General features: G+C 69.2%; 74 protein-coding genes (1 of these 74 running past the window's edge). 27 read left to right on the top strand and 47 right to left on the bottom strand.

The annotated features are described in order from the left end of the window. From L324_RS20935 to L324_RS20865, 15 genes are all read right to left on the bottom strand, one after another. Positions 1-300 carry the start of a cytochrome P450 gene (locus L324_RS20935; protein WP_037311043.1) on the bottom strand. The gene continues 921 nt to the left of window position 1, outside the view, so 300 of the gene's 1,221 nt are visible here — the first part of the coding sequence; the start codon lies at positions 298-300; its stop codon lies beyond the left edge, outside the window. Positions 301-428: 128 nt separating this feature from the next. After that, the gene (locus L324_RS20930) at positions 429-1,625 is read right to left on the bottom strand and encodes a cytochrome P450 (RefSeq protein ID WP_037311039.1); all 1,197 of its coding nucleotides are present in this window, start codon (positions 1,623-1,625) and stop codon (positions 429-431) included. A gap of 403 nt (positions 1,626-2,028) precedes the next feature. Next, complete coding sequence (locus L324_RS20925; RefSeq protein ID WP_037311035.1) at positions 2,029-3,204, bottom strand: cytochrome P450; 1,176 nt, start codon at positions 3,202-3,204, stop codon at positions 2,029-2,031. Positions 3,205-3,341: 137 nt separating this feature from the next. Continuing rightward, positions 3,342-3,551: an MbtH family protein gene (locus L324_RS20920; protein ID WP_037311030.1), complete on the bottom strand. Its 210-nt coding sequence runs from the start codon at positions 3,549-3,551 to the stop codon at positions 3,342-3,344. Beyond that, positions 3,548-9,139 (bottom strand): non-ribosomal peptide synthetase, encoded by a 5,592-nt coding sequence (locus L324_RS20915; RefSeq protein WP_037311026.1) that lies wholly within the window; start codon positions 9,137-9,139, stop codon positions 3,548-3,550. Before L324_RS20915 ends, L324_RS20920 begins: the two co-directional genes overlap by 4 nt. A gap of 34 nt (positions 9,140-9,173) precedes the next feature. Further along, positions 9,174-21,350 (bottom strand): non-ribosomal peptide synthetase, encoded by a 12,177-nt coding sequence (locus L324_RS20910; RefSeq protein WP_037311022.1) that lies wholly within the window; start codon positions 21,348-21,350, stop codon positions 9,174-9,176. Positions 21,351-22,042: 692 nt separating this feature from the next. Next, positions 22,043-31,483 (bottom strand): non-ribosomal peptide synthetase, encoded by a 9,441-nt coding sequence (locus L324_RS20905; RefSeq protein WP_037311018.1) that lies wholly within the window; start codon positions 31,481-31,483, stop codon positions 22,043-22,045. Between the two features lie 2 nt (positions 31,484-31,485). Continuing rightward, entirely contained in the window at positions 31,486-33,444 is a 1,959-nt protein-coding gene (locus L324_RS20900) for an ABC transporter ATP-binding protein (protein ID WP_037311015.1), read from the bottom strand. Between the two features lie 197 nt (positions 33,445-33,641). Then, positions 33,642-34,481, bottom strand: coding sequence for a prephenate dehydrogenase (locus L324_RS20895; RefSeq protein ID WP_037311012.1), 840 nt, complete (start codon positions 34,479-34,481; stop codon positions 33,642-33,644). A gap of 111 nt (positions 34,482-34,592) precedes the next feature. Beyond that, a complete protein-coding gene (locus tag L324_RS20890) occupies positions 34,593-35,390 on the bottom strand; it encodes a helix-turn-helix domain-containing protein (RefSeq protein ID WP_037311010.1) in 798 nt (265 codons plus the stop codon). Between the two features lie 1,438 nt (positions 35,391-36,828). Then, positions 36,829-37,392, bottom strand: a complete 564-nt coding sequence (locus L324_RS20885) for a M15 family metallopeptidase (RefSeq protein ID WP_037311007.1) — start codon at positions 37,390-37,392, stop codon at positions 36,829-36,831. A gap of 154 nt (positions 37,393-37,546) precedes the next feature. Beyond that, the gene (gene vanX / locus L324_RS20880) at positions 37,547-38,155 is read right to left on the bottom strand and encodes a D-Ala-D-Ala dipeptidase VanX (protein ID WP_037311005.1); all 609 of its coding nucleotides are present in this window, start codon (positions 38,153-38,155) and stop codon (positions 37,547-37,549) included. Then, a complete protein-coding gene (gene vanA / locus L324_RS20875; protein ID WP_037311003.1) occupies positions 38,152-39,192 on the bottom strand; it encodes a D-alanine--(R)-lactate ligase in 1,041 nt (346 codons plus the stop codon). The genes vanX and vanA overlap by 4 nt, the downstream gene beginning before the upstream one ends. Beyond that, positions 39,185-40,369, bottom strand: a complete 1,185-nt coding sequence (gene vanH, locus L324_RS20870) for a VanH-AOV family D-lactate dehydrogenase (RefSeq protein ID WP_328286154.1) — start codon at positions 40,367-40,369, stop codon at positions 39,185-39,187. Before vanH ends, vanA begins: the two co-directional genes overlap by 8 nt. Positions 40,370-40,453: 84 nt before the next feature. Beyond that, positions 40,454-41,167, bottom strand: coding sequence for an alpha/beta fold hydrolase (locus tag L324_RS20865; RefSeq protein ID WP_037310999.1), 714 nt, complete (start codon positions 41,165-41,167; stop codon positions 40,454-40,456). Positions 41,168-41,246: 79 nt separating this feature from the next. Between L324_RS20865 and L324_RS20860 the strand changes: the two genes are divergently transcribed. Further along, positions 41,247-41,870 (top strand): TetR/AcrR family transcriptional regulator, encoded by a 624-nt coding sequence (locus L324_RS20860; RefSeq protein ID WP_235783598.1) that lies wholly within the window; start codon positions 41,247-41,249, stop codon positions 41,868-41,870. Between the two features lie 34 nt (positions 41,871-41,904). Here the strand turns inward: L324_RS20860 and L324_RS20855 are convergent, their stop codons facing one another. Next, on the bottom strand, positions 41,905-43,257 hold the full coding sequence (locus L324_RS20855) for a hypothetical protein (protein WP_037310998.1): 1,353 nt from the start codon (positions 43,255-43,257) through the stop codon (positions 41,905-41,907). 188 nt (positions 43,258-43,445) lie between these two features. On the opposite strand from L324_RS20855, the gene L324_RS20850 reads away from it, so the two are divergent. Beyond that, positions 43,446-44,339: a helix-turn-helix domain-containing protein gene (locus tag L324_RS20850; RefSeq protein WP_037310995.1), complete on the top strand. Its 894-nt coding sequence runs from the start codon at positions 43,446-43,448 to the stop codon at positions 44,337-44,339. Between the two features lie 156 nt (positions 44,340-44,495). Further along, complete coding sequence (locus L324_RS20845; protein ID WP_037310993.1) at positions 44,496-46,679, top strand: RICIN domain-containing protein; 2,184 nt, start codon at positions 44,496-44,498, stop codon at positions 46,677-46,679. Between the two features lie 86 nt (positions 46,680-46,765). Here L324_RS20845 and L324_RS20840 read toward each other — a convergent pair whose 3' ends face one another. From L324_RS20840 to L324_RS20830, 3 genes are all read right to left on the bottom strand, one after another. Then, on the bottom strand, positions 46,766-47,062 hold the full coding sequence (locus L324_RS20840) for a DUF1540 domain-containing protein (RefSeq protein ID WP_037310991.1): 297 nt from the start codon (positions 47,060-47,062) through the stop codon (positions 46,766-46,768). A 97-nt stretch (positions 47,063-47,159) separates the two neighbouring features. Next, positions 47,160-48,068, bottom strand: coding sequence for a PDR/VanB family oxidoreductase (locus tag L324_RS20835; protein ID WP_037311296.1), 909 nt, complete (start codon positions 48,066-48,068; stop codon positions 47,160-47,162). 13 nt (positions 48,069-48,081) lie between these two features. After that, positions 48,082-48,723 carry an MSMEG_1061 family FMN-dependent PPOX-type flavoprotein gene (locus L324_RS20830; RefSeq protein ID WP_037310989.1) on the bottom strand — a complete coding sequence of 214 codons (642 nt, stop codon included), beginning with the start codon at positions 48,721-48,723 and terminating at the stop codon, positions 48,082-48,084. Positions 48,724-48,790: 67 nt separating this feature from the next. Between L324_RS20830 and L324_RS20825 the strand changes: the two genes are divergently transcribed. Together L324_RS20825 and L324_RS20820 are read left to right on the top strand one after the other, a co-directional pair. Further along, positions 48,791-49,408 carry a TetR/AcrR family transcriptional regulator gene (locus tag L324_RS20825; RefSeq protein WP_037310987.1) on the top strand — a complete coding sequence of 206 codons (618 nt, stop codon included), beginning with the start codon at positions 48,791-48,793 and terminating at the stop codon, positions 49,406-49,408. A 78-nt stretch (positions 49,409-49,486) separates the two neighbouring features. Beyond that, on the top strand, positions 49,487-49,708 hold the full coding sequence (locus L324_RS20820) for a hypothetical protein (protein ID WP_037310985.1): 222 nt from the start codon (positions 49,487-49,489) through the stop codon (positions 49,706-49,708). Between the two features lie 67 nt (positions 49,709-49,775). Here the strand turns inward: L324_RS20820 and L324_RS20815 are convergent, their stop codons facing one another. Next, the gene (locus L324_RS20815) at positions 49,776-50,597 is read right to left on the bottom strand and encodes a peptidoglycan-binding domain-containing protein (protein WP_037310983.1); all 822 of its coding nucleotides are present in this window, start codon (positions 50,595-50,597) and stop codon (positions 49,776-49,778) included. Between the two features lie 301 nt (positions 50,598-50,898). Between L324_RS20815 and L324_RS20810 the strand changes: the two genes are divergently transcribed. The 3 genes from L324_RS20810 (at position 50,899) to L324_RS20800 (ending at position 55,922) form a co-directional block, all read left to right on the top strand. Then, entirely contained in the window at positions 50,899-51,630 is a 732-nt protein-coding gene (locus L324_RS20810; RefSeq protein WP_235783597.1) for an NBR1-Ig-like domain-containing protein, read from the top strand. 564 nt (positions 51,631-52,194) lie between these two features. Further along, the gene (locus L324_RS20805; protein ID WP_037310978.1) at positions 52,195-52,746 is read left to right on the top strand and encodes a YbhB/YbcL family Raf kinase inhibitor-like protein; all 552 of its coding nucleotides are present in this window, start codon (positions 52,195-52,197) and stop codon (positions 52,744-52,746) included. Positions 52,747-52,778: 32 nt separating this feature from the next. Further along, a complete protein-coding gene (locus L324_RS20800; RefSeq protein WP_037310974.1) occupies positions 52,779-55,922 on the top strand; it encodes an AfsR/SARP family transcriptional regulator in 3,144 nt (1,047 codons plus the stop codon). Here the strand turns inward: L324_RS20800 and L324_RS20795 are convergent. Next, complete coding sequence (locus L324_RS20795; protein WP_037311289.1) at positions 55,906-56,628, bottom strand: ABC transporter permease; 723 nt, start codon at positions 56,626-56,628, stop codon at positions 55,906-55,908. The two genes, L324_RS20800 and L324_RS20795, sit on opposite strands and share 17 nt — an antisense overlap. 68 nt (positions 56,629-56,696) lie before the next feature. After that, on the bottom strand, positions 56,697-57,632 hold the full coding sequence (locus tag L324_RS20790; protein WP_037310971.1) for a daunorubicin resistance protein DrrA family ABC transporter ATP-binding protein: 936 nt from the start codon (positions 57,630-57,632) through the stop codon (positions 56,697-56,699). Positions 57,633-57,776: 144 nt separating this feature from the next. Between L324_RS20790 and L324_RS20785 the strand changes: the two genes are divergently transcribed. After that, a complete protein-coding gene (locus tag L324_RS20785) occupies positions 57,777-58,991 on the top strand; it encodes a cytochrome P450 (RefSeq protein WP_037310968.1) in 1,215 nt (404 codons plus the stop codon). A gap of 250 nt (positions 58,992-59,241) precedes the next feature. Then, the gene (locus L324_RS20780; RefSeq protein ID WP_051174005.1) at positions 59,242-59,592 is read left to right on the top strand and encodes a hypothetical protein; all 351 of its coding nucleotides are present in this window, start codon (positions 59,242-59,244) and stop codon (positions 59,590-59,592) included. Between the two features lie 175 nt (positions 59,593-59,767). On the opposite strand, the gene L324_RS20775 is transcribed toward L324_RS20780, so the two are convergent. Further along, positions 59,768-62,302: a phosphocholine-specific phospholipase C gene (locus L324_RS20775; protein WP_037310965.1), complete on the bottom strand. Its 2,535-nt coding sequence runs from the start codon at positions 62,300-62,302 to the stop codon at positions 59,768-59,770. Positions 62,303-62,556: 254 nt separating this feature from the next. Next, positions 62,557-62,967 (bottom strand): hypothetical protein, encoded by a 411-nt coding sequence (locus L324_RS20770; RefSeq protein ID WP_037310963.1) that lies wholly within the window; start codon positions 62,965-62,967, stop codon positions 62,557-62,559. Positions 62,968-63,153: 186 nt separating this feature from the next. On the opposite strand from L324_RS20770, the gene L324_RS20765 reads away from it, so the two are divergent. The 3 genes from L324_RS20765 to L324_RS20755 all read left to right on the top strand — a co-directional run bounded on the left by L324_RS20765 (position 63,154) and on the right by L324_RS20755 (position 65,965). Further along, entirely contained in the window at positions 63,154-63,867 is a 714-nt protein-coding gene (locus tag L324_RS20765) for a Crp/Fnr family transcriptional regulator (protein ID WP_037310960.1), read from the top strand. Positions 63,868-63,944: 77 nt separating this feature from the next. Then, positions 63,945-64,142: a hypothetical protein gene (locus L324_RS20760; RefSeq protein ID WP_173426383.1), complete on the top strand. Its 198-nt coding sequence runs from the start codon at positions 63,945-63,947 to the stop codon at positions 64,140-64,142. Further along, positions 64,142-65,965, top strand: coding sequence for an HEXXH motif domain-containing protein (locus L324_RS20755; RefSeq protein ID WP_037310956.1), 1,824 nt, complete (start codon positions 64,142-64,144; stop codon positions 65,963-65,965). Before L324_RS20760 ends, L324_RS20755 begins: the two co-directional genes overlap by 1 nt. Before the next feature lie 19 nt (positions 65,966-65,984). Here L324_RS20755 and fxsT read toward each other — a convergent pair whose 3' ends face one another. The 5 genes from fxsT to L324_RS20730 all read right to left on the bottom strand — a co-directional run bounded on the left by fxsT (position 65,985) and on the right by L324_RS20730 (position 75,538). Then, positions 65,985-70,406: an FxSxx-COOH system tetratricopeptide repeat protein gene (fxsT, locus tag L324_RS20750; protein WP_081736412.1), complete on the bottom strand. Its 4,422-nt coding sequence runs from the start codon at positions 70,404-70,406 to the stop codon at positions 65,985-65,987. 1 nt (position 70,407) lies between these two features. Then, the gene (locus L324_RS20745; RefSeq protein WP_037310953.1) at positions 70,408-71,490 is read right to left on the bottom strand and encodes an AAA family ATPase; all 1,083 of its coding nucleotides are present in this window, start codon (positions 71,488-71,490) and stop codon (positions 70,408-70,410) included. A gap of 13 nt (positions 71,491-71,503) precedes the next feature. Beyond that, positions 71,504-73,315, bottom strand: coding sequence for a VMAP-C domain-containing protein (locus tag L324_RS20740; RefSeq protein WP_037310950.1), 1,812 nt, complete (start codon positions 73,313-73,315; stop codon positions 71,504-71,506). Positions 73,316-73,547: 232 nt separating this feature from the next. After that, entirely contained in the window at positions 73,548-74,264 is a 717-nt protein-coding gene (locus L324_RS20735; RefSeq protein WP_037310947.1) for a S1 family peptidase, read from the bottom strand. A gap of 239 nt (positions 74,265-74,503) precedes the next feature. Further along, positions 74,504-75,538, bottom strand: coding sequence for a PucR family transcriptional regulator (locus L324_RS20730; RefSeq protein WP_037310944.1), 1,035 nt, complete (start codon positions 75,536-75,538; stop codon positions 74,504-74,506). A 96-nt stretch (positions 75,539-75,634) separates the two neighbouring features. On the opposite strand from L324_RS20730, the gene L324_RS20725 reads away from it, so the two are divergent. Genes L324_RS20725 through L324_RS20710 form a run of 4 tightly spaced genes read left to right on the top strand, consistent with a single transcriptional unit; the run spans position 75,635 to position 81,204 of the window. Then, positions 75,635-76,534 (top strand): alpha/beta hydrolase, encoded by a 900-nt coding sequence (locus L324_RS20725; RefSeq protein ID WP_051174022.1) that lies wholly within the window; start codon positions 75,635-75,637, stop codon positions 76,532-76,534. After that, entirely contained in the window at positions 76,534-78,288 is a 1,755-nt protein-coding gene (locus L324_RS20720) for an ABC transporter ATP-binding protein (RefSeq protein WP_051174021.1), read from the top strand. Before L324_RS20725 ends, L324_RS20720 begins: the two co-directional genes overlap by 1 nt. Continuing rightward, the gene (locus L324_RS20715) at positions 78,285-79,985 is read left to right on the top strand and encodes an ABC transporter ATP-binding protein (RefSeq protein WP_037310939.1); all 1,701 of its coding nucleotides are present in this window, start codon (positions 78,285-78,287) and stop codon (positions 79,983-79,985) included. The genes L324_RS20720 and L324_RS20715 overlap by 4 nt, the downstream gene beginning before the upstream one ends. A 31-nt stretch (positions 79,986-80,016) precedes the next feature. Then, positions 80,017-81,204: a GNAT family N-acetyltransferase gene (locus tag L324_RS20710; protein WP_037310936.1), complete on the top strand. Its 1,188-nt coding sequence runs from the start codon at positions 80,017-80,019 to the stop codon at positions 81,202-81,204. A 63-nt stretch (positions 81,205-81,267) separates the two neighbouring features. On the opposite strand, the gene L324_RS20705 is transcribed toward L324_RS20710, so the two are convergent. The 4 genes from L324_RS20705 to L324_RS20690 all read right to left on the bottom strand — a co-directional run bounded on the left by L324_RS20705 (position 81,268) and on the right by L324_RS20690 (position 85,724). Beyond that, a complete protein-coding gene (locus L324_RS20705; RefSeq protein WP_037310933.1) occupies positions 81,268-82,230 on the bottom strand; it encodes a sporulation protein in 963 nt (320 codons plus the stop codon). A gap of 120 nt (positions 82,231-82,350) precedes the next feature. Then, positions 82,351-83,664, bottom strand: coding sequence for an erythromycin esterase family protein (locus tag L324_RS20700; RefSeq protein ID WP_235783596.1), 1,314 nt, complete (start codon positions 83,662-83,664; stop codon positions 82,351-82,353). A gap of 233 nt (positions 83,665-83,897) precedes the next feature. Next, positions 83,898-84,740 (bottom strand): dioxygenase family protein, encoded by an 843-nt coding sequence (locus tag L324_RS20695; protein WP_037310928.1) that lies wholly within the window; start codon positions 84,738-84,740, stop codon positions 83,898-83,900. A gap of 78 nt (positions 84,741-84,818) precedes the next feature. Beyond that, positions 84,819-85,724: a helix-turn-helix transcriptional regulator gene (locus tag L324_RS20690; RefSeq protein ID WP_037310925.1), complete on the bottom strand. Its 906-nt coding sequence runs from the start codon at positions 85,722-85,724 to the stop codon at positions 84,819-84,821. Positions 85,725-86,142: 418 nt separating this feature from the next. Between L324_RS20690 and L324_RS20685 the strand changes: the two genes are divergently transcribed. The 3 genes from L324_RS20685 to L324_RS20675 all read left to right on the top strand — a co-directional run bounded on the left by L324_RS20685 (position 86,143) and on the right by L324_RS20675 (position 89,272). After that, on the top strand, positions 86,143-87,324 hold the full coding sequence (locus L324_RS20685; protein ID WP_037310922.1) for a glycosyltransferase 87 family protein: 1,182 nt from the start codon (positions 86,143-86,145) through the stop codon (positions 87,322-87,324). Positions 87,325-87,375: 51 nt separating this feature from the next. Further along, positions 87,376-88,332, top strand: coding sequence for a helix-turn-helix domain-containing protein (locus L324_RS20680; protein ID WP_037310919.1), 957 nt, complete (start codon positions 87,376-87,378; stop codon positions 88,330-88,332). Positions 88,333-88,522: 190 nt separating this feature from the next. Further along, a complete protein-coding gene (locus tag L324_RS20675; RefSeq protein WP_037310917.1) occupies positions 88,523-89,272 on the top strand; it encodes an SDR family NAD(P)-dependent oxidoreductase in 750 nt (249 codons plus the stop codon). Positions 89,273-89,281: 9 nt separating this feature from the next. On the opposite strand, the gene L324_RS20670 is transcribed toward L324_RS20675, so the two are convergent. The 4 genes from L324_RS20670 to L324_RS41005 are packed head-to-tail and all read right to left on the bottom strand — an operon-like array spanning position 89,282 to position 92,773. After that, complete coding sequence (locus L324_RS20670) at positions 89,282-90,286, bottom strand: methyltransferase (RefSeq protein ID WP_037310914.1); 1,005 nt, start codon at positions 90,284-90,286, stop codon at positions 89,282-89,284. After that, positions 90,283-90,933, bottom strand: a complete 651-nt coding sequence (locus L324_RS20665) for a DUF6875 domain-containing protein (protein WP_051174004.1) — start codon at positions 90,931-90,933, stop codon at positions 90,283-90,285. Before L324_RS20665 ends, L324_RS20670 begins: the two co-directional genes overlap by 4 nt. After that, complete coding sequence (locus L324_RS20660) at positions 90,933-92,138, bottom strand: cytochrome P450 family protein (protein ID WP_037310911.1); 1,206 nt, start codon at positions 92,136-92,138, stop codon at positions 90,933-90,935. The genes L324_RS20665 and L324_RS20660 overlap by 1 nt, the downstream gene beginning before the upstream one ends. A gap of 2 nt (positions 92,139-92,140) precedes the next feature. Continuing rightward, positions 92,141-92,773, bottom strand: coding sequence for a class I SAM-dependent methyltransferase (locus L324_RS41005; RefSeq protein WP_152546937.1), 633 nt, complete (start codon positions 92,771-92,773; stop codon positions 92,141-92,143). 236 nt (positions 92,774-93,009) lie between these two features. On the opposite strand from L324_RS41005, the gene L324_RS41000 reads away from it, so the two are divergent. From L324_RS41000 to L324_RS20635, 4 genes are all read left to right on the top strand, one after another. Beyond that, positions 93,010-94,449, top strand: coding sequence for a hypothetical protein (locus tag L324_RS41000; RefSeq protein WP_152546936.1), 1,440 nt, complete (start codon positions 93,010-93,012; stop codon positions 94,447-94,449). Positions 94,450-94,459: 10 nt separating this feature from the next. Further along, positions 94,460-95,926: a hypothetical protein gene (locus L324_RS40995; RefSeq protein ID WP_051174001.1), complete on the top strand. Its 1,467-nt coding sequence runs from the start codon at positions 94,460-94,462 to the stop codon at positions 95,924-95,926. A gap of 177 nt (positions 95,927-96,103) precedes the next feature. Further along, on the top strand, positions 96,104-96,472 hold the full coding sequence (locus tag L324_RS20640; protein WP_037310908.1) for a hypothetical protein: 369 nt from the start codon (positions 96,104-96,106) through the stop codon (positions 96,470-96,472). 75 nt (positions 96,473-96,547) lie between these two features. Further along, positions 96,548-96,736: a hypothetical protein gene (locus L324_RS20635; protein ID WP_037310906.1), complete on the top strand. Its 189-nt coding sequence runs from the start codon at positions 96,548-96,550 to the stop codon at positions 96,734-96,736. A 90-nt stretch (positions 96,737-96,826) separates the two neighbouring features. Here L324_RS20635 and L324_RS20630 read toward each other — a convergent pair whose 3' ends face one another. Further along, positions 96,827-97,783, bottom strand: coding sequence for a GlxA family transcriptional regulator (locus L324_RS20630; RefSeq protein WP_037310903.1), 957 nt, complete (start codon positions 97,781-97,783; stop codon positions 96,827-96,829). Between the two features lie 86 nt (positions 97,784-97,869). On the opposite strand from L324_RS20630, the gene L324_RS43110 reads away from it, so the two are divergent. The 3 genes from L324_RS43110 to L324_RS20620 all read left to right on the top strand — a co-directional run bounded on the left by L324_RS43110 (position 97,870) and on the right by L324_RS20620 (position 100,769). After that, a complete protein-coding gene (locus tag L324_RS43110) occupies positions 97,870-98,013 on the top strand; it encodes a hypothetical protein (RefSeq protein WP_162835872.1) in 144 nt (47 codons plus the stop codon). Positions 98,014-98,040: 27 nt separating this feature from the next. Continuing rightward, positions 98,041-98,823 (top strand): hypothetical protein, encoded by a 783-nt coding sequence (locus L324_RS20625; RefSeq protein WP_152546935.1) that lies wholly within the window; start codon positions 98,041-98,043, stop codon positions 98,821-98,823. Between the two features lie 200 nt (positions 98,824-99,023). After that, a complete protein-coding gene (locus tag L324_RS20620; protein WP_037310900.1) occupies positions 99,024-100,769 on the top strand; it encodes a BCCT family transporter in 1,746 nt (581 codons plus the stop codon). 410 nt (positions 100,770-101,179) lie between these two features. Here L324_RS20620 and L324_RS20615 read toward each other — a convergent pair whose 3' ends face one another. The 9 genes from L324_RS20615 to L324_RS20575 form a co-directional block, all read right to left on the bottom strand. Next, the gene (locus L324_RS20615) at positions 101,180-101,545 is read right to left on the bottom strand and encodes a DoxX family protein (RefSeq protein ID WP_037310898.1); all 366 of its coding nucleotides are present in this window, start codon (positions 101,543-101,545) and stop codon (positions 101,180-101,182) included. Next, positions 101,545-102,021, bottom strand: a complete 477-nt coding sequence (locus L324_RS20610; RefSeq protein ID WP_037310896.1) for a carboxymuconolactone decarboxylase family protein — start codon at positions 102,019-102,021, stop codon at positions 101,545-101,547. Before L324_RS20610 ends, L324_RS20615 begins: the two co-directional genes overlap by 1 nt. A 29-nt stretch (positions 102,022-102,050) precedes the next feature. Next, on the bottom strand, positions 102,051-102,914 hold the full coding sequence (locus tag L324_RS20605) for a sigma-70 family RNA polymerase sigma factor (protein ID WP_037310894.1): 864 nt from the start codon (positions 102,912-102,914) through the stop codon (positions 102,051-102,053). A 294-nt stretch (positions 102,915-103,208) separates the two neighbouring features. Continuing rightward, positions 103,209-105,092, bottom strand: coding sequence for an OmpL47-type beta-barrel domain-containing protein (locus L324_RS20600; protein ID WP_037310891.1), 1,884 nt, complete (start codon positions 105,090-105,092; stop codon positions 103,209-103,211). Between the two features lie 70 nt (positions 105,093-105,162). Then, entirely contained in the window at positions 105,163-109,128 is a 3,966-nt protein-coding gene (locus L324_RS20595; RefSeq protein ID WP_037310888.1) for a ThuA domain-containing protein, read from the bottom strand. A 20-nt stretch (positions 109,129-109,148) separates the two neighbouring features. Then, positions 109,149-110,165 carry a multicopper oxidase domain-containing protein gene (locus L324_RS20590; protein WP_037310885.1) on the bottom strand — a complete coding sequence of 339 codons (1,017 nt, stop codon included), beginning with the start codon at positions 110,163-110,165 and terminating at the stop codon, positions 109,149-109,151. A gap of 14 nt (positions 110,166-110,179) precedes the next feature. Beyond that, positions 110,180-111,088, bottom strand: a complete 909-nt coding sequence (locus L324_RS20585; protein WP_037310881.1) for a sugar phosphate isomerase/epimerase family protein — start codon at positions 111,086-111,088, stop codon at positions 110,180-110,182. 10 nt (positions 111,089-111,098) lie between these two features. Further along, positions 111,099-112,103 carry a sugar phosphate isomerase/epimerase family protein gene (locus L324_RS20580; protein WP_037310878.1) on the bottom strand — a complete coding sequence of 335 codons (1,005 nt, stop codon included), beginning with the start codon at positions 112,101-112,103 and terminating at the stop codon, positions 111,099-111,101. Next, positions 112,103-115,192 carry a ThuA domain-containing protein gene (locus L324_RS20575; RefSeq protein WP_037311262.1) on the bottom strand — a complete coding sequence of 1,030 codons (3,090 nt, stop codon included), beginning with the start codon at positions 115,190-115,192 and terminating at the stop codon, positions 112,103-112,105. The genes L324_RS20580 and L324_RS20575 overlap by 1 nt, the downstream gene beginning before the upstream one ends. Between the last annotated feature and the right edge of the window lie 151 nt (positions 115,193-115,343).

Below are 115,343 nucleotides of genomic sequence, written 5' to 3'. Positions count from 1 at the left end.
ATAAGTGGAGATCTGCCCGACGAACTGGGCCTCCACATGGGCGCCGGATTTCGACTGGGTGAATTGCGGCCGCGTCGTGAAATGTTCGTGATCACCCAATATCCTGCGCACGACCTCGTAACCGTGGGCCTGCCAGACGAAGTCCCTGCCCAGCTGGGTGGACGATTCGCCGACTATCCGCACCAAAGGGCCGTGCGCCCTGAGCCCGAAATTGTCCTCGTGCGGATCGCAGTTCGTCCTCAGCTGAAAGTTCGCCGGCTCCCGCAGGAGCGGCGCGACCTGATCGATATCGTGCCCCATCCGACTGGAAGCTCCTTGGTTGACCGGGAAAGTGCCGTTCGGCTTTATCGACCCGAACACGCCGACGTCCCAATTTCACCGGTAATCAGGCGGCACGTCCAGCGACCTCGCGTGGACGGAGCCGTCGATCACCAGGCGACCATCAGCTCGGTCAATCCGTACGCGGGAGTGGTCAGCCGGAATTCGGTGTCCTGTGCGGGATCCGCGAGCCTCAGCGCCGGGAAACGCCGCCACAGCTCGGTGAAGACCGTGCGCAGTTCGAGCCGGGCCAGCGCGGCGCCGAGGCAATGGTGGACTCCGTGCCCGAAGGCGACATGCGGGATGGGCTCGCGGGTGACGTCGAGGCGGTCCACATCCGGTGCCAGCGCGGGATCACGGTTGGCCGCGGGGAGCGAGCAGATGACGCTGTCCCCCTTCTTGATCTCCTGCCCCGCGAGGGTGAGGTCCTCCCTGGCGATCCGGGGAGTCGGGCTGTACGGCACGGTCAGGTACCGGATCAGCTCGTCGACCGCCCGTTGCGCCGACTGCTCGTCGCCGCGGAAAGCGTCGATCTGCTCGGGATGGCGCAGCATCGCCAGCACACCGAGGCCGATCATGCCGGAGATGTTGTCGTCGCCCGCCAGCATCACCTGAACGCAGAAACCGCGTAGCTCCTCGTCCGTGGCGTCGTCCCCGTATTCGGCGACGACCGCGCCGATCATCCCCTCACCCGGCTCCTTGCGTTCCCTGGCGATCATCGCCAGCAGATAGCGCGAGAACTTGTCGCCGAGCGCCGCCCGGCGCTTTTGACTCAGCGAGGCGTCGAGATGCCCGTGACAGAGCTTCATGAACATGTCGCGGTCGTCCCTCGGCACCCCGACCAGCTCGCACAGCACGGCGCCGGGCACCTTGTCGGCGACGAACGCGATCAGATCCGCGGGGGATCCCGCCCGCTCCATCTCGTCGAGGCGGTCGTTCACGATCTGCTCGATGTACGGCGCCATCCGCTGCATTTTCCGCAGGGTGAAGCCGGGCGTCAGTTTCCGCCGCAGCCGCGTGTGCTCGGGCGGGTCGTAGTCCATCAGGTTGCCGACCAGTTCCCGCGGCCGGAAGATGCCCTTCCCGCCGATCTCGTCCCGCGGGTCCCAGCGGCGCCGGGTGCTGAACTGCTGGTGATCACCCATCACCTGCCGGACGACGGCGTGCGCGGTGGCCATCCAATGGGTCTCGGCGTCCGCTCCGGATCCGATGGTGACCCTCGTCAGCGCTCCGGCGGCGAGCAGTTCGTCCGCCGGATCCAAGCCCTGCCTGCGAATGTGCAGCGGGCGCGGGTCGTCCTCGCTCAACGGGAAAACTCCTTTGCTTGGGAAGGAGTCGTGAGTGGTAATGAGGGTTAGAACCGTCATTACCACTCACGACCACCGGTACCGACCTCCCGGCGCGGGTCCGGACCGGCTGACGGAAGCCGGGTCGCGGCTCCGGGTGTCCACAAGAGACACTTTTCGGGAGATAAGCGTCCGATTTGAGCAGTTTGCATGGTTTCGCGAGGTGGTCGTGAGTGGCAAAGAGCGTTAGAACGCTCTTTGCCACTCACGACCCCGTTCAGGACCGTCATGGGACGCGCCCCGCCTCAGCGGACAGTCCCTTGCCTGCTGCCAGGTAGTGAAGGGCCCCTTCCCTACCCTCAAGGTAGGTAAGGAGGCCTTCACGGCGTGGTGACGCCTACACGGCCGCCACCGACCACCGGCGTCACCAGTCGAGCAGCAGGGCTTCCACGTCGAACGGCGGCGGGCCCAGTTTGATCTCGCGATCCGGTTCGGCCAGCCTGAGCGTGGGAAACCGGTGCGCCAGCGCCGGAATCGCCGTCCGGAACACCATTTCCGCCAGCGGACGGCCGAGGCAGTGATGGATACCGTGCCCGAACGTGACATGCGAGGGCTTTTCCCGGGTGATGTCGAACCGGTCCTCCGGGTCGGGGAACCTGTGCCGGTTCGAAGCCAGCAGGGAACAGGTGACGGCATCGCCCTTCTTGACGAGCTGGTCACCGATCCGCACGTCCTCCAGCGCGATGCGCGGAGTGGTCTTCTCGTCGCTGGTGAGGTAGCGGGCCACCTCGTTCAGCCAATCCGGGACGCTGTCCGGGTCGTCGCGCAGCACGGCGAACTGCTCGGGGTGCTCGACCATCAGCCACGCACCCGCCGAGAGGAACCGCGCCACCTGATCCCCGCTGGCGCCCATCACGAACGCGGCGACGCCCAGCAGTTCCGCGTCGGTGATGTCGTCGCCGTGTTCGCGCACCACGGCACCGAACATGTCGTCACCGGGATCGCGACGCGTTTTGGCCGCGACCTGGCCCATGTACGTCCAGTACTTGTTCCCCGCCGCCACCCGCCGTTTGCCCGACCGTTCGGACCGGCTGGCGTGCAGGACGCGCGACAGCTCCGCCTGATCGTCACGGGGAATGCCGAGGAAGTCGCAGATCACCGTCGTCGCGATGGGCCACGCGAACCGGGGCACGAAATCCACCGGCCCGCCGGTGGCCTCGATGTCGTCCAGGGTGGCCTTGACGACCGCCTCGATCCGCGGCCGGAAATCCCGCATCCGCCGGACGGTGAACGCGGAGGCCACCATCCGGCGCAGGCGCGTGTGCTCCGGCGGGTCGTACTGGTTGAGGAACCCGGGCCAGATGCGGCCCGCCGCCGTCCCGCCGAACAGCAGCTTGGCGCTGAACTTGTCCGAGCCGAGCACCTGGCGGGTCTCCTCGTACCCGGTGGCGAGCCACCCGGTACGCCCGCCCGGGGACTCTTCCGACTCCATCACGGACATGCGGCCTTCGGCCATCAGCGCACGCAGCTCCGGTCCCGGGTCGAACCGCTCTCTCCGGTGGATTTCCGTTCCCCGGAGGGCGTTCTTCTCCTCGAACACTGCACAAGGTCCTTTCGCAGGGGTGGTCCGTGAATGGCTCCTTGAGGGACTCTGGTTCCCTCAAGGAGGCCTTCACGGCCCAACTACGCCACCGCACCGTCCAACCGTCCGCGTTGAGCGGCTGGACACCCGTTCGCTCAGGCGCCCGCTTCCTGGATGAGGCTCTTCGGCCGGAGGTCCGTCCAGTTCTCCTCGACATAGGCGAGGCATTCCTGGCGGGTGGTCTCGCCGAGCACCCGGGTCCAGCCCGACGGCACCTCGGCGAAGGACGGCCACAGGGAGTGCTGCCCCTCGTCGTTGACCAGAACGAAAAAGGAACCGTCTTCGTTGTCGAAGGGGTTGGTCATCGTTGTGTCCTTTCACCTTCCGGCCGCTGCCGGAGTTTCTCGGCGACGATGGATCCAATCTGGCCCAGCGCCGCGGTTTGCACCATGTCGTAGTGGTTGGACGGGATGTCGTGGGCCTCGATGGTCCCGGTGGTGAACTCCTTCCAGCTGGCTTTCGCCACCGAGACGGGAAGATGTTCGGGACGGTCCACAGTGGCCACGAAGAGCAGGATGTCGCCGGCGAAGGGCGAGGAAACGTGCCGTGGCCCGATGTCCCAGAGGTTCCGCATGACGGCTTCGAGGCGCGCCCGGGCGGCCTCGCTCTTCACCAGTTGACCCGCGAGGTCCAGATCCGCCTGGTTCCGCTTCGACAGGGCCGCTTCTTCGCTCGCGGCGCCGGTCGTCTTGCGTCCCATGTAGACGGGATAGGCGTCGAGCAGCGCCAGCAGGCCGACCTTCTCCCCTTCCTGCTCCAGCAGCCTGGCCATCGCCTGCGCGATCCGGCCGCCGAGGGACCAGCCGAGGAGGTGGTACGGCCCGGACGGCTGCACGGCGCGGATCTGCGCGAGGTAGTCGGCCGCCATCTCCTCGACGCTGCCCGGCAGGGGTTCCGTCCTGGCCAGGCCGCGTGCCTGCACGCCGTAGACCGGCTGGTTCGCCGGGAGATACCGCAGCAACGGTTCGTAGTTCCAGCTCAGGCCACCGCTCGCGTGGACACAGAACAGCGGCGGGCGGTCGCCGCCGACGCGGAGCGGCAACAGGATTTCGAAGTCACCCGTCTTCACCGCGGTGCTCGCCCGCCGCCGCTCCCCCACGACGACCAAGGTCTTCGCGGGGGTCTTGCGGGCGAGCAGGCCCGTCGGCAGCATCCGGTGCCCTTCCTCGCCGAACGGACAGGGCACGGTCGGCAGGCCGGCCGGTGCCGTGTCCACCGCCGGACCGGTGACGTAGAGATCGCCGACGGCGCCTGGCGCGACGGGGCGCATCAGCTCGTCCAGTACCAGCGCGCCGACCGGGTCGTCCCCGGCCAGCTCGGCGACCACCGCGGGGACGGCACCCGCCCACCGCGCCGGGGCGATCGGCGGACGGCCGCGTTCGAAGTCGTCCAGGAAGAGGTCCAGCTCGCTGACCCGCCGCCGGGGATCCTCCGCCACCTGTTCGAGGACGCGGACCAGCCGCCGGGCGACCGATTCGGCCGTGGCCTGATCGAACAGATCGGTGGCGTAGCGCAGCGCGCCTTCCAGGCCGCCCGCTTCGTCGTCGTCATCGAAGTGCTCGGTGAGCTTGACCGCGAGATCCAGCTCCATCGCGTCGGTCCCGGCGGGTTCGACACCGGTGCGCAGCGCGGGCAATTCCGCCGTGGACCAGCCGTCGATGTCCTCCTCGTCCACCTCCAGTCCCACCTGGAACACCGGGTGGCGGGAGAGCGAGGCAGGCAGATCCAGCAGCTCGACGATCCGTTCGAAGGGCACGTCCAGGTGCTGGTTCGTGGCCTGGACGGCCTCCTGCACCCGGGTGACGACCTCCAGGAAGGTCGGATCGCCCGAGACGTCCGTCCGCAGGGCGAGCGGCCGGGTGAACGGGCCGACCATCGGTTCGAGGTCGAAGAGTTCCTCGTCCCGCGGCAGCGTCGTGCCGATCACCACGTCGTCGCCCGACCCGGATCTGGTCAGCAGCATGGCGAGCGCGGCGTGCACCAGCTGGAGCGTCTCCGCGCCCGCCGACTCCGCCGTCTCCGCCAGCCGGGCGTGCGGGCCGGCGTCCAGCCGCAGCGCCACCGAACCCGCCCTCCGCGACGGGACCGCGGGCCGCGGGCGGTCGAACGGGAGCACCGTCTCCCCGTCGATGCCCGCCAGGTTGTCCCGCCAGAAGGCGACCTGCTCGTTGACCAGGCTGCCCGGCTCGTCCTCGTCCTCGAGCAGACGCCGCTCCCAGAGCGAGTAGTCGGCGAACTGCAGGGCCAGGGGCGCCCGCTGCGGGACCCGGCCCTCGCGCCGCGCCCCGTAGGCGGCCGCCAGGTCGCGGAAGAACACGTCCAGCGAGTCGTCGTCGGCGAGGATCCGGTGCACCCGCAGGTGAAGCACGTGCTCCTTCTCCGAGAGCGCGAAAAGGTCACACCGCCACGGCACCTCCCGAGTGAGGTCGAAGACCGACTCACGCAGCTCCGCGAGCAAGCCGGGGAGGTCGTCCTCGGTGGCCGCGACCGGGGTCAGCTCGACCGCCAGGGTGTCGTGGACGTGCTGGTGGACGCTCTGCGCGTCGCCGGGGAAGGTCGTGCGGAGAAGCTCGTGCCGGGCCGCGACGTCGCCGAGCGCGGCCGTCAGCGCGGGCACGTCGAGCCTGCCGTGCAGGCGCAGCGCGACCGACGTGGTCAGGCTCGCCGTCTCCCCGCCCGGATCGGCCAGCAGCCAGGCGCGCAGCTGGCGGGCGGTGAGCGGTACCCGCTCCGGTCGCTGGGCGACTTCCAGGACGGGGCGGGACTTCGCGGCGAGCGCCCTGGCCAGCCCCGCGGGCGTCGGCGAGGAGAACAACTGCCGGATGGGCAGGTCTTCGCCGAGTTCCTCCCGGATCCGCGCGACGAGCCGCATGGCCAGCGCCGAACTGCCGCCGAGGTCCTGGAAGGCGTCGTCGACGCCCACCTGGTCGACGCTGAGGATCTCGGCGAACAGCGCGCACAGCACCTTTTCGGTCTCGTTCTCCGGCGCCTTCTCCGACGAGCCTCCGGCGAGATCCGGGGCGGGCAGGGCCCGGCGATCCACCTTCCCGTTGGGGGTGACGGGCAGGCCGGGCAGCGCGACGACCGCGATCGGGACCATGTAGTCGGGCAGCACCTTGGCCATCTGCCGCCGGATCTCCTCCGGTCCCGCGTCGCCGCCGTCCGAAACGAAATAGCCGACCAGTCGCTTTTCGCCGGGCTGGTCTTCCCGTGCCAGCAGGACGGCCTCGACGACTCCCGGCTGGGCGGCCAGCACGGCCTCCACCTCGCCGAGTTCGACCCGGTAACCGCGGATCTTCACCTGGTCGTCCGCACGGCCGAGGAACACGACTTCGCCGTCACGGGTCCAGCGCGCCAGGTCGCCGGTGCGGTACATGCGTTCCCCGGCGGCGAACGGGCAAGCCACGAAGCGGCCGGCAGTCAGGCCCGGCGCGTTCAGGTACCCCCGGGCCAGGCCCGTGCCCGCGATGTACAGCTCGCCCGCCACACCCGGCGCGACCGGGCGCAGGAAGGCGTCGAGGATGTAGATCCGGCGGTTGGTCATCGGATGCCCGATCGGCAGCTCCCGGTCGAGTACGTCTCCGGGTTCGATCGGCAGCCACGTCGCGCACAGGGTGGTCTCGGTCGGACCGTAGGTGTTGCGCACCCGCAAACCGGGCTGGGCCCGCCGCAGGTTCTCCACCGACTGCAGGGGGACGATGTCGCCGCCGGTACCGATCTCGACCAGGCCGTCGAAGCATTCCGGCGACGTCTCCGCCAGCGCGCGGAAGGTACCGGCGGTGAGGTGGACGTAGGTCGCGCCGCGGCGCACGGCCTGCCGGACCCCGGCCGCGTCCAGCACTCCCGGTTCGGTGAGCAGGACTCGCGCCCCGGAGACGAGCGGCACCCACATCGCGTAGAGCGACGGGTCGAAGACGTGCGTCGCGTGCATCAGCACGCCGTCGCCCGCGCCGATCTGCCAGCCCTCGTCGCCCGCCAGCCCGGCGACTGCACCGTGCGGGATTCCCACGCCCTTCGGGAGACCGGTGGATCCGGAGGTGTACATGACATACGCGAGGTCGTCCGCGGACAGCCGGATCTCCGGCGCGGCACAGACGTCGACGGCCGCGCGCGTTTCCGGCGCGTCGAGCACGATCGCGTTTAGCCCGCTAAACGCGACCGCGCGGGTGGCTTCGGTGCACAGGACGGTCGAGACGCCGGAGTCCTCGAGGATGAACGAGATCCGCTCGGCCGGGTACTCGACGTCCACCGGAACGTAGGCGGCGCCCGCCTTCCAGATCGCCAGGAACGCGATGATCAGCTCCGGTGACCTCTCCATGGCCACGCCGACGCGGTCACCGCGGCCGACGCCCCGACCGGCGAGGTGGCCCGCCAGCCGATCCGACGCCTGGTCGATCTCGGCGTAGGTCAGGTTCGCACCGTGGGCATCGACGATCGCCACCGCCTCCGGCGCCGCGGCCACCCGACGGGCGAACAAGGCGGGGACGGACTCCCCCGGCACCGGACCCGCGGTCGCATTGAAGTCGTTCAGCACCAAGGCGCGCTCGGCCTCGCTCACTGTCGGCAGACGGCCGATGAGGACGTCGGGCTCGGCGACCAGCCGCTCCAGCACGCGCGCCATCGCGCCGACGACCGATTCGGCGGCCGTCCGGTCGAACAGGCCGTGGTCGTAGTCGAGGATGAGCGGCATCCGTTCGCCCGGACCGGTCACCAGGGTGAACGGATAGTGCGAGGAGTTGCTCCCCCGTTTCACCGGGCGCAGGTTCAGGCCGCCGTCCGACGGCCGGTCGAGTCCCGTGCGGGGGAAGTTCTCGTAGATGACGAGCGTGTCGAAGACCGCTCCGGGTCCGGCGACGGTCCGCACGTCCTGGAGGCCGAGATACTGGTGCGCCATGAGCGCCGCCTGGTCGCGCTGCAGGTCGGCGAACAGCTCGACGGCCCGCCGCGCGCCGTCGAGCCGGACCCGCACCGGCAGGGTGTTGAGCAGCTGGCCGACCATCGACTCCACGCCGGGCAGATCGGCGGGCCGCCCCGAGGCGGTCGCGCCGAACACCACGTCGGTGCGGCCGGCGAGCTGCGACAGCACGACGGCCCACGCGCCCTGCACGACGGTGTTCAGGGTGAGCCCGTTGCCGCGCGCCAGCCGGGCGAGGCCGTCCGTCAGCTCCGCGGACAGCTCGACGACTTCGGTGTGGATGTCCGGTATCCGGGTGGGATCGGCGGGGACGACCGTGGTGGGGGTCTCCAGCCCGGCGAACTCGGCCCGCCAGGCCGCCCGGGCCGCTTCCTTGTCCTGCCGCCCCAGCCAGGCGAGGTAGTCCCGATAGGACACGGTGGGCGGGAGCCCGGAGGCGTCACCGCCCGCGGCGTAGATCTCGGCGAGTTCCCGGTGCAGGATCGGCATCGACCAGCCGTCCACGAGGACGTGGTGCAGCGTGTGCACGAGCCGGTGGCTTTCCGGGCCGAGCCGGATCAGGTGCAGTTTCATCAGTGGCGCCGACTCGATGCTCAGCCGTTCGGCCACCTCGTCCGCGGCCAGGCGGTCCACCGCGCTCTCGACGCCATCGGCACCGTCGCCGGGCAGCCCGGAAAGATCCGTTTCGCGCCAAGGAATTTCGGCGTTCCGCGCGATCACCTGCACCATCTGGGCGCCGCTGACGTAGCGGAAACAGGCCCGCAGCGCGGCATGCCGGTCCACGAGCGCCTGCCACGACCTCTTCAGCAGCCCCGCGTCGAGCGGGCCGTCGATCCCGTAGACGGTCTGGACCGTGTAGGTGTCCGGTCCCTCCTTGTCCAGGACGGTGTGGAAGAGCATCCCTTCTTGCAGCGGGGAAAGCGGCCAGACGTCTTCCACGCTGGAGCGAGGCTTCGCACGAGTGTCGTCAACGGTCACGATCTGCTCCTTAGTGGTCACGCGCGTCGACGGGTCAGTCACCGGCCAGTCCGGCCACGAGCTGGTCCATCTGGTCAGAGGAAAGTTCCACGAGCGTGCCCGCGGCGGGCTCCGGCGCCGCGGTTTCCGCGCCCTCGGCCGGGAGGTCCTTGACGAGGACCGCCAGCCGTTCCGGTGTCTTCTCTTCGAACACCTGCCACGGCGTCAGTTCCAGTCCCGTCCGGCGGGCCCTGGCCGACAACTGCATCGAGGTGATCGAGTCGCCGCCGAGTTCGAAGAAGCTGTCGTCGGGAGCCACCTGCTGGAGCCCCAGCACTTCCGCGAACAGCTCGCACAGCCGCGCCTCCATGGCCGTGCGCGGGTCTCGTTTCGAGGACATCCCGGCGAAGTCGGGGGCCCGCAGCGCGCGGTGGTCGAGCTTGCCGTTCGGGGTGAGCGGCATCTGCTCCAGCGGCACGAAGGCCGCCGGCATCATGTACTCCGGCAGGCGTTCGGCCGCCAGTTCGCGCAGTGCGGACATCAGGTCTTCGCCTTCGGCGTCGGCCGATGGCACGACGTAGGCGACCAGCTGCTTGTCACCCGGCCCGTCCCGGCGGACCGAGACCACCACCTGGCCGACCCCCGGATGCTCCGCGAGCACGGCCTCGATCTCGGCGGGCTCGACCCGGTATCCGCGCACCTTGACCTGCGCGTCGACCCGGCCCGCGAAGAGCAGCTGGCCTTCCCGGGTCCAGCGGAACAGGTCGCCGGAGCGGTACATCCGCTCACCGGGCGCGAACGGGCTGGCGACGAACCGTTCCGCGGTCAGGCCGGGGCGGCCGAGGTAGCCGCGAGCCAGTCCGACACCCGTGATGTAGAGCTCGCCGACCACGCCCGGCGGCACCGGCCGCAGGAAGGTGTCGAGCACGTAGTGCCGCACGTTGTGGATCGGGCCGCCGAGCGGGACCTGTTCGTGGCCCGGGGACAACGGGGCACTCATCGTCGAGCAGATGGTGGTCTCGGTCGGCCCGTAGGCCTGGATCACCCGGCGGCCCGGCGACCAGCGGTCCACCAGCGCGGGCGGCAGGGCCTCGCCGCCCGTCAGGACGGTCCGCAGGGTGTCCGGCAGGTCGTCCTCGCTCGCCAGCACACTCGGCGACACGGTCAGGTGGGTGATGTCCGCCCGGCGGATCGTTTCGCCCAGCGTCATCCGGGGCGGCATGTTCGCCGCGTCCGGCAGGACCAGGGTCGCGCCGGCCAGGAAGGACATGTAGAGCTCGGAGACGATGGCGTCGAAGCCGATCGCGGACAGCTGCAGGATCCGCGAGGACGACGTGACGGCCATCCGCTCGATATGCGCGTACCCCAGGTTGACGAGGCCGGAGTGGGTGACGAGAACACCCTTGGGCACCCCTGTCGACCCCGACGTGTAGATGACGTACGCCGCGTCTTCCGGTGCCACCGGCGGCAAATCGACGGCAGGACCGGCGGTGGGCAGCTCGTCGAGCACCAGCACCGTGCCCGCGAACTCCGCGGGGACGGCCGACCGGGTCGTCGTCGTGCACACCAGCACCCCGGGTGCCGAGTTGGCCAGCATGAATTCGACGCGTTCACGGGGATAGTCCGGGTCGACCGGCACGAACACCCCACCGGCGAACGACACCGCCATCAGGGTCACGACCAGCTCGGCCGAGCGTTCGACCAGGACACCCACGCGGTCCTCACGCCGCACGCCCGACCGGACGAGCAGGCTCGCCAGCGCCTCGACCTCGTCGAGCAGGCCGCGGTAGGACAGGCTCCGCGTCCCGTCCTGGACGGCCATCGCGTCCGGCGTGCGCTCCGCCTGCCCGCGGAACACCACCGGCAGCGTGTCCGCGGTGAGCGGCGCGTCGGTCCGGTTCCACTCGTCCACCACCAGACGACGCTGCTCCGGGCCGATCAAGCCGATCCGGCCCACCGGCGTCCGCGGCTCGGCGAGCACCTGGTCGAGTGCGCGCAGGAGCGTCGCGAGCATCTCCCCGGCCCCGGTCCGGTCGACCACGTCCGGCCGGTAGATGAACTCACCGCGGACGGCGCCGCCCGCGACGGACGCGCGCAGGGACAACGGATAGTGCCCGGTGTCGTTGGGAATCCCCGTGGAGCGCATGACGAGCGTGTCGGGGCCGCCGGACCTGGGCGGCGAGTACGGATAGTTCTCGAACACCACGATCGTGTCGAACGCCGCCCCCGGACCGGCGAGCTGTTTGATCTCGGACAGCCCGATGTGCTGGTGCGACATCATCGTGACCTGCCGTTCCTGCAGGTCCTTCAGCATGTCGACGACCGGTTCGGCGCCGGTGAGGCGGGCCCGGACCGGCACCATGTTCATGAACAGGCCGACCGCGGACTCGACGCCGGGGATCTCCGGCGGGCGCCCCGCGACCGCGGCACCGAAGACCACCTCGTTCCGTCCGGCGGGCCAGGCCAGATGCAGTGCCCAGATCCCCTGGAAGAGGGTGTTCGCCGTGACGCCGTGGAGCCGGGTGAACTCCACCAGGCGCCTGCTCGTCTCGTCGTCGAGTTCGAACCCGACGCGTTCGGGCTCGACCGGCGTGATGATCGACTCCGGCGGCACGACGTGGGTCGCCTCGTCGAGACCCGCGAGTTCGTCCCGCCACGCCTCCCGGGCGGCCGTCTTGTCCTGACGGGCGATCCAGGCGAGGTAGTCGCGATACGACGTCGCCGCGGGCAGCGCCCGGACGTCACCGCCCGCTTCGTACGCCGTCAGCACCCCGTCGGCGATGATCGGCAGCGACCAGCCGTCGGCCACGATGTGGTGCGAGGTGAAGATCAGCCGGTGCCTGCGGTCGCCGAGGCGCACCAAGTGCAGGCGCAGCAACGGTCCCTGCGCCGGGTCGAAGCGTTCGGCGTGCAGTTCCGCCGCGAGCCGGTCGAATTCGGCCAGCGCCGCGTCCTCGGGAAGCCCGGAAAGGTCGGTCTCCCGCCAGGGCAACGTCACCTCGCGGGCGATCACCTGCACGGACTTGCCGGACTCCAGCTGCCGGAAACTCGCCCGCAGGGCGGGATGCCGGTCGAGCAGGGCCTGCCAGGACGCGCGGAAGCGGGCGACGTCCAGCGGACCGTCGAGGGCGAGTTTCCGCATGCTCGCGTAGACGTCCGGGCCGCGCTCGTCGGTGGCGTGGAACAGCAAGCCCTCCTGGAGCGGGGAGAGCGGCCAGATGTCGAACAGGTTCGGCACGGCGGCCTCGACCTCCGTCACCTCGCGCTGGGTCAGCGCGGTGAGCGGGAAGTCCGACGGCGTGTGCCCACCGGCGCCTTCGCGGCCGGCGTGGACGGCGAGCCCGGTCAACATGGCCAGCCACGCCTCGGCGAACGACTCGGCCCCGGCGTCGTCGAGGATCCGCCGTGCCCAGGTCACGGTCAGGCTGAACTCGGGGCCGTCCGCGCCGTCCACCACGACGGCGTCGATCTCCAGGACGTGCCGCAACGGCGTTTCCGGCTCCGCCGCGCCACCGGCGATTCCCGTGATCTGCCAAGGCTTCGCGTCACCGCCGGACCGCGACGAGAAGCGGCCGAGGTAGTTGAACCCGATCTCCGCCTTCGGCAGCGCAGCGAGCACCGGCGCCGTCTCGGCGTTGAGGTGGCGCAGCAGTCCGTAACCGAGCCCGCCGTCGGGTACGGCTCGCACGTTTTCCTTGACCTGCTTGAGTAACCGCCCGGCGGCGGCCCCGCCCGCGATCGCCTCGGCCGGGTCGGCCCCGGTCGTGTCCAGCCGGAGCGGATGGATGTCGGTGAACCAGCCGAGTGTCCGGGACGGGTCCAGCTCCCCGAGCGGCTGACGGCCGTGCCCTTCGACGTCGACCACGACGTCGGCGCCGCCGCGCCAGCTCGCCACCGCACCGGCGAGGGTGGCCAGCAGCACCTCGTGGACACCGCAGTGGAAGGCCGAGGTGACCTTCTCGGCGAGCGTGCCCGCGTGTTCCCGCGGCACGGTCCAGGACCGGCGTCCCGCGGTCGACACGGTGTCGCACATCGGATCGAGCTCGCCCAGCCGCGGCTTGGCCCCGTCGAGGATCTCCGTCCACGTCGGCAGTTCCGCGGTCCTGGTCGCCGCTTCTTCGGTCAGCGTTCGCGACCAGCGCCGGAACGAGACGTCCGGCGGGTCGAGCGACGGCCGCACGCCCGCGACCGCGGCTTCACAGGCCGTCTGCAGGTCCGGAAGCAGGGTCCGCCACGACACCACGTCGACCACGAGGTGGTGCGCGGCCACCACGAGCCGCCCGGCGCGGCCCTTGCCCGCGTCCGCCCAGACCGCGCGGACCATCACCCCGGCGAGGGGATCGAGGCGGGCCGCCGCGGCTTGCGCGATCTCACCGAGATCGCCCGCGGCGGCGTCGACCCGTTCGACCAGCGTCGCCGCGTCGACCGTTCCCCGGTCGGCCACGATCAGCCGGGGCTCCGCGCCCTCGGTCTCGACGATCCGGCTCCGCAGCAGATCGTGCGTGTCGAGCACCGCGCTCAGACCGGCCGCCAGCGCGGGCACGGAAAGGTCGCCGGGCACCTCCACGATCACCCACTGCGCCATGCCCTCACGGGTCAGCCCGCGCGGATCGCGTTCGAGCAGCGCCCGCATCACCGGCGTCAACGGGACTTCGCCGATCCCTTCGGTGTCCTCGTCCCGAATCCGTCCGCCGTGCTCGGCGACCATCGCGATCCCGGCGGGAGTCTTGTGCTCGAAGACCTGTTTCGCCCCGAAGACGAGATTCTCGCGACGAGCGCGGGCGGCCAACCGCATCGAGAGGATCGAATCCCCGCCCAGTTCGAAGAAACCGTCGTCGGCGCCGACCCGGTCCAGTCCGAGCAGCTCGGCGAACAGCCCGCACAGCACCCGCTCGGTCTCCGTGCGGGGTTCGCGACCGGCCGCTCTCGGCGTGAACTCGGGGGCGGGCAGGGCCGCGCGGTCGATCTTCCCGTTGAGTGTCAACGGGAAACCGTCCAGCACCAGCACCACCGCGGGCACCATGAACTCCGGCAACCGCGCCGCGAGCTGCGCGCGAACCTCGGCGGATTCCAGCCCCCGCCCCGATTCCGCGGTCACGTACGCGATCAGCCGCTTTTCGCCGGGCCGTTCTTCCCTGGCCACCACGACCGCCTGTGCGACGTCGGGGACCTCGGTCAGCGCCGCCTCGATCTCGCCGGGTTCGACCCGGTAGCCCCGGATCTTCACCTGGGAGTCGGCGCGCCCGCCGAAGACCAGCTCGCCATGAGCCGTCCAGCGCGCCAGGTCGCCGGTGCGGTACAGCCGCCCGCCGTCGGTGAACGGGTCGGCGATGAACCGCTCCGACGTCGCCGCGGTGTTGCCCAGGTAGCCGTGCGCCAATCCGGCACCGGCGAGGTACAGCTCGCCGGTGACCTCCGGTGCCACCGGCTGCAGGAACGCGTCGAGTACGTAGGCCCGCCGTCCGGCCAGCGGACCGCCGATCGGCAGGATGCCGCCCGTCTCCTCCCCCGGTTCGAGGACGAGCCAGGTGGCGCAGAGGGTGATCTCGGTCGGGCCGTAGAGCTGCCGGAACCGGACGTCCGGGCACGCCCGGCGCATCCGCTCGACGGAGGCGAGCGGTACCGCGTCCCCACCGGTCAGGATCTCGCGCAGGCCGCGGAAGGACTCCGGTGCTTCCTCGGCCACCGCACGGAAAGCGCCCGCCGTCAGGTGGACGGTGGTCACGCCGCGGGAGATCGCGTCGCGAAGCCGTTCCGCGTCGACCGTGCCCGGTTCCGCGACCACCACGCCGGCCCCGCTGACCAGCGGCACCCAGATCTCGACCAGCGACGCGTCGAACGCGTGCGACGCGTGCAGCAGTACGCGATCCGCAGGCCCCTGCGCCCAGCCCGGGTCGCTCGCCAGTGCCGCCACACTGCCGTGCGGCACCGCGACGCCCTTCGGCACACCTGTCGACCCGGACGTGTACATCACGTAGGCGACGTCCTGCGCTCCGATCGCGACCGGCGGCGCCTCGTGCCGCCCGCCGTCGATCGCCGGGACGTCCGCGACCACCGGCGAGACGCCGTCCGGCACCGCCTTGCGGCTCGCTTCGAGGCAGACCGCGACCGACGCGCCGGCGTCGGCCAGCATCCGCTCGATCCGTTCCCCCGGGTAGTCCACGTTCACCGGGACCTGCGCGGCACCCGCCTTCCAGACCGCGAGCAGGGCGACGATCAGATCCGCGCCGCGGTCCATCACCACGCCGACGCGATCACCACGGCGCACACCGGCGTCCGCGAGCTGCCCGGCCAGCCGATCGGATTCCCGGTCGAGGCCGGCGTAGGACAGGGTGCGTTCCCCGTCCGTGACCGCCACCGCGTCCGGCGAGGCACCGGCCTGACGCCGGAACAACTCCAGCACCGACGTCTCACTGGCCGCCTTACCCGTGGCATTCCAGCGTTCCACCACCGACGCGCGCGCCGCTTCGCTCGTCACGCCGAGGCGGCCCACCGGCAGCGACGGCCGCGCGACCACCTGGTCCAGCACCCGCACGAGCTGCCTGGCGACCTCGGCGGCCGTCGCGCCGTCGATCCGGTCCGGGCGGTAGGCCACGTTGATCCGCAACCGGTCCCCGAGGCTGACGTTCATGGTCAGCGGATAGCCGGTGCCGGTCCGGGTGGTGACGGAACTGATCGCGACCCCGCCGTCGTCGCCGAGACCGTCGGCGGTGTGCGGGTAGTTCTCGATCATCACGATGGTGTCGAAGACCGCGCCCGTCCCCGCCGCCTTCTGGATCTCCGGCAGCCCCAGGTACTGGTGTTCGGTCAACGCCGCCTGGCGCGCCTGCAGGTCCTGGAACAGCTCCAGCACCGGCCGGGCGCCGTCGAGCCGCACGCGGACCGGGACGGTGTTGATGAACATCCCCACCATCCGCTCGACGTCCGGCACCTCCGCCGGGCGTCCCGACACCACCGAGCCGAACACCACGTCCGTCCGGCCGGCCAGCCGCGCCAGGACCAGCGCCCAGGCGGCCTGCAGGATCGTGCTCGTCGTCAACCCGTTGCCCCGGGCCAGTTCGGCGAGCGCGCGCGTCGTCTCCTCGGCCACCCATTCGGCGTGATCCCCGGGCATCACCAGCGTCTTGTCGGCTTCGGCGTCCACAAGGGACGGTTCGTCCGCACCGGCGAGCTCCGCCCGCCACGCCGCTCGCGCCGCGTCTTCGTCCTGCTCGCCCAGCCAGGCCAGATAGTCCTTATAGGACGGTGCCGACGACGGGATCTCCTCACCCGCGTAGGCGATCGAGACCTCGCCCACGACGAGCGGTGTCGACCAGCCGTCCAGCACGAGGTGGTGCGACGTCAGCACGAGCCGGTGCCGGTCGGCGCCGAGCCGGATCAGCGACAGCCGCAGCAGCGGCGGTGCGGTCACGTCGAACCGCCGGGACTGGTCCTCCGCCAGCAGCCGCTCGACCTCGGCGGCCGCGGCCGCCTCGTCGAGAGACGAAAGATCCACCGTCCGCCAAGGGAGTTCGACGTCACCGGCGACGACCTGCACCGTTTCGCCGGACCCCAGCTGGTGAAAACCGGTGCGCAGCGACGCGTGCCGGGCGAGGACCCGGTCCCAGGCCGCGCGCAGCCGTTCCGCGTCGAGTGGCCCGTCGAGGTCCAGGATCCGCTGGCTCTGGTAGACGTCGACCCCGTCGGCGTCGAAGTCCCGTTCGAAGAGCATGCCTTCCTGCAGCGGCGACAGGGGCCAGATGTCCGTCAGCCCCGGGGCCGCGGCCTCCAGCTCCGTCACGTCCTGCTGAGTCAGGCCGACGAGATCGAAGTCGGACGGCGTGTGCCCGCCCGCGGCGGGATCCCCGGCGAGAGCCGCGAGAGCGGTCAGCGTCTCCAGCCAGGCTTCGCCGAGGCGCTCCACCGTGGCGGGGTCGGCGTCCCGTGCGTCGATGGCCAGCCCCAGCCGAGGTCCGGCAGGCGTGTCCTGGACCTCCGCGCTGACCTCGACGGCGTGCGCGAGGACCATGTCCGGACCCGCCCCGAGCGGGCCTTCGCCCACCGGCTCCCACGCGGTGGCCCGCGGGGCGAGGACGGTCCGGCCGAGATAGTTGAAGCCGATCCTCGCCGACGGCGACTTGGCCAGCTTCGCCCCGGTGTCGGGATTGAGGTGGCGCAACAGCCCATAGCCGGATCCGTCGCCGGGCACGGCGCGGATCTGTTCCTTCACGGTCTTCAGCAACCGTCCGGCGGCCGCGAGGTCCACATCGGACAGATCGAAGCGGACCGGGTGGACGCTGGTGAACCAGCCCACTGTGCGCAGCAGGTCCTCGCCGTCGGCGGCTTCGCGGCCATGTCCTTCCACGTCCACGAGCAACCCGGCGCCGGTACCGCGCACCCGCGCCACCGCGGCCGCGAGGCCCGCCAGGAGGACATCCTGGATCCCGCAGTGGAACGCGCCCGGCAACTGGGCAACCAGGGTGCGCACTTCGGTGCCGGACAGCCTCGTGGACCACGAGTGCGCCTGCCCGGAGTCACCCGCCGGTGCCGGGTCCGCGCCGTCCAGCAGGGCGACCCACTGGTCGAGTTCGGCCACGGTGCGCTCGCTGAGCGCCTGTTCGGTCTGCCGCAGCGCCCACTGCCGATACGACGTCACCGGGGCTTCCAGGGCAGGGGTCCCGCCGGAGACGACCGCGTCGTAGGCCGCCCGCAGATCCGGCAGGAGAATGCCCCACGAGACCGCGTCGACCGCGAGGTGGTGCGCCACGAACGCCAGCCGGCCCCGCTCGGCGTCCCCGGCGTCGACCCACACGACCCGCGCCATGATGCCCGCCGCCGGGTTCAGCGTGCCCGTCGCCGTCCTGACCTCGCGCTCGGCGATCTCGTCGAGGTCGCCCGTCCCGGCGACCCGCGTGACCAGACCGGCCGCGTCCATCGCACCGCGCTCGGGCACGATCAGCCGTCCGTCCGGCTCGACCCGCGCCCGCAGCAGATCATGTGTGTCCAGCACCGCCTGCAGGGCGCCCACCAGCGCTTCCGGGTTCATCCCCGCCGGGGTGACGACGACCCTCGCCTGGGCGAAACCGGGGCGCAGCGCGTCTTCCCCGAGCGCCCGCATCACCGGCGTCCGCGGGATCTCGCCCACGCCGGTGACGGCCTCGGCGCGGGGCGCCGTGACGGCCTCCTGGGCGAGGGCCGCGAGCCGTTCGGGTGTCCGGTGCTCGAAAACCTGCCTCGGGGTAAGGGAAATCCCTTCGCGACGTGCACGAGCGGCGACCTGCATCGAGGAGATCGAGTCGCCGCCCAGCTCGAAGAAGCTGTCCCCGACACCGACCCGGTCGAGACCGAGCACGTCGGCGAACACTCCACAAAGGACTCGTTCGGCTTCGGTGACCGGTTCCCGGCTCGCCGACTTCGACGCGAAGTCCGGTTCGGGCAGTGCCCGCCGGTCCACCTTTCCGTTGACCGTCAACGGCAATTCGTCCAGCACCAGGACGACGGCCGGGACCATGAACTCGGGCAGCGTCTCGGCGAGCAGTTCGCGCAGCCGCGCCGGATCGGCGTCCTGTCCCGCTTCGGCGACCACATACCCGATCAGGTGCTCGCCCTTGGCCAGCACCACGGCCTGGCCGACCCCCGGCAGGCCGGCGAGGACCGCCTCGATCTCGCCGGGCTCGACCCGGTAGCCGCGGATCTTCACCTGGTCGTCGGCCCGTCCGGCGAAGGCCAGCGTGCCCTGATCCGTCCAGTACGCCAGGTCCCCGGTCCGGTACATCCGCCCGGCAGGCACGAACGGATCGGCGACGAACCGCTCCGCCGTCAGCACCGGACGGCCCAGATATCCCCGCGCCACACCGGCTCCGGCGACGTACAGCTCGCCGGCCACCCCGGCGGGCACGGGCCGCAGGAACGCGTCGAGGACGTAGACCCGCCGCCCCGCGAGCGGACGGCCGATCGGCAGTACCGCGCCCGTCTCGTCACCGGGTTCGAGCAGCCACCACGTCGCGCACAGCGTGGCCTCGGTCGGGCCGTAGAGATGACGCACCCGCACGTCCGGGCACACCCGGCGGACGCGTTCCACCGCCGCGAGCGGCACCGCGTCGCCACCGGTCAGCACCTCGCGCAGCCCGGCGACGGATTCCGGCGACTCGTCGGCCAGTACCCGGAAGGCCCCCGCGGTCAGGTGGGCGGCCGTGACACCGGCGGCCACATGGGCGGCCAGCGCCGCGCCGTCCACCGCACCCGATCCGGCCAGCACCACCCTGGCGCCCGACAGCAGCGGCACCCACAGCTCGAACAGCGAGATGTCGAAGGCGTGCGAGGCATGCAGCAGCACGGCATCGCCGGGACCCACCCGCCATCCCGGTTCACCGGCCAGCGCCGCGACGTTGGCGTGCGACACGGCGACGCCCTTCGGCGTCCCCGTCGAACCAGACGTGTACATCACGTACGCGAGGTCGTCGGCACTCGTGACGGCCGACAGGCGAGCGGAGTCCGCCACCTCCCGCCGCGTACGCGGATCGTCCAGGATGACCGGGGCGAGGCCGGTGTCCAGCACGGCGTCCCGGTACCGCTCCGCGCACACCACCGCCGCGGGCGCGGAATCCGCCAGCATGAACTGCACGCGGTCCACCGGATAGGCGGGATCCACCGGCACGTAGGCCGCGCCCGCCTTCCACACCGCGAGCAGGGTCGCGATCAGCTCGGGTGAGCGGTCCAGCACCACGGCCACCCGGTCCCCGCGCCGCACTCCCCGGTCGTGCAGATATCCGGCGAGCCGCTCGGCCTGCCCGGCGAGTTCTCCGTAGGTCAGCGTCCGATCGCCGTCGACGACCGCCACCTCGTCACTCCGGCGCTTTACCTGGCTGTCGAACAGATCCAGCGCGGGCACGCCCGGCGCCGCCTGCGACGTCACGCCCCACGCGTCGACCACCAAGGCACGCTCGGCCGCGCTCGCCACCTCGACGTCGGCCACCGTGAGGTCGCCCGCACGCGTCAGCTGACGCAGCACGCCGGTGAAGCGTTCGGCGATGGCGAGCGCGGCGTCCCGGTCGAAGAACTCCGTCAGGTAGTCCAGCTTGAAGTACATCGACTCGCCGGGGACGGCGACCAGCGTCAGCGGATAGTGGGCGGCGACCCGGCCCTGATGGACCTGGATGCCGAAGGTGTCCGCGGAACCCAGTTCGCCGGAATCGTGGTGGAACTTCTCGAAGACGATCAACGTGTCGAAGACCGCGCCGGGACCGACGGCCTGCTGGATGTCCGCCAGCCCCACGTACTGGTCGGGGATGAGCGCCGACTGCCGTCGCTGCACTTCCGTCAGCAGCTCGACGACCGGCGTCGCGCCGGACAGGCGCACGCGCACGGGAACGGTGTTGAGGAACAACCCGACCATGCCTTCCACGCCGGGCAGATCCGGCGGGCGCGCCGAGACCGCCGCGCCGAACACCACGTCGGTCCGGCCCGCGAGCTGCGCCAGCACCAGCGCCCACGCGCCCTGCACCACCGTGTTCAGCGTCAGCCCGTGAGCGCGGGCGAGTTCGCCCAGCGATCGCGTGAGGTTCTCCGGCAGCCCGACCTCGACGCTCTCCGGTTCGGCGGGCGCACGGCCCGGATCGGCGGGCACCACCAGCGTCGGCTCGTCGACTCCGCGCAGGCGTTCCGCCCAGGCGGCGAGCGACTTCTCCTTGTCCTGCCTGCCCAGCCACGCGAGATAGTCGCGATAGGACGTCACTTCCGGCAGGCCCGGCGATTCGCCGTCTGCCGCGTACAGCTTCGACATCTCGTCCAGCACGATGGGCAGCGACCAGCCGTCCATGATCGTGTGGTGGCAGGTCACCACCAGGCGGTACGTGTCGTCGCCGAGACGGAGGAAAGTCAGCCGCAGCAACGGCGCCTGCGCGAGGTCGAACCTCGTCGTCCGGTCCTCTTCGGCCAGCTCCCGCACGGCCTTCTCGGGGTCGTCGAGGTGGGAAAGGTCGATCTCCCGCCACGGCAGGTCGACCTGCCGGGCGATGATCTGCACCGTCTCACCCGATTTGCGCTGCCGGAAGCAGGCCCGGAGCGGGGCGTGCCGCGCGAGCAGCGTCTCCCAGGCCGCGCGCAGCCTGGGCGCGTCCACCGGCCCGGTCAGGTCCAGGATCCAGTGTCCTATGTAGACGTCGGGCCCTTCGCCGTCGTAAACCGCGTGGAAGAGCAACCCGGCCTGCAATGGCGACAGCGGCCAGATTTCCTCAATCCGCGACTGGTTCATCGATATCTCCCTCAATCAGCGAAGGGCCTGAAGTACGTCGTCCAATTCGGGTTCGAATTCGACGATCCCGTCTCGATTCGGCTCGAGGAGGGCGGCATCGGAACCCGCCTGTCCCCCCGGCAGCAGAATCATCCGCCTGAAAGGCCTTACCGGACAACATGTCCAGTCTCCCCGCGGCCTCGTGAGTGGTGGGTCTGGCGGGTCGTGAGTGGTAAGTGTCGTTCTAACGACACTTACCACTCACGACCCACCGAAGGGCGCCGACTGTGTGGATTTTGTTCCGTTAGATGAACAGAAATCCACACAGTCCCGCGCGATCAGCCCGGTCACCTCGGCCAGACCGGTGGAGATGCGAGGGGTGTGTGGAAAGAGGGACGGTGAACGTCTCTCTTTCCACACACCTCTCACCCTGAGTGACAACTCGCGCTCTCGTGAGCGGTAATGACGGTTCTATTGAGAGGTAAGGCAAACACAGCTGCGTGGTGCACCCTGGGCCAGGTGGGGTTTTCGCGGCCTGGGGTGCCCTGAAGGCCCCTTTCAGACGTGGAGCGTCTCGAACCTTCCCTTCAGAACGGGATCCGGGCCCGTGTTTCGGAGCCGGTGTCCCCAATGTGGCATTGGAGACCTTGAACGTCCCCAATGCCACATTGGGGACACATTTGCCCTACCCCTCAAATAACCCTCATTACCACTCACGAGGCGTCGAACTCGGCTTCGAATTCGTCGATTTCGTCCTGGTTCAGTTCGAGCAGGGCGACGTCGGACCCGGCATAGTCCGCCGCGGCGGGCACATCCGGTGCCCGCTCGACGATCGCCGCGATCCCGGCGGGCGTCCGCAGCTCGAACACCTCGCGTGCGCCGAAGGCCATTCCCTCGCGGTGCGCCCGCGCCGCCAGTCGCATCGACAGGATCGAATCCCCGCCCAGTTCGAAGAAACTGTCGTCCGCGCCTGCCCGCTCCAGGCCGAGGACCTCGGCGAAAAGCGCGCACAGCAGCCGTTCGGCCTCCGTGACGGGTTCCCGGCCCGAGACGCGTTCGTTGAAGTCGGGATCCGGCAGCGCGTCCCGGTCCACTTTCCCGTTGGCCGTCAACGGAAGCGCGTCGAGCACCACCACCGCCGCGGGCACCATGTACTCCGGCAGCCGGGCCGCCACGGCCGCGCGCACCGCGGCGACGTCCACCCCGGTGTCCCCGGCGGGAGTCACATAGCCGATCAGTCGTTTGCCGGAAGCACTGTCCCTGGCCAGTACGACGGCCTGCCCCACCGATTCGTGCGCCTCCAGTGCCGCCTCGATCTCACCGGGTTCGATGCGGTATCCCCGCACCTTCACCTGGTCGTCGACACGGCCGGCGAAGACCAGTTCCCCGTCCGGGTTCCACCGCACCAGGTCCCCGGTCCGGTACATCAGTTCACCGGCACCGAACGGATCGGCCACGAACCGCGTCGCGGTCAGCCCCGCCCGCCCCAGATAACCCCGTGCCACGCCCGCACCGGACACGTACAACTCGCCCACCGCGCCCGGCGGCACCGGCCGCAGCCACGAATCCAGGACGAACGCCCGCATGTTCGTCATCGGGGTGCCGATCGGCACCACGTCGCCGGACGGCGCCGCCTGCCCGGGTTCGAGCCGGTATTCGACGCACCCGACCGTCGCCTCCGTCGGCCCGTATTCGTTGACCACCACGGTGTTCGGATACGTCCGGCGCCAGTCGGCGACCGTCTCGACGGACAACTGTTCGCCGCCGAGCAGGAGATCACCGGGAACGGCGATCTCCCGGGAGCCGGTCTCCAGCGTCTGCAAATGGCTCGGCGTGGCCTTGAGGAACAGCGCCGGGGCGCTTTCCACCGTGCCGATCAGGTCTTCCAGCGCACCGACCTGGACCGTTCCCCCGACGGTGAGCGGGGTGAGCATCGCGGTGACCGTCAGGTCGAAGGCGATCGACGAATGCAGCAGCGACCGTCCCCGCAGCCCCGGGTACTTCTTCCCGCAGTGGAACAGATAGTTCGCCAGGTTCCGGTGGGTGACGACGACGGCCTTGGGGCGGCCGGTCGAGCCCGAGGTGTAGATGAGGTAGGCCGGATGACGCGGATCCAGCGGCCGGATCCGATCGGCGTCGGTGACCGGCGTGTGCTCGCCGCCCGCGGTCGCGAGATCGTCGAGCACCACCGTCGCCGGCCGTGCCGCCAGCACCTCACCGGCGGGCGAGTCCGCCAGCGCGGCGCTCGTGATCACCAGTGCCGGCCGGGCGTCGTCGAGGATGTAGGTGACACGATCGGCCGGGTAGACCGGGTCGATCGGCAGCCAGGCTCCTCCGGTCTTGGTGATCGCCAGCACCGTGACGACCAGGTCCAGCGACCGGGGCATCATCACCGCGACCAGGCCTTCGGGACCGACACCCCGCTCGATGAGCCGGCGTGCCAGCCGATCGGCGCGGGCGTCGAGTTCGGCGTAGGACAGCGACCGGTCCTCGAAGGTCACCGCGGTCGCGTCCGGGGTGGCGGCGACCTGCGCGGCGAACAACTCCGGCAGCGTCCGGTCCGGCACCGGCACCGCGGTGTCGTTGCGCGCCCGCAGCTCTCGCTGTTCGGACTCGGACAGGATCGGCACCGCCGCGAGCGGCGTCCCCGGATCGGCGACCACGGCTTCGAGCACCCGCGTGAACCGGTCCAGCACGGCGGCCGCCTGCTCGGTGGTGAACATCGCGGGCTGGTGTTCCAGCCGCAGCCGCAGGCTTTCGCCCGGGACGACGGCCAGCGCCAGCGGATAGTGCGTGGCGTCGGCGGCGGTCATTCCCAGCACCCGCAACCGATCCGGTTCCGCGTCGGCGGTCTCGGCTGGCCGGGGGTAGTTCTCGTAGACGACGAGCGTGTCGAACAGCCTGCCCAGTCCGGCGGTCTGCTGGATGTCGGTGAGGCCGACGTGGTGATGGGCCAGCAAGGCGATCTGCTCGTCCTGCACTTCCTTCACCAGTTCGGCGAAGGTGTGCCGGGGTTCCATCCGGACCCGGACCGGGACGGTGTTGATGAACAGCCCGACCATGGTCTCGATGCCGGGCAGTTCCGCCGGGCGGCCGGACACCACCGCCCCGAACACGACGTCGTCGCGTCCGGTGATCGCGGCCAGCACCATGCCCCACACCGCCTGCAGCATCGTGCTGACGGTGACCCCGCACTCGCGGGCCCGCGCGGCCAGCGCACCGGCGAACGCCTCGTCCAGTTCGGCCCACATCTGCCCGGGCACCTGGACCGGGACCGCCCGGTCGGCCGCGACCAGCGTCGGCTCCGGCAGTCCCGCCAAGGCGTCGCGCCAGGCGGTGATCGCCGCGTCCCGATCGGTTTCGCGCACCCAGGCCAGGTACTCCCGGTACGGGTTGACCGGCGCGAGCGCGGACGGAACCGCCCCGTCGCGGTACAGCGTGAGCAGTTCGTCCAGCAGCAGCGGCGTCGACCAGCCGTCGAGCAGGATGTGGTGGTTGGTCAGCACCAGCCGGTGGTCGTTCTCGCCCAAGGCCACCACCGTCAGCCGCAGCAGCGGGGGCTTGGCCAGATCGAACGGCCGGGCCCGCTCGGCCGCGGCCACCGCCGCCGCCTCGGCCTCCGGATCCGCCGACCCGGTCACGTCCACCAGGGTCACCGGCACCGCCAGGGCACCGGGGATCACCTGGTACGCGGACCCGTCGGCGGCGTGCCGGAAGCCGGCGCGCAGATTCGCGTGCCTGTCCAGGAGCGCGCGGACGGACTTCCGCAGCAGCGGCATGTCCAGCGGACCGGTCAGTTCCAGCACCGCTTGCGCGGTATAGACATCGACGCCGTCACCGGAGAAACCGGCGTGGAAGGCGAGACCGTGCTGCAACGGTGACAGCGGCAGCAGGTCGGCCACCCCACCGGCGTCCGCGAATTCGGCTTCGAGGGCCTCGATCTCGTCCTGGCCCAGTGCGACGAGAGCGAAGTCGGACGCGGTGTGCCCGCCCGCGGCGGGATCCTCCGCCTGCCGGGCGAGCCCGGCCAGCACGGCCAGCATCCCTTGGCCCAGTTGGTCGATCTCGGCTTCGCCGAGCAAATCCTCCTGCCATTCCAGCATGAGCGTCAGTTCGGGCCCGTCCGGCAGGTCCTGGACGATCGCGTTGACCTCGATCGCGTGCGGCAGGCCCATTCCGGGTTCGAGCGAGCTGCCGATGTCCCCGACCGGCTGCCACGCCCGCACCCCGCTGTCCTCACCGGTGGCGAACCTGCCCATGTAGTTGAACCCGATCCGCGCCGACGGCAGTTCCGCCAGTACCGGCGCGGTCGTGTCATTGAGGTAGCGCAGCAGTCCGTAGCCGAGCCCGTCGCCGGGCACGGCCCGCGACTGCTCCTTGACCGTCTTCAGCAGACGCCCGGCCGCCGGACCACCGGCGAGCACGTCGGCCAGCTCGGTCCCCGCCACTTCCAGCCGGACCGGATGCGCGCTGGTGAACCAGCCCACCGTCCGGGACAGATCCATCCCGTCGGCCGGATGGCGGCCGTGGCTTTCCACGTCCACCAGGACCGTGTCCCCGCCACGCCACCGCGTCACCGCTCCGGCCAGCCCGGCGAGCAGGATCTCGTGGACGCCGCAGTGGAACACGACCGGTGCCCGCCCGACCAACGCCGACGTCTCCGTCTTCGGCACCACCCACGACCGCGAGCGCACTTCGCCCTTCGCGGCCTGACTCGTGGTCAGCTCACGGGTGGCGGCCGGCTGCTCCTGTCCGAGGATCGCCTTCCACGCCGCCAATTCCCCGACGCGCTCCGCGGAGACCGCCCACTCACCGAGCAGGCCCGCCCACTGCTTGAAGGACACCTCCACCGGCTCCAGCACCGGCTCCCGGCCCGCGGCCACCGCCTCGCAAGCGCTTTGCAGATCCGAAAGCAGCACCCGCCACGACACACCGTCGACCGACAGGTGGTGCACCACCACCACGAGCCGCCCGATCCGGTCCGGTCCGGCGTCCACCCACACCGCCCGCGCCAGCACGCCAGCCGACGGATCCAGCTTGCTCACGGCGTCGCGCGCCGCCTCCTCGACGACCTCGTCCACCGGACGGCCGTCGAGTCCCACGCGGGTGACCGACCCGGTGACCGAACCACGCTCGCCGACCAGCAGGCGACGGCCGCTCTCGTCGTCGACGACCCGTGCCCGCAGCATGTCGTGCGCGTCCACCACGGCCGCGAACCCGGCCGCCACCGTCTTCTCCGTCAGATCCGCGGGCGCGCCCACCACCATCCACTGCGCGAACGCCGATCCCGTGACGCCGTCGCCCAGCATCCGCGTCACCGGCGTCCACGGGACCTCGCCCACACCGTCGGATTTCGCCGGACGCCCCGGCTCCGGCGGCGCCGATTCCTCCGCCAGCCGCGCGATCCGCTCCGGTGTCTTCCCGTCGAAGACGTCGGCGGCGGAGAACGTCAGCCCCGAACGCCGTGCCCGCGCCGCCAGCTGCATCGAAAGGATGGAGTCCCCGCCCAGATCGAAGAAACTGTCGTCCACCCCGACCTGCTCCAGACCGAGGACACCGGCGAACAACTCGCACAGCACCCGCTCGGTCTCGGTGGCCGGTTCCCTGGCGGGCGCCCCGGTGGTGAACTCGGGATCGGGTAGCGCGCGCCGGTCGATCTTCCCGTGCGCCGTCAGCGGCAGGGTGTCCAGCGCCACCACCGCCGCGGGCACCATGTACTGGGGCATCCGGGACGCGAGATGTTTCCGCACCGCCTGCGTGTCGATGTCGCCCGGTGTCACGTAGGCGAGCAGGCGGTCTTCGCGGACGGTCACCGTGGCCTGCGTGATCCGGGGGTAGGCGGACAAGGCGAACTCGATCTCGCGGGGTTCGACCCGGAACCCGCGGATCTTGACCTGGTCGTCGGCGCGCCCGGCGGACACCAGCTCACCCTGGTCGGTCCAGTAGGCCAGGTCCCCGGTCCGGTACATCCGCTCACCGGGGGCGAACGGATCGGCGACGAACCGCTCCGCCGTCAGCCCCGGACGGCCCAGATAGCCGCGGGCCACCCCGATCCCGGAAAGGTACAGCTCACCGGTCACCCCGGGAGGCAGCGGACGCAGGAACGAGTCCAGCAGATATCCGCGCACCCCGGGAACCGGGCCACCGAACGGGATCGGATGCTGACCCGGCGTCAGCGGCAGGCTCATCGTCGCGCAGATCGTGGTCTCGGTCGGCCCGTAGGCGTTGATCATCCGCCGGTCCGCGGACAGCCGGTCCACCAGACCCGGCGGGCAGAGTTCGCCCGCCGCCACCACCGTTTCCACGGTCGGCGGCAGCGCGTCGACCGTGCCCAGCACCGACGGCGGCGCCTTCACCTGCGTGATGCCCCACCGTTCCAGCGTTTCGGAGAACGCCATCCGGGGCGGCAGTTCCTGCTCCGGCGGCACCACCAGCGTCGCGCCCGACAGCAACGCCATCATCACCTCGGACACGATGGTGTCGAAGCCGAGCGCGGCGAACTGCAGCACCCGCGACGACGGCGTCACCCGGAACCGGTCGATATGCGCCAGCGCCAGGTTTCCCAGGCCGGTATGGGTGACGACGACTCCCTTCGGAGTTCCCGTCGACCCCGACGTGTAGATCACGTACGCGGCGCTGCGCGGATCCACTCGCGGCAGCTCCGCTTCCGGAGTCGCCGACAGGTCGACGTCGTCGACCACCAGCAGCCGGTCCGCGAACTCGACGGGCACCGCTCCCCGCGTCGTCCCCTCGCACACCACCAGCATCGGATCCGCGCTCCGGAAGATCCATTCCTTGCGCTCGTCCGGATAGGCCGGGTCCACCGGCACGAAAGTGCCGCCCGCCAGCAACACGCCCAGCATGCCGACCGTCCACCAGGACGAGCGCCCCACCACCAGGCCGACCCGGCTTTCGGACCCGACACCGTTGTCCCGCAACACGGCCGCGAGCTTCAGCGACCGCTCCCACAACTCCGCGTAGGACAGCTCACCCTCGCTGTCCACCAGCGCCACGTTGTCCGGCAGCCGCGCCGCGATCCGTCCGACCAGCGACGGCAGCGGCTCGCCCGCCACCAACGGCGCGGCCCACTCGCGCGTCTCGGCCGTGCCCACCCCGATCCGCCCCACCGGGCGGGCGGGATCGGCGACCAGCGCGCCGATCGCGCCGACGAACCACTCCAGCAGCGATTCGGCGACGGCGTCGGGAACCTGTCCCTGCCAGTAGCCGAGCTGGATCTTGAACCGCTCCCCGGGCGTGATGCCGAGGGTCAGCGGATAGTGCGTGCCTTCGATGGTGCGCAGATGCGTGAACTGAGCGGCGTACTCCCGCGGGTAGTTCTCGATCACCAGCAGCGTGTCGAAGCCCGCGCCGGGTCCGGCCGCCTTCTGGATCTCCGGCAGGCCCAGATGCTGATGCGGTTTGAGGGCCGTCTGCCTGGTGTGCAGGTCGGTCAGCAGGTCCACGACCGGTTGGCCGCCGTCGAGGGGCACCCGCACCGGCACCGCGCTCATCAGCAGGCCCGGCATCGACTCGATACCCTCGAGTTCCGCGGGGCGGGTCGCGACCATGGTGCCGAACACCACGTCGGTCCGCCGCGTGAGACGCGCCAGCACCAGCGCCCAGGCGGCGTGCACCACCGTGCTCGGCGTCAGCCCGTGCTCACGGGCGAACTCCAGCAGCCTGGTGTGCAGCGCCGGGGTCAGGTGGGTGGCGCGGTAGTCGTAGTCCGTCTCGACGGACGTCGTCGCGATCAGCGCGGGCTCGTCGAGACCGGCCAGCTCGTCGCGCCAGGCCGCCCTCGCCGCGTCCTTGTCCTGCCGGTCCAGCCACGCCAGGTAGTCCTTGAAGGAGGCGCCGCCGCGCTGTTCCGGCAGCCGTCCGCCCGCCGTGTACGCGTCGGCGACCTCGTTGAGGATCACCGCCACCGACCAGCCGTCGACCAGGATGTGGTGGATGACGAACAGCAGCCGGTGCCGGTCCTCGCCGATCCGGATCAGCACCAGCCGGACCAGCGGCGCCTTGGCGAGATCGAACCGCTTTCCCTGTTCCTGTCCGGCCAAGGCCCCGACGGCCGCGTCGACGTCGTCGGCACCCGCCAGATCCACCGCCCGCCACGGCACGGCGACGTCCCCGTGGACGGCCTGCACCGTCTTGCCCGACTCGAGCCGGTGGAAGGTGAGCCGAAGCTCGGGGTGCCGGTGGACGACCGTGTCCCACGCGGCCCGCAGCCGGGCTTCGTCCAGCGGCCCGTTCAGCTCCAGGATCACCTGCACCTGGTAGATGTCGGAGCCCTCGTCGTCCAGGATCGACTCGAAGAGCAACCCCTCCTGCAACGGCGCCAGCGGCCAGATCTCCTCGGCACCCGGAGCGGCGATCGCCAGCTCCGCCTCCTCCGCTTCGGTCAAATCGAGCAGGGGGCCGTCGAGGGGCTCGTCGGCCGGTACCGGACGCGCCACCGCCGCCAGCCGCGCGGGGGTCTTCTCCTCGAAGATCTGGACGGGTGTCACCAGCAGGCCCGCCTTGGCCGCGCGTGCCGCCAGGCGCATCGCGAAGATCGAATCCCCGCCCAGGTCGAAGAAGCCGTCGTCGACCCCGGCCCGGTCGAGCCGGAGCACGTCGGCGAACAGTCCACAAAGGACGCGTTCCTCCTCGGTGGCGGGTTCACGGCCCGCGGCGCCCGTCGCGAACTCGGGCGCGGGCAGCGCCGCCCTGTCCACCTTTCCGTTACGGGTCAAGGGCAACGCGTCCAGCGTGAGGACGACGACGGGAACCAGGTATTCCGGCAATTCCGCGCGGAGGCGCTCGCGGACGACGACGGGATCCACGTCCTCATCGGCCACCACGTAGCCGATCAGCCGTCCCTCGATCGCCGCGACCACGGCGTCGTGGACCTCCGGCTGGGCGATCAGCGCGGCCTCGATCTCGCCGGGCTCGATCCGGAACCCGCGGACCTTCACCTGGTCGTCGGCCCGGCCCGCGAACAGCAGCTCACCGTCCGCCGTCCACTGGGCGAGGTCACCCGTCCAGTACATCCGCTGTCCCGGCGCGGAGGGATCCGCGACGAACCGCTCCGCCGTCAGCCCCGGCCGGCCGAAGTAGCCCTCCGCCAGACATCCGGAGAGGTACAGGTCGCCGACCACGCCCGGCTCCACCGGGCGCAGCGACTCGTCGAGCACCTGGACCCGGCGGCCGGCCAGCGGACGTCCGATCGGCACCACCGCACCCAGCACCTCGCCCGGTTCCAGCGGGTACCACGTCGCGCACATCGTCGCTTCCGTCGGCCCGTACATGTTCCGGAACCGCGCCTCGGGACAGGCCTGCCGCACCCGCTGCACCGCGTGCGCGGGCACCACGTCACCGCCGGTCAGCACCTCACGGAACGCCGCGAACGACTCCGGCGCCTCCTCCGCCACCGCGCGGAAACTCCCCGCGGTCAGGTACACCCGCGTCACCCCGGCCGCGGCCGCGGCGCGCAGGCGCCGCACGTCCACCGAACCCGGTTCGGCGATCACCACCCGCGCGCCCGAGGCCAGCGGCGTCCAGACCTCGAACAGGGACGCGTCGAAGGCGTGCGGTGAATGCATCAGCACGGCGTCGTCCGGCCCCATCGCCCAACCGGGGTCCCGCACCAAGTCCGCGACACTGCCCTGGGTGATCGCCACCCCCTTGGGCCTGCCCGTGGAGCCGGACGTGTACATCACGAACGCCAGGTCCTCCGGGCGCACCGTGGCCGTCGGCGCACGCCCGTCCTCGTCCGTGACGGCGTCCACCACGAGCGAATCGACGCCCTCCGGTACGGCGTCACGCGACGCGACCGAGCACACCATCAGCGCGGCCGCCGAATCGCGCACCATGAATTCCACCCGCGGCGCCGGATAGGCGGCGTCCACCGGTACGTACGTCGCCCCCGCCTTCCACACGGCGAGCAGCGCCACCAGCAGATCCGCCGAGCGGCCCATCATCACCGCGACCCGGTCGCCACGGCGGATGCCCCGGCCCGCCAGCCGTCCGGCCAGCAGGCCCGCGGCCTCGTCGAGTTCCCGGTAGGTCAGCACCCGGTCGCCGTCGACCACGGCCACCGCGCCGGGCGTCCGCCCCACCCGCGAGGCGAACAGCTCCAGCACCGTCGCGGGGGTCCGCGCTGCGGAATTCATCGTCATCCTCCGAAGCCAATGGGTTGGATCGCCGGCTGAGGCTCAGGCTCGTCCAGCTCGGCTTCTTCGATTTCCGGCTTGGCCGCGTCGTTCGCCGGGTCGGCGAACTGCGTGCGGTAGAGCTCGGCGTAAAGGCCACCTTCGGCCAGCAGCTCGTCGTGCGTCCCGCGCTCCCGCACCCGGCCGCCGTCGATCACGAGGATCTGGTCGGCCTCGCGGATCGTGGACAACCGGTGGGCGATCACCAGCGAGGTACGGCTGCGCAGCGCGGTCTTGAGCGCCCGCTGGACGGCGGCCTCCGATTCGGAGTCCAGATGCGCGGTGGCTTCGTCGAGCACGACGATCGTCGGCTCCTTCAGCAGCAGCCTGGCGATGGCCAGTCGCTGCTTCTCCCCGCCCGACATGCGGTAGCCGCGATCACCCGAGACGGTGTCCAACCCGAGCGGGAGGGATTCGATCAGGTCCCAGATCTGGGCCCCCTTGCACGCCTCGATCAGCTCGTCCTCGGTGGCTGTCGGACGCGCGTAGAGAAGGTTCTCCCGGATCGTGTTGTGGAAGAGGTAGGCGTCCTGGCTGACCACGCCCACCGTGTCGCGGAGCGAGGCGAAGCTGAGGTCCCGCAGATCGTGCCCGCCGACGCGGACGCTTCCGGAGTTCGGGTCGTACAGCCGGGACACCAGGTGGGTGATGGTGCTCTTCCCCGCGCCGGACGGGCCGACGAGCGCGGTGAGCGTTCCGGCCCGCACGTGGAAATTCACGCCGCGCAGGACATCCGGCGACACCTCCCCGCGCTCCCGCTCGGCGCGCAGGTGTTCCAGCGACGCCAGCGAGACCTCGTCCGCGGTGGGATAGCGGAACACCACGTCCTCGAACTCGATGTCCGGCGCCACGTCCTTTTCGAGTTCGACCGCGTCGGGACGCTCCTGGATCAGCGGCTTCAGGTCGAGCAGCTCGAAGACCCGGGAGAAGCTGACCACGACGGTCTGCGCGAGCTCCTGCATCCCGGACAGCTGGGTGATCGGCCCGAACAGCCGCGAAAGCAGCGTGGCGATGGCGACCAGCGTGCCGAGCTGGAAGGCCCCCGCGAGCACGAGCCCGCCGCCGATCCCGTAGACGAGCGCCGTGGCGAGCGAGGCCATCAGCCCCATCATCACGAAGGCCATCCGGCCCCAGACGGAAAGGCTCACGCCGACCTCGCGGATCTTCCCGGCGCGGTCCGCGTACTCGGCCATCTCCTCGTCCGGACGGCCGAAGAGCTTGGAGAGCATCGCGCCCTGGACGTTGAACCGCTCCTGGAGAAGTCCGCCGAGGCCGGTGTTCGCGTCCATCAGCCGGATGCTGCGCCGCTGGATCGCCCGCCCGACCCGGATCCACGGCACGAGGAAGATCGGGATCAGCAGCAGCGAGATGACGGCGACGAGCCACGAAAGGTAGATCAGCTCGGCCAGCACCACCACGACCATGACCAAACTGGTGGCGGCCATCAGCAAACCGGTGAAATGCTGCTGCGCCATGATCAGTTCGGTGTGCAGCCTGCCGACCAGGACACCGGTCTGGGTGCGGGTGAAGAACGCGATCGGCAGCCGCCGGACGTGGTCGAGCGCCTGCACCCGGAGGTCGTAGGTGATCCCCTCGCCGATCTTTCCGGAGATGTAGCCGGACAGCAGCGCCAGCGCCGCGGCCAGCACGGCGAGTCCGGCCGTGAGGGAGGCCATCAGGACCACGACCCCGGGATCGTTCTTGACGATGCCGCCGTCGATGAGTTCCTTCAGCAGCAAGGGGGTTGCGACGACGATGAGCGACTCCAGCACGGCGACGAGAACGAAGAGCGCCACCTTGCCGATGTGCGGGCGGAAGTAGGCGAGTACCCGGCGCACCGTCCCCTTGCGGACCTTCGTCACCCAGGGATCGGGGTCGTTCTCGCTCTTGTCCACCCCCTCGAAGCGCAACACCACTTCCATCCGGTCACCTCTCTCGTAAGCCAAGTCGGCGATCTCAATCGTGCTTAATCGAGTCGATGTCCACGAGTGGGTCCAAGCGAGCATTTTCGACACTTGGACGCGTCGGGGATCGCACTTCCGGGGAATCGCCGGTGACTCCCGGCAAGAACGGAATTCGCTTGCTGTACAGCGAAAACACGAAGGCGGCGTTCGCCGTCTCAGCGTCCCGGGGAACCCGCCGGGATCCGGCCTTGTCCCGCGACGCCGCGCCGCAGCAGATCCGTCACCTCGTCCAGGTCGCCGGACCGCAACGCCGAGGCCGCCGCCGCGAGATCGCCCGCGATCCGGTCGAGCACTCCCGCGACCGGCAGGGCGTTCCCCGCGAGGATCATCCGCCACAGCAAGGGATCCCCGGCCGCGATCCGCGTCACGTCCCGTAATCCCTGCCCCGCCAGGCCCAGTGCGACGTCGTCACCACCCGTCAGGCTCGCCGCCATCGCCGACGCCACCACATGCGGGGCGTGCGAGACCAGCGCCACCGCCGCATCGTGCTCGCGCGCGTCCACCGTGACGGCCTTCGCCCCGCACAACGACACCAGTTCCCCGGTCAGCCGCAAGGCATCCGCGTCCGTCTCCGTGCCGGGGCACAGTGCCCAGGGACGGCCGAGGAACAGATCGGCGCGGGCCGCCGCCGGTCCGGATTTCTCCCGGCCGGCGAGCGGATGGCCGGGCACGTAAGAGGTCAGGTCGCAGCCGAGCCGTTCCGCGTCGGCGATCGGATCGACCTTGACGCTGGCCACGTCGGTGTAAGCCCGAGCGGCCCCTCGCTTCTGCAGCGCGGCCAGCCGCTCCCCCACCAGGTGCGGCGGAACGGCGATCAGGGCCAGGTCGACCTCTTCGCCCGCCCATTCCCGGCCGGCACCGAGGTCCCGTGCGAGCGCCGCGGCCCGCGCGTCGGCGTCGGAGAGGTGGACCGCCACGTCCTTTTCGCGAAGGGCCAGCGCGACCGAGGTACCGATCAGCCCGGTCCCGACGACAAGCACCTTCTCGATGGTCACCTCTACTTCTTAAGCCGCGCACCGGCCGATGTCGAGCGACTGACTGGGCACCGCGGCGGAACGAGTCGTGATGTCCACTGTGGACCATGACGTCCGCCGCGGGCCACCCGCTCAGCCGGCGGCCAGATCGGTCGCCCGGTTCTCCAGATGATCCGCGAAACCCGCCCAGACCCGGGCATGATCCCTGGCGAAGCCGGCGACCACGCCGTACAGGTGCGGCGGGACCCCGCGCAGGATCCTCTCCCACTCCTGTCCGTCGATGGAGTGCATGGCGAGCATCCGCAGCAGGATCCGGCCGACCTCGCTCAGCCGCAGAGTGGGATCGGCCTTGAGCCGCTCCAGCACGGCGACCCGCTCGCGATCCAGCGCATGGCCCAGTTCGGACTCCGTCAGGCTCAGCGGATGTGTCTTGGTCCGCAACCTCCTGCTCCCGTCCGGGGTCGGGCTCTCCCCGCGTTCCAGCCGTCCTCGCACGTCCCGGACCGTCTCCGGCGAGATGCCGACCTGCTTGGCGACCTGCCGGAGCGAAAGGCCGGGATCGTTGCGGATCAGGTCGGCGGCGAGTCTTCGTCTCTCCGTGCTGTCGACGGGCCGGATCCGCCCGTCCCGCCCGATCCTGGCCTCGTTCCCGCCTTCACCACCACGTTTGCGCAGATCCGCCACCGTGCCGGCGGAGATACCGGTCGCCGAGGCCACCCGCCGATCGGACCACTGCGGATGCGTCCCGATGATCTGGACGGCCGCCCGTTTGCGATCGGCGAGCGAAAGCGGCAGGCCGTGCCGGATGTTCGCTTCCACGGCCAGGACGAAGGCATCGGATTCGGTGCCGTCGACGAACTTGGCGCGGATTTTCGTGTCGCCCCTGACGCGCGCCGCCTTCAACCGGTGCAGACCATCGACCACCTGCATCGTTGGACGGTGCACGAGAATAGGCGGAAGCTCCCACTCGGCCGACAACAGCGCCTCGACGTGCTCCGGATCCTCGCCCGAGGTTCGCGGCGAACGTACGGAGGACAGCCTGGACAGCTCGATCTCGACGATCGGGAGAGCGGATAGGTCAACTCTCGTCGGATCCACCTAGCCCCCATTGAATCTTTTATACGGCAACTTCGCGGTATGGCATGGAAAACCGCGCAGTCCAAGTGCTCAGCCTCGATGGTTGGACACCAAGATCCCGTCCGGCGCCGGACTCGGCTGCGCGGCGGGGTGTCCTCGACGTTGAGGATCCCCCTCGAAAAGCGTCGGCAGCCCCGCATGCACACGGGCTACCTTCAGTTCTACTCGACTGCCTCGACCGGGCAAGCCGTCTTACGTTCTGTTGGACGAAGCCAACGCGCACTACTGGACAAGATCGCGGGATGAACCCGGCCTCGCGCTCGAATCAGTGGTCTCACCGTGGAAAGTCCACGATTTCCTCATGATCGCGAGTCACCGTCGCACCCCCTCAGCCCCAGTTAGTGCGCACAGCCCCAGTGAGTGCTCACCATGGCAGCATGACATGATCAATCGTTGTCGGCAATTGACAAACAGTGTGATTTCCGCAGCCAGGTCGGCTTACAAGATCACTTTCCGGAACTTTTCTCTTGGCTATTGACTCGTTCCCCACCCTTTTAGTACAACGCCCCCGCGTGATACCCGCGCAACCCTGAGGCGCCCGGCTAGGCTGTTCGCAGGGAAGATTGGTCCGTTCGCAGGGCTTGCTTTTCCGGGCGGGATGATCATGGCACCTGGCGGCCACGTTCCGTCCATCGACAATTATTCACACGAATGGTCGAATCGACGTTCCATTCCTCGGTCCCTTACGCCGATCGAGTTCCGGAAACACGAAATCCCCAGGTGACGACACCGGACGGCCGGGGACCCCGTGAGCCGTCGAACCCCATGAGCAAAGCGGTCGATGCCATGCTGGACAGGGTGTTGAGGCATCCGCGACGCCATGGTCGGCAGGATGCCGGCGTGCCCACCCCTTCCGACACGGGGCGGGCACAGGCTGATCGAGCGGCAGTGCCGTGAAAGGTGGTTCGGTCCGGCGAGAATGGGCACTCTGCGTGAGTGAAAACGCGGACATCAGGGCGCGTTATTGGTGACGAATGGCGCCGAGGTGTCTCCGGGATTGACAACAAGCGTCCCGTCGGTGTGGTTTACCCGAGTTTGTCGATCCGACATTCGGGATGCCCTGTCCGGTGCCGCGACCGGCCGTCCTGCGACGATGACGTGGCCTTTTCCGCCGGACGTCCCCCGGACCCAGCCCGGATTCCGGAATAGCGGTCCGAGATGGGCCGCCGTCCGATGTCGCGGTGCGTGGTGGGTAATCTTCCAACGGGATTCACCCGCCCACCCATTCGGATCAGTCGCGCAACCTCGGGTCGTGACTGGGGTCGGGGTACATGGGCGGGCAGCCGTGCTCGATCGCCTCGGGGCGCAGTTCGTAGTGCCAGGGTTCGTTGCGGTAGATCCGGCACAATCCGTACCGGGCGCCGTGCTGGGACAGCCACGCCGCGGAAGCGGGCGGCCCGATGTCCGCCGCGCGGCCCGCCACGTGAATGGACCGCTCCGGCGTGGCGACCCACCGGGCGGCTTCCTCTTCGGATCCGTACTTCGAGACCGCGTCGCGGCGAAGCTTGGTCTGATACTCCGGTGAGCGCCAGCCGCTGTTGACGAACAGCTCGACACCGTCGTCCGCGGCGTCCTTCGCGGCCTTGCGCAGAGCGGCGAGGAGGGCCGGGTCGAGGTTGGCCACGCCGGGCACCCTGTCGTCGAAGACGGTCGTGCCGCGGGGGACGGCTCCGTGCTCCTTGCCGAGCGCGCCACGCCGCCCGGCCGCGAGGGTGCTCCGGACCCGGCGGATCACCGAGACGAGGAGCCCGGGAATCCGGCGGGCCGTGGTCCGTACTCGTTCGCTGCTGATCATGCCCTCCAGTCAACACCGCCCGCGGCCCCCCTCGCAGACCGCGGTGAGGCTTGGACTGAAGGGGCCCTTCCCCGCATCTCACGCGACGAAGGGCGCTTTCCCCGCATCGCATGCGGGGAAAGCGCCCTTCAGCCCTCTGCTCCGGACCGACCGCCTATTCGATCGGGAAGTCGAAGTAGGTGTCCGGGTAAGGCTCGTCCTTCAGGTTGTAGTGCCACCACTCGTACTCGTACGAGTTGAAGCCGCAGTCCTCCATGATGGCGCGGAGGTGCAGGCGGTTCTTCGCCTCTTCCGGCGTGACCCCCTCGGCGCCATGATGCGAGACGACGTCCATCAGGTCGTGGTCGCCGCCCATCGGGGCGAGTTCGCCGGTGGCCAGGTGGTAGATCGTCAGGTCCACCGTGCTTCCCCGGCTGTGCCCCGACTTCGTCGCCACGTAGCCCTTTTCGAACATCTGGGGCCGGTCGATGTTCGGGTAGTGCCGGGACTTCTTCCGGCCGTCCTCGGGCTCTTCCGCCCAGCTCATGAAGCGGTTCACGGCACGCTGAGGACGGTAACCGTCCCAGAGGAGCAGGCCGAAGCCGAGAGACTCGGCCTTGTCCCTCGCCTTTTCCAGGGCCGCGCACAGCGCCTTGGTGCCGACGATCCGATTCACGAGGTACCCGTCCACCGGCTTGCCGGTGAAGTTGTCCCAGGTGGCGTACTTGGCGTCCCAGCGGATTCCGGGCACGACCTCGTCTACGTAGACGAAATCATCCTTCATCCGTTACGGCCCGCCAAGGTCAACGTCACCAGCCGGTCGATCAAGTCGCCGAGCGGGATACCGGCGGCGGCCATCATCCGCGGGTAACGGCTGTACGAGGTCAGGCCGGGCAGGGTGTTGACCTCGTTGAGCACGACGCTGCCGTCTTCCTTGAGGAAGAGGTCCACGCGCGCGAGGCCCCGGCAGCCCAGGGTGCGGTAGATGACCTTCGCCGTCTCCTGGACGAGCGTGCGCGACTCCGCCGGGATGTCGGCGGGCACGATGAACGTCGAGTTCTCGGAGCCGGTCTCAGGGCTCTCTTCCTGGTGGATCTTGAAGAAGCCGTGGGTCAGCGCGACGCGGTCCACCTCGCCGGCCAGCAGATCCCCGTCGTTGCCCAGGATGGAGCAGCCGATCTCACTGCCGATGACGGTTTCTTCGATCAGCACCTTCGAGTCGAACTCGCGCGCGGTTTCCAGTGCCGCCGCCAGTTCTTCCTTGCTGGTCACCTTGCTGACACCGAAGGACGAACCGGAACGGGCCGGCTTCACGAAGACGGGGTAGGTGAGCTCGTCGGGATCGACGTCGTTGTCCGCGGTGACGATCCAGAAGTTCGGCGTGGCGATGCCCGCGCTCCGGACGACGGTGTAGGTGAGGGACTTGTCCATGCACAGGGCGGAGCTCTGGACGTCGCAGCCCACGTAGGGGATGCCGGAGAGTTCCAGCAGGCCCTGCATCGCGCCGTCTTCGCCGAACTTGCCGTGCAGGACCGGCAGCACCACGTCGAGGGCGATCGTTTCGTACTTGCCCTCGTCGAGGACCAGCAGGCCGTGCGCGCTCCGGTCCGGCGACACGATGACGGGGCGGCAGTTGCCGGACTCCCAGTCCGCGCTCGGGCCGTCGCAGAGCTTCCATTCGCCGTTCAGGGTGATACCGATGTAGTACGGCTCGTACTTTTCGATGTCGAGGCTGTTCGCCACCTCACGCGCGGATTTGACGGAGATAGGGTGCTCTTCGCCAGTTCCCCCGAAGATGATGCCGAGTTTCAACCTACCCATGCTGTTTCCCGCTTTCAAATTTCAGGCAATTGACGATAGAGTTTTCAACGGTGTCACTCAGTGCGTGATCCGTGTAATAGGCGGTATGCGGACTGATGAGCACGTTCGGCAGCTCCTGCAACCGCAGCAACGGCTTGCTGTCGATGGCCTTGTCGCTGCAGTCGGCGTAGAAAATCCCTTCCTCTCCTTCGACGACATCGAGCGCCGCACCGCCCAGTTTGCCGCTGTCCAAGGCCGCGATGAGGGCCTCGGTTTCGATCAGCGCACCGCGTCCCGTGTTGATGACGAACGCGCCGTGCTTCATCTCCTCGATCTTGTGACGATCGAGGAGATGGTGGGTATCCGCGTCGAGTGGGGCATGGAGCGTGACGATGTCGCTCCGCCGCAGCAATTCGTCGAGGGCAACGTAATCGGCGTCGGCCTGGGGGTACTTGTCGTAGGCCAGCACCTCGCAGCCGAAGCCTCGAAGTCGTTGGAGGACAGCGACGCCGATGCGCCCGGTGCCGATCACGCCGACCGTCAGATCGCGCAGTTCTTTCCCGCGTACGTCCTGCAGCCGGTAGTCGTGCACATCCGCCCTGCGGATGATGGATTTCGCGTTCCGGATCGCCATCAGCATCAGCATCAACGTGAAGTCGGCGACACTGTCCGGCGAATAGGAGACGTTTCCGACGGTGATACCGACGCTCGCGGCGTAGTCCACGTCGATATGGTTGAACCCGATGCTCCTCGTGGAGACATACACCACGCCCGCCTCGCTGAGCGCGCGAAGCGTGGAGTTCGTGATTCGATTCTTGTGACCCACACTGATGCACCGGTTTCCGGCCACCAGATCGATATTGGCCTCGGATACCGGCGCGTCCACGATGGTGGGCAGCACACCGAAACGGGGTGCCATCTCCCGGAACAAGGCGGCCTCGTCCTGTCCGCATCCGTAAATCGTGATCCCCATTGCCAGGACGGCCGAGGAGGACGCGGACGCCAGCGAACGCGTGCGGCTGTCCGCGGCCGGTGCTGGTTCGCTGTAGGTCATGCCCAGCAGTGTAAGCAGCGCGCCGATCCCGGCCCTTACGTGGTTCTCAATAGGCCAACGGTAGGTTACCGACCGGTAGAGTGACGAACTCGGGGCGGCGACAACCCGGTGGTCACACGCCTGGTCATCGGCGTTGTCGATCACGGGCGGCCATGATGTGTCACTGGCGGTCACGATCGGGGTCCCGCGAGGCTCGTGCCTCAGGTCACACGTACCTCAAGCGCCGACCTAGCTGCGCGACCCAGTGTGACCCTGCCACAACGCCGCGTGCTCCAGCACCAGCTTCGCGAGTTCCTCCGGCGCGTCCCTGGCCACGAGATGCCCGGCGGCCGGGATGTGGGCGACGGTGACCCGGCGGTTGGCCGCGCGCAGGCGGCGCACGTCGGAGTCGCTGAGCGGCGAATCCCGCCCGGCGTGCACGACCAGGATCGGCAGGTCCAGCGCCCCGGCCGTCGCGAGCAGGGCCGGCCCCGAACCGAGGACGTCCTCCACGAGATGGGTGTAGCGGTCGCCGAGGCCATGGAAGTCGAGCCACGAGCGCGCCCGGGCCGGAGCGGGGTCCGGGACGACGTCGACGAGCACGACACCGGCCACGCGTGCCGCGACGGCCGGATCCGCGAGGGCGGCGATGGCGGCCAGTCCGCCGATCGAGGCGCCCACGAGGACGATCGGCGCCGGTTCGCGGCCGATCATCGCGACGACGTCATCGGCGAGGACGCGGAGGGTGGTCGCCCGGCCGGAGCTTTCGCCGTGGCCGCGCAGGTCGAAGGCCACCGTCCGGAGCCCGTGCCGGGCCAGCACCGCGGCGACCGGCACCCAGACGTCGCGGCGTTCCCCGCCCGCGTGGAGCAGCAGGATCGTCGGGCCGGCGCCGGTCACCGTGCCCCGCAGGGTGACTTCGCCCAGGTCGAGACTGACTTCGGCCGTCGCTGATCGAGTCATGGGGAACCCTTCCGTCGCCACTACCTTGAGATGTCAAGGTAGCGCAGGCACCTTGGCGCCTCAAGGTAGGATGCCGATCGTGACGACACCCCGAGCACGGCGGACGCCCGAGGAGGCTCGCCGTCAGATCCTCGACGCCGCGGCTTCGCTGCTCGCCGAATCCGGGGTGGCCGCCGTCCAGATGCGCGCGGTGGCCGCGCGGGTCGGCATGACCGACGCCGGCGTCGCGCACCACTTCGGCAATCGCGAGAAGCTGCTCGCCGAACTCCTCCGGCACGGGGGCCGTCGTCTTCGGGACGCGCTCCGCGAACTCCTCGCCGGCTGGCTGGACCACGACGCCGACCTGCTCGAACTCGTCGAGGCGCTGCACTCCCTGTACCAAGGCGGCTTCGGCGAGCTGGCGGTGGCGTTGCACGCGGCGGGCTGGCGCGACCCGGGCAGCGGCATGCTCGCCCCGCTCGTCGACGCCCTCCACGGACTCCGGCCACCCGGCAGCCCGATCGACGACACCCGGCTCGCGGTCGCGGCCCTGCACCAGGCGATGGCGATGGAGGCTCTGTACGGAAGCGACTTCCGGCGCAGCGCCGGGTTCACGGGCGAGGCGGCGGACGATCCGGCCGCCCAGATCCACTGGTGGGCGCGTCAGCTGCACCTCGCGCTCGGCCTCGAACCGGCCGGAGAACGCGCGGAACGGCGGCCCTGACACACCGGATGCGCCAGGGCCGCCGTTCGATCGATCAGCGGAGGCCCTGCGAGATGAACTCGTCCAGGCCGTCCAGCTCGCCGAGCGCCGCCCGCAGTTCGGCGGCGTACTCCCCGGCCCCGGCGCGCAGGCCCCGCTCGACGACGCCGACGCTGTCGAACGACTCGGCGTCCCCACCGTCCAGCGCGGCGACGGACTCCTTGACGACAGCGCCGAGCAGCAGTTCCTCGGGCACCGCCGGTGTCCCTTCCAGCGGCCAGACGAGATCGTCGAGCACACCCTGCCCGCCGACCTCGCGGACCAGGCCCGCCGCGGTGATCCCCGGTACCCGGAAGCCCTCCGGCAGCACCGCGCGGACGCTCATGCTGTGCGACAGCCAGTACAGCAACTGCGCGTTGACCTCCTGCTTGACCGGCTTCGGCGTCAGCCACAGCGTGAGGTTCACGTAGTACTCGGTGAGCCTGCCGAGCACCTCGCCACCCTTCTGGAAACCCCACAGGTTGAGGTCGAAGTAGTGGTGCCAGGTGGCATCCGCGACGATCCGCCCGACCCCGGCCGCCGCCCCGTCGTACGCGCTGGTCACGCCGTAGACCTGGCCGTCGCGCTTGTCGGTGCCGCGCGCGACGATCTCGGGTTTCGGCTGCCCTGCGCGGCCCGACGGCCACACCTCCGCCGGATACCGCTCGGGAATGAGCAGCTGGCCTTCGTGCATGTGGTCCGGGAAGACGGTGATCGGACCGCGTCTGCCCTGGAACAACGCGTGCGGCCTGCCGCCCCATCTGCGCAGGATCAGTTCCTGCGGATAAGGGTCGAGATCGTTCGGGATGGGCATGTTGACGTCGCTGCCCCACGGGTCGGGCTGATGGGTGTTGTGGCTGAATTCGATACTCGAATCCGGGCGGTCGTTCCATTCCCGCAATTCACCCGCGCGCGGAATGCGATGACCCAGCGCGCGCCCCAGATTCAGGTAATCGGGCAACGACGGGTCCGCCTCCACCGGACGCGGATTGGAATGGTCGCCGCAGACGAGGACACCGCCGCCGGCGTCCATCCAGGACCGCAATGCCGCGACCTCGGCGTCCACGAGTTCGTTCTCCGGCTCATTCGGCAGATCGCACAGCCGCACCCCGAAGAACCACACCTGCTGGTACCGGCCGAGCAGGTCGGCGGTGAGCTTGTTGGCGGCCTGGTCTCCGTCGTGCCGGTTGATCAAATCGACTTCGAACTCCGCGAAGAACGGCTGGTTCCCCAAGATCAGATCACGGAGAATGCCCAGTGCGAAGCCATTGTTCCCGGTGAAACCGACGAAATCCGTGTAGAACAGGATTCTGATCTTCGGCTTGGCGGCCGGACTGAGTCGATCAATGGCGATACGTGTGTCGTACATCGATTTCCCCCTTGCGGAATCAGCGTGCCGTCCTCCCCGGCAACGCCGTCCCTTCCACATATACCTGAATTTCCATCGGCGACCCGGAAGGCGGAGCACGGCTGAGGATTTCGCCGTGAAACAAGATCCAAAGGGAGTTTCCGGCGGCCCGGCGGGCCGCGGGCGGATCCCTGCGCGAAGATGCGGACATGGGTTACCGGACCTGGATGCGGTACTTCACACCGTCCGCCGTGCACCGACGGCTGGGCCTGGTGTGCCTGGGGGTCGGACTCCAGCACGGCGTCCTTCCCGCCGTGGGACCACGCGTGCTCGACCACTACGTGGCCGTCGTGGTGACCAAGGGCCGCGGCTGGTTCGCGGTGGCAGGCGGGGAACGGCAGGAGGTCGTCGCGCCCGCACTGCTGTGGCTCGTCCCCGGCGTCGCGCACCATTACGCGCCCGATCCCGTGCAGGGCTGGGAAGAATGCTTCGTCGATTTCGACGGCAGTGCCGTCGAGTCCTATGTGGAGCTCGGCTATGTCACGCCCGGCGCGCCGGTGGTGGCGCTGAGCGACGTCGTGCCGGTCCGTGACATCGTGAACCGGATCGTGCGCTGCGCGCGGGGCGGCAGCCCGCTGGCCCAGGTCGACGCCTCGGCGGCCGTGCACCACCTGCTGGTGGCGCTGCGGCGGGCCCGCGCCGACAGCACGCCCAGCGGCGGTTCCCTGCTGGAGGCACTGGCGCGGGACGCGCTGCTGCCGATCAGCGTCGCGGAGATCGCGGCCCGCCGCGGGATGACCCTGCCCGAACTGCGCGCGGCGGTGCGCCGGAGTACCGAATCGGGGCTGAAGGATCACCTCCTGACACTTCGCCTGAATCGCGCGAAGGAGCTGCTGGCCACCACGCGGATGCCGGTGCAGGAGGTGGCCCAGGCGATCGGTTACGAGGACGCCGCCTACTTCAGCAGGCTTTTCACCCGCCGGGTCGGCGTCTCCCCCGGCCGTTTTCGCGACTCACGTGCCCAGGCCGTCCCCGGTGGCTGGAGTTCGCGGATCCCCTCCCCCGACGACCCGCCGCTGGTGCCGACGGACGAGTCCGGCTGAGCTTGGACTTCGCACGGCACCACTTGGACTTTCCGCGCATTAAGTGCATGAACAACGCGCGAAGTTGAGCGAACGCGTTGACTTACGTGCAGTAACGTTCATAACATCGGCGACCGCCCCGCCAACTGTGGTGCGGGTCACCCTTGGGAGAGAGTCATGCGGACCCTGCCTCTTCTCGGCGCCGCGGCGTTGGCCGTGGCGGCGACCATGGTGGCACCGGCGTCGTCCGACGCCGCGCCGCCGGACGCGACGTACACCGTCACTGTCGACGCCAAGAAGTCGTTCAGCCCGACCACCGACACGCCTGCCAGTTCCTACATCGACAAGGACGGCACCTTCTACTTCCAGCAGGCGGCCGCCCTCTACGGCGCCGACCAGCCGCGCGAATGGGACTTCTACAGCGGCCGCGATTTCGATGGTTTCACCAAGAACGCGATCAGCGACGCGGTGAACCCGGCCAACCCCGCCGACCGCAACGACGACACGACCTGGCGGTGCAACAACAGCCCCACCGGCAAGGAATCCACCTATCCGCCCGCCGGATCCGGCTACTCGCAGCGCAATTTCTGCGACCTCGTCGGCGTCTGGGTGGATCCCGACACCGGCGACTGGTACGGCCTGATCCACAACGAGTTCACCCCCGAGCCGTTCGGCGCGTATTCGTTCTCCCACTACGACGCGATCGACTGGGCGGTGTCGAAGGACCAGGGCCGGACCTGGGCCGTCAAGGACCACGCGATCACCTCGCACTACAGCACGAAACGCGGGGACACCTCGGCCTTCCCGCACCAGACGTTCGACTATGGCGACGGCGACCCGCGCCTGTTCGTCGACACCGCTTCCGGCTACTTCTACGTCTACTACGGCTCGCGCATCGTGCCGAAGGCGGGCGCGGGCGGCCCGATGACCGGGCTGGCCCACGTCGCCCGCGCGCCGATCTCGGGCAAGATGGCGACCGGCTCGTGGCAGAAGTGGTTCGACGGCGGCTGGAGCCAGCCCGGCGTCGGCGGCCGCGAGAGCAACATGGTGCCCGTGGTTTCGGCGGGCGACACCGGCTACACCCCTGTCGCGGACGACTACGACCCCGCCAACACCGGCAACGTCACCCAGCAGATCGAAGCGGGCCAGCTGCCGCGGAAATCCGATCTGTTCATCATGAACATCGCCTACAACGCGCATCTGGGCCTCTACATCGGGGCACCGGAGGCCGTCGACAGCGTCGTCCCGCAGCGCTATTACGCGACCGATGACCTGTCGACCCAGAAATGGCGGCTGATCGGCGACACCGGCGGCTACACCAACCAGTCCTGGTACCGCTGGTTCGTCGACGCCGCGAACAAGACGAACTCCACCATCATCGGCAAGCAGTTCCGGTCGTACTGCGCGGTGGCGTGCTCCGGCGGCGCGGGCGGCGAGTACACCACGCAGACCATCACGTCGTCCGCACCGGCACCGTCCCCTGTGGACACTTCCCGCAAGTACCGCATCGGTCTCGGCGACGGCCGGGTTCTCGCGCAGGGAACCGGAACCGAGGCGACGTCCGTCGCGGCGGCGACCGGCTCCGGCCGCGAGGCGTGGCAGTTCTCCGCGAACGGCGACGGCTCGTACCGCGTCACCAACGCCGCGACGGGCCAGTTCCTCGGCGTCGACGCCGTGCAGGCGGGCCGGGCATGGGGTGCGAAACCCACCGTGACCTCGTCGTCGACCGTGGGCCAGCAGTGGTTCGTCATCCCGTCCACTGTGGACGCCGGGACCTTCCGGCTGGTGAACCGCTACAGCGGGCTCGTGCTCGGCCTCTCCGGCAAGACGTCGCGACTGGCGGAGACCACCCCGCTGCGGTCATGGACCGACACCACCGGAAACGCCGTCGGCGGCGGCCGGACCGCGGCCGAGCAGACGCTGAAGTTCACCGACCTCGGCGCGGGCACCCTCGACGGGATCCACACCCTGGCCGCGTCCGGCAAGAACCTCGACGACCCGGACTCGTCCACCTCGGCGGGCACACCCTTGATCACCTGGGCGCCGAACGCGGGCGACAACCAGAAGTGGCTGTTCGCCAGGCAGTCCGACGGTTCCTACACCCTGACGAACGTGCATTCGAAGCTGTGCGCCGACGTCGAGGGCGGGTCCACCGCCGCGGGTGCGCGCGTCATCCAGTGGACGTGCACCGGTGGCGCCAACCAGCGGTGGACCGCGGCGAAGCAGTCCACCGGACTGTACAAGCTCACGAGCGTGCGCTCCGGCCTGCTGTTGACCACGGCGTCCACTTCGGACGGAGCGGCCGTGACGCAACGGGCCGATACCGGTTCCGCACTCCAGACGTGGGCGATCGGGAGCTGAAGGGCCCTTTCCCCGCATCTCACGCGGTGAAGGACGCTTTCCTCGCATCTTATGCGGGGAAAGCGTCCTTCAGCTCCGTCGACACGTTACGGAGCGTAAGTCAGACAGTTGGCAGCGTGGTCACCTTCGCCGGGGCCCACCCGCACACTCGACGCGGTGCACTCCAGCGCCGAATTGTGGCGGCAGTCGGTACGGGAACAGGCGCCCACCTGCGCGGTCACCCGATCGAGACCGCCCTTGGTGTTGAGCGGGACGAAGGTGCCGCAATCGGCCGATCCGTTGCCCCCGCCGACCGTGATGGCGAAAGCGTGACACCCGTCGTGGTTGTAGGAACAGCCACTGACGGTGCATTCGTGGACAGCGGGCATTTCGGTGGTGGTCATAACGACTCCTGTACTTCGTGGTGGTGGTGTCGTTCGGTACCTCCAGGGTTACACCGCCGCCTGCCCCCGGCAATTCGAAACGTCGATCTCCGCCCGGTCAGAGGTCAACCTCGAGAGTGGACGACGACGCACGCGAAACGCAGCAGTACATGCGTCCTGGTGGTGCGCCGATGTCGTCGCGGTGCTCGGGCTCACCGCCGACGACCGCGATCTCGCAGCTGCCGCACACCCCTTCGCGGCAACCGGACGGAATCGGAAACCCCGCGTGGTTCAACGCGTCCAACATGGACTCTTCCGCGGCGACCTGCACCGTCCGTCCTGATCGGACACACCGTACGTCGAACGGTTCGCCGGGACCGAACTCCTTGGCGACGGGGCGGAACCGCTCGACGTGCAGCCGCGACGCGGGGAACGCCGCCTCGGCCGCGTCGAGCATCGAGGTGGGGCCACAGCAGTACACGAGCGCCCCCGGGCCGAGTCCGGCCGCCAACGCGGCGAAATCGGGCCTGCCGTCGTCGTCGGTGGCGTAGACACGCAGCCGGTCGCCGTAGGCGGCCTCCAGGTGGGCGGCGAACGGCATGGTGGCCGCCGACCTGCCCACGTACACCAGCCTCGCCGACGCTCCCGCCCCGACGGCCTCCGCCAGCATCGGCACGAGAGGCGTGATGCCGATCCCGCCGGCGAGGAACAGGTACTCCGGCGCGGGCAGCAAGGGGAAGTTGTTGCGCGGCAAGGAGACTTCGAGGGTGCGGCCCGTGCGCAGGAAGAGGTGGACGTAATCCGAGCCGCCCCGGCTGAGCGGGTCGTACCGGACGGCGACCCGATAGCTCTCACGATCGGCCGGGTCACCGCACAGCGAATACTGCCGCGTCAGCCAGTTCGGCAGCGCCAGGTCGACGTGCGCTCCCGGCTCCCAGGGGGCCAGCGGGCCTTCGGCACCACGCAGGACGAGCGAGACGGCGCCCTCGGCGACCGGCTCCACGTGGTCGAGAATCGTTCGCTGCATCATCGGGTTCCCCTCAGTACAACTGCCGGTAGCCGGCTTCGAGCATGGCCTCCAGCACCGACGGCTCGACGTCGAGCCCCATCTGGTCGGTGGCGATCTCGCCGACGGAGGGCAACTCCTCCGCCAGCGCCTGACTCGCGGGATCCCAGAGCCGGGACCGGATCAGCGCGCGTCCACAGTGGAAGAAGACCTCCGCCACGTCAACGATGATCGCGAGTTCCGCGTCCTTGCCCTCGGTCCGCATCCTGGCGAGCACGTCCGGTTCGTCGGTCGGATACGCGCGGCCGTTGACCCGCAACACTTCCCGCACGCCGGGGACCACGAACATCAGCCCGATCCCGTCGTTCTCGGCCAGGTTGCGGAAGGTGTCGGCGAGTTTGTTGCCCGGCCGGTCCGGGATCGCGAGCGTGCGTTCGTCGAGCACCTTGGCGAAGCCCGGGTAGTCGCCGCGCGGTGAGCAGTCGGGCAGGCCGGTCGCGTCCGCCGTGGCCGTCACCAGGAACGGGGAATGGGCGATGAAGCGGTGGCTGTGCCGGTCGAGGCGGTCGTGGACCTTGGCCTTGATCATGGCCTCGGGCTCGCCGAGCCGGGCACGCACCTCGTCGAAGGAGAGGCGGCGCGGACGCCGGTCACGGACGAGATAACTGCTGGTCATGCCATAATTATGAGCAATTGTTCAGTCCGCTGGCTACTCGCTTTCGGGCCGCTTCGCAGGGGGTGTCATGACGTCGGAGCAACGACGGCTTCAGCCACGTAAACGACCGCGTCAGGTCCGGGCCGAGCTGACCCGGCAGCGCATCCTCACCGCCGCTGCTCACATTTTCGCCGAGTACGGGTACGCCGCGGGGACCACGAACCGCATCGCCGAACGGGCGCGGATCTCGATCGGCTCGCTGTACCAGTACTACCCGAACAAGGACGCGATCCTGGCCGAGCTGCTGACCCGCCATCTCGACGGCGACCGGGCCACCGCGACCCTCCGCCGCTACAAGGAATCGCCGGAATCGCTGGAGACCATCGTCCGGGAGTTCGTGCGCGTGGTGATCGACAACCACCTCGACGATCCGCAGCTGCTGCGGATCATGATCGAGCAGGCACCCCGCTCCGGCGAGGTACTGGCGCGGGTCACCAGGCTGGAATGGGAGATGATCGCCGATCTGCGCGATCTGCTCCACGCTCACCCCGAGGTCCACGTCGAGGACAAGGACACCGCGGCCCGGCTCGTGGCGTCGACCGTGGAGCTGACCGTGCATCAGCTCATCGCCGCGCCCGCCTCCATCGACACGACCCGGCTGGAGAACGAACTCGTCGCGATGATCACCGGCTACCTCCGCGGCTGATTTTCTTGGGTTGACCAGGCGAAGAACGGGTACCCAGGCGACGTGGACCAGCCGAGCGGTGTGAGAAGAGCAGCGGGGATGCGGGGCGTCATCGTCCGCTGGAGGCAACGGGGCAACACCCTCGCGATGGCGTGGACGTTCATCACCCTCGGCCTGGCGACGATGCTGTGGGTGTCGGGATTCCGCGCGTGGCCCGTCTATCTGATCGTGGTGCCCAGCGCGCTGGTGTCGGTGCTGTTGTGGATCGGCGTGGTTCGCACCCGCCGGCGAGGAGCACCACAACGGCGTCGAGAGCGCTGAGGCTCGCGATCACCCGGCGCGAGCGGGCGGACGGCCGAAGCCGCCCGCCCCGCCCGGGTCACCGCGGTCATCCGCGCTTGAACTCCTCCCAGGTCACCTTCTTCACCTGAGGACCGTCGTCCTTGGCGTGGTTCGCCAGGCCGTTGCGCCCCTCGAAGTAGTCACCGGCCTGCGCCTGCGCCTGCGGCGACATGTCGGTGTCGCTGATCGCGATACCGTGGATGTGCTCCGCCCAGTTCCCCTGGCTCGGGGTCCGGTGCCAAGCCGCGAACCCGACCTCACGCAGCGCCTTCACCGCCGCGGTCTTGTCGGACAGGTTGCTCACCGAGATGTCGACCGCACCGCCGCCGTCGTGCGTGCCACCCGAGGCTCCGACGCCGCCGGCGTTGTACGAACCCTGGGTGACGGTGAACTTGACCCCGGCCTTCTTCTCCGCGGCCGCGATCATGTCGGCGGTGCGCTTGTTCACCGTCTTGCCGTCCAGGCTGGTCTTCGCACCGACGCCGATCGGCGCCGACACGGTGTAGCGGCCCTTGCCCAGTTCGGTCAGCGAACCCTTGCCGGGCAGACCGCTCGCGGCCAGGCCGCTGTGTCCCAGTGACTTCTGGTACTTCTTGTACGCGGTCACCGTCGAAGTGCCGAAGTGACCGTCGACCTGCTTCTTGTCGAGCAGGTTCTTCGCCGCCAGCGCTTCCTCGACCACCTTGACGCTCGGACCGGAACCCGGCGTGATCGACTGGTCGGCCTTGTACGGATCCCACATGGCGGCCTTGACCACGGCCTCCATGTTGACCGACGGCGCGGCCACCGCGGGCTGTCCCGCCGTCGCCCCCATGAGCGCGGCTCCGGACAGAGCGGTGAACATCGCGGCGGTTGCCACCTTGCGCATGACTGCTCCTTCTCTCGGTGCTGCTCCCGGTGAACAGCTCGTGGTCGACACTGGCCCGGCCGAGGGGGCGTCCGGAACCGCCTGTACGGAACGTCTGACGTCAAAAGCGCAGGTTGACAGCGTTTGACAGCCGCGTCGCCCGGCCGAATCCGCTGGTCGGCGCGGCGATCGGGACGCGGTTCGCGATATGCTTACGCGGCCGCGCAGAGTGACGAAGAACGTTGTCACGTTGGACACGATCGCGAGGGGGAGCGTGCCGGGACCGCGAACGGGAGAACGGGCACCGGAGCTGGAAGCGTTCATGGCCGAGCTCCGGAAGCTCCGGACGCGGGCCGGGGAGCCGTCCTTCCGGAAGATGGCCGCGAAGTCCGGCGCGGTGTCCCACGCGACACTGCACCTCACCGTCACCGGCAGACGGCTGCAGCCGTGGGAGACCGTGCGCGAGTTCGTCCGCGCCTGCGATGGTGACGAAGAGGAATGGCACGCCCGATGGCAGGGCGTCCAGCTCGTCCTCTCCGGCGACCGCGAGCCGGACCCCGCGCCCGCGCCCGTCCGGTCGCGATGGCGGTCCAAACGCGTGCTGGTTCCGCTGGCCCTCGTCCTCGTCGCCGCGATCGCCGCCGTCGTCGTGATCCTGGTGGCGCCGGGCGGTGACGACGTGGCCGGGCCACCGCATCCCGGCGACTCCAGCCGGTTCGTCAGCGACGTGACGATCCCCGACGAAACCGTGGTCAAGCCGGGCAGCCAGTTCGTGAAGGTGTGGGAGATCAAGAACACCGGCACGGTCGAGTGGCGGAAGCGGTACCTGCGGCGCACGGACCTCCCGGTCGCGCCCGGCGCCTGCCGCACCCCGGAACGGATCCCCGTCAACGACACCGCCCCGCAAGGCCACGTGCAGGTGACGGTGACCGTGAGCACCCCACCGACCGCGCCGGTGGACTGCAAGGTCTTCTGGAAGATGGTCGACGAACAGGACCGGGAACTGTTCCCCGCCAGCAAGCCGATCTACTTCTCCGTCCTCGTACGCCCCTGACGCCCTCAGTCCAGTTCTCGTGAGTGGTAATGAGGGTTAGAACCGTCATTACCACTCACGAGAACTGGACCGGCTCACCCCGAGTGACACTCGCGCTCCCCTCGACCCGAGACCCTTCCGTACCTACTGCCGACCTGCGATGGGGGATTCGGCGAGGTGTTCCAAATCGCCCAGGAGCGATGGCCCCGGCAAGCGGAGGGCGTCCTGAAGGACCCCTTTGCGACGTTCACCGTCTCAAAGGGGTCCTTCAGGACACAGCCACGGGACCGGCGATGCGAGGGTGTGTGGAAATAGAGACGTTCAGTGTCCCTATTTCCACACACCCCTCACCCCGAGTGACCCTCGCGCTCCCCTCACGTTCTGAACACCCTCGTGGCTCGTGAGTGGTAATGACGGTTCTAACCGTCATTACCACTCACGAGCCACGGGACCGGCGAATTCACCTTGTTACCCCCGGAAAGTGCGCTAGCCGCCGGAATCCGGGTTCCCTACGCTGAAGTCCAGCGCGCGCACCCATCGCCCCACGGACCGAAGTATCGTCGGGAGCCTCCAGTGAGAAAAATCGTGCTCTGCGCCTTGTTCGTCCTCGGCGCCACCGCCCTTTCCCCTGCCGCGTCGGCAGGGCAAAGCGCGTTCACCTTGTCCAGCACCGCTTTCGCCGACGGCGGCGTCATCCCCAAGGTCCACGAGTGCACCAGCGGCGGCGGGAACGATCCGGCCAAGCGGAACGAGTCCCCGCCACTGGCCTGGTCAGGCGCCCCCGCCGACGCAAAGAGCTACGCGATCGTCATGCGCGACCTCGACAACTCCAACCTCATCCACTGGGTCATCTACGACATCCCGGTGAGCACGACGTCGCTCCCCCAGAACGTCCAGCACGCCTACCGCCCATCGGTGCCCGCGGGAGCCAGGCAGGTCTACTACCGCGGGAGCGCGAGCCTCTACGGCTACCAGGGCCCCTGCTCGCCCTCGACGGTGAACACCTACGAATTCGTCGTGCACGCCCTCGACCGGACGTCGCTGACCAGCCTGAACTCCGGTTCGTCGACCCAGACCGCGGCCAGGGCGATCACCGCGGCCTCGGTCGGTTCGGCCAGGATCAGCGGTAAGTCGTAGGACCGGCCGATCATCGTGGCAAAATCGGCCCAATGCAGATCGGGATGCTGGGCCCCTTCGAGGTTCGCACGGACGACGGTGGCCTCGCCGACGTGCCGGGCGCCCGGCTGCGCGGGTTGCTGATCGCCCTCGCGCTCGAACCGGGCCGGGTGGTCCCGAAGGCGACGCTCGTCGACTGGATCTGGGGTGAACAGCCACCGGCCGACGCGACGAATGCCTTGCAGCGCTTGGTTTCCCGCCTGCGGAAGGTGCTTCCGGACGGCGTCGTCGAGGGCCAGACGGACGGCTACCGGCTGAAAGTGGCGCCCGACGACGTCGACGCGGTGCGGTTCGAACGGCTCGTCGGGCAGGCCCGCGGCGACGAGGGGCCGCGACGGCTGCGTGAGGCGCTCGCCCTCTGGCGTGGCGCGGCCATGCAGGACGTCGGCCTGCCGGACAGCGGCGCGTTCGACGCGGCGGTCACCCGGCTCGAAGGGCTGCGCCTGACGGCCATGGAGGACCGGTTCGACGCGGAACTCGACCTCGGCCACGGCGCGGGCCTGGTCACGGAGCTGACCGACCTGGTGGCCGCGCATCCGATGCGCGAGCGGCTCGTCGCCGCGCTGATGCGCGCCCTCGCCGCGACCGGCCGCGACACCGAGGCGCTGCTCGTCTACCAGCGCACGAGGGAGGCACTGGCCGACGCGCTGGGCGTCGATCCCTCGCCGGAGCTGTCCGCGGTGCACGTCGCGCTGCTGCGTGGAGAACTGGGACGACGCGAGGAGAACCGCAAGACCAATGTGCGCGCCGAACTGACCAGTTTCGTCGGCAAGGACGACGATGTCGCCGCGGTCCGCGATCTCGTCGCCGAGCACCGGCTCACCACGCTGATCGGGCCGGGCGGTTCGGGAAAGACCAGGCTCGCCACCGAGACCGCCCGCACCCTGTTAGGCGACCTGCCGGACGGGGCCTGGCTGGTCGAACTCGCCCCCCTCGGCCCGGACGGTGACGACAAGGGTGGGAACAACATCGCGCAAGCGACCCTCGCCGCGCTCAGCCTGCGGGACGCGCTGCTCGGCGACTCGACCGGCGCCGAACCGACCGACCGGGTCATCGCCGCGATCCGCGACCGCGAAGTCCTGCTGATCCTGGACAACTGCGAGCACGTGATCGAATCGGCCGCGGCCTTCGCCCACCGGGTGCTCGGGGAATGCCGCCGACTGCGGATCCTGGCGACGAGCCGGGAACCGCTCGGCATCACCGGGGAAGCCCTGTGGCACGTCGTTCCGTTGGCCCTGCCGGACAAGCACGCGTCCCCCGGCGAGATCGAGTCCTCCCCCGCCGTCCGGCTGCTGCGCGACAGGGCGCGCGTGGTGCGCAAGGATTTCGTGGCCGACGAGGGCACGCTGTCGACGATGGCGCGCGTCTGCCGGGTACTGGACGGGATGCCGCTGGCGATCGAACTGGCCGCGGCCCGGCTGCGCACCATGTCCATCGACCAGCTCGCCAACCGGCTCGACGACCGGTTCCGCCTGCTGACCGGCGGCAGCCGGACGGCGCTGCCCCGGCACCGGACGTTGCGCGCGATGGTCGACTGGAGCTGGGAGCTGCTGTCCGAGGCCGAGCGGACGGTCCTGTGCCGGCTTTCGGTCTTCTCGGGCGGCGCGAGTCTGGAAGCGGCCGAGCGGGTGTGCGTCAGCGAGGCCGTCGAGCAGTACGAGGTCCTCGAACTGCTCACCGCGCTGACCGAGAAGTCGCTGCTGGTCGCCGCGGGCGACGAGGCACCGCGCTACCGGATGCTCGGCACGATCAAGGAGTACGCGGCGCAGCGGCTCGCCGAAGCGGGGGAATCGGAACTGGCGCGCCACGCGCATCTCACGTATTTCACCGAACTCGCCGAGGCCGCGGAGCCCATGCTCCGCCGCGCGGAACAGCTGGAATGGCTCGCCAAGCTCAACTCCGAGCACGACAACATCGGTTCGGCGATGCGCGGCGCGCTCGCGGCGGGTGAGGCGCCCGAGGCGATGCGGCTCGCGGCGGCCTCCGGCTGGTACTGGTGGCTCAGCGGCCACCGGGGCGAAGGCATGGAGCTGGTCAGGGCGGCCGTCGCGACGCCAGGCGAGTCGCCGGACGCGGTCGCGGCCGTGGTGTACGGGCTCGTCTCGCTGTTCGTGAGCTCGGGTTTCGCCGACGAGCACACCGCGGCGAAGTGGATCCACGAGTCGTACCGGCTGAGCAGGCTCAGCGAGTCGGCCCATCCGCTGACGGGGCTCGTCGTGCCGCTGGTCCGCATGCTGGAGGGGGCGGACTTCCTGTCCGCGTGGGAACCGGTGCTCGAGGACGCGGACCCCTGGGTGCGCGCACTGGCCCGGCTGCACCTCGGCAAGATGCGGATCGTGCTCGGCCACCCCGGACCGGAGGCGGAGATCCATCTCGAGCAGGCGCTCGCCGAGTTCCGGGCGATCGGCGAACGGTTCGGGATCTCGTTCGCCCTCACCGAGCTGGCGGACCGGATGGCCATGCGCGGCGAGTTCGCGCTCGCGTGCGACTACTACGAACAGGCGATCACGGTCGTGACCGAGGTCGGTGCCGTCGAAGACCTCATCCGGCTGCGGTCGCGGCAGGCCCAGCTGTACTGGCTGCTGGGTGACGAGGACGCCAGCGCCGCCTCCACCGCCGAAGCGCTGCGCCACGTCGATCGGGTCACCTGGCCGGACGCGCTGGGCATGCTGGCCCTTTCGCGGGCGGAACTCGCCCACTGGCGCGGCGAAGCCGAGGAGGCGTCCCGGCAGCTCGCCCTCGCGGCGAGCGTGATGGGCGAGGAAGCGGAACTCGGGCACGTCCGTGCCATCACCCACGACCTGCTGGCCTACCTCGCGGACGATCTCGAGGAGGCGCGCAAGCACCGCGAAGCGGCCTGCCAGGCGGCGGCCGAGGCGCAGCACGTGCCCCTGATCGCCCACATGATCGTCGGGGTCGCGGACCAGGCGCTGCGCCGCGACGAGCCCGAGCAGGCCGCGCGCCTGCTCGCGGCGGCGGACGAACTGCGCGGGCTGCCGGATCGTTCCCGTCCGGACGTGGCCAGGATCGAGCGGACAGTGCTGCGCCGCCTCGGCGAAGCGAAGTTCGCGGAGGCGGCGCGGGAAGGCACCCAAGCGGATTGGAAACAGCTGGTCGAGGTCACGCTCGCTTCTTGAACGTCGAGGACGCCCACAGGTACCCGGCGAGCGCGATCCCGGCGATCCACCCGAGGGCCGGGATCACGTCGCCGGCGGCGGGTGCGCCGTTGAGCAGCCCGCGCAGGGTCTCGATGATCGGCGTGAAGGGCTGGTACTCCGCGAACTCCCGGAGGCCGGGGCCCATCTTCTCGGCAGGCACGATCGCGCTGCTGAAGAACGGCAGCATGACCAACGGCACGGAGGCCATTCCCGCGGTTTCCGGGGACTTCGCCGCCAATCCCAGCGCGACCGTGAGCCAGCCCGCGGCGAAACCGAGCAGCACGACGATCCCGGCCACGCCGAGCCAGTCGAGGAAACCCGCCGCCGGCGCGAAACCCAGCAGGAAGGCCACCCCGACGAGCGCCACGATGGCGACCAGGTTGGTCAGCACACTGGCCACCACATGCCCGGTCAGCACCGCGCCGCGGGAGACGTCCATGACCTTGAAGCGGTTGATGATGCCCTTCGTCATGTCGGAGTTGACCGCCGTCGCGGTGGCACCGAGGCCGTAGCAGACGGCCATCAGCATCAAGCCCGGCGTCGCGTAGTCGATGTAGTCGACGCCGACGCTGAACGCGTCTCCGAACACGTAGACGAACATCAGCATCATCACGACCGGCATGAGGACGGCGTTGAACACCGAGGTCGGATTGCGGGTGAGGTGCTTGAAGTTGCGGCGCAACATCACCACGGAAGGGGACTTCGCCCGCGTGGTCCCGGTGCGGGCGGTGCTGGTGCTCATGATCGTGGTGCTCACAGTGCGGCCTCCGTGTCGTGGCCCGTCAGGGCGAGGAAAACGTCATCGAGATCAGGGGTGTGGACGGAGAACTCGTCGGCGGCGATCGCGTACTCGTCGAGCCGGTCCAGCAGCGCCCGCAGGGATTTCGTCCCGGTGTCGCTGGGGACCCGCAGGGTCAGCGTCTCGTCGTCCCGGCTGGCGCCGGGGAAGATCCGCGCCGCCGCGTCGAGTTCGGCGACGGTGGTGAACCGGAGCCGGACGTGCGTGCCCGGCATCCGGCGCTTGAGTTCGCCGGGAGTGCCCTCGGCGACCAGGTGGCCCTGGTCGAGTACCGCGATCCGGTCGGCGAGCTGGTCGGCTTCCTCGAGGTACTGGGTGGTGAGGAAGATGGTGACGCCGTCGGCCACCAGCTCGCGGATGATCGACCACATCGTGCGACGGCTGCGCGGGTCCAGTCCCGTGGTCGGCTCGTCGAGGAAGATGATCCGCGGACCGCCGACGAGCGTCATCGCCAGATCCAGTTTCCGGCGCATGCCCCCGGAGTAGGTCGACGCCGGTTTCCGCGCGGATTCCACCAGGTCGAAGCGTTCCAGCAGCTCGTCGACGACCCTGTCGCCACCGGCGGAACCCCGGCTCAGGTCCACCATCAGCCGCAGGTTCTCCTGGCCGGTCAGGAGTTCGTCCACCGCCGCGAACTGGCCGGTGACCCCGATCGCCGCGCGCACCGCCTTGGCCTCGCTCACCAGGTCGTGCCCGGCGACCCTCGCCGTCCCGCCGTCGGCCCGCGTCAAGGTGGTCAGCAGGTTCACCGTCGTCGTCTTGCCCGCCCCGTTCGGGCCGAGCAGGGAGAAAATGGTGCCCGCCGGGACGTCGAGATCGATGCCGTCGAGCACGACCTTGTCACCGAAGGTCTTCCGTAGCCCGGAGACCGCGATCGCTGTTTCTGTCATGGGAGCCACTGTGGGCGGCCTGGCTGACACGCTCCCGCCACGCCACTGACACGGATTCCGCGGCGCCGGTGTCAGTGCCGTGTCAGCCGGATGTCAGGCCCGGCGGCGAGGGTGGTCGGCACAACCACCACGAAAGGAAACCCGATGACTCAGACGGTTCCCGTCCCGCAGGGCCTCCCGATGCTGCGTGACGCGGGTCCCTTCGACCCGCCGCGCGAGATCACCCGGCTGCGCGACGCCCGCCCGGTGAGTCCGATGGTCTTCCCCGACGGTCACGAGGGCTGGCTCGTCACCGGTTACGACGAGGTCCGGCAGATGATGGCCGACACCCGGTTCAGCTCCCGCCAGGACATCGGCATCCTCCACATGCCCTACGAGACGCCGGGGATGCCCGCGCCGACCGAACCTTCCCCGCCGATGCCGGGCATGTTCATCGCGATGGACCCGCCGGACCACGGACGGCTGCGGAAGCGGCTCACCGGCGCCTTCACCGTGAAACGGATGAAACAGCTGGAAGAGCACATCGTCGAGATCACCGAGCGGCAGCTGGACGCGATGGCCCGCCTCGTCCCGCCGGTCGACCTGGTCAAGGAGTTCGCGCTGCCGGTGCCGTCGCTGGTGATCTGCGAACTGCTCGGTGTCCCCTACGAGGACCGGGAGAAGTTCCAGGCCAACTCCGCGCAGCTCATGGTCAGGGACCAGACGCTGGAGGAGAAGATGGCCGCGTTCATCGGGATGAACACCTTCCTCACCGAACTGGTCACGCGCAAACGCGAGACACCCGGCGACGACATCCTGTCCGACCTCGGCAAGCACGACGACCTCACCATCGAGGAGCTGGCGGGCGCCGCCTTCCTCCTGCTGCTCGCCGGTCACGAGACCACCGCGAACATGCTCGCGCTGGGCACCTTCGCACTCCTCGAACACCCCGAGCAGCTGGCCGAACTGCGCGCCGACGCGGAACTGCTGCCCGGCGCCGTCGAGGAACTCCTTCGCTACCTGTCCGTCGCCGACATCTTCTTCCGCTACGCCACGGAAGACCTCGAACTCGGCGGCGAAACGATCCGCGAGGGATCGACCGTCATCGTCTCGCTGCTGGCCGCCAACCACGATCCGCGGCGGTTCGAGAACCCCGACACCCTGGACATCCGCCGCAACGCCCGCGGTCTCCTGTCGTTCGGTCACGGTATCCACCAGTGCCTCGGCCAGCAGCTGGCGCGGATCGAGATGCGCGCGGGTTTCGAGGGGCTGCTCCGGCGTTTCCCGACCCTCGAACTCGCCGTGCCCGCCGACGAGGTGCGGCTCAAGACCGACATGAACATCTACGGCGTCCACGCCCTGCCCGTCACCTGGGCGTAAATCCTCGTGAGTGGTAATGACGGTTCTACCCGTCCCTCACTTGGGTACCACTCGTGGCCTGCGGCTTTGCTCGCGGTGAAGTACATGATGGCCCCCTTCCTTGCGCCTGGCGCAAGGAAGGGGGCCATCATGTACCGGGGAAGGTGTGAAGGTCGAGTTTCCTCGGCTGAGCCGAGCGAAGGGGGCCTTCACGCGCTACCGCTGTGACTGGTGGTGCCACTGAGCCTGGTGGCGATGGTCCGAGCCGTCCGTGAAGACCACGTTGCCGATCATGCCGGGCCCGCAGGGGAACGTGAACAAACTGCACGGTCCCGCCTTCTTCGTGTCCGGGCAAGCGGACATCATCGTGCCCTCTTTTTACGTACACAGCCGTTTTCTCGCCTGCGACCAGGTTCCCGCCGTATACGGCCAGCCGAGGGGCGCCACTCACTTCCTCGACGGCGACAGCCGTTACCGCGTCATCGGCGCGATCACCGCCTGGCTGCAGTACCACCTCGCCGGGGACGAAAACGCCAAGAGTGTCTTCTACGGCGCCGATTACGGCCTCGCGCGGGACAAGGACGGCTGGTCCGCGACCGAGCGGAACCAGAAGGCCTCCTGACCAGAACGACACCCACCACTCACGACCAGGTCTGACCTCGCACCCTCGCAACCTGGCGTCGGGTGAGAGGGGGCTGAAGGGCCCTTTCCCCTCATCTCACGCGGCGAAGGGCGCTTTCCCCGCATGCCATGAGGGGAAAGCGCCCTTCGCCGCGAGCCGAATTCCGCCCGTGCGGTCAGGACCAGCCGAGGGGGACGACCTCCGCCGCGGACGTCCACGGGCCACGTCCACCCGCCTCGGTGAGCGCGCGGAAACGCACGTAGCGGGCCCGCGACGGCCAGAACCGCAGGGTCTTCAGGACGGCGTCGTCGGCGAAGGTCCCGGTGGCGACCGGACTTCCCCAAGCCACACCGTCGGCGCTCAGGTAGACCTCGTATCGGCCGACGCGGCCGTTCGCGGAGCCGTCCTGGCGCGGGAGATAGGTCAGGCCGGTGACGGTGCGGGTGGCGCCCAGATCGAGCTGGAGTTCGTGGGGCAGCGGATCCGCCCCGCCGGACCACTTGGTGTGCCAAAGGGTGCCGGGCGCGCCGTCGACGGCGTTCGTGGCGGCACCGGATTCGCCCACGGTCTCCTGGCTGTCGGCCGAGCGGACGGTGGCCGGGAGCGGTCCGGAGCCCATGACCGGGTCGCTGACGCTCTCGGCGCCGGTCTCGACATGGCCCGCGAAGCGGCGCAGGAAACCGTCGGGCCCCTGGGCGGTCAGGTCGTACCAGCCGCTCATGCCGCCTTCGGTGCTGAACCAGTCCTCGACGGTCACGCCCGGCGCGACCGAGTACGTCCACGGGCCGCCGCCCCGGTTGCCGGTGCGCACGGTCAGCTCGCAGGCGGCGCCGCCGGTGTTGGTCATCTTCAGGTACACGACGCCGGAACCCTGCCGCAGCACGACTTCCGGATTCGGTTTGCCCGCGGTGGTCGCGGTGAGCCGGTTGCCCGCGAACCGCCGCAGGAAACCGTTGGGGCCGTGGGCGGTGAGGTCGTACGCGCCTTCCGGGGTGCCCGCCTGCCAGTAATCCGAGAGGGTCGCCCCGGCGCCGACGGTGTAGCGCCACGGCCCGTCGGTCCGGTACGCGGTGGCGTAGACGTAGAAATGCGCGCCGGCGGTTCCGGTGTTGGCGAAGTCGATCCAGAACCGCTCGGCCGTCACGCGCCCCGACACCGTCAGCTGATACGGCAACGGCCGCGCCGTCCGGACCCCGGTTTCCGGCACGGGCGCCTTCTGCACGGACGGCGGTTGCGGCTGGGTGTTCCACGGTCCGCTCGTCGGCACCGGTTTGGTCAGCGCCGGGTAGGTGGCGTTCGGCGCCGTGGTGTCCAGCGCCGACGTCAGATCACCGCAGACGGTGCGCCGCCACGGCGAGATGTTCGGTTCGGCGACGCCACTCCACCGCTCCAGGAACCGCAGCACGGAGGTGTGGTCGAAGACCTCCGAGCACACCTTCCCGCCCCGGCTCCACGGCGAGATGACGAACATCGGCACGCGCACGCCCAGCCCGATCGGCTCGACGGAGACGAATTCGTCGGTCGTGGCGACGGAACTCTTGCCCTCCGAGTCGGACGCGGGTGGCGCGGGCGGCGGCATGTGGTCGAAGAAGCCGCCGTCCTCGTCGTAGGTCAGCAGGAACAGCGTCTTGTTCCACACGTCGGGCCGGGAGGCGATGGTGTCGAGGATTCCCTTGACCAGATCGGCGCCGGTGTTGGGGCCCCACGCGGGATGTTCGGTCTGCGCCTCCGGGGCGACGATCCAGGACACCGACGGCAGTTTGCCCGTGTCGACGTCGCTTTTGAAGGTGCTCAGCAGTTGCTTCGGCGCGACCCTGGCCAGGCCGCGGTCGTAGAGGGCGCGCTCGTCCGCGGACAGGGTCGCGACCCCCGCCGCCAGTCCGTCGAGCAGGCGGGTCCGTTCCGTGGACGACGCCGAATCCAACGCGTAGTAGAAGTACTCCAGTTTCGGGAAGGCCTTGCCCGCGGAGTCCTTCACCTTCGACAGCGCCTTGGTGCCGACGGCCAGGAAATCGCTGAAGTAGTCCAGCGAATTGTCGCCGTAGTTGTCCCATTCCTGATAAACCCGCCAGCTGCGGCCCGCGGTCTGCAGCCGCTCGGCGTAGGTCTTCCACGTGTAGCCGGTGTGCCCGGGGTTCTGCCAGGCCGCGTTGCCGATCGCCCGGGTGACACCGTCCGGCTCGTACCCGAGTTTGCCGGTGAACAGGTACATCCGGTTCGGGTTGGTGGGGCCCATTTCCGAGCAGTGGTAGGCGTCGCAGACGGTGAAGGCGTCGGCCAGCTCGTGATAGAACCGCAGCGCGGATCGCGTGTGATAGGTCAGCGAACGCACGCCCTTGGCCGCGCGCCACCCGTCGTGACGGCCCTTGTTCCACGCCCGGTGCCCGCCGGACCAGCTGTGGTCGACGTCGGCCATGAACTGGTCGTCGATCGCGTAGGGAAGCAAGGTGCCCGTACCGTCGGGCTGCTGGAAGACCGAAGCCCCGGAAGGCAGCTTGATCGCCGCCGGATCGCCGAACCCCCGGACCCCGCGCAGCGTGCCCAGATAATGGTCGAACGACCGGTTCTCCTGCATGAAGACGACGACGTGCTCGATGACGTCGAGTCCGCCCGTCGGCGCGTCGGCGGCGAGCGCCTGCCGGACACTCGCCGGGAGCAAGGTGAAGGCGGAAGCCGCACCAGCGGCCTTCAGCAGGGTACGACGGCGCACGGAGCCCTCCAGGAACTGCGTTGAACCCGTTCGAATGTGTTCGAAACTGCACCTTTGGCGCGGCTATCGAGCAGATGTAAACATAGTGGGCTGCTCGGGTTCAAGAGTTCGGACGGTGGGCTGCATGATCGGAGCAAGAGGACACGACTTTCGGATGGTGGCACGACCCGACCCGGGCGGAAGAAGCCCGCGGTGGGGGCCGCCCCCCTTGAGCGGCCCCCACCCGGCTCATCCGGCCGGAACCGGCCGGACGCTCATTCCCTCTCTTCGGACCGCCGGGGCAGGGCCGCCAGCGAGAGCACCATCGCGACCGGCCAGATCACGGCGAGCACCGAGGCTCCCCCGAAGGTGATCGCCGTGACCGACACGGCCGTCGCGACCAGCCCGCCGACGGGTGACACGTAGCAGAACCCCAAGGGGCCCAGGAAAAGTGTCCACAGCAAGGCGGCCTTGACGGATTTGACGGGCGGACGGGGAACCGGATACCGCCCCGGGCCGACGACCTCGTGATCGGCGCCCTGGTACCACCCGCCGGACATCAGCGGCGGATGCGGCGCGAAGAACGCCGGTCTTCGCCCGAACGCCTTGGGGGTCAGCGGATCCGACCCGGTGTACGGCCGGCCATGATCCTTCGGCGGTCCCATGACACTTTCGGCACTGCGCATGACATCCTCCCCCGTCGCCGGCCCGAGGCCTGGTGAACTCACCCCGTGCCTGGCACAATTACTTGTTGCGGTGCGAAACTTCCGGGTCGTTCTGCCCACTGACCATGGTGACGAGTCGGGGGAGTTGCTGATGCGTCAAATGGAACAGAGCGCCGATCCGATTCCCGTGGAAGCGGCAGCGCCGGGATGACCGGTTCCTCCGACGGCGAGCCGGGAGAACCCGGGACCTGGCGACGGCTCACGGTGGGCGAGCAGGCCGCGCTCCGGGCCGCGGGTCATCTGAAGGTCTGGCGTCCCGGCCAGATCCTCGCCCTCCAGGGCAGCGCGCCGGCCGGTATGTTCGTCGTCCTGCGCGGTTGGGTGAAGATCAGCGCCACGAACTATCGCGGCGAAGACGCGCCACTGGCCGCCCGCGGTCCCGCGGAGATCGTCGGCGAACTCGCCCCGATCAGCGGGCTCCCCCGCTCCGCGACGATGTCGGCGATCGACGAGGTGCACACGCTCATCGTGCCGAGGGAGAGATTGCTCGGCGTACTGCGCGAATGGCCGCGGATCGCCGAGGAGATCTTCCGTACCGCGGCGATCCGGCTGCAGCAGTCCGACCGCCTGCGGCTCGAATCCGGCGGACCGGATTTCCCGCAGCGGCTCGCCGCGGTACTCGTGGAACTGGCACTCCAGCACGACCTCGACTGGACGGCCGAAAAACAGGTCGAACTCCGCTTCAACCAAGGAGAATTGGCCGGATTCGCGCGCGTCTCGCGCAGCACCCTGATCCGCGGCCTCGACGAACTGCGCCGCCTGGGCGTGGTGCGCACCGCCCGCCAGCGCGTCACCATCACCCGGCCCCGCGCGCTCCGCGAACTGGCCGCCGGACGACCGCCCCCGCCGGAACGGGACTGATCGGTCACGAGATCTCGGCTATCCTTGTCAAGGTTCAACTCTCGCAACCGTTTCACGGGGTGGAGGGAATCGGCACGATGAGTTCTTTCTCGGCTAGTACGGAACCGGACATCGAATCCGCGTTGATCGATCTCGACGCGGTCTCTTTCACCGCGTTACGGGAACTGGACAGTGAAGCCTTCCGCCATTCGGCGCACCACGTCGTCGAACGCACCAGGCATGTGCACGCGCGCTACCGGAGCCAGAACGCCACAGGTGGCGAGCGGATCGACTGATGGCGCCCGCAGCCGAGACCGGCCCCGCGTTCCATCGCCTGTCCTGGCGGGATTTCGACGCACTCGCACGTCTCGAAGGCGACGAGGACATGGCTCGCCGCCTGCGCCGGGCCGAGCGGAGCCGACGAAAGCTGCTGATCCACGCGCTGCTGACCGACGCCACGAAGATCCCCGGCCACTCGGGGCCGTTGCCGCCCTTGGATTCCGCCTGGGAACTCTTCGCCCGCGCGGAAGCGAGGGAACCGCGCACGGTGAACCGGGTGCTCACCAATCCGTACACCGGTAGCTGGGCGGGCTACACGACTCGCTTGCTGCGCAACGGAATCGACGGCGTCGGTCCTTTGTGGATGCATCTGGGCCACGCGCACGCGATCGCGGCGGCCGCGGCGATCCGGGCGGGGCTGGACTTCGAGACCGCCATCCCGGTATGGCACGGCAACGCGATGCTCCCCTCCCTCGGCATGGCCAGGTTCCCGGGCATCGGCACGTTCTCGTCGGCCGTCGTGCGGGGCGTGGGCGGGCGGTATTCCGTCACGAACGCCGAAACGACGGTCCGCCTCCCGGCCGCGCCCGATTCCGACACTCCGGGCTGGTGGGGAATCCGCCGCGTGCGGAGCCAGGTCGGCGCGCACCGGTTTTCGCTCCTGCTCGACGATCTCGACCCGTACCGCGGCCTCTACGAGCCGATCCCGCCGGATCGGCTGCCGGACAAGGACGTCACGGATTGGCAGCGGCTGATCGACGAGTCCTGCCGCCTGATCGCCGACCATCTGCCGTCACTGGCCCGGATCATGCCGGTGGGGCTGGCCACGCTGGTACCCAAACCACGGGTGCCTTTCCGGAATCCGAGCGCGTCGACCGGGGAGGCGTTCGGCAGCGCGGTGGTCGCCCTGCCCACCGACGGCGCGGCGCTCGCCGACACCCTGATCCACGAATTCCAGCACATCGTGCTCGGCGGCCTGCTGCATCTGGTCGAGCTGTACGAACCGGATCCGAGGGAACGGATCTACGTCGCCTGGCGAGACGATCCGCGGCCGTTGAGCGGTGCGCTGCAAGGGGTCTACGCCTTCTTCGGCGCGACGGCCTTCTGGCGGGCACTCGCCAACGCCGGGCTGCGGACACGGCGCTCGGCCTTCGAATACGCCTATTGGCGCGGGCAGACCTGGCGCACCCTGCAAGTGCTGCGGACGGACTCGACGCTCACCGACGCGGGCCGTCGTTTCCTCGACGGTATCGCGGAACGCCTCGGCCCCTGGCAGGACGAGAGCGTCCCGGCCGAGGCGAGCGAACTGGCCGACGCCGCCGGCCGGGACCATCTCGCCGGCTGGCGCGTCCGTCATCTCCGCCCGAGTCCGGCGCTGGTCACCGCGGTGACGGAAGCATGGCTGAGCGGCCGTTCACGACCGCCCATCACCCTGCACGCCACCGATCTGCCGCCCACGCCGGTGCCGGACGGCGCCTGGTCCCCGGCCAGGACCGATCTGATCCGGCTCGCCGTCAGCGACGCCGTGCCACCGCTCGACCCGGCGGGACGGCCCGCCGTTCCCGGCGCCACCGCCGCCGATTTCGCTTACGCCCGAGGCGAATTCACCGAGGCGATCGCGGGCTATCGCGCGGAACTCGCCGCGGATCCCGACCGTCCGGTCTCGTTGGTCGGGCTCGGCCTCGCGCTCTCCGCGCGAGGTCCGGACCCGGCCGCCCGCGCTTTGCTGCACCGCCCGGAACTCGTCCGCGCGGTGCACCGCCAGTTGCGGACGCTGGCTCCACCGGCACCGTCGGTGGAGCGGATCGCCACGTGGATCGGCAAGCTCGTTTCGGGCTAGGGCGTTTCGGGCTGAGACGTCACATCAGCATGGGGTCGATGTCGCAGTCGGCGCGAGTACCGCGCACCGCCGCCTGGGTTCCCGGGTGTGCCTCGCCGAGGACCCGGCGGTACTTGCCCAGAATCGGGTCCTGGAAGGGAGCCGCCTCCTCCGTGCGGCCCACGGCGGCGAGATCCAGGCCGAGGTTGAAACTCGCGGCCAACGTGGTCGGGTGATCCTCCCCGAGCACCTGGCCACCCCGCTCGACGGCGTCCCTGCCCAGCTCGATCGCCTTGTCGAGTTCACCCGACGCGGACAGTTCACTGGCCAGGTTGATGGTGACGATGACCGCGTACGGGTGATCCGGGCCGATGCCGGCCCGGAAGTACTCGAGGGCACGTTCGTCGAGGGTGCGAGCGGCCGCGATGTCACCCTGAAGCCGCAACGTCACCGCCAGGTCGGCGCTGGCGGCCAGCGTGTGCGGGTGGTGCTCGCCGAGGCCGTTGCGGTACCGGTCGAAGGTCTCCTCGCCGAGTTTCTTCGCCGCCGCCAGTTCGCCCGCGTGCCGGAGGTCGATCGAGTGGGCGAGGGCGCAGGCCATCGTGGTGGCGTGCTCGTCCCCGTAGACGAGCCGGAACCGGCGGAGCGCGTCCGTCGACAGGGCCAGCGCGCCGGGGTGGTCGCCGTCCTTCCGGCGGGCCACCGAGAGAAGGCAGGCGTTGGTGACGGAGTCCGGCTGATCCTCGCCGTAGCGGGCTTGGAAGTTCTCGGTGAGCCGTTCCTGCTGGACCCGGGCCTGGCCGTATTCGCCCGCCTCGCGCAGGTCCACGATCATCGCGCTGTTCGCGCTGAAGGTGCGAACGTGATCACGGCCGAGGACCTCGATGCGCCGCCGGTGCGTTTCCTGGTCCAGTTCCAGCGCGGCCCGGTAAGTACCGGAAAGCCGGAGGCTGATCCCGTGCTGGAACGCCGCGTTCAGCGTCTCCGGGTCGTCCTCGCCGAACATGCGCTTGGCCTTGAGATAGACCTCTTCGCTCAGTTTGTTCGCAGCGGCGAAATCCCCCTGCGCGCGAAGGTCGATCGTGATGTTCCGCTGGAGCGCGAAGGTCTCCTCGTTCTCCTCACCGGATACCTGCAGTCGCAGCGCGAGCGTGCGCTGGTTGAGTTCGGCGGCCTCGGTGTAGCGGCCGATCGCCCACAGGTAAAGCCCCAGCCGCGAAGAGACTTCGAGCGTCTGCGGATGGGTCGGGCCCAGGGTTTCGGTGAAATGACTCCGCGCTTGAAGGCCGAGACGAGCGGCTTCTTCGTGGTCACCGTATTCGAACAGGTAGCGCATCAGGTTGATGTGGAGCTGACGCGGCCAGTCGTCGTCGCAGGCCAGCACGTTCGCCGCGTACGCGTGCGGCAGGAGTTCGCGGTAGCGCGACCAGTGCCTGCTGGATTCGGGGTCGTTCGGGTCGAGCGCGGCGAGCAGCTGATGCGCGCCGTGCTGCATCCGCGCGTGCACCTGGGGAGCCATGACCCGGTTGCGCAGTACCAGCTGGACCAGGCGGTGCAGCTGGAGGGTGTTGCTGCCGTGGTCGATCTTCGCGAGGCCGTACCGGTTGATGTCGCGGATGGCGCGGGCCAGTTTGATCGGCTCGCGCAGGGCGGCGTCGAGTTCCGGGGAGATGGACACCCGGCTGACCCCGGTCAGCAGATCACGCGAAATCGGTTCCGGCGAAAAGAAGGCACAGATGTGCAGGATCTGGTGTGCCGCCGGGTTACGGGTCTTCAGCTCCTCGAACGAGACGTTCCAGGCCGCGGCGACGGAGACCTCGTAATCCGGCGCCGACGCGGTGTCGAGGATTTCCTCGACCGATTCGTCGAACAGGCGCAGATACTCCTGCACCGGCATCCCGGTCACCGCACGCCAGGCCGCCGCCTGCTCGACGGCCAGTGGCAGATCGCCGAGCTTCTCGGCGAGTTCGTCGGCGTCGTGCGGGTCGATCTCCGGCCCGCGGCGGCCGAGCAGTTCGATGCTCTCCTCGCGTTTGAAGACCGCGAGTTCGAGCGGGCGCGCGATTCCGGCCCAGTCGGAGTTCCGGGAGGTGATCAGGATTTCGCCGGGGCCGTTGCGCGGGAAGAACGGCAGTACGGTCTCCGGGCTTTCCGCGGCGTCGAAGACGAGGAGCCAGCGGCGGAACGGCCGTCCGGTCCGGAGCGCCTCGATCACCGCGGGGACCGCGACGTTCGCCTCGGACGCGCCTTGCAGACCGAGGATCCCGGCGAGTTCGGTGAGGCCAGCCCTGATCTGCGTGGTGTGCGCGGCGTCGATCCACCACACCAGGTCGTAATCCTGGAGATGCCGATAGATGTATTCGGTGGCCATCTGCGTTTTGCCGATACCGCCGAGACCGTGCAACGCCGACGGGAGCACCGCGGTGGTACCGCTGCTCAACCGCTTGGTGAGCTGGTCGAGCAGCTCGTCGCGACCGGTGAAGTTGGGGTTGCGCGGCGGGACGTTCCCGAAGACCAAGGGCGGGTCGTCCGGCTGGCGCGCCGGGAAGGTGCGCGAGGTGCTCGAAGCCGCGGGATGAACGATCCTGGTCGTCGGCTCGTTCAATTCCGGTTCACTGAGGTAAGACGAGCGTCCCTGCGTCGCAGGTGTCGAGGCAGGTGGACGTTCGGCCGTCTCAGGCATCTTTGGGCTCTCACTCTTGATTGATGTCTTGATTGATTCAGATTCGGACAGGGCTGCACTTTGGCTTTGAACGACGTTCCTCAACCGATCCGCGCGCGACAGATACGGCCCGGACAGCGCGCGCATGACGGCGCTTTCCAGTTCGACGTCGGACGAGGACTCCTGGGTGAGCACCGGATCCGGCGTGTTGTTCGGGTCGGCGATGGCGTCTCGGAGGTGACCGAGCAGCGGAATCCGGCCACCGAAATGGGTGGCGGCCACTCGGACGACCTTGGCCGTTTCCGACCGGCGCGCGCCGCTGAGCAGCAATTCCCGGACTGCCTCGGGAAAAGCGAAGACCCCACCTGTGTCCCAAGTGGACTTCCCTTCCCTGAGTCCGGGAGCGTACATGATCCCCGAAAGCAAAAGTTCGAGGAGGTGCTCCAGTCCCGCTTCCGGCACGAACCGTTGTCCCACCAGCTTCGCCACGTCGAGACGGACCGGCACCGCCGCGAGCAACTGGGCCAAGCGTAGCGCCGGCGGCGACGCGACACTGCGGAATCGGTGCACTCTTTCGGCGGGTGACAAAGTTACCGGTGGGTCGGGGGAATCGGACCGGGAAGTCCGTTCCGTGGTGAGCACTATCGCGCCTTCGACGGCGGCGGCGTTTTCGCCGGTCATCAGTCCGGCCCACCACGCCAGCGCGCGCGGGCGCAGTTCGAGTACCGGTACCGGAACGGCACCGGCGGGTACCGGCGGACCGGGTTCGAGCCAGGAGTCGGTGAGGTCGAAAGCCCACCGGCCGTTGGGGGCCAACGCGTTCGGCACCCGCAGCCGGGCCTTGTGGGGGTTCATCCCGCAGCGTCCCCACAGCCATTGCGGGAGCAGATGCACGATGCTCACCGGCATCGCCGCGCCCCAGCGCGCCAGAATCGGGTACAGCGCGTCCTTCTTCTGCCAGGCGTCCCCGACCCCGTCGGTCAGCAACAACACCGCACGCCGTCCCGACGCGTCCAGGATCTCGTTCGGGTCGCGGGCGGCCGCGCCCGCCGTGCCGCCACGGAGGACGAGATCCTCCTGGCCGTTGTCCTTGGCGGTTTCCAACAGGCGGACCTGAATGGTGCGGAAGGCACCCACCTGCCGGAGTAATTCGACGAAAGCGGACACCCGGGGGCGCCACAACGCCATCGACGGCCCATTGTCGAGGACGAGCGTCAGGTCCAGCCAGCGCTCTTTTCTCGATCGGGTGACCGGCCACCACCGGCCGGTCTCCGCGACCCGGACGGCGGTCGCCTCTTCGTCCAGGACCACATTGTTGTGTCGCCGTGAGGGCGTCTCCCGTTTCAACGTTCTCAGCGCCCGGAAGTACTCCAGCGATTCCAGGAGCGCGGCGCCGCCGGGTCCGGTGCCGTCCACCGCGGGTTCGGGCAGCTCACCGCGCACGGCGCCGATCCCGGTCCCCTCTCCCCCGTCCTGGCCCGGTGACGGGACGTCGGGGATCGGGGACCGTCGCGGTTCGGGCGGCGGGGAGATCTCCCGGCGTTCCGACGGGGCGTTGCGGATCCGCACGTCCTCGTCCGCCGGTTTCGGCTCCTGGACGGGATCCGGCCGACCCGCCTCGCGTGCGGCAGAGGCGGGAGAGGCGGGCGCGATGGCCGCGGCCAGCCACACGATGTCCGCGACGTCGGTCCAGTTCAGGTCCTCGAAGGTGAACCGCCTGCCGCGCTGGGGAAAGTCGGTCGTCCGCCGCTCCGCCGCCGGGACGGAGCGCGAGTCGGGAACACCGCCCGGCCCGCCCATGTCACCGCACCGTCAGTCGTTGCCAGAGCGCGTCCACCAGCCGCGGCCATGCCTCCTGATCCGGCTGGTAGGCGCCCGAAGTGGCCAGGTAGACGGCGTCGAGCAGCCTGTCGGTGGGCAGGCCGCCTTCCGCCTTGCTGCGTTCGGCGAATTCGCGGATGAGTTTGTCGCGGTGTTCGCCGTTCTCGCTGACCAGATGACTGGCCACGATCGCGGCGAGCTGGTCGTGATCCGGGTTCTCGATGCGCAATTGCAGGCACCGGCGCAGGAACGCGGGCGGGAATTCCCGCTCTCCGTTGCTGGTCATGACGATGATCGGGAAGGCGTGGCAGGCGATCCGGCCGTCTCGGACGACGGCGGTGCGCTGCGGATCGGCGGTGTGCACGGTGACTTCGGGATTCCGGTTGCGCACCCTGGCCAATTCCTCGATGGAGAATTCGCCGTCCTCGAAAATCGACAACAGGTCGTTGGGCAGATCCGCCTCGGATTTGTCCAGTTCGTCGATCAGGAGCACCCGGGGCAGCCTGCTGGGCAGGAACGCGGTGCCGAGCGGGCCGAGGCGGACGAAATCGCCGATCGGCGGTTCCTCGGCCTCACCGCCGCGCTGGGCCTGGCTGGTCGCCGCGGCCTGGACCCGGCCGATCGCGTCGTAGCCGTACAGCCCCGAACTCAGCGCGGTATGACTGGTGATCGCCCAGCGCAGCACCCGGCCGAGGCCGAGTTCCCTGGCGATCCGGTAGGCGAGGCTGGACTTCCCGGTGCCCGGATTTCCGGTGACCAGCAAGGGACGCCGTAAATACAGGGCGGCGTTGACCATGTTCAATTCGCCGGCGTCGGTGTCCTGCTCGGAAAGCGTGAACGCGGTGCCGAGACGGCGCTCCGCCTCACCGTCGTCCGGCGGCGGCACGTCGTGTTCCGGCGGCGGGTCGCCGCGATAGGAACGCCACGGCGGCGGCGCGGGCAACAGCTGGGCGAGATCGATGTCGTGGATCGGCCTGCCGGTGCCCCGGTAAATCCACCAATCGGGTGCATCGAGTTGCGGCGTCCGGCCGTCCACCGTCGCGTCCTGATCGTTCACGCTCATCCGCGGCATCCCCTCACTGTCGGCTCGGGATCAACGGCTGGTCTAGAACGATTACGCGTTTCGGATCGTCCCACATTACCACCAGATCGTGAGCCAGAGAATTCTTGAACGGTACCGCCGTACCGGAATTCGCCAACTTCCGGCGGTCCGGAAGTTCGATGAATCCGGACTCCGCGGCCAATACCCAGTCGAGCAACTCGCGCAGATCCTCCGGCTCGGCGTCCGGATGCCACAGCACCACCGGCAGTCCACTGCGGAGGGCACAGGTCAGCTCGTCCGGTTCGGCACCCGGTTCCGCTTGGGACGGCGGCGGTTTCGCCAATACCAGCCCGACCCAGTGATCGTCGCTCAGTATCGCGTCGATCGGATGCTCCCCGAACTCCGAACAGCCGGAATAGTGCAGGCGATCGGCGGAGGGATCCTTCACCATCGAGTCCCAGCGGACATGCCATGCGCGATGCCAATGCCTCGCCCGCATCCTCTCCAGAGACCGTATTCCCAGCCGGTACCCGTAGCGCAGGGGCTGGGGCTGGCCGGTCCCATGTTCCTTGGCCCACCGCTGCACGGGCAAATTGATCAACGTCCTCGGCAGCAGGAATTCCACCGAAGCGGACACACTCTGGGCTGCCCAGACTCCCTCAGTCTCCAGGATGACGTCATCGACCCTGAACTCGACCTCGTCTATTCCGATTTCGCGCACCCCGCCGAGCGCCGGCGGCCACACTTCCGGGTCATCCTGACGCCAGAATGCGAGAGTGCATCTCGTCGGATCCGCGGAAACGGGTTCGAGCATGATCATCAAATGCAAATGCGGCCGGTCCGGAATCGGCGGCCTGTTCTGCCGCTGGTAGCCGAGGGCGGGGCCGAGGCGCAGCGATCGGGCCTGGTCGGCGATCCAGCCGGCGATCATGGCGCCGGGCTCCCCTTCCGCGCTTTCGGCGAGCAGGCGCAGAAACGTTATGGCGGGCGGGATCCCGTCCGGACCGGCGTTGAAGTCGGTGAGCAGGTGGAAGGCGCTCCACGCGTCGGTGATCCCCTCCAGCCGCGGCAACGGGACCGCCGGACCGAGCGCGCGGCTCACCATCACCGCCAAATGGGGGACCTCCATCCGGGTCAAATGGTGATGGAGGCCCGCGAGATCCTTGCGCGGGACCAAATCCAGAACGGCGCTGTTCACATCGGCGAGAAACAGGTCGTCCAGCGGTTCCGGCAGGAGAGCGGACGGTTTCGAGATCAATGCCGCGGGCTCACCGAGTAGTCGTAAATAAGCCGTTCCGGTGAAAGTCTTCACTGAAACCGGTATCGGCGTGTACGACTCGGGCAAGAGGCCGGGGTCGCGCTCGATGACGTCGGCGAAGAAGCGGTCCGAAGAGATGAAGGCGACCATCCGGCCGGATTCCGCGAACGCGTCCTTCGCGAGCTGCGCGTCCAGAATGCGGAAGGCGGTGTCGACGGCCTCGCCGACCCAGCCGTTGCCGTCGTTCAGCACCTCGCCGGAGTTGAGGCTCACGCGGAGCCGGATCTGCGCCTGCGGAGTCCGGGTGTGGTTGTACCGGCGGAGGGCGACCGTGATCCGATCCGGTAAACGGTCGGCGACGAGGCTTTTGGTCGTGCCAGGCGGTAACAGGATCAGCGCGCCGTCGCCGCGATCCTCGCGCGCGCAGGAATCGAAGTCGACGTCGCTTTCGGCGAACGCGGTCTTCAGCACGTCGTACATGCCTTGGCGGACGGCCAGCCGATCGGGAAGGTACCTGTCCGGGGCGGTGAATCCCGCGACATCCACCACGACGATCGTGCGGTCGAGAGCCTGCGTCGGTCGCGCCACTGGCCCCCTCCCAAGGTCCACGGCGCCGACCCGCCGGCGCCGACCGCCACATTATCGCGTCAATCGCCGCCGGGTTGAGTGTCAATTGACAAATGAGTCCTTTCTGTCTTGTGCTTCGGTCACATGGGTCCCCACGGAAGGAGTCCGTGAAGGCCTCCTTCCCCGCATGCGACGCGGTGAAGGGCGCTTTCCCCGCGTCGCATGCGGGGAAAGCGCCCTTCGGCTCCGCGGGTCAGACGCCGGCTACCTGCTGGATCCAGCTGCGGTAACGGGTGACGTTGGTGTACGCGGTGTTGTTCGACCGGTCGCTGGTCGAGGCGACACCGACCTGACGGCCACCGGAGAACATCGGGCCGCCCGAGTCGCCGCCCGCGGTGATGCCGTCGACCCAGTTCGCGCACACCGCGACGCCGCCGTTGTAGTCACTGCAGCTGACCGAGTTGACCCGGACGGTGGCGACCTTCAGGTAGCGGGACTGGCAGTTGATCTCCGAACCGCACTGGCTCGTCGCGCCCCAGCCGTAGACCTGGACGTTCTGGCCGACCGCGACATTGCTCGTGGTGCCGAGCGGCGCGTAGGTGGCGTTGACCGAACTCGTCAGCCGGACGATGGCGAGATCCGCGCCCGAGTGCCGGGTGATGCTCGCGGCGGTGGCCATCGTGCCGCCGCTCTGCTGGTCGAGGCTGCCGATCCGGAAGGTGTAGCTGCCGCTGCTCGCGACACAGTGCTTGGCGGTGAGGATGTACTGCGGCGCGATGATCGTCGCGGTGCAGTTCTGCTGGCCGTTGACGAACAGCCGGGCCGCCCAGGGAGCGCTCTGCGCGTACTGGCCACCGATGATCATCGGTTGCACGCCGGAGGGTTCGGCGGCGGTCGCGGCAGGGGCGGTCGTGCCGAGCAACGCCATGAAGGCGGTGCCCGCCAGCAGGACAAGAGAGCGCAGTCGCATGTTCCGACTCATTTCCGCGGCCGGGTCCCGGCCGCATCAGTGGGGATCGACGCGCTGATTCTGTGTGCTGCCAAGGGAAGCCGGACACCGACGAAAGTTCGCGGTGAGTACCTATTTATTTCCGTGACGGACGACGGCGATCGTTGAGTAGCGAACGAAGATCATTACGTAGTCCCCACCTCTCGTGAGTGGTAATGACGGTTCTAACCGTCATTACCACTCACGAGATGAGCAGGGCGTCAGTCGTCGAGAAGCCGCCAAGCGGTGAGGCCGAGCCTGGCCCGGGTCAGACCGCCGGGCTCGTTCAGGTCGATGCCGAGGTTCTTGCCGATCTGCGCGAGCCGCCGGGCGACGCTGCTGTGGTGCAGGTGCAGCGAATCGGCGGCCTGGCGCACGGAACCCGTCGCACAGTAGGCGTCCAGGGTCTCCAGATCCGCCGGATCCGCCGCCAGGCTCGCGATCGCGACGACGTCGGCGTTGGCCCGCGTGTCGTCTTCGGGGATCCGGGCGAGCAGCGCCAGCGCGCCGAGGTCGCCGTAGTGGATCACCGGCTGGCGCGCGCTCGTGAAGCGAAGGGCGGCCCGGGCGTCCTGCCAGGACCGCTGCGGACAGCCCGCGGCCCCGATGCCCGCGCGGACGCCTTCCGGGAAGCGGGCCGCGTCCACCGTGGCGGCCAGGATGATGCCGACGTCCGTGAGCGGCGCGGCCTTGACCAGGCGGCCAGGGCAGATCAGGCCGCCGATCTTGTCGAGCGGGATGCCCGCCCGGACGGCGACCACCCTGATCGGCAGATCGGCGGGGAAGCCCAGCAGGCGCAGGGCCCGGTTCCTGGCGGCGTCGTCGCTGGTGGAGCTGATCACGAGTTCCACCAGCGCCGGGTCGGCCATGGTGGTGCGGGCCGGACCGTAGCGTTCGACGACCGTCGCCACCGCGATCGCGAGCCGGTCCAAGACCGCTTCGTCGAGGGCGCCGGGCACCCCGTCGCGTTCCAGCCACACCGTGCCGATCTCCTCGTCGTCGAGGGTGATCGCCACCGTGGTGGATTCGGCTGCGGGCGGGATGGTGGCTTCCCGGCCGTCCGGCCCCACCCGGAGTGTGCGGCCCGTGCTGTGGAGCCGGACGCCCGCGACACATTCCGCCAGGCCGGCCGTGGCACGCGCGAGCGCGGGGACATCGACCCGCCGCCGCATCAGCGTGTCGTAGAACATCACGATCCGGATCATGCCTTCGACGTCGGGGTCCAAATGCGACAACCGCGCGGCCAGTGCCTCCATGAAAGCGAGCGTACGCGGCGATCGTCGCGCGAGGTGGCGATTACGCGCGACGGTTGGCGGCCGACCTCCGGGCCGGGAACCGGAAGGATGATCGGCATGGATCCCGAATTGGAAGCGTTCATCGCCCTGTTCCCCCAGGGGAAGCTCGACGACCCGATCACCGAACGCCGGAACTTCGCCGAGCTCGCCGCGTCGGTGCCGCGACCGGACACCTCCGCGATGACCGTCGAGGACCGGACGGTCCCCGGCGACCCGGACGTCGCGATCCGCGTCTACCGCCCGCACGAGGCGCAGGGCGCCATCGTCTGGCTGCACGGCGGCGGCTGGGTGATGGGCGACCTGGAGACCGAACACCCGTGGGCGGCCCGGCTCGCCGAGGGCTCCGGCGCGGTGGTGATCTCGGTGAACTACCGGCTCGCCCCCGAGAATCCGTTCCCGGCCGCGCTCGACGACGTCTACACCGTGCTCAACTGGGCCGCCGCGAACGCGGCGGAACTCGGCGTCACGCCGGACCGGATCGCGATCGGCGGGCACAGCGCGGGCGGCGGCCTCGCGGCGGCGACGACGTTGCGCGCCCGCGACGAGCAGGGCCCGTCGATCCGCTTCCAGCTGCTCAACCAGCCCGGCCTCGACGATCGGCAGGAGAGCTGGTCGGCGCGTTCCTTCACCGACACGCCCTGGATGAACCGCGAGAAGGTCTCCGCGATGTGGCGGCACTACCTGGCGGGACAGCCCGCCTCTTCGCCTTACGCCGCCCCGACGCGGGCCACCGATCTGTCCGGACTGCCGCCCGCCTACGTGGCCACCGCGGAGTTCTGCCCCAACCGCGACGAGGACATCGACTACGCGGTCCGCCTGATGCGGTCGGGTGTTTCGGTCGAGCTGCACCAGTGGGCGGGCACTTTCCACGGCTCACAGGCGATCCTGTCCGCCGAGGTGTCGCGCCGTCAACTCACCGAACTGGGCGAGGCCCTGCGCCGCGCCTTGGCCGAGTGATGACGACCACCGAGCGGACGCCGGCCCTGGCCCGCCTCCTGCGCCCCTACGCCGGGAGTTTCGCCACCGTCGTCGTCCTTCAGGTCATCGGCGCCATCGCGGGGTTGGCGCCGCTGCTGGCGGTCGTCGAACTGGGCCGGACACTGCTCGCGCCCGGTCCGGTCGACGAGAGCCGTGTCTGGACCGCCGTGCTGGTGGGCGCGGCCGGGTTGTTCGTCCGGTTGCTGTTCACGGCCGCGTCGTCCGGGATCGGGCATCTGCTCGACGGCCGGATCCAGCTCGCCTTCCGCCGTCTGCTGGCGGAACGCCTGGGTCGCGTGCCGCTGGGCTGGTTCTCGCGGCGCCGCACCGGCGAACTGGCCAAGGTCGTCGGCGAGGACGTCGGCGCGGTGCACCCGTTCATCGCGCACACCCCCGGCGAACTCGTCTCCGCGTTCGTCGTCCCGCTGGTGTCGCTGGTCTACCTGCTCACCATCGACTGGCGGCTGACCCTGATCACGCTGATCCCGGTGGTACTGGCGGTGGCGCTGGTCCCGCTGATGATGACGCCGTCGCGGCTGCGCGAGCAGGAGGAGTTCGACCGCGGGATGGCGGGGATCTCGAGTTCGGTCGTCGAGTTCGTCCAGGGCATCGCGGTGGTCAAGGCGTTCGGTGGCGCCGGGCGCGCCCACCGCCGGTTCCGCACCGCCGCGGACGACTTCGTCGCCACCTTCACCCGGTGGGTACGCGGTATGGCCGGGACGGCGGCCGGGATGCAGCTGGCGTTGTCGCCGCCGTTCGTGCTGCTGGTCGTCCTGATCGGCGGCACCGTCCTGATCGCGAACGGCGGTCTCGCCCCGGTCGATCTCCTGCCCTTCTTGGTACTCGGGCTCGGGCTGACCGCGCCGGTGGCGGCACTCGGCCACGGTTTCGACGAACTCCAGGCCGCCCGGCGCGCGGTCGGCCGGATCCGCGAGGTGCTCGGCGAGCCGCCGCTGCCGGAGCCGTCGAACCCCGTCGCGCCACAAGGTCACCGCGTCGAACTGCGCGACGTCCACTTCGGCTACGAGACCGGGAACGAAGTCCTGCACGGGATCGACCTGGTGCTCGAACCGGGGACGGTCACCGCCCTCGTCGGGCCGTCGGGCAGTGGGAAGTCCACTTTGGTCACTTTGCTGCCGCGATTCTTCGACCCCACGAAGGGATCGGTCCTGCTGGGCGGCGTCGACCTCCGCGAACTCGGCAGCCGCGAGCTGTACCGCACCGTCTCCTTCGTCTTCCAGGACGTCCGCCTGCTGCGCGCGTCGGTCGCGGACAACATCGCGCTGGCCGTCCCGGACGCGGGCCTCGACGACGTCGTCCGCGCCGCCCGGCAGGCGAACATCCACGACCGGATCCTCGAACTGCCACGCGGCTACGAAACGGTGCTGCAGGAGGAAACCGGGCTGTCCGGCGGGGAGGCTCAGCGGATCGCCCTCGCCCGCGCGCTGCTCGCCGACGCACCGGTCCTGGTACTCGACGAAGCGACCGCTTTCGCCGATCCGCAGACCGAACTCGCCGTGCGCCGGGCACTGACGGCGGCCCGAGGTGACCGGACGACGCTGGTCATCGCCCACCGCCTGGAAACCGTCGTCGACGCCGACACCGTCGTCCTGCTGGAGAACGGCACGATCGCCGAACGCGGCAAGCCCGCGGAACTACTGGCACGGAACGGGAAGTTCGCCGCCTTCTGGAACGCCAACCGCCCGGCCGAAACCCTGGGGGAACTCCGATGATCCGAATGTTGCTGCGGGTGCTGGGCCCCGAGTACGCCCCGCCGGTGCGGCGCACCGTGGCCCTGATGACGACCACCGCGATCGTCGAAGGCCTGTCCTACGCCCTGCTGGTCCCCTTGCTGCAGGCGCTCTTCGGGAGCACTCCCGGCGACGCGTGGGCCTGGCTGATCGCGTTCGGGGCGGCCGTCGCGGTGTTCGCGATCCTGCGCTATCGCAGCGATCTCTCCGGTTTCCGGGTCGGGACGACGTTGCTGCGCGGGATGTACCACCGGCTCGGCGACCATCTGGCCCGGCTGCCGATCGGCTGGTACAGCACGAACCGCGTCGGCGAGGTGTCGGCGCTGGCCGGGCCAGGGGTGCTACGGGCGATGAGCGTGATCGCGCATCTGCTGGCGCCGTTCATCTCCGCCTGCGCCACCCCGCTGACCATCGTGTTCGTCATCCTCTTCTTCGACTGGCGACTGGGGCTGGCCGCGCTGATCGCCGTCCCGGTGGTGGCGGCGATCCAGGTCTGGACGGGCCGGTCGACGGCCGCCGCCGACGAGGAAGGCGCCGAACGCGGCCACGAGGCCACCGGCCGGGTCATCGAGTACCTGCAGGCCCAGCCGGTGCTGCGGGCGGGCGGCCGCACCACGGAACGGTTCCGGCTGCTCGACGACTCGCTGCGCGATCTCCAGCGGGCGAACCGCCGGTCCACGTTGTCGGCGCTGCCCGGCGTCGTCGGCCTGACCTTCACGGTGCAGGCGATGTTCACCATTCTGCTGGTACTGGGCGCTTTCCTCGCGCTCGGCGGGCGGATCGGGGCGGTGGAGGTGCTGACGATCCTCGTGCTGGCCGCCCGCTGCGCGGATCCGCTGCTCTCGCTGACGGACATCGGCGGCAAACTCCGCGGCGCGCGTTCGGTGCTGGCGAGGCTCGACACGGTGCTGCGGACCGAGCCGCTGCCGGAACCACTGGAGCCGGTCCGCCCGGAACGGCACGATCTGGAGTTCGACGCGACCGTCTTCGCCCACGGCGACCGTACGGTGCTCGACGGGCTGACGCTGTCCGTCCACGAAGGACAGCGGCTCGCCGTCGTCGGCCCGTCGGGGGCGGGAAAGAGCACGATGCTGCGGCTGCTCGCGCGGTTCCACGACGTGGATGCGGGCGCGGTGCGTGTCGGCGGGGTCGACGTCCGCGCGATCAGCACCGAGGACCTGATGTCGCGGATCGCGATCGTGTTCCAGGACGTCTACCTGTTCGACGGCACGATCGAGGAGAACATCCGGCTCGGCCGTCCGGACGCCGACGACGCGGAAGTGCGGGCCGCGGCGACGGCGGCCCGGCTGGACGAGGTGATCGAACGACTGCCAGGAGGCTGGTCGGCGAACGTCGGCGAGGGCGGCGCGCTGCTGTCCGGCGGGGAACGCCAGCGGGTCTCGATCGCGCGGGCACTGCTGAAGGACGCGCCCATCGTGCTGCTCGACGAGGTGACCTCGGCGCTGGACCCGGTGAACGAAGCCGCCGTCCACGAAGGGATCGAGCGGCTGATGGCAGGCCGGACCGTGGTGATGGTGGCGCACCGGCTGCGCACCGTGCGGCGGGCCGACCGCGTGGTCTTCCTGGACGACGGCGGGATCGTGGAGGACGGCACCCACGAGGAGCTGGTCCGGCTCGGCGGCCGGTACGCCGGGTTCCTCGACCTGCAAATCGCTTGACGCCACGCGGGAACGGCCCTGCACTGTGCGGATGCAGATCCGTTCCACGACCGCCGAGGACCGCGACGTCTTCGTCGACACCATGTTCACCGCGTTCGCCCGTTTCCCGGACACCGCGGCGCAGACCTGGTCCGCGCTCGAAATGGACCGCGGCCTGCTCGCGGTGACCGGGGACGGGCGGCCCGTCGGCACGGCCGCCGCGTATTCCTTCGAACTCACCCTGCCCGGTGAGGTCGTCGTCCCGGCCGCCGGGGTGACCGCCGTCGGTGTCCTCCCCACGCACCGGCGGCGAGGTGTGCTCAGCGCGATGATGCGGCACCAGCTCGCCGAGTTCCGCGAGCGCGGCGAGATCCTCTCCGTCCTGCTGGCGTCGGAGGCCCTGATCTACCGCCGGTTCGGCTACGGGCCGGCGACCTACACCAGCCGCCTGACGGTGCGACGCCATCAGGCCGCCTTCGCCGTCACCCCGGCGGTCACCGGTTCGATCGAACTGCTGCGCCGGGCCGACTGCGGCGACATCCTGGAAGCGATCTACGACCGGTACCGCCGTACCCGGCCCGGCGCGCTGTCGCGTCCGCACCACTGGTGGGCCTCGGGCGCCGGACAGGCACCGATCTCCCTGGCACAGCGGCACATCGCCGTGCACCGCGACGCCGACGGCGTCCCCGACGGGTACGCCTCCTACTCGCTCACCGAGCCGAGCACCTTGACCGTCGACGAGGTCATCGCCGTCGACGACGAGGTGTCCACGGCGCTGGCCGGGTTCCTGCTCGGCCACGACCTGATCACCGAGGTCGTGTTCAAACACTGCCCGCCCGACCATCCGCTGCGGTGGCAGCTCGAGGATTTCCGCGCCGCCGAAGTCGGCGGCGACACGGACTGGCTCTGGGTGCGGCTGCTCGACATCCCCCGCGCGCTCACCGCCCGCGGCTGGCCCACCGACGGCGAACTCGTCCTCGACGTCGACGACCCGGCGCTCGGCGAGCACGGCCGCTACCTGCTCACCGTGCGGAACGGAGCGGCGGACTGCGTACCGACGGACCGGGAACCCGACCTGTCCCTGGACGTGAGCGACCTGGGCTCGATCTATCTCGGCGGCACCGCCCCGGGCACGCTCGTGCGGGCGGGCCGCATCCGTGCCCACCACCCGGAGGCGTCCTCGCTCGCCGACGCGCTTTTCCGTGCCGAGCGTCCCCCGCACTGCCTGCACTGGTTCTGACGCTGCTGGTCGTGAGTGTTGAGTGTCGTTCTAACGACACTCAACACTCACGACCAGCCTGGGTCACTCCTCGAAGCCCTCACCGCCGTCGAAGACGTCCTCCATGACCTCGCCGAGGATCATGCCGCCCACCACACCGGCCGCGGCCCCGGCGACCATGCCGCCCATCCCGGGACCACGCCTGCCGTGGTGACCGTGGTGGTCGTAGTCGTGGCCGTAGTGCTCCTGGTGCCCGCCGAACATGGCGTGCCCGCCGCCGGATTCGGCGACCTTGGCCAGCCAGCCGTCGATGGCCGCGGCCCAGTCGGTGCTCAGCGCTTCCTCGTGCGAGACGTGGAAACGGCCGAAGGAGTCTCCGCCGGAGCGGAACATGCCACCGCGCCTGTCCGCCTCCAGCACCACCACGAGGTCGTCCTGGCTCGCGACGAAGGTCAGCTCCACCTGGCCGACGCGGCCGGCGTAGCGCGACGGCGGGAAGAACTCGATCTCCTGGAAGAACCCGAGTTCCTGCCGGACCCCGTGCAGCCGCCCGGCTTCGACGTCGGCGCTGCGGAAGGAGAAGCCCAGCTCCCCGAACGCCTCCAGCACCCGGTCCTGCGATTCCAGCGGCCCGACGAGCACCGGGTCGAGGTCGCCCTTGTCCGGCGCGCCGGCGATGACGAGTTCGGTGCGCACGCCGACGACCACGCCCGGCAGCTCCCGCCCGCCCACCGCGCTGATCGGCGTCTCCCACGGCAGGGCGATCCGGAACGGGACCGTCGTGAGCTGCCCGGCCGTCACCGGCACCCGGTGACCCGCGCTGACCCGCAGGAACTCCGCGGTCCCGGCACGCTCGTGGTCGCCGTGCTCCACCTCGACCCGGGTGACCAGCGAAAGCAGGATCTCCTCGATCTGGGCGTCACTCGAACCGCCCTGGATGCGGACCTCGCCGGTGATCACCTCGCCGGGAACGGCGTGCGGCGAGTCGAGCACGGTGTCGACGGACGGGCCGCCGACCCCGAAGGCGCTGAGCATCCGTTTGAACATCAGGGATTTCCTCCGCTGGGTACTGGAACAGGGGGTACCGGAACACTTCGACTACTACCGAGATCCGCCGCGGCCCGCCAGGCAAACCGGGTTAAAAACCCCTAAACGGGCGCGGTGTCACTACCTTCTCAGATCGGCCTGGCGGACGTCGTGCAGGTGGATGACGACGTCGTAGGACCGCCCGAGCGAGATGGCCGCGGGATCGACGGGGAACTGCGTGCCGATGGTGCGCGTGGGCCGGGCGGTGTCCAGCCAGGTGCGCGCGGACGGCGGCGCGGTGCGGACGTCGAGGTAGAAGTCCTCGAACCGGACCTGGTCGAGGGTGTGCTCGTTCGAGCCGGACGGCGCGGCGGGGACGGAGAAGCGTTTCCACTCGCCCTCGAGCGCCTTGTCCTTGGACAGGAACGAACCCCGGTCGAAGCTGAACCCGATCGGCAGGTAGTCCCGGCCCAGCGTTTCGCGCAGGAAGGCGCCCTGGGTCTTCGGGTACAGCCCCGGATTGTCGGTGACGTAGGAGACGTGGCCGTTGTGCGCGGAGAGCAGGATCTTGTGGCCGGTCCGCCGTTGCCACCAGGCGACGTTCTGCGCCATCGCCCGGTCGCGCAGGATCTGCGCGGCGGGCAGGCCGTGCGGATCCGCGAGGTCGACGGCGAGGAACCGGGCGGTCTGCGCGACGAACCGGGCGTGCTGGCCGGTCCAGTCCAGGGCGTCCGCGCCGGACAGGCCCTCGATCAGTTTCTGGGCCTCCTCGGCCTGGGTGGCGAGGCGCAGTCGTTCGTCGAGCGGTTTGCGCAGGTAGGCGAACGCGTCGTCGATCGGGCGCAGGCCGGTGTAGAGCCGCTCAAGCCGGGGCAGCGCCGCCGGATGGTGCTGCCGCACGTAGTCGGTGATCCTGGCGAAGAACCCGTCGTTCACCGAAGGCGCGCCGAGATCGTCGCCGACGAAGTGCACGGTGCGGCCGGGGTGGGCGCGGTTGTAATCGCGCATCCACCGGATCAGGCTCACGAACTCTTCGCGGTCCCAGGGGGAACCGGCCAACGTCCGCTTCGCGAGTTCGCGGGCGTCGCCATGGCCATTCTGGACGTACTCGTCGATCTCCAGCCCCGCGGACCAGCTCAGTTCCAGCGCGAAGGCCCGGAATCCCTTCTCCTCGACGAGATAACGGAACACCCGCTCCTTCATGGTGAAGAACTCGTGCGAGCCGTGCGTCGCCTCGCCGAGGCCGACCACCTTCGCGGCACCGATCATCCCGCCCAGCGCCCGCAGGTCGGCGGTGTTCCGGCCGGGCTCGGTCGAGCGCAGCGGATGCGCCGCCCGGTCCAGCGACCGCACCGGGTCGCGCCAGGCCGTGGCCGTGTCCGTGTCCGCCGCGAAAGCCGGGCTCGCCACGGGCGCGAGCACCGCGCCGGTGAGCACCACCGCGGCGGCGATCACTCCCCTTCTCCCCCAACGCTTCCGGTTGTCCGTCATACCGTTTCACCCCTTCGCTCCGATGTCGAAACCGATCATCGTCCGCGGACCGGGGCGGGCGCGCTGTAGCGAAGCTCCTACTTGGGGGTGGGGAAAACCCCACCCCGCGCGGAAAGGCGGGCGGACCCCGCCGCCGGGGTGTGGGTCCCGGCGGCCGGAGTCCGCCCGCGTCTATCTCCCTCCACAGCGGCCGTGCGTCACTCCGCGCGCCACAACGCGGGCGTGACGGGCGGTTCCCAGCCAGGCTGGGCCGTGTGCCCCTGCAAGCACACGTAACCGCGACCGCTGTAAGTGACCCGGGCGCCCGCGGAATAGCCGGTTCCCGCCGCCCAGGTCGTCCCGCCGGGCGGATTGGAGGTCGAGGTCGACGTCGTCGGCGTCGTACTGGTCGGCCGGGAGGTCGACGTCGGCGTCTGCGGCACGTTGAGCACGAAGTCGAACGCGGCCTCCTTGGCCGTGCCCGCGTCCCGCACGGTCATCAGCAGGCGCGGATCGAAGATCGAGTCGGTGTTGTTGCGCGGCTCGTTGGGGAAGTAGAGCTGCGTGGTCAGCACCGGCCTGCCGGGCGCCTGCACCTTGACGTGGATGTGCCGGGTACGGCCGGGGTACAGACCGGGCACGATCGTGCTCAGCGTGAACGCGCCCTGGTCGTTGGTGAACTGGTGACCGCGGAAGGTGTACCCCACGTTGTCGTAGGCGCCGTTGACGTCCGCCTGCCAGAAGTCCAGCAGTGCCCGCGCGATCGGCAGGCAGCCGAGACCGAAGACGTAGCCGGACACGGTGAGCCTCGTCCCCTGCGTGCCCGGCGTGACGAGCGAGGTGCGCTGTGGGGAGTTCGGCTTGAAATAAGGACCTTCGGTCTGCGGCGGGGTCGGGTCGTCACCGTCGTCACAGGCCGGGGTCAGCTCGGGGGCCTGGCCGTTCGCGACGGTGGTGCGGGCGAGGGCCGGGCCACCGATCAGCGCGACCGGAGCCGCCACACCCGCGGCGAGCGCGGCCTTCAGCACGGTCTTCCGGCTGAGCTTGTTCTCTTCGTCCATACCTGCTCCTCGTGGGGGCTTCGGGAATCACCCTCGACGGTATGGAGAAGATCAGCTGCGGACGATGGACTGACTTGGTCAGTCGTGGTGAATCTCCGGGGGCGCGTCTCCGGTCCGGCGATAATCACCGGGGCTCAACCCCGTTTCCCGCCGGAAGAACCGGCAGAAATACGCGGGATCCGCGAAGCCGACGCGGCTGGCCACCTGCCGTACCGAGAGATCGGTACCGCGCAGGAATCGTTTCGCCTCCCGCGTCCTGGCCTCGCGCATCAACTGCGCCGCCGTCCGGCCGGTCGCCGTTTTCACCGCGTCCGTCAGATATCCCGGGGTGACCCCGATCCGTTCCGCGAGCGCGCCGACCGACCACAGGCCGAGGTCGGGACGGCCGAGCAGGCGGGCGAATTCCGTCCCCACCGCCTGTGCCCGCGCGGGCGGGCGCGCGTCGGCCAGTCCCGGAAGCCGTCCTGCCCGCACGATCAGGACGTGCATCAGGGCCCGCAGCACCGATTCGGTGCCCTGTCCGCCATGGCGGAACTCCTCGACCAATTCGGTGATCAGCCTCGCCGTCTCCTCGGCCGCGCGTTCACCGAGCCGCCACGGCTGTTGACTCAGTCTTCGCAGTGTTTCGCGATCCGCCGGATGTTCGAGGAGGAAATCGTCGGTGAACAGGACCACGTCCCCGCTGAGACCGCGGGCATCCCAATGATGTACCTGCCCCGGTGTGATGACCGCGAGTTGTGGCGGCCCCAATTCCCAGCGGGTGAAATCGACGACGTGGTCACCGGTCCCGCCGGTGACGTGGACGATTTCGTAGAAGGTGTGCCGATGCGGGAAATCCGCCCGTGACATCGGCCCGATCGTGTCGAAGGTGCCGACCGTGAACGGCAGGGCGTCCGGCGCGCGGACCTCCAGCCGGTGCAAAGGCAATTCGCCCGCCTTCGGCTGCAGGCAAGGCGTCCTCGGCAACACCGTCGTTCCGCGCATGGACCGTCCCTTTCACCACACTGGGAGATGAAAAGTCTAGACCAATACGCGAGGCCGCCGCTGCCGACGGAAGTCGTTTCTCGTGAGTGGTAATGACGGTTCTAACCCTCATTACCACTCACGAGACCGGAACCCGCCCGCTCACTCACGGCTACGTCGCAAAGGCCCCCTTTGAGACGGTCAACGTCGCAAAGGAGGCCCTCGCGACACCCTCCACCCGAACAGACCCAGCCCCCACCACACGCCCCCCGCACAGGACTCGTGAGTGGTAATGACGGTTCTAACCCTCATTACCACTCACGAGACCAGAGCCCATCTGCCACTCGCGGCCACGTCGCGAAGGACTCGTGAGCGGGCACCGGTCCACCGTCCAGGTACAGTTCGGGGCGTTCACCGCCGTTGAAGGGGCCACCACGCGATGCTTCCCGCCACGTCGCGCGGGCGGACCTCGTGGTCCCTCGGCGCGTTCGCCGCACTGGCGATGGCGTGCGCCGTGGCCTGGGCGACGACGGGCGACTCCCACAGCGACCTCGAGATCTACCGCTTCGGCGTCGACGCCCTCTGGAAGGGCGGCGATCTCTACGGCGCCCTGCCGCTTTCGGACGCCGGGATCCCGCTGCTGTTCATCTATCCCCCGTTCGCCGCGCTGCTGCTCACCCCGCTGGCGCTGCTCCCGTGGACCGGCGCGGTCATCCTGCTGTTCGCGCTCAGCCTGGCCGCGCTGGGGATCACCTTCTACGCGATCACCCGTGTCCTGTGGCCGTCCGGCGACCGGCGGAAGGCGCTGCTCGTCGCGGCGCTGGCGGTCACGCCGTCGCTCTTCCTCGAACCGGTCCGCCAGACCCTCGGTTTCGGCCAGATCAACCTGCTGCTGATGGGGCTCGTCGCGGCCGACTGCCTGCTGGCGCGGGGCCGTTACCGGGGTATCGGCGTCGGTCTCGCCGCGGCCGTCAAGCTGACGCCGATGGCGTTCCTGCTCTTCTTCCTGGTGCGCAAGGATTATCGCGGCGCGCTGACCGCCGTGGGCACCTTCGTGACCGCTTCGGCCGTCGCGTTCGCGATCGCCCCGGAAGCCTCCGCCCGCTACTGGTTCGGCGGCTTCGCCGGAGCGTCGGGGATCAGCGGCACGTCGTTCCACACCAACCAGACCCTGCAGGCCGTACTGGCGCGGTTCGGCGTCGACTCGGCCGCCGCGAAGCCGTTGTGGCTCGTCCTGACCATCGTGCTGCTGGCGCTGGTGACGCTGACGATGTACCGCTCCTCCCTCGTGCAGGCGCTGCTGCTCAACGCGACCTTCGCCCTGCTCATCTCGCCGACGTCGTGGTCGCATCACTGGGTGTGGATCGCCCCGGCGCTGTTCACCACCGCGGCCTGCGTGGTCCTCCACCGCCGCGACCATCGCCGGGCGCTGGCCTGGCTCGCCGTCACCGGGGTCGTCGCGACGGTCTTCGTCGCCGCGCCGTTCCGGTACTTCCCCGCGTTCGACCGGCCCGGCCAGACGTGGACGACGGCCCAGCAGTGGCTGGGGAACTGCTACGTCCTGGCGGGCCTGGTCTTCCTCCTCGCTTCGGGTGTCCTCGCCCTGCGGAAACGCGTTTAGTCACCTAAATGCGGGCTCCCAAGCACCGGTGAACCGGTGTACGCAGGGGCGATGCCGGTTCCACAGCACTGGGCGTTCCAGACAACCGACTGCGACAGCGCCGGCGACTACCTCGTGAAGATGTACGGCCCCAGTGTGCGGATGACCGGCCGCAGGAAGGGCTATTCCTTCCGCCACTCCAGGCTGACCGCCGGTTCCTTCGCCATCGACTACAGCTCGCAGACCGACGAGATCGTCTACCGCGTCGGCCCGCTGCCCGCGATGCTGGTCGGCCGTCCCCGCACCATGGTGATGGACTACCACCGCGGTGGTACCGATTACCACTTCGGCCCCGGCGACGTCTTCCTCGCCTCCTCGGCCCCCGACGGCGAGCCCTTCGGGGCGCACTGGGCCGACGGCGTCATGCAGGCCGTCACCCTTCCGTTCCCGCTGCTGACGCGGATCACCGAGGCCGAGCGGATCCGGTTCATCGACCTGCGCCCGGTGACCCCGGCCGCCGCGCGGCATCTGACCGCCACCATCGATTACGTCACCGAGGCCCTGCGGACGGTTCCGCCGCTCGCGGGCACCTCCCTGGTCGTGGCCGGTGCCGAGTCGATGCTCGCCGCCGCGGTGCTGACCGCGTTCCCGAACACCGCGGTCGGCGATTCCGCGGACGGGGACCGCCGGGACGCCCATCCGCGGACGGTGCGCCGGGCGGTCGCCTTCATCGAGTCCGACGCCCACCGGGAGATCACCGTCGCCGACATCGCCGCCGCCGCGCACGTCACCATCCGGGCACTGCAGTACGCCTTTCGCCGTCATCTCGGCGCCACCCCGACCGAACACCTCCGCCGGGTCCGCCTCGACCACGCGCATCGCGAACTGCTGGCCGCCGATCCCACGACCGGGCTCACCGTCACCGAGGTCGCCGCCCGCTGGGGATTCCTCCATCCGGGCCGGTTCGCGCACTACTATCGAGCCGCCTACGGCCGGTCACCACTGCGGACACTGCACGACGGCGAATGACCCGCGAGCGGGCTCCGGAGCAGCGAAAACCGCTTCGGAGCCCGCTTCCCAAGGCCAGGGAACGGGGTCCGGGTGCACCTTGCCAGGGGAGCCTTCCGGCCTGATCAAGAGTGCCCCCCGAAACCGGGAGGCGCAGCACCCCAGACGAACCCCGCCGTCCGCGAAACGAAACGCGCCCGAAAGGACCTCGATGCTCGACCTCACCGGCACGACCACCCTCGTCACCGGGGCCAGCGGCGGTATCGGCCGGGGCCTCGCCCTGCGTTTCGCCGAGGCGGGCAGCGCCGTCGCCGTGCACTACCACCGCGACGAGGCGTCGGCGGGCGCGCTCGTCGAACGGATCGAGGCGGCGGGAGGCACCGCCGCCGCGTTCGCCGCCGACCTTTCCGCTGACGACGGCTGCCGACGGCTCGTGGCCGACGCCGCGGCCTGGACCGGACGGCTGGACACGCTGGTCAACAACGCCGGCGTGCAGCCGGTCGAGCCGCTGCCGGGGATGTCGGTGACGAGCTGGCGCGCCGTCCTCGACACGAACCTGACCAGCGCGTTCTCCTGCACTCAGGCGGCGGCCGAGGTGATGACCGGCGGCAGCGTCGTCCACATCGCCTCCATCGAGGCCGCCCAGCCCGCGCCCGGGCACGCGCATTACAGCAGCGCCAAGGCCGCCCTGGTCATGCACGCCCGTGCCGCCGCGCTCGAATACGGGCCGAGGGGGATCCGCGTCAACGCCGTCTCCCCCGGCCTCATCGACCGTCCGGGCCTCGGCGACGACTGGCCGGACGGCGTCCGCCGCTGGGAACAGGCCGCGCCGCTGGGCAGGCTCGGCACTCCCGCCGACGTCGCGAACGCCTGCGTCTTCCTCGCCTCACCGCTCGCGGCGTGGATCACGGGGCACACCCTGACCGTGGACGGCGGCGTGTCCACGCGCCCCACCTGGTGATCACGCCGTTCAGCGATCCGCCTCGATGACCGCGACCGCGGTGGGCAGCCGATGGATCCGCCGCACCGTGAAGCCCGCTTTCCCGAGCAGGTCACCGAATTCGCGGCCGGAGCGTTCCTCACCGCCCAGCACGGTCATCATGTAGAGGTCCATGAGCGCCGCGAACCGCGCGTCCTCGCCGGTCCCGCCCTCCTCGACCACCCGCTCGATGATCATCAGCCGCGCCGCCCTCGGCATCGCGCGGCGGCAGACCCGCAGCAGTTCGACGCCGCGTTCGTCGTCCCAGTCGTGCAGGATCTGGCGCAGCACATAGAGATCGCCACCGCCGGGCACCTCGGCGAAGAAGTCCCCGCCGAGGGTGGTGCACCGTGCCGCCAGCCCGGCGCTCCGCATCCGCGCACTCGCCGTCGCGGCGACCTTCGGGCTGTCCAGCAGGACCCCTTCGGCGCCCGGGTTCTCGCTCAGCAACCGGGCGAGCAGTGCCCCGTCGCCACCGCCGACGTCCACGATCCGGCGGAATCCCGAGAAGTCGACCTGCGCGGTCAGCTGGTCGATCTCGAGTTCCTGGTCGTGCGTCTGCGAGCGGTCGAACAGGGTCCGCAGCCGCTGATCGCGGCCGAGATGGGTGAAGAAGTCCACCCCCACCTGCCGGTCGAACGCGGGCGCGCCGGTGCGCACGGTCTCCGCCATCCCCGTCCACGCGACGCCGATCTCCCCCGCCGCGAGCAAGGCCGTCGGCAGGGCGGAGCCGGGGGCGCCGGTGCGCAGCGCGGCGCCGAGCGGGGCGAGTTCGTACGCGCCGTCGTCGCGAGCGGTGTAGAGCCCGAACGCGGCGAGTGCCCGCATCAGCTGCGCGAGCCGCCTCGGATCGGCACCCGCCTGCCCGGCCAGTTCGGAGACCGACAGCGGTCCGGCGGCGAGCCGGTCGGAAAGCCCGAATTCGGCCGCCGTGCACACGGCACGGGAGAGCAACTGGCCGAAGACCATCTGCCGGAGCTGGACACTCTCGGTCATTTCCCGCCTCCATAACGGTTCCAGGCCCGGTGGTACAGCTCGCTGATCAGGGGATCGGTGCGCGATCGCCTGGCGTGCAAGGCGAACCGCGCCGCGTACTTCCGAAACCAGCCCCGCTCCACGTGCAGGAACAACGCGTCGTGCGGGGCCATATGCCGGATGGCGTAGAGCGCGATCGGCGAACGCGACACCGGGAACCGCGGATTGCGGACGGCGACCTCCGCGCAGGCCGGGTGGAACTGGCCGATCATCAGCCCTTCCCCGACGGCCAGATCCTTGAGCCCGCCATAGCTTTCGTCGATCCGCCGCCAGCCCTCCTCGACCGCGTCGGGGAGCACCACCAGCACGCTGTCGAGCGAGATCCCCGACTGCTTCGGTGGCTCAGTCAGCCGTTTGAACTCCCGCAGCTCCGCGGTGACGAGTTCGCGCAGCTCGTCGGCGTCGCACGCGTCGACGCCGTAATGGAAGCTGAGCCGGATCGCACCCGCCTTCAGCGCGCCGGGCACGAACGGGCAGACCGGGCCGGGCCTGCCGATGTGCTCCGAAGGCGCGCTCACGTAGTCGCGCAACCAGTCGAGCACCGTCGACATGTCGATATCGAGCCGATCGCCGCGGGGACGCTCCGGGGCGACCGCGATCTCCGGCATCACCTCGGCTCCACCCGGTAGCTGACCGGCAGTTCGGCCGGACCGCGGAAATGCATGCCGGGGCGCCATTTCAGGTCGTCCGGGTGCACGGCCAGGCTCAGTTCGCCGTAGCGGGCCAGCAGCCTGCCGATCGCGATCTCGCCCTCCAGGCGGGCCAGCGCCGACCCGATGCAGGTGTGCACACCGTGTCCGAAGGCGAGGTGCTTGGACGCGGACCGGCGGATGTCGAAACTGTCGCCGTCCGGGACGTGCGCCGAATCGTGCCCGGCCGACCCGAGCCCGAGGAAGACGATGCCGCCCGCGGGGATCGGCACGCCGCCGATTTCGATGTCTTCGACGGCGAACCGCATACTCGCGTTCATCGCCGGGCCGTCGAACCGCAGCACCTCTTCGATCGCCGACGGCAGCCGTTCCGGCTCGGCGCGCAGCAGCGCGAGCTGCTCGGGATGGCCCAGCAGGTGGTAGACGGTCGCGCCGATGAGGCTGATGCTGGTCTCCTGGCCGCCGAGCAGCAGCAGGAACACCATCGCGACCAGCTCGTCGTCGGAGAGGGCGTCACCTTCGTCCCGGGCCACGATGAGGTCGGAGAGCAGATCCTCGCCCGGCGTCACGCGTTTGTCCGCGATCAGGGCCTGGGTGTACTCCTTCAGCGACTTGGTCGAGGTCTCGAAGTCCTCACTGCCGGTCGACTGCTCGTCGGATCCGAGCACCGACCACGCGCGGAACGCCTCCCAGTCGCGCTGTGGCACGCCGAGCAGTTCGTAGATCACCGTGATCGGCAGCAGGCCGAGCGTGTCGATCAGATCCGTGGTGCCCTCGTCGCCCATCTCGTCCAGCAGTTCGTCGGCCAACTGCGTGATGTGCGGCCGCAGCGACTGGACGCGGCGCGCGGTGAACGCCTTCGACGCGAGCCGCCGCAGCCGGGTGTGCCGGGGCGGGTCACTGGCGAGCATGTTCTTGGTGAGCACGTCGCGCACGTGGTGGCCCGGCAGGGCGTCCGGCGGCAGGAACCGCTCCAGATCCTTGGCCAGCCGCGGATCCGCGAGCCACGCGCGGACGTCGTCGTGCCGCGAGACCAGCCACGCCGGCATGCCCTGCGGCAGCAGGAACCGGTGCACCGGATCGTGCTCGCGGAGCCAGGCGTAGGTCGGATAAGGATCACGGATGAACTCGGGACCGAACAGTTCCTTCGGTTGAACGGACACGGTTACCCCCCTTTGCGCGGCACGCGGCCGCTGATGATCGTGTACAGGCCCGCCCAGATGACCCGGGTCCGGACGTCTTCGAGATGTTCGTGCGCCAGCCGCTCGATCTCCCTGGCCCGGCCGAGATCAGAGCCGACGAGCGGCGCCCGGAAGCGCGCGTAGGCGTTGATGGCCGGGTGATACCAGCGGCCTCGCGCCGGGATCCCGTCGGCGATCACGACACTGCCGCCGGGGCGCAGATAGCCGAGCGTGTGATGGAACGTGGCGGCCGGTTCGGCGGCGCTGAGACTGAGCGCGAAGACCGCGGCGTCGGCCTCGGTGCCCGGGTCGAACTCGGTCATGTCCGCGCAGTGCAGTTCGACGTTCTTCCAGCCACCGTGGGAAACCCGCTGCCGCGCGCGGTCCAGCATCGGTTCGGTCATGTCGATCCCGATCACCCGGCCCGACGGGCCGACGCGCTCACGCAGCATCGCGAGCATCAGCCCGGTCCCGCAGCCGACGTCCACCACCGTGCCGCCGTCGGACACCGCGACCGTCCGCGCGACGATTTCGTGGATCTTCGGACCGGCCCCGAATGAGAAGAACGGAAATGCCTTGTCATAGATCGCAGCGGCATGCCGGTAACGTGGATGCATGGTGCCGAACATTAATCGGGCACACTTCCGGCGGTCATCCTCTCACGTGCGGGAGGCCCACTCGAAACCGGCGCACCTGCGAAGATGCAGCCCCGTCTTCGCCGCCCGGAGAATTGTCACCAAGTCAGGCAAGCCCTGCATCTGGCGGGGGGAGATGAGGTGGTCTTGTGGAGAACGTCCTGAAACTGGTGGCGAAACGTCAGGAAGATCTCGATCGACACCCATTGTTCGAATGGATGAACTCGGCCGAAACGCCGGTTCCGGATCCGTTGCTGATCATGCCGGCCATGGCGACGTTTTCGATGGGATTCCGCGACGTGAACAAGTGGGTGTTCCGGTATCCGAAGGCGGCGAACGATCTGGAACGCGGGATCAACATCCACTCCTTCGAGGACCAGACCCACTCGCGGCTGTTCCTTGAGGACTGGAAGCTGTTGGGATTGAACGAGAAACTCGGCTGGACGGCCAGTGACACACTGTGGTGGCTGTTCCTGTCCGAGGCGAACGAGGTCGCCCGCGGGCACGGGGTGTACTTCCTGTCGATGGCCATCGCCGATACCAAGGATCCGCTCCTGCGGTTCGCCCAGTCGGAAATGATGGAAGCACTGGGCTCGGTCTTCTTCAAGCACGCGTCGAAGATCGCCATCGGCTTCACCGAGCGCACCGGAATCGAACTCCCGTACATGGGGCCGTTCCACCTCGCCCTCGAATCCGGACATATGGACTGTGAAGATCTCTTCGTCGAGCAGAAACTGGACGACGAACGGCTCGCACAGGCACTGAAACTGGCGGACACGATTTACGAGATCTTCTCCGACCAGCTCGACATGTGGATGATCTACGCGGAAAAGTACATCTCCACCGGAACTCCTCCGCGTCCCGGTCTCCGGCCGACGATCAATCGTGCCGCCGCGGGCCTGCCGGGGCTGCGGCCGGGCACCGGCGGCGTCGTGCACGCCAGCCAGGAGCCGCTGCAGAAACTGCTGACCGAACGCCGGAAGCGCAGTGAGGCGCACCCGTTCTATTCCTGGCTCGAGAACCGGGGCGACCGGATCACGGCCCTGCAGGCGCTGCGGCGGTTCATCCCGATGTGGGCGATGGACGTCATGGGCTACCGCGACCTCAACCGGTACGCGATCCGGTATCCGGCGCCGTCGTCCGACCTGCACCGCACGGTGAACGCGTGGGTCGACGACCTGTCCACGCACAACACGCTCTTCCTCGACGACTGGAAGCAGCTGGGGCTGGACGAAATCCTCGGCTGGAACAGCAGCGACACCCTCGAATTCTGTTACCTGGACCCGCAGACCGACGTGCACCGGCGCAACATCGTCCGGTTCACCGAGCTGGCCGCGGGTAACGAGGACCCGCTTTCGAGGCTGTGGCTCATGCACGCGCTGGAGACCAGCGGTGAGCCGTTCTTCCGACACACCAAGGCCTTGGCGGACGAGGTCGAGGCGAACACGGACCTCCGGCTCGACTATCTCGGCGACCGCCACGAGATCGCGCACCAGCCGTCGGTCTCGCCGCTGGCGCTCGAGTTCAAGGACCGTCCGATGGACGCGGCGGGCCGTGAAATCGCCGCGGAGATGATCGAGACCGTGTTCGACGCGGCCGACGAACAGCTCGAGATCTCCCTCGACGTCGCCCTTTCGAACAAGTTCGGCATCCGGTGAGGAGCGCGACGTGAAGGACATCCTGAACTACGTCGAGGAGAAGGTCGCCGCGCTCGACGACCATCCGCTGTTCGGCTGGCTGGCCTCGGACGAGACGCCGCTCAAGGAGCGGCTGATGATCCTGCCGACGGTCGCCACGGTCGCGATGGGGTTCCGCGACGTCAACAAATGGGTGCTGCGCTACCCGAACGCGGCGAACGACCTCGAACGCGGCATCAACATCCACACCTTCGAGGATCAGACCCATTCGCGACTGTTCCTGGAGGACTGGCGGCGGCTGGGGCTGGATCGCCGTCTGGGCTGGGACGCCTCCGACACCCTGTGGTGGCTGTTCCAGGCCGAGGTCAACGAGGTCATCCGCGACAAATGCCTGTACTTCCTCTCGATCGCCGCGGCCGACGGGGGCGACCCGCTCCTGCGGTTCGCGCACGCCGAGGTCGGCGAACTGTGCGCGCGGGAGCTGTTCTTCAAGCACATCTCCGCGGTCGCCGGGCAGCTCGCGGAGCGCACCGGACTGACGATGCTGTACTTCGGCGCCCACCACATCGAGGCCGAAGGCGAGGGCGCCGAGGGCGTCTTCGAGTCCGTCGTGCTGGACGACGCGCACCGCGAACGGGCGCGTGAACTGGCCGACGTCATGATCGGGGTGTTCAGCGAGATCCTTGACGCGATCCACGGCTATGTGCTGAAACACGTCGTCACCGGGATTCCGCCGCGCCCTCGCGCGCCCGAACCCGCCGTCCACGCCGTTTCCGTCCCGGCCGGCCGGAGTGCCGTGCATCCCACGCAGGAGTCCCTGGCGGAACTGCTGCGGGAGCGCCAGGCCCGGCACGCCACGCATCCGTTCTACACGTGGATCCGTCACCGCGGCGACCGGGTGCCCGCGATCAAGGCGCTGCAACGGTTTCTGCCACTGTGGGCGATGGACGTCATGGGCTACGCGGACGTCGGGCGCAACGCCTTCCGGTACGCGGCGCCGTCGACGGGCCTGGAGCACGCCGTGAACGACTGGGTCGCCGGGCTGACCGCCCGCGCCGACGGGTTCCTCCGTGACTGGAAGGCGCTCGACCTGGACGAACTCCTCGGCTGGGACGCCGGCGACACCCTGGAGTTCTACTACCTGAGCCGGACGATGGACGTGCACCGGCACCACCGGGTCGTGCTGACGCAACTGGCCACCGGGCATCCCGATCCGATGTCGCGGCTGTGGCTGACCAAGGTCCTTTCGACCGCGACGGACGTCTTTCTCGCGGGGACCGCGGTCCTGGCCTCGGAGGTCGAGGCCGCCGGTGAGCTTCGGCTCGACTACCTGTCCGGCCGTTCCGCCGTGGCCGCTCCGGAGTTCCTCGGGGAGCCGGTCACCCCGGACCAGCGCGACGTCGTCGCGGGGATGATCGAGACGGTCTTCGGCTTCCTGGACCGGCAGCTGGACCTCTCCCTGGACGTGGCCCTGTCGAACGAGCTGCGGATTCCGTAGGTGCCCGGCCTCGTGAGTGGTAATGACGGTTAGAACCGTCATTACCACTCACGAGCCGGACCGGTCACCTGACCGAGGGACGCGCTACACCGCCGCGTCCAAGATCCTTAGCGGCTGCCCAGCGGCCCTCTCTAACGTCGATCCCGTCCCAGTAAGTGACTACAAAGGACGGTCGAGATGAACACCACCAGGAAGCTCGGACTGCTTTCCGCCCTCGTCGTGGGCGCCACCGTACTGGCCTCGGCGGCACCGGCGAACGCCGCGGAGACGGCGGTGACCGGGGACTTCGACTGCGGGATCGCCACCTGCAGCTACGTCTTCAGCAAGAAGGCGACGAACACCATCGCCAAGGACGGCCTCGCCGCGGTGGGCCTGTGCGGCGTGATCCCCACCCCCGGCAACGGCGCGTGCGCGGCGGGGTTCGCGGTCGTCGTCGTGACCGCCAAGGTGGCCAAGAGCAAGGGGAAGTGCGTGAAACTCAACGTCGCCAAGATCGCCCCGCACCCGATCTGGACCTCGGTCGACGGAAGTTCGCGCTGCCGGTGAGCGACCGGCAAAAATGACCTCGCCGAGCATCGAGATCGCGGCCAGGCTGGCTCCTCCGATCCCTTTGGAGGACTCATGGTCTCGAAGCCCCGCGTCGCGCTGGGGATGCTGGTGCTGCTCGCCCTGGCGGGCGGGTTGATCGCGCTGCTGGTCTCGCTCGACGCGGGCGCCTTCTGGATCAAGACCCTGCCGATCGCCGCGATGGTCGGCGGCGCGGTCTTGGCCCAGTCCCTGGGCCTCTTCAACAAAGCACCGAAGGACTGACCCAAGTCACGGGTGGGCCTCGTGAGTGGTAATGATGGTTAGAACCGTCATTACCACTCACGAGGTCCTTTGTGGACGGCGGGCGGTGGATCAGACGCGCTGCGGCGCGAAGGTGCGGCGGTAGTCCTGCGGGGAAACACCGACGACCTTGTGGAAATGGTGGCGCAGCAAGGCACCCGAGCCGAATCCGCAGCGGCGCGCGATCTCGTCGATGCCCATCGTCGTCGCCTCCAGCAGCGACCTCGCGTGCAGCACCCGCTGCATCGAAAGCCACCGATGCGGCGTGGTCCCCGTCTCGGCGACGAACTTGCGGGCGAAGGTGCGCTCGGACATCCGGGCATGGCGCGCCAGATCGGCGACGGGATGTTCCCGGTCGATGGTGTCGAGCATCCAGGTGAGCACCGGCTGGAGGCTGTCGCTGGTGCATTCCGGGATCGGCACCTCGACGAACTGGCGCTGTCCGCCCTCGCGCTGCGGCGGGACCACCATGCGCCGGGCGATCGCGGTGGCCGCGGCGGTGCCCAGTTCACGCCGGATCAGGTGCAGGCAGGCGTCGATGCCCGCGGCCGTTCCCGCGCTGGTGATGATGTCGCCGTCGTCGACGAAGAGGACGTCCGGGTCGAGCTGCGCCTGCGGGAACCGCGCCCGGAACGCGGCGCTCTGCCGCCAGTGGTTCGTGCACCGCCTGCCGTCGAGCAGCCCCGCGGCCCCCAGCACGAACACGCCGGTACAGACCGAAAGCAGCGTGGCTCCCCGCGCCGAAGCCGCGCGGAGCGCTTCGAGCACCGCGGGCGGGTACTCGTCACGCACGTCACAGGCGGGGACGACGACGAGGTCCACGTCCTCGGTGGCTTCGAGACCGAGTGGCGGGGTCATCGTGACCCCGTGTCCGAGGTTCAGCGGCTCTCCCGCCCGCTCCCCGCACACGCGGAAGTCGAGCAGTGGCACTCCGTCATCGGTGCGGTCGTAGCCGAACACCTCGCAGACGACGCCGAACTCGAAGGCGGCGAAGTCATCGATCAGCACCACGGCGACGCTCTTCAGCATGACCGAAGCATAGCTGGCAGGATTTTGACGCACAACGACAGAACTGCCACTTTTGGCAGGATGTCGAGCGGCGCAAACTTACTGCCATGACCGCAATCATCGTCACCCTCTCCCTCATCGCCCTCGTCACCTACCTCCTGCACCACAACCACGTGCGGCAGGGACGGCCGGACGTCGCCGGCGGCGACCCGCTCGGTCAGCCCTTCTGGCGAGGAGGTGCCACGGTTTAAGCTCCCCTCGGAACCTGGGGGGTTTGCATGGCCGGTAGACGGCGTTTTCTTCGTCCTGTCCTGTGGAGTGCGGCCGTTCTGGCCGGCGGCGGAGTGCTCTTCGCCGCCGTGCTGGCGGCCGACATTCCCTATGTGGACACCACCCCGGCGCCGACGACAGCGCCTATGGCGTCGGCGGCCACTTCGGCCGCGGCCGCGGTGGAATCCCCTTGGAGGACTCGGACCGTCGAAGCCACCGGCCTCCGCGAAGGGGCCGACGACCGCACCCTGTTGATCCAGGTGCGGATACCGGAAGGCTCGCCGGACTGTGCCCGCGACCCGCGGATCGAAGGCCTGACCGAAGAGAACGGCATCATCTACGCCGGCACCGTCATCAGCGGGCTGACCGGCGCCGATTGCCGATCGACGGCACCGACGGAGATCAGGCTCACCGCCACCTCCCCGATCGCGAACCGGACCGTGGTACTCAACAGCCAGACCACGGCGGCCTGGCACAAACTGCCCGACGGCACCTGGGGTCACTGCGGCGCGCTGGGCTGCGACCCACCCGCCGACCACTGCGCTCCGGTCCGGGTCGCGCAGACCTACGGCGAGGCCATCGACACGGACACTCGCGCCTGTGACCAGGAGTGGCTCGTCGTCGACCGCGTCAATTTCCATCGGAGCCCCTCGATCCGAGTGCTCTACCGCTGGGCACCCGAGGGCTGGCAGCCGGTGATGAACGTCGAATCCGCGGGCTGCGACGAAATCCTCGCCAAGGAACCGCGGTTCACCAGGGCTCTCTGCGAGAAACTCGGCCCGATCTCCTGACAACGGTGTCACGAGCGACACGTTCCCCGCCCGGACGGGTGGCGAGACCCGCGTTCGCCGAGGTCACGCCCACCTTCACCGGTTTAAACCTCTTCGCCCGCATTTTCTGCCGGTTACCAGTTTTCTGGTTAGGGTGCAGTGGTGCAAACGGGTTAACTCGGGCGGAAGGAGAACGCGCCGTCATCGGCGCGTGGCTGAACATGAGTTCGCAGGACGGTAAGCAAGCGGAAGAAGAGGCCGTCGCGGAGACCGCGACAGACCTCGCACACGCACCGGATACGACAGGTCCGGGGCACTCACCCGATGAGCACGTCCCCCTCGACCTCGCAGCCGAACGCCCCGCCGAAACCGACCGCACCGTTTTCGGCGTGGCGGCGGCCCTCGCGCTCGCGATCATCGTCTGGGGCGTCCTCTCGCCGGGTAGCCTCGCGAGTGTCGCGTCGACCCTGCTCAACGACGCCGTCATCCCTTACGGCGGCTGGGCTTTCGTCCTCACCGCGAGCGGTTTCGTGCTCTTCGCGGTCTGTCTGGCCATAAGCCGCTACGGCCGGATCCCGCTGGGCGGGGACAAGGAACTTCCCGAATTCCGGACGTCGTCGTGGATCGCGATGATGTTCAGCGCCGGGATGGGCATCGGCCTGATGTTCTTCGGTGTGTACGAACCGGTCTCCCACCTCGCGAGCCCGCCCCCGGGCACCGCGGCGCCGAATTCCGACGAAGCCGTCCACACCGCGATGGCGACGACGCTGTTCCACTGGACCGTGCACCCGTGGGCGATCTACGCCGTCGTCGGCCTCGCGATCGCCTACAGCACCTTCCGCAAGGGCCGCACCCAGCTGATCAGCTCGGTGTTCGCGCCGCTGATCGGCAAGCGGCGCACCGAAGGCCCGCTGGGCAAGGCGATCGACATCATGGCGATCTTCGCCACGCTGTTCGGTTCGGCCGCCTCCCTCGGCCTTGGCGCGCTGCAGGTCGGTGGCGGGATGGGCGCCGTCGGCTGGATCGACAACCCCGGCAAGGGCCTGCTGGTCGCGATCATCGCGATCCTCACCATCGCGTTCATCGCCTCGGCGGTTTCCGGGGTGGCCAAGGGAATCCAGTGGCTGTCCAACATCAACATGGTGCTCGCCGCGGTACTCGCGGTGTTCGTGCTGGTGGTCGGGCCGACCGTGCTGATCCTCAACATCGTGCCGGGCGCGATCGGCGACTACTTCCGTGAACTGGCGGAGATGTCCGGCCGTACCGGGATGACCGGCGGCGACGAGATGCAGACCTGGCTCGGCGGCTGGACGGTCTTCTATTGGGCGTGGTGGATCTCGTGGACGCCCTTCGTCGGCATGTTCATCGCGCGGATCTCCCGCGGCCGCACCATCCGCCAGTTCATCTTCGGTGTCATCGCGATCCCGAGCATCGTGAGCCTGATCTGGTTCGCGATCTTCGGCGGCGCGGCGATCAGCAGGCAGCGGGCCGGTACGGACATCGCGGGCGCGGGCAGTGCCCAGTCGGCGACGTTCGAGCTGCTCGAAACACTGCCGTGGTTCATTCCGATCGCGATCCTGGTGATGATCCTGGTGTCCATCTTCTTCGTCTCCGGTGCGGACGCGGCGTCGGTGGTGATGGGCACCTTGTCCCAGCGCGGAAGCGTGCATCCCAAGAAGAACGTCGTCATTTTCTGGGGTGTGCTGATGGGCGCCGTCGCGGCGGTGATGCTGCTGGTCGGCGGGGACAAGGCGCTGACCGGCCTGCAGAATCTGACCATCCTGATCGCGGTGCCGTTCGTGTTCGTGATGGTCGGGCTGTGCGTGTCGGTCTGGAAGGACCTGCGCAACGACCCGCTGATGAAGCAGGAGGACGCGATGATGCTGTCGCTGAAGGAACTCCACGAGGAACGCACCAACGGCGCCGGCCGCCGTCGCCTCCTCGGACGGGCGAAACAGCGCTCCTGAGCTGATCGCGCGTGAAGGCCCCCTTCCCTCGGTTGAGTCGAGGGAAGGGGGCCAAGTCGCATAGGCGCCGCTCAGGTGAGCCGAGAGTGGTGCCGTAACGGCGACTGACGCGAGGGGTGTGTGGAAATAGGGACGTTGAACGTCCCTATTTCCACACACCCCTCACTCGCGGGAACCCTCACGCGCCACCAGTCACGACATGTGACCATATGGGGTGAGAGCACGGCTCCCTGGAGACACTGAAGCCCAATGCCAGGAACTTCGAATGGGAGCGCCCGAGGCTCTCCCACTGTCCACAAAGGATCCGCGAAGACTCTGATTGTCCGATTAATGTGCGCCTGAACGATTTAGTCAGTACATGATGGCCCCCTTTCTTGCGCTAGGCGCAAGAAAGGGGGCCATCACGCGGTTCAGGCGCGCCCGAGGGCGACGAACGCGCACAACGCGAGGTAACCGAGGTCCACCAGCGCCAGCAGCGGCTCGCGGCGGCGCAGTCGCAGGACGAGCGCCCCCGCCATGACCAGCGCCAGCCCGAGGGCCGCCAGCGGCACCAGTTCCGGTGCGATGTCGAGCAAGGCCGGAAGGATCAGGCCGACCGCGCCCAGGACCTCGACCAGCCCGATGAATTTCACCGTGCCGGGGCCGAAATCCAGCACCCAGCTCGCACCGGAGGCCACTCCGGCGACCGTTTCCCTTGCCAGGAACAGTTTCCCGACGCCGGACACGAGATACATGACGGACAGCAGTCCGGCGACGATCCACAGCGCGGTGTCCATCAGTGCGCCGCGAACTGGCCCGGCGTGTAGTCGCCCGCCGGCTGCCGGGTGATGACGTTCAGCCGGTTGAAGGCGTTGATGAGCGCGATCTGCATCGTCAGGGCCAGGAGCTGTTCGTCGTCGTAGTGCTTGGCGGCGGCCTCCCACACCTCGTCGCTGACACCGGCGCTGTCGGCGATGCGGCAGCCCGCCTCGGTGAGTTCCAGCGCGGCGCGTTCGGCCTCGGTGAAGACCGTCGCCTCCCGCCAGCACGCGACCAGGTTCAACCGGACGGTGGTCTCCCCCGCCGCCGCGGCGTCCTTGGTGTGCATGTCGAGGCAGCCGGCGCAGCCGTTGATCTGGCTGGCCCGGATGTTCACCAGTTCCCTTGTCGTGGCGGGGAGTTCGCTGCCTTCGAGGGTCCTTCCCGCCGCCACGAGGTGCTTCACGAGCTTCGGCGCGAGAGCGGTCTTGAAGACTTCCAGCCTTGCCTGCATGGGATTTTCTCCTTCTCGTCGGTGTTCACTTACTTCGACGAGGGGGCCTCCAGAGAGGTAACACCCATGGCCGCGAGGCGACGTGGATCACTAACGGAGTCGATGCCGACGATGCGGCCGTCGACGATCGTGCAGCTCATCACGCCCAGCACCTTGCCTGTCCGGCTCCACGACACGACGCCGGGCTTTCCGTTGACCAGTGCGGCACGGGTGTTGACGGCGGAGCGCGCCCCGCGCTGGACCCGCGTGGCGACCTCGGCCGCGCCCAGGCGCACGACCTCCCCGTGCCGGGTCTGCGAACGCCAGGTCACGTCGGGGTCGAGCATCTCCAGCAGGCCCTCGAAGTCGCCTTCGCGCGCGGCCGCGAGGAACGCGTCGACGACGGCGCGTTGCCGCGGCTCGTCGGCCGGACGCCGTCCCTGCACCTTCCGGCGGGCGCGGCTGGCGAGCATCTTGGCCGCGTCCGCCGATTTGCCGAGGATCTCGCCGACCTCGGCGAACGGGACCGCGAACAGGTCGTGCAGCACGAACGCGAGCCGCTCGGCCGGGCCGAGGGTGTCGAGCACCACGACGAGCGCCACCCCGACCGAGTCGGCGAGCATCGCGTCCTCTTCGGGTGTGTCCTCGAGTACCAGCAGCTCGGGCGGCTCGTCGTACGAGTCCTCGGGGCGGGTCTTGCGGGAGCGGAGGACGTCGATGCAGACCCGGCCGACGACGGTGGTCAGCCAGCCGGAGAGGTTGTCGATCGTCTCGGCGTCCTGACGGGCCAGCCGCAGCCATGCCTCCTGGACGGCGTCCTCGGCGTCCGCGCGGGAGCCGAGCATCCGCTGGGCCACCGCCACCAGACGGCCGCGCTGCTCCTCGAACGCGCTGGCCAGGGCTTCGCCGGTCATGTCGTTACCTTTCTCGCGCCTGATCCGTCATGGACATGACGACCACGGCGCGAAAAAGGTAACAAGACCTCGTGAGTGGTAAGTGTCGTTCTAACGGCACTTACCACTCACGAGGGCTGAACCGACGGCGGGGCTGAAGGGGCCCTTCACCGCATCAGATGCGGTGAAGGGCGCTTTCCCCGCATGAGATGCGGTGAAAGCGCCCTTCAGCCCCTCCAGGACGCGCGAGGCGTGGGCCGAGGTGGTCGTGAGTGGTAAGTGTCGTTCTAACGGCACTTACCACTCACGACCGGTCTAGACGTCCCGGATGGGGGTCTTGACGACCTTCTTCATACCGGGGTTCTTCGTCTCCGGCCGCTTCTGCGGCTCGGGCTCGGCCGTCGAGCCGCCGATGCCGGACTCGATCGCCGCCGTCACGATCAGGTCCCGCTCGTCGGGCGAGATGACCTCGCGGTCGAGCAGTTCCTGCGTCACCGCCCGGACATAGCCCACGAACTGGTCGTTCGACGAGTAGTCCGACTCGTCGTCGAGCACGTCGTTGATCGTGCAGCCGTTGCCGGTGTCGCGGTTCTCGACCTGGCTGTCCGCCGAGCCGAGGATCACCGTGTCCCGGACGTCGGAGTCCGGACACGCGTCCGGGCCAGGCGGCGCGGCGACGATGGTGAACGCGCCGCCCTGTTCCGCCGAGACGTTGCCCGCCTTGTCCGACGCGCGGTAGGTCAGCGTGTGCGTGCCGAGCGCGGTCACCTTGACCGGCGCGGTGTACACCGTCCAAGCCCCACCGTCGAGTTTGTACTCGATCTTGTCGACGCCGGACCCGGTGTCGGTCGCGGTCAGGTTGATGGTCGCGTCCTCGATGTAGGACCAGCTTCCGTCCAGATCACCGCTCACCACCACGGAAACCACCGGTGCGGTGCTGTCGCCGCCTTCGACGATGGTGAACGTCGCCGTGCCTTCGGGCGAGACGTTGCCCGCCTTGTCCGTCGCCCGGAAGTTCACCGTATGCGCGCCGACCACGGTCAGCGCGAGCGGCGCCGAGTACGTCATCCAGGCGGCACCGTCGAGTTTGTACTCGACCTTGCCGACCCCGGACCCGGCGTCGGTGGCTGTGAGGGTCACGGTCGCCTTGCCGACGTAGTTGCCCGCGGTGTCCTTGGTCCCGCTCACTTCGGACGTCACCGTCGGTGCGGTCGTGTCGCTGCTGACCACGGTGAAGTGCGCCATGCCCTCCGGCGAGACGTTGCCCGCCTTGTCCGACGCGCGATAGGAGACCATGTGCATTCCGGGCGCGGTGACCGCGACCGGGGCGCTGTACGCGGTCCACGCGCCTTCGTCCACTTTGTACTCGACCTTGTCGACGCCGGAGCCGGCGTCGGTGGCGGTCAGCTTCACGGTGGCGGTGTCGAGGTAGTTGCCCGAACCGTCCTTGGTCCCGGTCACCTCGGCCGTCACCGTCGGCGGTGTCGTGTCGCCGGGCTGCCCGGTGACGACGCTGAACGACGCCATCCCTTCCGGGGACACGTTGCCCGCCTTGTCCGACGCGCGGTAGTGGACCATGTGCGAGCCCACGGCGGAGACCACCACGGGCGCGGTGTATGCGGTCCAGGCGCCGCCGTCGAGCTGGTACTCGACCTTGTCCACACCGGACTGACTGTCCGACGCGGCCAGGTTCACCGTCGCGGAACCGACGTAGTTCCCGGCGGTGTCCTTGGTGCCGGTGACGTTCGCGGTGACCGTCGGCGGGGTGGTGTCGGAGCCGCCGCCGTCGGTGACGACGAACTCACCGACCATTTTGCTGTGCCCCTGGATCGTGCAGTAGTACCGGTACTTCCCCGGCGTCAGCGTCACCGTGGCCTGGTGCTCGCCGTTCTGCTCGTCGTAGGGGTTGGCGAGGATGTTGAGGTTGACGTCGTGGTTGTAGCCCGGCGTCGACGTATCGAACGTCAGCGTGTGCGACATCGTCGAGCCGAGGGCTTCGGTGTTCTTGAACAGGATCGTGGTCTCGCCCGCCACCGCGGTGGACGGCGCGCTGAGATAGTGGTCGGTGCTGTCGCCCGCCGTCCATTCCAGGGTCTGGACGGGTGCGGCGACGGCGGGTGCGGACGAGCCCGGTAACACCAGGCCCACCAGTGCGAGCGTCACGGCCACCAGGGCCACGACGAGGGTTCTTGGGGACATCGCAGGGAAACCTTCCGTACAAGGGAGACCGGCCGGGCGCGAGGGAGGTCGCGCCCGGCCGGCTTTCGCGCTACAGCTGCCGCACCCGGATGTTGCGGAACTCCATCAGGTCGTTGTCACCGTGGTTCTGCAGACCGATGAACCCGCTGACGAACTGCCGGAAGTCGGTCGACGGATCGCCCGCCCGCGACGATTGAATCCCCGGCGCGTTCTCGAACTCGTTGATCACGACGCCGTTGCGGATGATCGTGTACTTCTGCCCGACGACCTTGATCTCGTACTCGTTCCAGGTCCCCTTCGGCTTCACGCCCGCCTGGTCCAGCGTCCGCGGGTCGAAGTTGTAGATCGACCCGGTCTTCTGCGGTTCACCGGCGGCCCCGTCGTACAGCTGGACCTCGTGTCCACAGTAGATCGCGACCCAGGCCTGCGACGTCCTCGCCGAACCGACCGTGCCGCAGCTGCCCGGCGGACGCTGCTCCAGCGGCGTGCGCGGGTCCGGGAACCGGACGAACACCCCGCTGTTGGCGCTGCCGGTCGGCGCGATGTCCTTGAACTGCAGCTTCACCGAGAAGTTGCCGAACTGCCGCGCCGAGTACCACAGCATCCCCAGCCCGCCCGACGGTCGCAGCGACCCGTCCGGCTGGATGGCGAACTGCCCGGACGGCGCCTGCGACCAGTTGCGGAACGACGCGGCCGTGCCGTCGTAGATCGCGTCGTAGCCGGTGACGCCCGGGTTGCCGATGGGCGACGCGGCGGCCGCGGCGTTGATCTTGTCCGACTCGGCGCCGTTCAGCACCCCGAGGTCGCCCAGCCGGTTCACGGCCTGGGTGACGTGGTTGACGAAACCGGCGTGGGAGGTCCACGTGCTCTCGTCGTCGATCAGGTCGTCGACCGTGCAGCCACCGCCCGCGTTCCGGTTGGTCACCCCGGTGTCGGTGTCGCCGATGGTCACCGTGGCACCGGAATCCGCCACGAGACAGCCGACGCTCACCGAGTTCCGCGTGGTCACCGTCTCGCCGTCCGCGTAGGTCACGGTCAGCTTGGCGGTGTAGAGCCCGGTGCGCGGGTAGGTGTGGAGCGGGTCGGCCTGGGTCGAGATCGTGCCGTCGCCGAACTCCCACTTGTAGGAGACGCCGCCGGACTTCGACCCGGTGAAGGCCGCGGTGAGCGGCTTGTTCTGCACCATGGTCGACGCCGCCGCGGCCGACGGGGTCGCCTCGCCGCCGACGTAGCTGATCTTCAGCAGCTTCTGGTTGTTGGTCAGGGTGAAGAAGCCGCCGCCGTAGTCGAGCACGTACAGCGCGCCGTCCGGCCCGAACTTGGCGTCCATCCACTGGTTCAGCTTGGTGTCGCCACCACCGGTCGGGATGATCTGCCGCACCGTCTCGGCGAACACCGGCGGATCCTGCTTCGCGACGCCGTTCGGGTCGAGGGTGACCGCGATCCGGTTCTGCCCGTTGCTCTGGTCACCGATGAACCACTTGTCGTTCCAGTACGCGGGCCACGCGACGCCGCTGTTGGTGTTGACCAGTTCGCGGTGGTACGTCGGCCCGGTCATGACCGCCTGGCCGCCGCCCTTGAGGTAGGGCTGCGTGTAGGTGGCCTCGGCCGCGTTGTACGTCGGGACGGAACTGTTCGGCCGGTTGGGGAACACCGGTCCGCCGCCGTCCGGCGAGTACCAGATCATGTTCTTCTTGATCGGCGGCAGGTTCACCAGGCCGGTGTTGCGTGGCGAGGTGTTGACCGGGTTGTCGCAGTCGTACCAGCCGGTGAGCACCGCGGCGTCGGTGCTGCTGCGGTCACGGTAGGGCTGCTTGTTGCCCATGCAGTACGGCCAGCCGTGGTTGCCCGCCTCGGTGATGACCGTGGCGGTCTCGTACTTGGCCGGGCCGAGTTCCGGACTCGGCGAGGTCGCGTCCGGGCCGACCCACGCGGCGGTCAGCCAGTTGGTCTTCTTGTCGACTTGCAGACGCGAGATGTTCCGCACGCCCATCACGTAGATCTCGGGCCTGGTCTTGTTCCCGGGGTCGTTCGCCTCGGGGAACAGGTTCCCGGCCGGGTTGGTGTAGGTACCGTCCGGCTCCGGGTGGATCCGCAGGATCTTGCCGTTGAGGTCGTTGGTGTTCCCGGCGGTGCGACGCGCGTCCTGGAACGAGACGCCCTTGTAGTCCTGGGTCCAGTTGTTGCCGGAGTACCCGTTGGAACCCTGCGACGAGTTGCTGTCACCGGAACCGATGTAGAGGTTCCCGTCCTTGTCGAAGTCCATCCCGCCGCCGGCGTGGCAGCAGCTGTGGACCTGGACGTCCCACGACAGCAGATCCTTGCGGGTGGCCTGGTCGAGCGTCTGGTTCTTCAGGTCGTAGGTGAACCGCGAGACCGTGCGCTTGCCGATCCGCTTGTCGATGTCGACCGACGCGTGCGGCATCCAGTAGGCGTACATGAAGCCGTTCTCGCTGAACTTCGGGTCCAGTACGAGGCCGAGCAGGCCTTCCTCGTTCTTGACCAGTTCGTCGCCGCTGCCGCGGTTGCCCATCACCTTCAGCGTGGTGAGCAGCTTCGGCTTCTTGGTGACCGGGTCCCACTGGTGGATCGTGCCGCAACCGGCGCCGATCTCGGGGTTGGTCCAGTCGTTCGGCGCGGGCACGACGTTGCCGGCGCAGGCCGCGCGGCCGATGTAGAAGACCCGGCCGTTCGGCGCGATGGTGAGCCCGTGCGGCTCGCCGATCTGGTCCAGCTGGCCAGTCTGGTTGATCCCGGTCAGGCGTTCGACCTTGTAGTTGGCCGCGATCCCCGCCTTGCAGTCCCCGCGCACCATGCCGGTGGTCCACTTCAGCGCGCCGAGGATGTGGCTGCGGAACTGGGCTTCGCCGTAGCTCGCCTCGGTCCGGCCCATGCCGGTGTAGAAGGAGCGGCCGCCGTCGTAGTCACGGCACCACGAGATCGGGTGGAACGCGCCGTTGGCGCCGACACCCGGCTTGTAGGTCGATTCCTCGACCTGCGCGACGGTGTGCACGGTGCCGACCGGGTTGACCTCCCAGTTGAGCCACCGGTCGGTGCGGACCCACTTCTGCGGCAGGCCGGCGGTGGCCGGGTTCGCCTTGTCGAGGACGTCGACCGTGGCCTGTGCCGGGTCGGGCTCGGGCGGCGGCGGGGTGGTCGAGTTGTCCTTGAACAGCTTGAAGTCGGCCAGCTGGATGATCGAGTCACCGGCGTTGGCGGTGATGTTCAGCCGGTAGTTCGAGTAGGCCGTGGTGTTGGTGAAGGTGAAGGTCCGGCTCACGAACCGGTCGGGGAACGTCTCGTTGGTGCGGGTGTCCAGATCGGTCCACGTGGTCCCGTCGTTGGAGCCCTGCAGGGTCCAGTTCTTGGGGTCACGCCCGGCGAAGTCGTTCGCCGAGACGAGCGCGTAGCTGCTCACGGCGACCGGGGCGGCCAGCTTGTAGGCGACCCAGCCAGTCGACGCGAAGGCCAGCCACTTGGTGTTCTCGTTGTTGTCGGCCAGCTTTTCCTTGGTCTCGTTGGGCGGGTTCTCCGCGCTCGCGGTGACCGAGGCGACCGCTTCCGGCGTCGGGCGCGCACCCACCGGGCGCGCCCCGATCAGCCCGGAGAACCACTGCGACCCGTCCTGGGCCCGCGCGGCGTCGGAGAGCCCGAGGAAACCACCGCCCGCCTTCATGTAGTTCTGCAGCGAGGTTTCCTGGTCACGGTTGAGCGTGATGCCCTGTGCGGACAGGAAAACGACACCGCGGTACTTCGCGAGGTTCGACGGCGTGAACACCGCCGGGTCCGAAGAGGACGACACGGAGATCCCGTTCGCCTGGCCCAGGCTCGCGATCGCGTCCGTGGCGCGCAGGACGGGGTCCTTCTGGTCCGCGGCGGTTCCGTGGAAGACCAGGACGTTCACCGGGACGTTCGTCGCGGCTTCGGCGGCGACCGGTGCGATGGCCAGCGGAAGGCCGGAGGTGACGACGGCGCCGACAGCCAGTGCGGCCAGTGACCGTCTGCGGAGCCGACGTTGCGAAAAGATTCGTCTCAAGTTCTCGCTCCTTTCGAAGACTAGTGGTGGTGGGCCGAAGCGCCGGTGGCGTCCGGAGTGGACGTGGTGCTGTGCTGGTGTCCCTTGAAGCGGTCGATCGCCTCCTGGGCGCCCGCCGGCATCCCGCCGTCGGCGTTGCGGACCAGGAACACCCCGGACATGCCGTCGTCCGAGTGCTGCTGGACGTGGCAGTGGTACATCCACGCGCCCGGCCCGACGCCGTCACCGGCGATCACCTGGAACCCGAAGGAGTTGCCGGGGTCGAGGGTCTTGTTGTCGACGATCGGGGCGTTGTCGGTCGCGCTGGTGAGCATGCCGGTGCGGGTGTCCGCCCAGCGGTGCGCGTGCAGGTGGAAGGTGTGCATCAGGTTGCCGTGCCCGATGCAGATGAACTCGACGCGTTCGCCGAGGTTCGCCTCGAAGATCGGGGTGTTCGGGGCGACCTGGTGGTTGATCCACATTTCGGTGAACACCACGGTGAACTGCTTGCTGGGCAGCAGATCCCCGCGTTTGCGCACGATCAGGCCGCCGTAGAGGCCCTTCATCAGGCCCACCGTGCCGTGGTCGCCGCCGAACGCGTGGTCGTGGTAGTGCCAGTACCCCGCGCTGCCCGGCATCCAGAAACCGGTGGCCGCCTGGTAGGCGGTCCTGGTCTTCCAGGTGTAGGTCTTGGTCTCGTAGGGCTTGTTGAAGGAGTCGTTGAACGGGGAGCCGTCGGATTTGGTGTCGTAGTTGACGCCGTGCGGGTGGATGGAGAGCCGCTGGTCGGTGTTGTTGACCAGTTCGATCACCAGGGTGTCGCCCTCGTAGCACTCCAGGAGCGGCCCGGGGATCGTCGGCTTACCGGGTTCGAGCCCGTAGCCGACCCGGGTCGAACCGGGAACGTAGTCGGCGTAGATGGTGATGTTGCGGGTCATCCCGGCCGCGGCGGCCGGCGCCGAACCGGCGCTCGCCGACACCACGACCGGGGCGAGGACCCCGGCCGCGGTGCCCGCGAGCATCGATCTGCGGGACAGCCCGCGGTTGTTCTTGTCCATTGTGGATTCCCCAGCTAGAAGCGGACGTTACGGAGATAGGTGAATCCGGTCTGGGCGGTGCTCAGGGGATCCGTGGGGTTGTCGTGCTCGACGATGTACTCGGCGAGATGGGGACGGGTGCGGGAGAAGATGCGCGGGAAGTCGATGACGCCCTTGCCGGGGTCGACCATCTTCCCGTCCGCCGTCCGGTCCTTGACGTGGTACTGCACCACGCGCGGGCAGTGCTGCCGGTACAGCGAAACCGGGTCCATCCCGCCTTCCACCGCCCAGAACAGGTCGATCTCCAGGTGCACGTAACGCGGGTTCGTGTTCCTGGTGAGCACGTCGTAGGGACGTACTCCGCCGATGGGGGCGAACTCGTGCGCGTGGTTGTGGTAGCCGAGCGGAATACCGGCCCGGCGGAATTTCCGCGCCGCCGTGTCGAGCCGTCCCGCGAACTGCTTCCAGCCGTCGATGGTGTCGAAGTTCGCCCACGGCACGTTGGCGCGGATGTTCCCGAGGACCTTCGCGTCCGCGATGGTCCTGTCGAGATCGCCGTCGATGCCGACGTGCGTCGACGTCGCCTTGATGTGGTTCTTGTCCAGCAGCGCACGGAACTCCTCGGCCGTGCGGCCGTAGGTCCCGGCGAGTTCGACCTTCCGGTAGCCGATGTCCGCCAGCGCGGACAGGGTTCCCGGCAGATCGGCCTGCAGCGCGGTGCGCAGGGAGTAGAGCTGGATGCTGATCTTCTCCACCGGGACCCGGCCCCGACCGTGGTGGCCGTGTCCCTGGGGCTCCGCCTCGACCGAGGTGGAGGTGGTGGCGTTGGTGGCGTTGGCAAGACCCGGCAGGGCTACCGCGGCGCCGACCGCGACCGCCGCCGTCGCCGCGCCGCGGAGGAGCGCCCGTCGAGAGTGGAACTGCTCAGCTTCTTCACCGCACATGAAACCGCCCTCACTTCTGGTTGCTGAAAGCCGCGTCGAAGGCCGCCGACGGCTTGTCGAACAGGAGCCCCCGCAGAAAGGTCACGGCCTCCGCCGCGCCCCGGAGCCGGTCCATCCCGGCGTCCTCCCACTCCACCGAGATCGGACCGGAGTAGCCGATCGAATTCAGTGCCCGGAAACAGTCCTCCCACGGCACGTCGCCGTGTCCGGTCGAAACGAAGTCCCAGCCGCGTCGGGGGTCTCCCCAGGGGAGATGCGAGCCGAGCCTGCCGTTGCGCCCGTCGAACCGCTTCCTGGTGTCCTTGCAGTCCACGTGGTAGATCCGGTCGGCGAAATCGAGGATGAAACCGACCGGGTCGAGGTCCTGCCAGACGAAATGCGAAGGATCCCAATTCAGCCCGAATGCCGGACGGTCGCCGACAGCTTCGAGCGCACGTTTCGTGGTCCAGTAGTCATAGGCGATCTCCGACGGATGAACCTCGTGGGCGAACCGCACGCCCACCTCGTCGAAGACGTCGAGGATCGGGTTCCACCGGTCCGCGAAATCCCGGTAACCGTCGTCGATGACCGCCTGCGAGACCGGCGGGAACATCGCGACGTACTTCCAGGTCTTGGAACCGGTGAAGCCGATCACCGTGTCCACCCCGAGTTTCGCCGCCGCGCGGGCGGTGTCGGCCATCTCCTTCGCCGCCCGCTGCCGGACGCCTTCCGGTTCACCGTCGCCCCACACCCGGGAGGGGAGGATGGCCTGGTGGCGTTCGTCGATCGGGTCGTCGCAGACGGCCTGGCCCACGAGGTGGTTGGAAATGGCCCACACCTTGAGGCCGTGGTCGGCCAGCAGCTTCAGGCGTCCGGGCACATAGTCCTCTTCGGACAGTGCGCGGTCGACCTCGAAGTGGTCGCCGGAACAGGCGATTTCGAGGCCGTCGTAGCCCCATTCGCTGGCCAGCCTGCACACCTCGGTGAACGGGAGATCCGCCCACTGGCCGGTGAACAGAGTGATCGGACGACTCATCAGGACTCCTCGAAAGTGATCGCGTCGACATCGAACAAGCCACCGGAACCGCCCTTGAACACCAGGAACAACGGGCCGGTCCCACCGGGGTCTGTGATGGCGGTGGCCGGGAGGTCGGCATAGGTGTCCCAGCCACCGGTATTGGCGACGGTGACCGTCTGGACCAGCGGCCCGTCCACCGCGCCCGAGCGGACCTCGATCGTGCCGCCCGCGCCGCCGGACGAGACCCGGTAGCCGATGCCGCTCACGCCTACGAGGTTCACCGGGTCGAATTTGATCCAGTCACCGGATTCGATGTGGCCCACGCGTTTGCCGCCACTGGCCCCGGCGTGCGCGACGACCTCGATCCCGCTGGACTGGCTGTAGAACTCGGCCTGCTTCAGCTTCGGCTGCAGGATGGACTCCGCCTCGCCGGTGAGCGCCGGCACGCCGTTGCCGCCGTTGTCGGTGTAGCTGGCGTTGATGACACCGAACACGTTGGCGTCCGCGCCATGACCTTCGTCGGCGGGGGTGGCGATGGTGCCCTCACATCCGGTTGCGCGGCTCAGCGGATGCCCGTGGCCCTCGTGGCCGAGGATGTATTCGACGGTCACCTTCGAGCAGTCGATCGGGTTGTCCTCGGCGTCGGTCACCTCGACCTTGAACGGCACCATGTCGCCGAAGCTGAACACGCTGCCGTTGGCCGGGGTCTTCAGCGTGACCACCGGCGCGGTGTTGCCGACGGTGACCACCACACTCGCCGAGCCGGTCAGCCCGGTGGAATCGGTGACCGAGAGCTTCGCCGTGTACTGGCCGTTCGCTGAGTAGGTGTGGGAAACCGGTGCGGCCTCGGTGGAATCGGTCGTACCGTTGCCGTCGAAGTCCCACGCGTAGGTGAGCGCGCCGCCGTCGGGATCGTTCGTCCCCGCCGGGTCGAACTTGACGGTCAGCGGCGCCTGGCCGGACGTCTTGTCCGCGGCAACCTTGACGATCGGCGTCCGGCGGCCCTTCGTGTGGTCGATGCGGTAGACGGCCGATTCCTTGGAGCCGCCGAAGTAGCCGGTGCCGTAGTCGAGGACGTAGAGCGCGCCGTCCGGGCCGAATTCGAGGTTCATCGGGCGGACGAGGTCCATCGAGTCGAAGAACGGCTTGATGGCGCCGCGTTCACCGTTCGGCCCGACGGTGATCTCCTTGATCCAGCCCCGTTCCCATTCGTAGGCGAACGTCTTGCCGTCGAAGTACTCCGGGAACTTGGTCGGCGACGGGTTCTTCGCGTCGAAGTGGTAGACCGGGCCGCCCATCGGCGACTCGGGGCCGGTGCCGAACTCGGGCACCGAACCACCGTCGTAGGGAATCCACGCCTTCTCGACCGGCGGCAGGTCGGTCAGCCCGGTGTTGCGCGGGCTGGTGTTCTTCGGTTTGGCGCAGTCGAACGCGGCACCGGACTGCTTGGTGGCGAAGTCGTAGTCGATGAACGGCTGGTTGTCGCCGATGCAGTACGGCCAGCCGAAGTTACCCGGCTTCTTGATCAGGTTGAACTCGACCGTACCGCCCGGACCGCGTTTCGGGTCGGCCGCACCGGCGTCGGGACCGTAATCGGCCAGGTGGATCCAGCCGGTCTTGCGGTCGACGGCGAACCGGAACGGGTTGCGGAACCCCATCGCGTAGATCTCGGGCTTGGTCTTGGCCGTGCCCTTGGGGAACAGGTTGCCCTGGGGGATCGTGTACTTGCCGCCCGCGCCGACCTTGATCCGCAGCACCTTGCCACGCAGGTCGTTGGTGTTGGCCGAAGTGCGCTGGGCGTCGTAGACCGGGTTGCGGTCGGCGCGTTCGTCGATCGGGGTGTACCCGTCGGAGGAGAACGGGTTGGAATCGTCCCCTGTGGACAGATAGAGGTTGCCCTTCGCGTCGAAGTCGATCTCGCCGCCCGCGTGGCAGCAGATACCGCGTTCGGCCGGGACCTGCAGGATCTTCTGCTCGCTGGCGATGTCAAGCTTGTTGTCGGTGCCCAACTTGAACCGCGAGAGCTGGTTGTAGCCCTTGAACGGGGCGAAGTCGGCCGGGGTGCCGTTCTCCGGCGCGTCACCGGCAGGGGTGTTCAACTTGGGCGCGTAGTACAGGTAGACCCAGCGGTTCCTGGCGAAGTCCGGATCGATGGCGACACCCTGGAGGCCGTCTTCGTCGTGGTTGTAGACGGGAATCTGCCCGGCCAGGGAAGTCGTCGCCGACGAGCTGGTGTACCAGACGCGGCCGTCGCGCGAGGTGTGCAGGACGTCGCGGTTGGGCAGCACCGAGAGCGCGATCGGCTCGCCGGTCTTCTCCTCGCCCTTGGCCAGGGTGATCTGGTCGAAGTCCGCGTCGACCGGGTCTTCCTGGGTCTTGGCGCAGCCCGCCGCGCTCAGTTTGGTGGCGTACTTGATGCCACCGGCCAGATGCTTGAGGAAGGCCGGTTCGGTGTAGGAGGCCTTGGTGTGCCCGCCGCCGGTGTACCAGGAGCGGCCGCCGGAGTTCTCATGGCACCAGGCGATCGGATGGTCGCCCATCGCGCCGTCGCCGGGCTGGTAGCTCTTCTCGTCCAGGCTCGCGAGCACGTGGACGTTGCTGCGCGGGTTCTCGCGGTAGTTGTACCACTCGTCGGTGCGCGGCCAGGTCGCCGGAAGATCCACAGTGGACACATGATCGTGGTCTTCGATCTTGACGTTCGCCTGCTGGATCTGCGGATGGGACTTGAAGTACGCCCCGACCAGTTCGCCGTACCACGGCCAGTCGTACTCGGTGTCGGAGGCGGCGTGTACACCCACGTACCCGCCGCCTCCCTTCACGTACCGTTCGAACGCGGCCTGCTGGTCCGCGTTCAGCACGTCACCGGTGGTGGAAAGCCAGACCACCGCGGCGAACCGCTTGAGGTTCGCGTCGGTGAAGGCCGCCGCGTCCTCGGTGGCTTCCACCCCGAAGTGGTTCTGCGCACCCAGTTCCTTGATCGCCTTGATCCCGTCGGGGATCGCATCGTGCCGGAAGCCCGCGGTCTTGGAGAACACGAGCACCGTGGCCGCTTCGTGCGCCGATGCGGTCTGCAACGGCAGCGCGACGCCTGTCAGAGCGGTGACCATCGACGTGACGAGCACGCCCAGTCGTCGTTTCAAGGACATAGCAGTAGCGATCCTTTCGATGAGCGACGGCGATCAAGGAAGGAGTGCGGGCGGAGCGGTCCTTTCTGGCGAGGTGGGGAGGGGAGGTGGCGGGGAGGGCGGGTAGGGGAGG

Source organism: Amycolatopsis orientalis DSM 40040 = KCTC 9412, from assembly GCF_000478275.1.
Classification (GTDB): domain Bacteria; phylum Actinomycetota; class Actinomycetes; order Mycobacteriales; family Pseudonocardiaceae; genus Amycolatopsis; species Amycolatopsis orientalis.
This window is presented reverse-complemented; position numbering and strand designations above follow the sequence as displayed.

Bases quoted from the DNA above. Each gene is read 5' to 3' on its own strand.
- L324_RS20920 (WP_037311030.1), bottom strand. From the start codon at position 3,551: ATGACCAACCCCTTCGACAACGAAGACGGTTCCTTTTTCGTTCTGGTC.
- L324_RS20910 (WP_037311022.1), bottom strand. From the start codon at position 21,350: ATGAACCAGTCGCGGATTGAGGAAATCTGGCCGCTGTCGCCATTGCAG.
- L324_RS20905 (WP_037311018.1), bottom strand. From the start codon at position 31,483: ATGAATTCCGCAGCGCGGACCCCCGCGACGGTGCTGGAGCTGTTCGCC.
- L324_RS20900 (WP_037311015.1), bottom strand. From the start codon at position 33,444: ATGGAAGTGGTGTTGCGCTTCGAGGGGGTGGACAAGAGCGAGAACGAC.
- L324_RS20890 (WP_037311010.1), bottom strand. From the start codon at position 35,390: ATGCAGGTGGTCGATGGTCTGCACCGGTTGAAGGCGGCGCGCGTCAGG.
- L324_RS20885 (WP_037311007.1), bottom strand. From the start codon at position 37,392: ATGATCAGCAGCGAACGAGTACGGACCACGGCCCGCCGGATTCCCGGG.
- vanX (WP_037311005.1), bottom strand. From the start codon at position 38,155: ATGAAGGATGATTTCGTCTACGTAGACGAGGTCGTGCCCGGAATCCGC.
- vanA (WP_037311003.1), bottom strand. From the start codon at position 39,192: ATGGGTAGGTTGAAACTCGGCATCATCTTCGGGGGAACTGGCGAAGAG.
- L324_RS20865 (WP_037310999.1), bottom strand. From the start codon at position 41,167: ATGACTCGATCAGCGACGGCCGAAGTCAGTCTCGACCTGGGCGAAGTC.
- L324_RS20855 (WP_037310998.1), bottom strand. From the start codon at position 43,257: ATGTACGACACACGTATCGCCATTGATCGACTCAGTCCGGCCGCCAAG.
- L324_RS20850 (WP_037310995.1), top strand. From the start codon at position 43,446: ATGGGTTACCGGACCTGGATGCGGTACTTCACACCGTCCGCCGTGCAC.
- L324_RS20845 (WP_037310993.1), top strand. From the start codon at position 44,496: ATGCGGACCCTGCCTCTTCTCGGCGCCGCGGCGTTGGCCGTGGCGGCG.
- L324_RS20840 (WP_037310991.1), bottom strand. From the start codon at position 47,062: ATGACCACCACCGAAATGCCCGCTGTCCACGAATGCACCGTCAGTGGC.
- L324_RS20835 (WP_037311296.1), bottom strand. From the start codon at position 48,068: ATGCAGCGAACGATTCTCGACCACGTGGAGCCGGTCGCCGAGGGCGCC.
- L324_RS20830 (WP_037310989.1), bottom strand. From the start codon at position 48,723: ATGACCAGCAGTTATCTCGTCCGTGACCGGCGTCCGCGCCGCCTCTCC.
- L324_RS20825 (WP_037310987.1), top strand. From the start codon at position 48,791: ATGACGTCGGAGCAACGACGGCTTCAGCCACGTAAACGACCGCGTCAG.
- L324_RS20820 (WP_037310985.1), top strand. From the start codon at position 49,487: ATGCGGGGCGTCATCGTCCGCTGGAGGCAACGGGGCAACACCCTCGCG.
- L324_RS20815 (WP_037310983.1), bottom strand. From the start codon at position 50,597: ATGCGCAAGGTGGCAACCGCCGCGATGTTCACCGCTCTGTCCGGAGCC.
- L324_RS20810 (WP_235783597.1), top strand. From the start codon at position 50,899: ATGGCCGAGCTCCGGAAGCTCCGGACGCGGGCCGGGGAGCCGTCCTTC.
- L324_RS20800 (WP_037310974.1), top strand. From the start codon at position 52,779: ATGCAGATCGGGATGCTGGGCCCCTTCGAGGTTCGCACGGACGACGGT.
- L324_RS20795 (WP_037311289.1), bottom strand. From the start codon at position 56,628: ATGTTGCGCCGCAACTTCAAGCACCTCACCCGCAATCCGACCTCGGTG.
- L324_RS20790 (WP_037310971.1), bottom strand. From the start codon at position 57,632: ATGACAGAAACAGCGATCGCGGTCTCCGGGCTACGGAAGACCTTCGGT.
- L324_RS20785 (WP_037310968.1), top strand. From the start codon at position 57,777: ATGACTCAGACGGTTCCCGTCCCGCAGGGCCTCCCGATGCTGCGTGAC.
- L324_RS20770 (WP_037310963.1), bottom strand. From the start codon at position 62,967: ATGCGCAGTGCCGAAAGTGTCATGGGACCGCCGAAGGATCATGGCCGG.
- L324_RS20765 (WP_037310960.1), top strand. From the start codon at position 63,154: ATGACCGGTTCCTCCGACGGCGAGCCGGGAGAACCCGGGACCTGGCGA.
- L324_RS20760 (WP_173426383.1), top strand. From the start codon at position 63,945: ATGAGTTCTTTCTCGGCTAGTACGGAACCGGACATCGAATCCGCGTTG.
- L324_RS20755 (WP_037310956.1), top strand. From the start codon at position 64,142: ATGGCGCCCGCAGCCGAGACCGGCCCCGCGTTCCATCGCCTGTCCTGG.
- fxsT (WP_081736412.1), bottom strand. From the start codon at position 70,406: ATGGGCGGGCCGGGCGGTGTTCCCGACTCGCGCTCCGTCCCGGCGGCG.
- L324_RS20745 (WP_037310953.1), bottom strand. From the start codon at position 71,490: ATGAGCGTGAACGATCAGGACGCGACGGTGGACGGCCGGACGCCGCAA.
- L324_RS20735 (WP_037310947.1), bottom strand. From the start codon at position 74,264: ATGCGACTGCGCTCTCTTGTCCTGCTGGCGGGCACCGCCTTCATGGCG.
- L324_RS20730 (WP_037310944.1), bottom strand. From the start codon at position 75,538: ATGGAGGCACTGGCCGCGCGGTTGTCGCATTTGGACCCCGACGTCGAA.
- L324_RS20725 (WP_051174022.1), top strand. From the start codon at position 75,635: ATGGATCCCGAATTGGAAGCGTTCATCGCCCTGTTCCCCCAGGGGAAG.
- L324_RS20720 (WP_051174021.1), top strand. From the start codon at position 76,534: ATGACGACCACCGAGCGGACGCCGGCCCTGGCCCGCCTCCTGCGCCCC.
- L324_RS20715 (WP_037310939.1), top strand. From the start codon at position 78,285: ATGATCCGAATGTTGCTGCGGGTGCTGGGCCCCGAGTACGCCCCGCCG.
- L324_RS20710 (WP_037310936.1), top strand. From the start codon at position 80,017: ATGCAGATCCGTTCCACGACCGCCGAGGACCGCGACGTCTTCGTCGAC.
- L324_RS20705 (WP_037310933.1), bottom strand. From the start codon at position 82,230: ATGTTCAAACGGATGCTCAGCGCCTTCGGGGTCGGCGGCCCGTCCGTC.
- L324_RS20695 (WP_037310928.1), bottom strand. From the start codon at position 84,740: ATGGACGAAGAGAACAAGCTCAGCCGGAAGACCGTGCTGAAGGCCGCG.
- L324_RS20690 (WP_037310925.1), bottom strand. From the start codon at position 85,724: ATGCGCGGAACGACGGTGTTGCCGAGGACGCCTTGCCTGCAGCCGAAG.
- L324_RS20685 (WP_037310922.1), top strand. From the start codon at position 86,143: ATGCTTCCCGCCACGTCGCGCGGGCGGACCTCGTGGTCCCTCGGCGCG.
- L324_RS20680 (WP_037310919.1), top strand. From the start codon at position 87,376: ATGCCGGTTCCACAGCACTGGGCGTTCCAGACAACCGACTGCGACAGC.
- L324_RS20675 (WP_037310917.1), top strand. From the start codon at position 88,523: ATGCTCGACCTCACCGGCACGACCACCCTCGTCACCGGGGCCAGCGGC.
- L324_RS20670 (WP_037310914.1), bottom strand. From the start codon at position 90,286: ATGACCGAGAGTGTCCAGCTCCGGCAGATGGTCTTCGGCCAGTTGCTC.
- L324_RS20665 (WP_051174004.1), bottom strand. From the start codon at position 90,933: ATGCCGGAGATCGCGGTCGCCCCGGAGCGTCCCCGCGGCGATCGGCTC.
- L324_RS41005 (WP_152546937.1), bottom strand. From the start codon at position 92,773: ATGCATCCACGTTACCGGCATGCCGCTGCGATCTATGACAAGGCATTT.
- L324_RS41000 (WP_152546936.1), top strand. From the start codon at position 93,010: ATGAACTCGGCCGAAACGCCGGTTCCGGATCCGTTGCTGATCATGCCG.
- L324_RS20640 (WP_037310908.1), top strand. From the start codon at position 96,104: ATGAACACCACCAGGAAGCTCGGACTGCTTTCCGCCCTCGTCGTGGGC.
- L324_RS20635 (WP_037310906.1), top strand. From the start codon at position 96,548: ATGGTCTCGAAGCCCCGCGTCGCGCTGGGGATGCTGGTGCTGCTCGCC.
- L324_RS20630 (WP_037310903.1), bottom strand. From the start codon at position 97,783: ATGCTGAAGAGCGTCGCCGTGGTGCTGATCGATGACTTCGCCGCCTTC.
- L324_RS43110 (WP_162835872.1), top strand. From the start codon at position 97,870: ATGACCGCAATCATCGTCACCCTCTCCCTCATCGCCCTCGTCACCTAC.
- L324_RS20625 (WP_152546935.1), top strand. From the start codon at position 98,041: ATGGCCGGTAGACGGCGTTTTCTTCGTCCTGTCCTGTGGAGTGCGGCC.
- L324_RS20620 (WP_037310900.1), top strand. From the start codon at position 99,024: ATGAGTTCGCAGGACGGTAAGCAAGCGGAAGAAGAGGCCGTCGCGGAG.
- L324_RS20615 (WP_037310898.1), bottom strand. From the start codon at position 101,545: ATGGACACCGCGCTGTGGATCGTCGCCGGACTGCTGTCCGTCATGTAT.
- L324_RS20610 (WP_037310896.1), bottom strand. From the start codon at position 102,021: ATGCAGGCAAGGCTGGAAGTCTTCAAGACCGCTCTCGCGCCGAAGCTC.
- L324_RS20605 (WP_037310894.1), bottom strand. From the start codon at position 102,914: ATGACCGGCGAAGCCCTGGCCAGCGCGTTCGAGGAGCAGCGCGGCCGT.
- L324_RS20600 (WP_037310891.1), bottom strand. From the start codon at position 105,092: ATGTCCCCAAGAACCCTCGTCGTGGCCCTGGTGGCCGTGACGCTCGCA.
- L324_RS20590 (WP_037310885.1), bottom strand. From the start codon at position 110,165: ATGGACAAGAACAACCGCGGGCTGTCCCGCAGATCGATGCTCGCGGGC.
- L324_RS20585 (WP_037310881.1), bottom strand. From the start codon at position 111,088: ATGTGCGGTGAAGAAGCTGAGCAGTTCCACTCTCGACGGGCGCTCCTC.
- L324_RS20580 (WP_037310878.1), bottom strand. From the start codon at position 112,103: ATGAGTCGTCCGATCACTCTGTTCACCGGCCAGTGGGCGGATCTCCCG.
- L324_RS20575 (WP_037311262.1), bottom strand. From the start codon at position 115,192: ATGGTCACCGCTCTGACAGGCGTCGCGCTGCCGTTGCAGACCGCATCG.